At 45.8% G+C, this 115,343-nt stretch carries 112 protein-coding genes, 4 tRNA genes, 2 riboswitches and 1 other annotated feature (1 of these 119 running past the window's edge); of the genes, 45 read left to right on the top strand and 71 right to left on the bottom strand.

The window, feature by feature from the left end:
- The coding region (locus VRK_RS08240) for a VCBS domain-containing protein (protein WP_197413081.1) at window positions 1-981 on the bottom strand (981 nt) is incomplete at its 3' end.
- Between the two features lie 440 nt (window positions 982-1,421).
- Here VRK_RS08240 and VRK_RS08245 point away from each other — a divergent pair.
- From VRK_RS08245 to VRK_RS08255, 3 genes are all read left to right on the top strand, one after another.
- Window positions 1,422-2,738 carry a TolC family outer membrane protein gene (locus VRK_RS08245; RefSeq protein ID WP_059120915.1) on the top strand — a complete coding sequence of 439 codons (1,317 nt, stop codon included), beginning with the start codon at window positions 1,422-1,424 and terminating at the stop codon, window positions 2,736-2,738.
- A 1-nt stretch (window position 2,739) separates the two neighbouring features.
- Window positions 2,740-3,372, top strand: coding sequence for an OmpA family protein (locus tag VRK_RS08250; RefSeq protein ID WP_059120916.1), 633 nt, complete (start codon window positions 2,740-2,742; stop codon window positions 3,370-3,372).
- Window positions 3,373-3,583: 211 nt separating this feature from the next.
- Complete coding sequence (locus VRK_RS08255) at window positions 3,584-4,159, top strand: nucleoside triphosphate pyrophosphohydrolase family protein (RefSeq protein ID WP_059120917.1); 576 nt, start codon at window positions 3,584-3,586, stop codon at window positions 4,157-4,159.
- 244 nt (window positions 4,160-4,403) lie between these two features.
- On the opposite strand, the gene btuD is transcribed toward VRK_RS08255, so the two are convergent.
- The 26 genes from btuD to VRK_RS08380 all read right to left on the bottom strand — a co-directional run bounded on the left by btuD (window position 4,404) and on the right by VRK_RS08380 (window position 24,370).
- Window positions 4,404-5,159 (bottom strand): vitamin B12 ABC transporter ATP-binding protein BtuD, encoded by a 756-nt coding sequence (gene btuD, locus VRK_RS08260; RefSeq protein WP_059120918.1) that lies wholly within the window; start codon window positions 5,157-5,159, stop codon window positions 4,404-4,406.
- Window positions 5,146-6,141 carry a vitamin B12 ABC transporter permease BtuC gene (gene btuC, locus VRK_RS08265; RefSeq protein ID WP_059120919.1) on the bottom strand — a complete coding sequence of 332 codons (996 nt, stop codon included), beginning with the start codon at window positions 6,139-6,141 and terminating at the stop codon, window positions 5,146-5,148. The genes btuD and btuC overlap by 14 nt, the downstream gene beginning before the upstream one ends.
- A 179-nt stretch (window positions 6,142-6,320) precedes the next feature.
- Complete coding sequence (locus tag VRK_RS08270; protein WP_059120920.1) at window positions 6,321-7,349, bottom strand: succinylglutamate desuccinylase; 1,029 nt, start codon at window positions 7,347-7,349, stop codon at window positions 6,321-6,323.
- Between the two features lie 209 nt (window positions 7,350-7,558).
- Window positions 7,559-8,347, bottom strand: coding sequence for an adenosylcobinamide-GDP ribazoletransferase (locus VRK_RS08275; protein WP_059120921.1), 789 nt, complete (start codon window positions 8,345-8,347; stop codon window positions 7,559-7,561).
- Complete coding sequence (cobT, locus tag VRK_RS08280; RefSeq protein WP_059120922.1) at window positions 8,341-9,375, bottom strand: nicotinate-nucleotide--dimethylbenzimidazole phosphoribosyltransferase; 1,035 nt, start codon at window positions 9,373-9,375, stop codon at window positions 8,341-8,343. Before cobT ends, VRK_RS08275 begins: the two co-directional genes overlap by 7 nt.
- A 175-nt stretch (window positions 9,376-9,550) precedes the next feature.
- Window positions 9,551-10,567, bottom strand: a complete 1,017-nt coding sequence (locus VRK_RS08285) for a phage tail protein (RefSeq protein WP_059120923.1) — start codon at window positions 10,565-10,567, stop codon at window positions 9,551-9,553.
- Window positions 10,558-10,767 (bottom strand): tail protein X, encoded by a 210-nt coding sequence (locus tag VRK_RS08290; protein ID WP_038181572.1) that lies wholly within the window; start codon window positions 10,765-10,767, stop codon window positions 10,558-10,560. The genes VRK_RS08285 and VRK_RS08290 overlap by 10 nt, the downstream gene beginning before the upstream one ends.
- On the bottom strand, window positions 10,764-11,144 hold the full coding sequence (locus VRK_RS08295) for a phage tail protein (RefSeq protein WP_059120924.1): 381 nt from the start codon (window positions 11,142-11,144) through the stop codon (window positions 10,764-10,766). Before VRK_RS08295 ends, VRK_RS08290 begins: the two co-directional genes overlap by 4 nt.
- On the bottom strand, window positions 11,141-13,588 hold the full coding sequence (locus VRK_RS08300; RefSeq protein ID WP_059120925.1) for a phage tail tape measure protein: 2,448 nt from the start codon (window positions 13,586-13,588) through the stop codon (window positions 11,141-11,143). The genes VRK_RS08295 and VRK_RS08300 overlap by 4 nt, the downstream gene beginning before the upstream one ends.
- A gap of 122 nt (window positions 13,589-13,710) precedes the next feature.
- On the bottom strand, window positions 13,711-14,271 hold the full coding sequence (locus VRK_RS08305) for a phage tail assembly protein (RefSeq protein WP_059120926.1): 561 nt from the start codon (window positions 14,269-14,271) through the stop codon (window positions 13,711-13,713).
- 123 nt (window positions 14,272-14,394) lie between these two features.
- Window positions 14,395-14,901: a phage major tail tube protein gene (locus tag VRK_RS08310; RefSeq protein WP_059120927.1), complete on the bottom strand. Its 507-nt coding sequence runs from the start codon at window positions 14,899-14,901 to the stop codon at window positions 14,395-14,397.
- Window positions 14,901-16,070, bottom strand: a complete 1,170-nt coding sequence (locus VRK_RS08315) for a phage tail sheath protein (protein WP_059120928.1) — start codon at window positions 16,068-16,070, stop codon at window positions 14,901-14,903. Before VRK_RS08315 ends, VRK_RS08310 begins: the two co-directional genes overlap by 1 nt.
- On the bottom strand, window positions 16,063-16,266 hold the full coding sequence (locus VRK_RS08320) for a hypothetical protein (protein WP_059120929.1): 204 nt from the start codon (window positions 16,264-16,266) through the stop codon (window positions 16,063-16,065). Before VRK_RS08320 ends, VRK_RS08315 begins: the two co-directional genes overlap by 8 nt.
- A gap of 83 nt (window positions 16,267-16,349) precedes the next feature.
- Window positions 16,350-16,892, bottom strand: a complete 543-nt coding sequence (locus VRK_RS08325; protein WP_059120930.1) for a hypothetical protein — start codon at window positions 16,890-16,892, stop codon at window positions 16,350-16,352.
- A 2-nt stretch (window positions 16,893-16,894) separates the two neighbouring features.
- Entirely contained in the window at window positions 16,895-17,425 is a 531-nt protein-coding gene (locus VRK_RS08330; protein ID WP_059120931.1) for a hypothetical protein, read from the bottom strand.
- Window positions 17,418-17,690 carry a hypothetical protein gene (locus VRK_RS21270; protein ID WP_197413082.1) on the bottom strand — a complete coding sequence of 91 codons (273 nt, stop codon included), beginning with the start codon at window positions 17,688-17,690 and terminating at the stop codon, window positions 17,418-17,420. The genes VRK_RS08330 and VRK_RS21270 overlap by 8 nt, the downstream gene beginning before the upstream one ends.
- A gap of 69 nt (window positions 17,691-17,759) precedes the next feature.
- Window positions 17,760-18,035, bottom strand: a complete 276-nt coding sequence (locus VRK_RS08335; protein ID WP_059120932.1) for a hypothetical protein — start codon at window positions 18,033-18,035, stop codon at window positions 17,760-17,762.
- A gap of 14 nt (window positions 18,036-18,049) precedes the next feature.
- A complete protein-coding gene (locus VRK_RS08340; protein ID WP_059120933.1) occupies window positions 18,050-19,282 on the bottom strand; it encodes an SUMF1/EgtB/PvdO family nonheme iron enzyme in 1,233 nt (410 codons plus the stop codon).
- Entirely contained in the window at window positions 19,275-19,829 is a 555-nt protein-coding gene (locus VRK_RS08345; RefSeq protein ID WP_059120934.1) for a phage tail protein, read from the bottom strand. The genes VRK_RS08340 and VRK_RS08345 overlap by 8 nt, the downstream gene beginning before the upstream one ends.
- Complete coding sequence (locus tag VRK_RS08350; protein WP_059120935.1) at window positions 19,826-20,590, bottom strand: phage tail protein I; 765 nt, start codon at window positions 20,588-20,590, stop codon at window positions 19,826-19,828. Before VRK_RS08350 ends, VRK_RS08345 begins: the two co-directional genes overlap by 4 nt.
- A complete protein-coding gene (locus tag VRK_RS08355) occupies window positions 20,550-21,551 on the bottom strand; it encodes a baseplate J/gp47 family protein (RefSeq protein WP_059120936.1) in 1,002 nt (333 codons plus the stop codon). The genes VRK_RS08350 and VRK_RS08355 overlap by 41 nt, the downstream gene beginning before the upstream one ends.
- Complete coding sequence (locus tag VRK_RS08360) at window positions 21,523-21,882, bottom strand: hypothetical protein (RefSeq protein WP_059120937.1); 360 nt, start codon at window positions 21,880-21,882, stop codon at window positions 21,523-21,525. Before VRK_RS08360 ends, VRK_RS08355 begins: the two co-directional genes overlap by 29 nt.
- A complete protein-coding gene (locus VRK_RS08365) occupies window positions 21,882-22,079 on the bottom strand; it encodes a hypothetical protein (protein WP_059120938.1) in 198 nt (65 codons plus the stop codon). Before VRK_RS08365 ends, VRK_RS08360 begins: the two co-directional genes overlap by 1 nt.
- Window position 22,080: 1 nt before the next feature.
- Entirely contained in the window at window positions 22,081-22,698 is a 618-nt protein-coding gene (locus VRK_RS08370) for a phage baseplate assembly protein V (RefSeq protein ID WP_169739391.1), read from the bottom strand.
- Window positions 22,682-23,239, bottom strand: a complete 558-nt coding sequence (locus tag VRK_RS08375; RefSeq protein ID WP_059120939.1) for a hypothetical protein — start codon at window positions 23,237-23,239, stop codon at window positions 22,682-22,684. Before VRK_RS08375 ends, VRK_RS08370 begins: the two co-directional genes overlap by 17 nt.
- Before the next feature lie 534 nt (window positions 23,240-23,773).
- Window positions 23,774-24,370, bottom strand: a complete 597-nt coding sequence (locus VRK_RS08380) for a transposase (RefSeq protein ID WP_059120940.1) — start codon at window positions 24,368-24,370, stop codon at window positions 23,774-23,776.
- A gap of 511 nt (window positions 24,371-24,881) precedes the next feature.
- On the opposite strand from VRK_RS08380, the gene sbcB reads away from it, so the two are divergent.
- The 5 genes from sbcB to purT all read left to right on the top strand — a co-directional run bounded on the left by sbcB (window position 24,882) and on the right by purT (window position 29,821).
- A complete protein-coding gene (gene sbcB, locus VRK_RS08385; RefSeq protein WP_059120941.1) occupies window positions 24,882-26,306 on the top strand; it encodes an exodeoxyribonuclease I in 1,425 nt (474 codons plus the stop codon).
- 95 nt (window positions 26,307-26,401) lie between these two features.
- The gene (locus VRK_RS08390; protein WP_059120942.1) at window positions 26,402-26,767 is read left to right on the top strand and encodes a CidA/LrgA family protein; all 366 of its coding nucleotides are present in this window, start codon (window positions 26,402-26,404) and stop codon (window positions 26,765-26,767) included.
- A gap of 12 nt (window positions 26,768-26,779) precedes the next feature.
- Window positions 26,780-27,469: a CidB/LrgB family autolysis modulator gene (locus VRK_RS08395; RefSeq protein ID WP_059120943.1), complete on the top strand. Its 690-nt coding sequence runs from the start codon at window positions 26,780-26,782 to the stop codon at window positions 27,467-27,469.
- Window positions 27,470-27,616: 147 nt separating this feature from the next.
- Window positions 27,617-28,504 (top strand): cytidine deaminase, encoded by an 888-nt coding sequence (cdd, locus tag VRK_RS08400; protein ID WP_059120944.1) that lies wholly within the window; start codon window positions 27,617-27,619, stop codon window positions 28,502-28,504.
- Window positions 28,505-28,645: 141 nt separating this feature from the next.
- Window positions 28,646-29,821, top strand: a complete 1,176-nt coding sequence (gene purT, locus VRK_RS08405; RefSeq protein WP_059120945.1) for a formate-dependent phosphoribosylglycinamide formyltransferase — start codon at window positions 28,646-28,648, stop codon at window positions 29,819-29,821.
- Between the two features lie 153 nt (window positions 29,822-29,974).
- On the opposite strand, the gene VRK_RS08410 is transcribed toward purT, so the two are convergent.
- From VRK_RS08410 to VRK_RS08470, 13 genes are all read right to left on the bottom strand, one after another.
- Window positions 29,975-30,619: a thiopurine S-methyltransferase gene (locus tag VRK_RS08410; RefSeq protein ID WP_059120946.1), complete on the bottom strand. Its 645-nt coding sequence runs from the start codon at window positions 30,617-30,619 to the stop codon at window positions 29,975-29,977.
- Window positions 30,620-30,756: 137 nt separating this feature from the next.
- Entirely contained in the window at window positions 30,757-31,056 is a 300-nt protein-coding gene (gene ihfA, locus VRK_RS08415; protein WP_038186182.1) for an integration host factor subunit alpha, read from the bottom strand.
- A 407-nt stretch (window positions 31,057-31,463) separates the two neighbouring features.
- Window positions 31,464-33,851, bottom strand: a complete 2,388-nt coding sequence (pheT, locus tag VRK_RS08420) for a phenylalanine--tRNA ligase subunit beta (protein ID WP_059120947.1) — start codon at window positions 33,849-33,851, stop codon at window positions 31,464-31,466.
- Window positions 33,852-33,869: 18 nt separating this feature from the next.
- A complete protein-coding gene (pheS, locus tag VRK_RS08425; RefSeq protein WP_059120948.1) occupies window positions 33,870-34,853 on the bottom strand; it encodes a phenylalanine--tRNA ligase subunit alpha in 984 nt (327 codons plus the stop codon).
- 373 nt (window positions 34,854-35,226) lie between these two features.
- Window positions 35,227-35,302: transfer RNA gene (locus VRK_RS08430), tRNA-Gly, on the bottom strand.
- A 10-nt stretch (window positions 35,303-35,312) separates the two neighbouring features.
- Window positions 35,313-35,399: transfer RNA gene (locus VRK_RS08435), tRNA-Leu, on the bottom strand.
- Window positions 35,400-35,661: 262 nt separating this feature from the next.
- Entirely contained in the window at window positions 35,662-36,780 is a 1,119-nt protein-coding gene (locus VRK_RS08440; protein ID WP_059120949.1) for an ATP-grasp domain-containing protein, read from the bottom strand.
- Window positions 36,768-38,027, bottom strand: coding sequence for a F390 synthetase-related protein (locus tag VRK_RS08445; protein WP_059120950.1), 1,260 nt, complete (start codon window positions 38,025-38,027; stop codon window positions 36,768-36,770). Before VRK_RS08445 ends, VRK_RS08440 begins: the two co-directional genes overlap by 13 nt.
- Window positions 38,024-38,887, bottom strand: coding sequence for an MBL fold metallo-hydrolase (locus VRK_RS08450; RefSeq protein WP_059120951.1), 864 nt, complete (start codon window positions 38,885-38,887; stop codon window positions 38,024-38,026). The genes VRK_RS08445 and VRK_RS08450 overlap by 4 nt, the downstream gene beginning before the upstream one ends.
- The gene (locus tag VRK_RS08455; RefSeq protein WP_059120952.1) at window positions 38,856-39,842 is read right to left on the bottom strand and encodes an NAD-dependent epimerase/dehydratase family protein; all 987 of its coding nucleotides are present in this window, start codon (window positions 39,840-39,842) and stop codon (window positions 38,856-38,858) included. The genes VRK_RS08450 and VRK_RS08455 overlap by 32 nt, the downstream gene beginning before the upstream one ends.
- Window positions 39,839-40,834 carry a ketoacyl-ACP synthase III gene (locus VRK_RS08460; RefSeq protein WP_082671347.1) on the bottom strand — a complete coding sequence of 332 codons (996 nt, stop codon included), beginning with the start codon at window positions 40,832-40,834 and terminating at the stop codon, window positions 39,839-39,841. Before VRK_RS08460 ends, VRK_RS08455 begins: the two co-directional genes overlap by 4 nt.
- 229 nt (window positions 40,835-41,063) lie before the next feature.
- A tRNA-Gly gene (locus VRK_RS08465) sits at window positions 41,064-41,139 on the bottom strand.
- 20 nt (window positions 41,140-41,159) lie between these two features.
- Window positions 41,160-41,233, bottom strand: a tRNA-Cys gene (locus tag VRK_RS08470).
- A gap of 262 nt (window positions 41,234-41,495) precedes the next feature.
- Here VRK_RS08470 and VRK_RS08475 point away from each other — a divergent pair.
- Entirely contained in the window at window positions 41,496-41,738 is a 243-nt protein-coding gene (locus tag VRK_RS08475; RefSeq protein ID WP_059120953.1) for a TIGR02647 family protein, read from the top strand.
- A 9-nt stretch (window positions 41,739-41,747) separates the two neighbouring features.
- Window positions 41,748-42,578: an NAD(P)H-binding protein gene (locus VRK_RS08480; RefSeq protein WP_059120954.1), complete on the top strand. Its 831-nt coding sequence runs from the start codon at window positions 41,748-41,750 to the stop codon at window positions 42,576-42,578.
- A 49-nt stretch (window positions 42,579-42,627) separates the two neighbouring features.
- On the opposite strand, the gene VRK_RS08485 is transcribed toward VRK_RS08480, so the two are convergent.
- Together VRK_RS08485 and aspS are read right to left on the bottom strand one after the other, a co-directional pair.
- Window positions 42,628-43,209, bottom strand: coding sequence for a thymidine kinase (locus tag VRK_RS08485; protein WP_059120955.1), 582 nt, complete (start codon window positions 43,207-43,209; stop codon window positions 42,628-42,630).
- Window positions 43,210-43,339: 130 nt separating this feature from the next.
- Window positions 43,340-45,112: an aspartate--tRNA ligase gene (aspS, locus tag VRK_RS08490; protein WP_059122713.1), complete on the bottom strand. Its 1,773-nt coding sequence runs from the start codon at window positions 45,110-45,112 to the stop codon at window positions 43,340-43,342.
- Window positions 45,113-45,447: 335 nt separating this feature from the next.
- Between aspS and VRK_RS08495 the strand changes: the two genes are divergently transcribed.
- The 9 genes from VRK_RS08495 to VRK_RS08535 all read left to right on the top strand — a co-directional run bounded on the left by VRK_RS08495 (window position 45,448) and on the right by VRK_RS08535 (window position 54,560).
- The gene (locus VRK_RS08495) at window positions 45,448-46,317 is read left to right on the top strand and encodes a DUF72 domain-containing protein (protein WP_059120956.1); all 870 of its coding nucleotides are present in this window, start codon (window positions 45,448-45,450) and stop codon (window positions 46,315-46,317) included.
- A 103-nt stretch (window positions 46,318-46,420) separates the two neighbouring features.
- On the top strand, window positions 46,421-47,149 hold the full coding sequence (cmoA, locus tag VRK_RS08500) for a carboxy-S-adenosyl-L-methionine synthase CmoA (protein ID WP_059120957.1): 729 nt from the start codon (window positions 46,421-46,423) through the stop codon (window positions 47,147-47,149).
- Between the two features lie 106 nt (window positions 47,150-47,255).
- A complete protein-coding gene (gene cmoB, locus VRK_RS08505; RefSeq protein WP_059120958.1) occupies window positions 47,256-48,227 on the top strand; it encodes a tRNA 5-methoxyuridine(34)/uridine 5-oxyacetic acid(34) synthase CmoB in 972 nt (323 codons plus the stop codon).
- Window positions 48,228-48,334: 107 nt separating this feature from the next.
- Window positions 48,335-49,132 (top strand): ATP-dependent zinc protease family protein, encoded by a 798-nt coding sequence (locus VRK_RS08510; RefSeq protein ID WP_059120959.1) that lies wholly within the window; start codon window positions 48,335-48,337, stop codon window positions 49,130-49,132.
- A gap of 20 nt (window positions 49,133-49,152) precedes the next feature.
- Window positions 49,153-50,664: an inactive transglutaminase family protein gene (locus VRK_RS08515; RefSeq protein WP_059120960.1), complete on the top strand. Its 1,512-nt coding sequence runs from the start codon at window positions 49,153-49,155 to the stop codon at window positions 50,662-50,664.
- Complete coding sequence (locus VRK_RS08520) at window positions 50,661-51,641, top strand: alpha-L-glutamate ligase-like protein (protein ID WP_059120961.1); 981 nt, start codon at window positions 50,661-50,663, stop codon at window positions 51,639-51,641. The genes VRK_RS08515 and VRK_RS08520 overlap by 4 nt, the downstream gene beginning before the upstream one ends.
- Before the next feature lie 193 nt (window positions 51,642-51,834).
- On the top strand, window positions 51,835-52,797 hold the full coding sequence (locus VRK_RS08525; protein WP_059122714.1) for a glycosyltransferase family 2 protein: 963 nt from the start codon (window positions 51,835-51,837) through the stop codon (window positions 52,795-52,797).
- Window positions 52,763-53,191, top strand: a complete 429-nt coding sequence (locus tag VRK_RS08530) for a GtrA family protein (RefSeq protein WP_059120962.1) — start codon at window positions 52,763-52,765, stop codon at window positions 53,189-53,191. The genes VRK_RS08525 and VRK_RS08530 overlap by 35 nt, the downstream gene beginning before the upstream one ends.
- Entirely contained in the window at window positions 53,181-54,560 is a 1,380-nt protein-coding gene (locus tag VRK_RS08535; RefSeq protein ID WP_059120963.1) for a hypothetical protein, read from the top strand. Before VRK_RS08530 ends, VRK_RS08535 begins: the two co-directional genes overlap by 11 nt.
- Window positions 54,561-54,716: 156 nt before the next feature.
- On the opposite strand, the gene mukB is transcribed toward VRK_RS08535, so the two are convergent.
- From mukB to cmoM, 4 genes are read right to left on the bottom strand one after another with little or no spacing between them, the layout of a single operon-like run.
- Complete coding sequence (mukB, locus tag VRK_RS08540; protein ID WP_059120964.1) at window positions 54,717-59,171, bottom strand: chromosome partition protein MukB; 4,455 nt, start codon at window positions 59,169-59,171, stop codon at window positions 54,717-54,719.
- Window positions 59,168-59,896: a chromosome partition protein MukE gene (gene mukE, locus VRK_RS08545; RefSeq protein WP_059120965.1), complete on the bottom strand. Its 729-nt coding sequence runs from the start codon at window positions 59,894-59,896 to the stop codon at window positions 59,168-59,170. The genes mukB and mukE overlap by 4 nt, the downstream gene beginning before the upstream one ends.
- Window positions 59,874-61,217, bottom strand: coding sequence for a chromosome partition protein MukF (gene mukF / locus VRK_RS08550; protein WP_157371884.1), 1,344 nt, complete (start codon window positions 61,215-61,217; stop codon window positions 59,874-59,876). Before mukF ends, mukE begins: the two co-directional genes overlap by 23 nt.
- A gap of 14 nt (window positions 61,218-61,231) precedes the next feature.
- Window positions 61,232-62,011, bottom strand: coding sequence for a tRNA uridine 5-oxyacetic acid(34) methyltransferase CmoM (gene cmoM, locus VRK_RS08555; RefSeq protein ID WP_059120966.1), 780 nt, complete (start codon window positions 62,009-62,011; stop codon window positions 61,232-61,234).
- A gap of 87 nt (window positions 62,012-62,098) precedes the next feature.
- Here cmoM and elyC point away from each other — a divergent pair, with 87 nt between their 5' ends.
- From elyC to VRK_RS08570, 3 genes are all read left to right on the top strand, one after another.
- Window positions 62,099-62,929 carry an envelope biogenesis factor ElyC gene (gene elyC / locus VRK_RS08560; protein ID WP_197413083.1) on the top strand — a complete coding sequence of 277 codons (831 nt, stop codon included), beginning with the start codon at window positions 62,099-62,101 and terminating at the stop codon, window positions 62,927-62,929.
- Window positions 62,930-63,233: 304 nt separating this feature from the next.
- Window positions 63,234-64,244 (top strand): HTH-type transcriptional repressor PurR, encoded by a 1,011-nt coding sequence (purR, locus tag VRK_RS08565; protein ID WP_059120967.1) that lies wholly within the window; start codon window positions 63,234-63,236, stop codon window positions 64,242-64,244.
- Between the two features lie 142 nt (window positions 64,245-64,386).
- Window positions 64,387-64,472: riboswitch (cyclic di-GMP riboswitch) on the top strand.
- A 128-nt stretch (window positions 64,473-64,600) separates the two neighbouring features.
- Window positions 64,601-65,191, top strand: a complete 591-nt coding sequence (locus VRK_RS08570; RefSeq protein ID WP_059120968.1) for a TfoX/Sxy family DNA transformation protein — start codon at window positions 64,601-64,603, stop codon at window positions 65,189-65,191.
- 152 nt (window positions 65,192-65,343) lie between these two features.
- Here VRK_RS08570 and glgA read toward each other — a convergent pair whose 3' ends face one another.
- The 3 genes from glgA to topA form a co-directional block, all read right to left on the bottom strand.
- Complete coding sequence (gene glgA, locus VRK_RS08575; RefSeq protein WP_059120969.1) at window positions 65,344-66,801, bottom strand: glycogen synthase GlgA; 1,458 nt, start codon at window positions 66,799-66,801, stop codon at window positions 65,344-65,346.
- Between the two features lies 1 nt (window position 66,802).
- On the bottom strand, window positions 66,803-68,020 hold the full coding sequence (gene glgC / locus VRK_RS08580; RefSeq protein WP_059120970.1) for a glucose-1-phosphate adenylyltransferase: 1,218 nt from the start codon (window positions 68,018-68,020) through the stop codon (window positions 66,803-66,805).
- Window positions 68,021-68,392: 372 nt separating this feature from the next.
- Window positions 68,393-71,023, bottom strand: a complete 2,631-nt coding sequence (topA, locus tag VRK_RS08585) for a type I DNA topoisomerase (RefSeq protein ID WP_059120971.1) — start codon at window positions 71,021-71,023, stop codon at window positions 68,393-68,395.
- A 432-nt stretch (window positions 71,024-71,455) separates the two neighbouring features.
- Here topA and VRK_RS08590 point away from each other — a divergent pair, with 432 nt between their 5' ends.
- Window positions 71,456-71,722, top strand: a complete 267-nt coding sequence (locus VRK_RS08590; RefSeq protein WP_059120972.1) for a YciN family protein — start codon at window positions 71,456-71,458, stop codon at window positions 71,720-71,722.
- Window positions 71,723-71,815: 93 nt separating this feature from the next.
- Here VRK_RS08590 and aroA read toward each other — a convergent pair whose 3' ends face one another.
- Both aroA and VRK_RS08600 read right to left on the bottom strand, forming a co-directional pair.
- Window positions 71,816-73,111, bottom strand: coding sequence for a 3-phosphoshikimate 1-carboxyvinyltransferase (gene aroA / locus VRK_RS08595; RefSeq protein WP_059120973.1), 1,296 nt, complete (start codon window positions 73,109-73,111; stop codon window positions 71,816-71,818).
- A 153-nt stretch (window positions 73,112-73,264) separates the two neighbouring features.
- Entirely contained in the window at window positions 73,265-73,720 is a 456-nt protein-coding gene (locus VRK_RS08600) for an outer membrane lipoprotein (protein WP_059120974.1), read from the bottom strand.
- 28 nt (window positions 73,721-73,748) lie between these two features.
- On the opposite strand from VRK_RS08600, the gene aat reads away from it, so the two are divergent.
- The 3 genes from aat (at window position 73,749) to infA (ending at window position 75,462) form a co-directional block, all read left to right on the top strand.
- On the top strand, window positions 73,749-74,468 hold the full coding sequence (aat, locus tag VRK_RS08605) for a leucyl/phenylalanyl-tRNA--protein transferase (protein WP_059120975.1): 720 nt from the start codon (window positions 73,749-73,751) through the stop codon (window positions 74,466-74,468).
- A gap of 9 nt (window positions 74,469-74,477) precedes the next feature.
- Complete coding sequence (locus VRK_RS08610) at window positions 74,478-75,164, top strand: arginyltransferase (RefSeq protein WP_059120976.1); 687 nt, start codon at window positions 74,478-74,480, stop codon at window positions 75,162-75,164.
- Between the two features lie 79 nt (window positions 75,165-75,243).
- A complete protein-coding gene (gene infA / locus VRK_RS08615; protein WP_001040192.1) occupies window positions 75,244-75,462 on the top strand; it encodes a translation initiation factor IF-1 in 219 nt (72 codons plus the stop codon).
- Between the two features lie 71 nt (window positions 75,463-75,533).
- On the opposite strand, the gene clpA is transcribed toward infA, so the two are convergent.
- On the bottom strand, window positions 75,534-77,801 hold the full coding sequence (gene clpA / locus VRK_RS08620) for an ATP-dependent Clp protease ATP-binding subunit ClpA (RefSeq protein ID WP_059120977.1): 2,268 nt from the start codon (window positions 77,799-77,801) through the stop codon (window positions 75,534-75,536).
- 40 nt (window positions 77,802-77,841) lie between these two features.
- Window positions 77,842-78,162, bottom strand: coding sequence for an ATP-dependent Clp protease adapter ClpS (clpS, locus tag VRK_RS08625; protein ID WP_059120978.1), 321 nt, complete (start codon window positions 78,160-78,162; stop codon window positions 77,842-77,844).
- Window positions 78,163-78,612: 450 nt separating this feature from the next.
- Between clpS and cspD the strand changes: the two genes are divergently transcribed.
- Window positions 78,613-78,834 (top strand): cold shock domain-containing protein CspD, encoded by a 222-nt coding sequence (gene cspD, locus VRK_RS08630; protein WP_059120979.1) that lies wholly within the window; start codon window positions 78,613-78,615, stop codon window positions 78,832-78,834.
- A gap of 121 nt (window positions 78,835-78,955) precedes the next feature.
- Here the strand turns inward: cspD and VRK_RS08635 are convergent, their stop codons facing one another.
- Complete coding sequence (locus VRK_RS08635) at window positions 78,956-81,181, bottom strand: NADP-dependent isocitrate dehydrogenase (protein WP_059120980.1); 2,226 nt, start codon at window positions 81,179-81,181, stop codon at window positions 78,956-78,958.
- A 428-nt stretch (window positions 81,182-81,609) separates the two neighbouring features.
- Between VRK_RS08635 and VRK_RS08640 the strand changes: the two genes are divergently transcribed.
- Window positions 81,610-82,293 carry a pseudouridine synthase gene (locus VRK_RS08640; protein WP_059120981.1) on the top strand — a complete coding sequence of 228 codons (684 nt, stop codon included), beginning with the start codon at window positions 81,610-81,612 and terminating at the stop codon, window positions 82,291-82,293.
- A gap of 30 nt (window positions 82,294-82,323) precedes the next feature.
- Here VRK_RS08640 and hisIE read toward each other — a convergent pair whose 3' ends face one another.
- The 9 genes from hisIE to VRK_RS08685 form a co-directional block, all read right to left on the bottom strand.
- Window positions 82,324-82,956, bottom strand: coding sequence for a bifunctional phosphoribosyl-AMP cyclohydrolase/phosphoribosyl-ATP diphosphatase HisIE (gene hisIE, locus VRK_RS08645; protein ID WP_059120982.1), 633 nt, complete (start codon window positions 82,954-82,956; stop codon window positions 82,324-82,326).
- Window positions 82,953-83,726, bottom strand: coding sequence for an imidazole glycerol phosphate synthase subunit HisF (gene hisF, locus VRK_RS08650; RefSeq protein WP_059120983.1), 774 nt, complete (start codon window positions 83,724-83,726; stop codon window positions 82,953-82,955). Before hisF ends, hisIE begins: the two co-directional genes overlap by 4 nt.
- The gene (hisA, locus tag VRK_RS08655) at window positions 83,708-84,445 is read right to left on the bottom strand and encodes a 1-(5-phosphoribosyl)-5-[(5-phosphoribosylamino)methylideneamino]imidazole-4-carboxamide isomerase (RefSeq protein ID WP_059120984.1); all 738 of its coding nucleotides are present in this window, start codon (window positions 84,443-84,445) and stop codon (window positions 83,708-83,710) included. The genes hisF and hisA overlap by 19 nt, the downstream gene beginning before the upstream one ends.
- Window positions 84,446-84,467: 22 nt before the next feature.
- Window positions 84,468-85,079 (bottom strand): imidazole glycerol phosphate synthase subunit HisH, encoded by a 612-nt coding sequence (gene hisH, locus VRK_RS08660; RefSeq protein WP_059120985.1) that lies wholly within the window; start codon window positions 85,077-85,079, stop codon window positions 84,468-84,470.
- Entirely contained in the window at window positions 85,079-86,152 is a 1,074-nt protein-coding gene (hisB, locus tag VRK_RS08665; protein ID WP_059120986.1) for a bifunctional histidinol-phosphatase/imidazoleglycerol-phosphate dehydratase HisB, read from the bottom strand. The genes hisH and hisB overlap by 1 nt, the downstream gene beginning before the upstream one ends.
- 49 nt (window positions 86,153-86,201) lie before the next feature.
- Complete coding sequence (gene hisC / locus VRK_RS08670) at window positions 86,202-87,242, bottom strand: histidinol-phosphate transaminase (protein WP_059120987.1); 1,041 nt, start codon at window positions 87,240-87,242, stop codon at window positions 86,202-86,204.
- Window positions 87,242-88,540 (bottom strand): histidinol dehydrogenase, encoded by a 1,299-nt coding sequence (gene hisD, locus VRK_RS08675; RefSeq protein ID WP_059120988.1) that lies wholly within the window; start codon window positions 88,538-88,540, stop codon window positions 87,242-87,244. The genes hisC and hisD overlap by 1 nt, the downstream gene beginning before the upstream one ends.
- A 5-nt stretch (window positions 88,541-88,545) precedes the next feature.
- Window positions 88,546-89,445, bottom strand: a complete 900-nt coding sequence (gene hisG / locus VRK_RS08680) for an ATP phosphoribosyltransferase (RefSeq protein ID WP_059120989.1) — start codon at window positions 89,443-89,445, stop codon at window positions 88,546-88,548.
- A gap of 82 nt (window positions 89,446-89,527) precedes the next feature.
- Window positions 89,528-89,654 (bottom strand) — a sequence feature (His leader region).
- Between the two features lie 189 nt (window positions 89,655-89,843).
- On the bottom strand, window positions 89,844-91,424 hold the full coding sequence (locus VRK_RS08685; RefSeq protein ID WP_059120990.1) for a Na+/H+ antiporter NhaC family protein: 1,581 nt from the start codon (window positions 91,422-91,424) through the stop codon (window positions 89,844-89,846).
- 118 nt (window positions 91,425-91,542) lie between these two features.
- Window positions 91,543-91,727: riboswitch (Lysine riboswitch) on the bottom strand.
- 352 nt (window positions 91,728-92,079) lie between these two features.
- Between VRK_RS08685 and VRK_RS08690 the strand changes: the two genes are divergently transcribed.
- Window positions 92,080-92,481, top strand: coding sequence for an H-NS histone family protein (locus tag VRK_RS08690; RefSeq protein WP_059120991.1), 402 nt, complete (start codon window positions 92,080-92,082; stop codon window positions 92,479-92,481).
- A 142-nt stretch (window positions 92,482-92,623) separates the two neighbouring features.
- On the opposite strand, the gene VRK_RS08695 is transcribed toward VRK_RS08690, so the two are convergent.
- Entirely contained in the window at window positions 92,624-93,928 is a 1,305-nt protein-coding gene (locus VRK_RS08695; RefSeq protein WP_059120992.1) for an inosine/guanosine kinase, read from the bottom strand.
- Window positions 93,929-94,527: 599 nt separating this feature from the next.
- Here VRK_RS08695 and mnmA point away from each other — a divergent pair.
- From mnmA to purB, 3 genes are all read left to right on the top strand, one after another.
- The gene (gene mnmA / locus VRK_RS08700) at window positions 94,528-95,658 is read left to right on the top strand and encodes a tRNA 2-thiouridine(34) synthase MnmA (protein ID WP_059120993.1); all 1,131 of its coding nucleotides are present in this window, start codon (window positions 94,528-94,530) and stop codon (window positions 95,656-95,658) included.
- 16 nt (window positions 95,659-95,674) lie between these two features.
- Window positions 95,675-96,292: a high frequency lysogenization protein HflD gene (gene hflD, locus VRK_RS08705; RefSeq protein WP_059120994.1), complete on the top strand. Its 618-nt coding sequence runs from the start codon at window positions 95,675-95,677 to the stop codon at window positions 96,290-96,292.
- Between the two features lie 70 nt (window positions 96,293-96,362).
- Entirely contained in the window at window positions 96,363-97,733 is a 1,371-nt protein-coding gene (purB, locus tag VRK_RS08710; RefSeq protein WP_059120995.1) for an adenylosuccinate lyase, read from the top strand.
- Window positions 97,734-97,829: 96 nt separating this feature from the next.
- Here purB and htpX read toward each other — a convergent pair whose 3' ends face one another.
- On the bottom strand, window positions 97,830-98,693 hold the full coding sequence (htpX, locus tag VRK_RS08715; protein ID WP_059120996.1) for a protease HtpX: 864 nt from the start codon (window positions 98,691-98,693) through the stop codon (window positions 97,830-97,832).
- A gap of 397 nt (window positions 98,694-99,090) precedes the next feature.
- Here htpX and VRK_RS21275 point away from each other — a divergent pair, with 397 nt between their 5' ends.
- From VRK_RS21275 to VRK_RS08750, 8 genes are all read left to right on the top strand, one after another.
- Window positions 99,091-99,264 carry a hypothetical protein gene (locus VRK_RS21275; RefSeq protein ID WP_197413084.1) on the top strand — a complete coding sequence of 58 codons (174 nt, stop codon included), beginning with the start codon at window positions 99,091-99,093 and terminating at the stop codon, window positions 99,262-99,264.
- A 292-nt stretch (window positions 99,265-99,556) separates the two neighbouring features.
- A complete protein-coding gene (locus tag VRK_RS08720) occupies window positions 99,557-100,723 on the top strand; it encodes a glutathionylspermidine synthase family protein (protein ID WP_059120997.1) in 1,167 nt (388 codons plus the stop codon).
- A gap of 220 nt (window positions 100,724-100,943) precedes the next feature.
- Complete coding sequence (locus VRK_RS08725) at window positions 100,944-101,318, top strand: DUF2170 family protein (protein WP_231735808.1); 375 nt, start codon at window positions 100,944-100,946, stop codon at window positions 101,316-101,318.
- Window positions 101,319-101,322: 4 nt separating this feature from the next.
- Complete coding sequence (locus VRK_RS08730) at window positions 101,323-102,018, top strand: PspA/IM30 family protein (protein WP_059122717.1); 696 nt, start codon at window positions 101,323-101,325, stop codon at window positions 102,016-102,018.
- An 83-nt stretch (window positions 102,019-102,101) separates the two neighbouring features.
- On the top strand, window positions 102,102-103,130 hold the full coding sequence (locus VRK_RS08735) for a potassium channel family protein (RefSeq protein WP_059120999.1): 1,029 nt from the start codon (window positions 102,102-102,104) through the stop codon (window positions 103,128-103,130).
- A 61-nt stretch (window positions 103,131-103,191) separates the two neighbouring features.
- Complete coding sequence (locus VRK_RS08740; RefSeq protein WP_059121000.1) at window positions 103,192-103,830, top strand: YjfK family protein; 639 nt, start codon at window positions 103,192-103,194, stop codon at window positions 103,828-103,830.
- A gap of 24 nt (window positions 103,831-103,854) precedes the next feature.
- Window positions 103,855-104,271, top strand: a complete 417-nt coding sequence (locus VRK_RS08745; protein ID WP_059121001.1) for a DUF350 domain-containing protein — start codon at window positions 103,855-103,857, stop codon at window positions 104,269-104,271.
- Between the two features lie 7 nt (window positions 104,272-104,278).
- Window positions 104,279-104,917 carry a DUF1190 family protein gene (locus VRK_RS08750; RefSeq protein ID WP_231735753.1) on the top strand — a complete coding sequence of 213 codons (639 nt, stop codon included), beginning with the start codon at window positions 104,279-104,281 and terminating at the stop codon, window positions 104,915-104,917.
- 114 nt (window positions 104,918-105,031) lie between these two features.
- On the opposite strand, the gene bioD is transcribed toward VRK_RS08750, so the two are convergent.
- The 4 genes from bioD to bioB are packed head-to-tail and all read right to left on the bottom strand — an operon-like array spanning window position 105,032 to window position 108,707.
- Complete coding sequence (gene bioD, locus VRK_RS08755) at window positions 105,032-105,712, bottom strand: dethiobiotin synthase (RefSeq protein ID WP_059121003.1); 681 nt, start codon at window positions 105,710-105,712, stop codon at window positions 105,032-105,034.
- Window positions 105,709-106,509, bottom strand: a complete 801-nt coding sequence (gene bioC / locus VRK_RS08760) for a malonyl-ACP O-methyltransferase BioC (protein WP_059122718.1) — start codon at window positions 106,507-106,509, stop codon at window positions 105,709-105,711. Before bioC ends, bioD begins: the two co-directional genes overlap by 4 nt.
- 1 nt (window position 106,510) lies before the next feature.
- Window positions 106,511-107,671 carry an 8-amino-7-oxononanoate synthase gene (gene bioF / locus VRK_RS08765; RefSeq protein ID WP_059121004.1) on the bottom strand — a complete coding sequence of 387 codons (1,161 nt, stop codon included), beginning with the start codon at window positions 107,669-107,671 and terminating at the stop codon, window positions 106,511-106,513.
- Window positions 107,655-108,707, bottom strand: coding sequence for a biotin synthase BioB (gene bioB, locus VRK_RS08770; protein ID WP_059121005.1), 1,053 nt, complete (start codon window positions 108,705-108,707; stop codon window positions 107,655-107,657). Before bioB ends, bioF begins: the two co-directional genes overlap by 17 nt.
- Window positions 108,708-108,820: 113 nt before the next feature.
- Between bioB and bioA the strand changes: the two genes are divergently transcribed.
- A complete protein-coding gene (gene bioA / locus VRK_RS08775; RefSeq protein WP_059122719.1) occupies window positions 108,821-110,101 on the top strand; it encodes an adenosylmethionine--8-amino-7-oxononanoate transaminase in 1,281 nt (426 codons plus the stop codon).
- Window positions 110,102-110,175: 74 nt separating this feature from the next.
- Here the strand turns inward: bioA and VRK_RS08780 are convergent, their stop codons facing one another.
- Window positions 110,176-110,559, bottom strand: a complete 384-nt coding sequence (locus VRK_RS08780; RefSeq protein WP_059121006.1) for a VanZ family protein — start codon at window positions 110,557-110,559, stop codon at window positions 110,176-110,178.
- Between the two features lie 192 nt (window positions 110,560-110,751).
- Between VRK_RS08780 and VRK_RS08785 the strand changes: the two genes are divergently transcribed.
- Window positions 110,752-110,997 carry a YgjV family protein gene (locus VRK_RS08785; RefSeq protein WP_059121007.1) on the top strand — a complete coding sequence of 82 codons (246 nt, stop codon included), beginning with the start codon at window positions 110,752-110,754 and terminating at the stop codon, window positions 110,995-110,997.
- 74 nt (window positions 110,998-111,071) lie between these two features.
- Complete coding sequence (locus VRK_RS08790) at window positions 111,072-112,130, top strand: acyltransferase family protein (protein ID WP_059121008.1); 1,059 nt, start codon at window positions 111,072-111,074, stop codon at window positions 112,128-112,130.
- Window positions 112,131-112,223: 93 nt separating this feature from the next.
- On the opposite strand, the gene VRK_RS08795 is transcribed toward VRK_RS08790, so the two are convergent.
- Window positions 112,224-113,414, bottom strand: coding sequence for an alpha/beta fold hydrolase (locus VRK_RS08795; RefSeq protein WP_059121009.1), 1,191 nt, complete (start codon window positions 113,412-113,414; stop codon window positions 112,224-112,226).
- A 393-nt stretch (window positions 113,415-113,807) separates the two neighbouring features.
- Between VRK_RS08795 and VRK_RS08800 the strand changes: the two genes are divergently transcribed.
- Both VRK_RS08800 and VRK_RS08805 read left to right on the top strand, forming a co-directional pair.
- Complete coding sequence (locus VRK_RS08800; RefSeq protein ID WP_059121010.1) at window positions 113,808-114,215, top strand: DUF2061 domain-containing protein; 408 nt, start codon at window positions 113,808-113,810, stop codon at window positions 114,213-114,215.
- Window positions 114,216-114,331: 116 nt separating this feature from the next.
- Window positions 114,332-115,343 carry the 5' portion of an ABC-F family ATPase gene (locus VRK_RS08805; protein ID WP_059121011.1) on the top strand. 584 nt of this gene lie beyond the right edge of the window, so 1,012 of the gene's 1,596 nt are visible here — the first part of the coding sequence; it begins with the start codon at window positions 114,332-114,334; the stop codon falls past the right edge of the window.

Below are 115,343 nucleotides of genomic sequence, written 5' to 3' on the forward strand. Positions count from 1 at the left end.
ATAGCTGGACGCGTCAAATCGGTAAGTACCGTCAGGGTTTAAGGTCAGACCGGACACATTGGATTCAGTTGTAAATACCAGCGCCTGACCAGTCGGTAAATCGACATCGGTCGCCGTCACACTGCCGGTAATTGTCGCATCTTCCGTCACCGAACCAGTCGCCGCTTGCGCGATCGGGGCATCATTGGTGCCAACAATGTCAATGACAATATTCTGTGTAGTTCCATCACTGGCTGTCATCGTGATGGTATCTCTGACTCGTTCCCCTTCTCTCAGGTCTTGAACACGACTTTGATCCAGCGTATACGTCCATTGCCCATTGACGAGACTGAGGTTTCCGTAGGTGCTGGTTATTGTCGTATCTGCAAACACAGGATTATCGTTTGGATCCGCATCACTAATACTCAACGAGCCTCTTGCCTGAACCACATCCCCTATATCACCTTCAGTGATATCTCCTGTGAATGTGCCAGATACAATGGGTGCTGAATCAGCAGCATTAGTGGATGTGGACGCTGATGATAACGTATTAAAAACATCAAGCAGCGCTAGACCTTGTGTAGTTGATAGCGATAAGCTGGAGAAACGATAGAGACCTTGCGTGCTAAAGTCAGTTTGTGCGATGAGTTCGTCATTAATCGCTTCAACCGTAGCACTTGTTGACAAGCTTGAGCCAGAATAACTGCCGGCAGCCGGAGCAAACTCTTTACCTAATTGTGTTGGGTCGTTTCCTTGCTCGATTGCTGTAAGCAATTGGTTAACATCATCCGTAATATCAACTTTATCGCCATTCGGTGTAACAACCTTAGCGTTAAGAGCAGTATATTCATCATGATTTAAAAAATTCCCACCTTCTAAAATGACCACCCCAGGCGGGATAATCTCTCCAGGTTTGATCGTAATGACATTTCCATCCTGATCGATAATAATCACTTGGTCTTTTGCTACATCAGGTAGAGAAATCTTTGACTCAAACCTCATAAGTGGCACCTCTAAATCACGTGTAGATCAATGGGATACTACTAAACATAACGCATAACTATCGGTTATCAATCGATACACCTGACAGCCACTATATTGCGCATACTTTTTGATTGTATATCATACAGCAGTTTAACACCACATTCGTGGCACGGATCACGTTATTGAGAGGGGGTTTTTACAATAATAACTCAGCTTTCTCATGACACTACTTTTTTGAAAATTTAAGACAATAGCTTTTAAACATCTTAAAAACTTAAAAAAAGTTATATACTTGTATTTTCATCTATTAATGTCAGTGATTATCATTGATACATTTTTATAAAATTAGACATTACTATTATTATATTCTCATCAATGAGATCGATTTTTGCGTAGGCTGAGCGCTTTCAGACGATATCTTGTATCTCCATTGCAATTAGTCTAATAGGAGGAATTCTTTGAAAACATTCCTACTCAAAGTTGTTGTATTTCTTGCTGTATTCATCAATGGTAATGTTCTCGCACAATCACTTGAGCAAGCGGTCTCTGTTACACTGGCGACAAACCCAGAACTGGAAAGTGCATTCAATCAATATCAAAGCAAGTTACAGAATTCGAGAGCATCTCAGGGAGCTTACCTACCTAAAGTGGATTTAGATGCAGGGATCGGATATGAAGGGATTGATCCTGCAACTGCAAATGCCAAAGAAGATACGGATTTAACAAGAAAAGAAGTCACCATATCTTTGACTCAATTGATTTGGGATGGTTCTTCAACCATAAATGATATGGGTAGAACCTCTGCTGAAGCGGAAGCAAGTCGTTATCAATTATTAGCTGATGCGGCAGATAAAGCGCTGGAAGTGACAAAATTATATCTGGATGCAGAGAAAGCAAGTGATGTATTAAAACTATCCGAAACGAATTTACAAATACATAAGAAAATATACCGGGATATTAAACGCAGAACAGAGTCAGGACTTGGCTCCACAGCGGATGTAACCCAAGTTGAAGCTCGTGTCGCAAAAGCTGAAGCAAATTTACTGGCCGCCCAAAACAACCTCTTTGAAACTCATTCAAAATTCAAAGAAACGGTTGGAGAAGAGCCGGTTGATCTCACTTTTCCCCAAGCTAATCAGGAACAAATTCCTCACAGTTTTCAGGATGCAAAAGCTCAAGCATTTCAATCACACCCCATTCTGAAAGTGACGCAACAAAATATTGCTGCGGCCCGTTACCAATATAAGCAAAATCAATCACCGTATTATCCGAGTATCTCTTTGCAAGCCAACCATAGTGTCCGAAATGATGCCGCGGGCTATCTCGGGAGTAGTACAGAAACAACTGCGATGATACGGATGCATTATAATCTCTATAATGGTGGGGCTGACAGAGCAAATGAGAAAAGTGCGGCCTATGCGCTGAATAAAGCAAAAGATTTACGGGAAAAGTCATACCGAGAAGTGTTAGGCGGACTTGAGTTGTCTTGGCAAGCACTTGATTTTTCAAGTCAAAGACGAACTTTTCTGGCCGATCTCGTTGATTCTGTTTCAAAGACGGTGATTGCATACGAGAAACAATACCAAATCGGTCAAAGAACATTGCTTGATTTGTTGAATAGTGAAAATGAACTCTTTGAGGCCCGTAAAGACTATCTTGAGGCAGAATACACTGAAGTATATGCACAATACCGCGTCATGAATGCCGTGGGAAACTTACTTGATAGTCTGAAAATCACGGTCCCACAGGCATGGGCGGCCCACTCAGGTGATTAAGATGAAATTCAATTATTTGCTATTTTTAGTCTCATTGCCGGTTTGGTCTGCGAATATTGCCGACCAAAGTCAGGATGAATATGATTACATAGATCCCCCGACCGTTGTACAAGCTTTTGATCTTGCAGATTCAGATCATGACGGTGTTATTAATGCGCGGGATTTATGTCCAAAAACACCCCAAAATGCCGAAATAGATAATGATGGCTGTGAAACTTATTACCGAAGTAAAACCCAACGGCAGCTACGGATTTTGTTTGAAAACGATTCCAGCAATATTAATCCCATCTTTAATGCACAGATTAAGCAAATGGCACGTTTTTTAGCAAACTATCCTGAAACTTCAATCGAACTTAGGGGCTATGCCAGTCTCAGTGGAGAAACTCAATACAACCAAGAATTATCCAAACAACGTGCAGACAGTGTGAAAGCTCGGCTGATAGAGGAAGGCGTCTCTGTAGACAGAATCAGAATTGTGGGATTTGGTGAATCCAATCCTGAAGCAACCGGTGAAGATCAGATCAGTGATGCCAAAAATCGACGGGTCTCCGCAACTGTTGTTGGTTATAAAGGCGATATTGAGAAAAAATGGACTATTTTTTCCACACTCCCACCCAATCGGCACACCTACTAGCTTACTTGCATCAAACAGAAAAGAGATAATGTATCACTACAACAGACTCCTGTTATGGGTTAATAACATGCGATTGATAAAGATGAGGTGTACCACTTTTCGGTCTGGGATGTTACTCTTCGCTGATTATATGTCTTGGGCTGAGACCGTCGTAACGGATGGCTTAGCCTGATTTTTTGCATCAAATACAAATAGCTTTGAGACGACACCCATGTATTTATCTAAGTTAACGCCAGCAGTGTTCACGCATTTATATAACGATATTGTTGAATTCCGTCGTACTTTCGATCTCCCCGTGAACCAACCCAGTAGTCTCGACGAAGACGCAGATACGCTCCATACTTCACTGGCAATTGAAGAACTCACTGAGCTCGCTGAAGCACAGGATAAAGTTGAACAGGCTGATGCGATTGTTGATACCGTTTACGTTCTGATGGGGCGTCTGGTGCACCTTGGACATGATACACCAACGCATAATCCGGGCATCAGCTACCTGATTGATCTATTACTGAATGTCGCGGCTCATCGCAACATCGATTTCATTCCTTGCTGGGATGAGGTTCACAGTTCAAATATGAGTAAGGTCTGTCGTAACCAAACCGAATATGATGAGACGGAATCATTTTATGCAAAACAAGGCATCAAATTATCTCCTGTCATCAAAGGTGATTATATCATTGCCAAATGCGCGGAAGATTTTATCAGTGCGGAAAAAACGATTCGTCAGGGAAAAGTCCTTAAATCAGTCTATTATCGTCCAGCGGATCTGACAAAGCTGACTCAATAGAATAAAAAAAAGGCCACTTTGTGGAGCAAGGTGGCCGAGGAGACTATAAAAAGCCTAACAAGAACGAGAATGTATCGATCATACTAATGCGATTTATATGCCAACTTTTTATTTTATGATAACTCATTGATTTGTAATAAAACGACTTAGACCATCCTCAAATATCACTCATTTCACCCGACTCTCTGCTCTAGCATTGTGCTTGATGCACCAAAACTATTCATACACAACTCATACACAACGGCTAATCGAAAAGTAGATATGATTTACCTTGGATTTCGACTGACTGGACTTTCGTTTGAAAAACCTCTGCAATATGTTCAGGTGTCAGAACAGCTTTTGTCTCCCCCCACTGTTGCAGAATCCCCTGATTGAGTAATAGGGTTTTGTCGGCATATCGTAGTGTCCTGTTCAAATCATGGTTCGCCATAATAACCGTCAATCCCATCCTGTTGATGTCATGTAATAATTCATACAGCATATACTCCTGCCCGACATCCAGTGCAGCAGCGGGCTCATCTAAAATCATCAAGCGAGCATGAGGATTCAGTGTCGGCCATACTTGTAAACAACTACCAGCCAACCTGACCCGTTGCCACTCCCCTCCGGAAATCTGGTGAATAGAACGGTGTAACTTATCCTGCAAATTTAATCGCCTGACCAATAGTTCAATAACTTCAGATGATTGCTCGGCAGTAACAGATAAAAATGACGGAATAGAAAGCGCCAGATATTGGCAGACATCGATCGCAAACGCCGGGAGTTCCTGTTGCGATAAATAGGAGCGGAGCTGAGCTAATTCCGGCAGAGTAAGACGTGCCAGATCAGTTCCCCCCAGTTGGATACGACCCTGATGAGAAATCATGCCAGCCAAAGCAGCTAATAAGGTGCTTTTTCCACTACCATTCGGGCCGACAACATGGATCAGTTCACCTTGAGCACAATCAAACCCCAGAGGAAGCAGGCGCGTACCGACACAGAGATCTTTAACGTGAATCATGACTTTTCAATAACATCCATATAAATACTGGCGCACCGACCGTTGTCGTCACGACCCCCAAAGGCAATTCAGCGGCATCAAGTGCCGTCCGAGAAATTAAATCAGCAAAGACCAGTAACAATGCCCCTGCGATGGCTGAAAGCGGTAAGAGATAACGATTCTCAGTCCCGAAAGCCAAACGTAACAAGTGCGGTACAACCAGTCCGACAAAGCCGATAATGCCACCTAAAGCCACCGATGCCCCGACCAGCACCGCTACAGCAACGACCAACTTCCAGCGCACACGATGAACATCAATCCCCAACTGCTTAGCGTGCATCTCCCCCATCATCAATCGATCCAGTACACGTCCTTGTCCAATCAGCCATATCAAGACCGGTAATATCAACAATGAAAGCAAATGGTAAGACCAATCAATACCGCCAATACTCCCCATTAACCAGTACATTAACTGTCTTAAACTCAAATCCGTACTAAAATAAAACGCCCAAGTCACCACTGACCGAGTCAGAATTCCCAACGCAACACCGACCAACAATAGTCGAATCGTCGTCAATTTCATACTTCGGGCTATCCCAACCAAAATGGCCGTAAAAACCATGGCACCGACAATCGCACCGAACATAAAAACCAATGGTGTGGCCGCAAACGGGAAGAAAAACAGAATGATCACCATCGCCACACTGGCACCACCCGAGACACCGATAATTCCCGGCTCAGCCAGAACATTACCCAGTAACACTTGCAATGTTGCTCCGGATACCGCCAAACATGCACCAATAACCATCGCAGCAATCAACCGGGGTAAACGCAGATCTAAAATCAATTGCTGCTCAAAACCAGTCATCTCACGCCACGGTGCAATGAAAACTTCGCCGGCAAAAACGTAAACGGCACTAGAAACCAGTAGCAGCGCACTCATCGTGATCATTGCACGATACCAACGCTTCCTTTTTTCAAAAAGAAGTTGAGTAAAATTCATGAATATAAAATCAGAGAAATCAGATGGGCTCACCTTAACGTTTCACCCGCGAAATAGAAAGAGGTCATGCCCATGATTGCTCCGATCCGGCAGACCTCTGCTTTAAAATATATTCGAGGATGAAGACACCCTCGTACCACAAATAACTATTTATTATAAACCAATTCGTTATAAATCAATTAGTCATAAACCAGTTGATTCTGCTCATACCTTACGGTCACCGGACAGACCATTAATAGCGCAGGCTCGCCGATTGGAACATGTTTGTCGGGAAACAGAATCGCTTCTCCTTCGTTTTTTGCCATCAATGGTTTATCACCATCATGCCCGAACACTTCTCCGTGCATGAAAGCAGTAAAGTTTTCAACATCATCTGCAAAAATAAAATCAAAATCTTCATTGAGACGAACAATGGTCCGACTCACCCGGTAATATTTTATTTTTCTCGGCAGGTGCTCATTCACTTCTCGGGCACACAAATCCCGGAGCGTAATATCAAATGCATTAAAGCCCTCTAATGGACTTTGCCCTAACCGGGATGATTGACCCAGTTCAATCGCCAAAGAACGAGCCGAATAACAATCTGCGGTATACCAACTGAAAGAGCTAGAGGGAGCATTGGCCAAAACCAGTGCGTCAAGGTGGGCTAATTCGGCAAAATGAATCAATTCTTTCGGCCGGACAGGATGACGCACTTTTGGGCTGATTGCGAACGAATGATAGAGGGAAGGGTTTAATGTACTATGTAAGTCAAAATGCCAGCGTTTATCACTGAGTGTGTCTTTCCAGAATGACTTGAGGAGGATTTTCAAATTATCCGCGATCACCAATTCTTGTGAGGACTCCCTCGGTTTATCATCAAATAAACGTTCCAGATTCTCATCAAAAAACTGCGTATGATGTTTAAGTGCTTCTAAATGGGCAATAATGAACAGGCAATGCTCTCGAACTGACTGGAATCCGCTGTCGATATCAGAAACGATCCGATTGACTAATTCAACCGGCCCGGCATCTTTACCGTGAATCGCACACGAAACGACGATATGCTGTGTCCGTTCATCCATTTGTGGTGGAATAACTTCCAGAACTCCCGGGCCATGCAGTTTTAACAACACCCCATCATCCGTTGTATATTCACTCGATAAAAGAGTACCATCACTATATAAACTATCAATCAGAAATGATTGACGAAAAAGTGAATTGCTCATGTGTTACTCCTTCAACCGATAAAACAGCAATGTTAAGGCCAGACTGACCTCAGTGCCCAGTGATTCGACAAAGCGCAATTTTATCATTAAGTTGCAGAAAAGCATTGCGTGATTCTTCACAATGTGACGCCAATGCTTTTTACAGCACATCAGACACTCCCTATCCGTTATGGACGCCAGCCGAACCTTATGATTTCAAGCTTAATAATTTAAAGCAATGTCCCCTGAGGAATCATTGTCGCTGCCAGTATCAGATAGATCGTCAATTCCGTAATCTGCTGAACGCCCCCCAGACAATCACCGGTAAAGCCACCGATACGGCGAAGTAACCACCGCTTTAAAGCAAACCGGAGTAAGCAACAAACACATCCAATCATCAACAGCGTAGATAAATCCAACCCAATACAGGGAATTATACCGAAAAACAGTAAGATTCCTAACTCCCGGGTCGTCTGACGACTGGCTAGCGGCTTACTTTTACTGGTCTGGGCATCCGACACGTAAGGCATATCATAGATAAGAGAAGCAGCAACTGCACGACTTAGTCCGTAGCCCACCAACAGAATCTGCAACATTGAAATATGCATTGCCAGAGAAGAGAGCACACTATATTTCACGATTAACGCCATGATTAGCGCTGAAGCGCCATAAGTCCCAATTCGACTATCTTTCATAATTGCCAGACGTCGTTCCGTTGTCATCCCGCCGCCAATCCCATCAGCCATATCGGTCAAACCATCTTCGTGAAATGCACCCGTCAATAACAAACTACACACCATCATCAGGAGAATACTCAAGTGTTCAGGCAGTACCAGCGCACAGAGACTATAAACACCATAGCAAATCAATCCGAGCAGCACACCAACCAATGAGAAATAGCGACCGGACTGATTCATCCGTTCAGTCGAATAAGGCACGGATGCGGGGACAGGAATCCGAGTAAAAAAGCTCAGTGACAACAGAAACAGTTCAACCTGATACGTGACCCGACTTAACATGTCACCTCGACCCCGGCTTCCGCAAAACTGGCCATGGTATTATAAAATTCAGCCGCAGCACGAACGAGCGGCACAGCAAGCACAGCGCCAGTCCCCTCACCCAAGCGCAAATCAAGATCCAGCAGCGGATTGGCATCTAATATTTTCAACGCGCGCTGATGTCCTGATTCTTGTGATTGATGGGCAAAAATCATTAGTTCCCGACATTCGGGTTGCAGCTGCGTCGCGACCAGAGCCGCAACGGTGACAATAAAGCCATCGACGAGAATGGGTACCTGTTGCTCAGCGGCCGCTAAAAAAGCGCCAACCATCTGGACAATCTCAAACCCGCCGACTTCCGCAAGGACTGCTTTTGGCCCTTGCCCTTTTGCCCGGTGAACACCGGCTGTCACCAAGGCGACTTTCTTCTGATACTGTTGCGGTGAAATGCCAGTTCCCAGACCGACACAAGATTCAACGTCACCAGCCGATAATGCCGCCAAAATTGCCGCAGCACTACTGGTATTGCCGATCCCCATTTCACCGAACATGATCAAGTTCGAGCCATTGTGAATTGTCTCTAAAGCCACTTTCCGCCCTAACTCAATCCCTTGTTCCACCTGCGCCATCGTCATAGCGGGTTCTTTTGCCAAGTTTCCCGTCCGCTCGCCAAGGCGTTGTACAATCAATTGCGGCGAATCAGATTCAACCGGAATTAAAATTCCCGCGTCGATCACTTTCAGTTCAACCTGATTGGCTCGGCAAAAACAGTTCACCCCTGCACCACCGGCAAGAAAATTGAGAACCATCTGCTGTGTCACAGCACTGGGTGCGATGCTCACCCCTTCATCAGCAATGCCGTGATCACCGGCAAACACCAGCACGGTCGGCTGATTAATCTGGATTTGCGCAACCGGCTGAGTCAGTCCCTGACTCTGAATCAATGCGAGTTGATGTGCCACTGCCTCTAATTTACCTAAAGCCCCAAGCGGTTTAGTTTTCTGATCAATTCGGTTTTGAATCACATCACTCAGATTTGTATCCAACATTTCTTATCCTCTTATACAACTCAACAGCAGCAAATTTTCATCATACCTCAATGAGTCCAAGTCTAACCGGAATCTAAGGTTTCGGCTATGTTACTGTTTTAATGAACAGAAGATGTGACAGACGCACAGGAATATGAACACTCGAGCTAACGGATGGGAATAAGAAAATGGTCATTTAGTCTTTTCTTGCTGGTCGCGTCGCAGTCACAGAGCAACGGTAACCACCGGAACTATCCCCGCGAGCCGTCACTTGATCAATCGACCACCGCCCCACCATTTCCGGAGGAAACGATTTATTGAGTTCAAGAATCCCTTCTGCGACCAAATACGGGTCACCGGGCAAATCCATTCTGATACTGTCTTTTTCACGCTTGATTTTCTGCAGTTCTTGATTACATGCCTGATGCGCCGTGGATGAAGCTTCATAAACCTGTTGCAACATCAAAAAAGGGGCTTCTCCGGAAGTGACTTCGTATTCCAGTCCGGTAGAACTCTCAAGCCATTTCGCTTTGACACCCAAAAAATTCCTTCGGCTCGCTAATTCGAGCTGGCAATTGATAAACCGTCTGAAATCTGAGGGATCATTATTACCGGAGACATCAACCGTCACTGACGGGACATTTTGCCCCGTGATAGTTTTAATCTGTCCTTTTTCAGCCAGTACATACAATCCATCGACAGGTTTAGCAATTCCGTCATGACACTTTGCTAGGCGAACTAAGAAAGCGCTATCCGTTTCGTTCATCTGATCGATATGTTTAAACCACACCGTTTCAAATTTAGAAGCCACTCGCGGACTAAAACCATGAGATGTCACCAGTTGACGGAAGATCTCAGCCAGCGATATTTCAGTAAACGTCCGCGTATGGCGCTCTTTAAATCCGGTTTTGTCTTGAACCTGAAACGGAGCCGCGGTCGCCACAATCGTGACTGTCGGAGGGAACAATTTGGGTGAAATACGGGTAATCACATACATCCCCTTATGGACGAGCCGGTCATCATACCCTTCAGAAAATACCAATTCGGCCCCTTCTTTCGGGAGCCCGGTCTGTCCTGCCGTATCAATATGTAATGTAATCTGATCCGACTGAGCCGCAGAAACATCAATCCGTTCCCATGAGGTCAGCCGTGAATTGATAATTTGCTCCCCGGGCCCACTGATTCGGACCCGCGGCATGATTCCTAATCCCATATGTTCATCACCCTCGTCGGCACTGGTTCAGGGAGTATCGGCAACTTGATTTCGACACCTGCCGGTAGCACTGGCCCGTAAAGCGCCAGACCGGGATTGACCATATAAAGCGCCTCTTCCGCTTCATCATCATCCCGCCCCAGTGACAGCCATAATAATTGCGGCACTAAGTCTCCGTCACGACTAACCACTGTTCTCATTCTGCATATTCCTCTAATTCAATGGAGAAACCCACCACAAAGGCAGTCCCGTCATCGATAATCCGATCTTGTTTTTCTTGCAGTTGTTTGATGACCCATCGCCCCATGGTCTGCCCGTATCCGTCTGACAGAACTAAAGGTTTTCGCTGCGCCTGTAACTGTCTCAGCGCCTTCATATTGTTCATGCCTTCGCCACGAAACCAGGTGCCATTGATGCTGATTTTCTCCAAACTCTGTCCCATATTCTGACTGATCGGTTTCTGACCATAACGAGGGACAGAAACCCATCCCCCATCGCTGGTGCGCTGCAAACTTTCATACGGTGTCTGTTCACTCAATGAGAACACAAAGCCACCTAATGACATCATTTGTCTCATGTATTGCTCCTGTCTAAAAGACTGGCATCTGCCCGGGTTGCAACATCATTATTCCCCATCAGGATCGGGCTCAGCTCTGCTTTCATCCGCTCTAATAGCTGCTGACTAACCCCTTGGTCATAGGTCGGATTACCGGACGGCGTGATATGAATAACGGGGGCAAAATTAATTTGTTGTTGGGTGGATTTTTCGAGCTGTTTACTCTGCTCGGCAACCGTTGCAGGGGCTGCTTTATCGGTTTTATCTTCACCAAACCAAGAGACGACCTGATCACTCAACATCCCCCCCAACATGCCGCCAAGAGATAAAAAGGATGCGCCTTTCATCGCGATTCCACCGAGGGATTTCAGCGAAATACCGCGCTGTTTTTTGAGCGGCTCTTGCTTCGAAGAATGCGGTTTCGAAGAATTTCGCAGGGACGGATCCTGTTTGTCGTTGCTCTCATCACTCGCACCAAACAGTGAACCGACCGTATCGCCAAGCCAACGCCCTACTTCACTGCCGCCTAACCCGCCCACGACAGAACCAATGAGGCCACCGACAGCCGTACCAAGAATGGGGACCACTGAGCCAATTGCAGCCCCGGCCATCGCACCGGAAGCCGCACCGCCCATTCCCCCGAGCAGATCACCGGCCTTCCCTGCTATCTTTTTAGGATTGCCCTTGGCGATCGCAGAAACCAGCTCGACCCCGTTGAGAGCCATATCCAGAGGGCGGAATAACTTCCTCCCAAGGCCTTTAAATACAGCACCGGCTTTAGGCATCAAACTTGAAATACCCGACTTTAGTTTCACACCACTAAACATCTTCCCGGCAGTCCGGGCGCTGAATAATGTCTTACCAATGCCATTGCCTTTAGCTACAGCACCGGCTTTGGGCATCAAACTTGAGATGCCCGACTTTAGTTTTGCCCCCTTAAATACATTGCCGAGAACACGGGGAAAGCGAGTGAGCAACTGACCGAATCGCGCAGATTTACGACGGAAGCTGCCGGCAAAACGACGCCGGAACCGTGAACGCTTCCGAGGCTTTTTTTTACGCTTGCGGCGTGATTCACGATCATCACCATATCCGGAATCACTGCCCTGTTGCGACCCAAGCGCATTCAACTCCCGATTCAGTCGGGCTAGCTGACGCGTAGCGCGCCGGGCGGCTTGCCGGGTTCTGTCCAATCCACCGGCAAACAAATTACGTTCGGGATTGAGACGATCTTTACTTCCGCCCTTCATCCCGCGGAAAAAATTAACAACCGTCGATCCGACGTTGAGTAACGGAATCGCAGCTGCGGTCACAGCCAGTAAACCCGTGGCAAGTTTAGGATTCGTTTGGGCGAATGCACTCATACTATCGACCACAGTGAGCAACGGTGGCAGCATTGTCTCCACAACTGGTAATAACCCTTGACCCAGTGTGATGCTTATCTGTTCGAAACGCGCACTGAGTTGCGCCAACTTATAAGCAGAGGTATTGGATACCGTCTTGTAGTCACTACCGATACTATGCGAATAGTTGCTCTTCTCAGCCGTGAGCTTCGATGCGGCAATAAAACCTTTATTATTCTGATCTAAATTATCGACGAGCTTTAAAATCGCGGCTGTGGATTTATCACCAAACAGGTCAGAAACAACCCCTTGGCGTTTTTCTGCCGCAACATTTTTTAAACGCTGGAAAACATCAGTCAATGTTCCCTGAGCATCCGTTTGCATTCGGTGAGCTAAATCAGCGGGATCAATATCCAGCGTCTTCATCGCGGCTTGCTGTTGCACTTTGTCAGTTTTTCCAGCGGTGAGTGTCCCAAGAATACTGTGGATAGCTTCACCGGCCTGTTTTTCACTGGCACCACCAGCCAGCAGGCTGGCGGATAATGCCGCTGTTTGCTGAACAGTCAATCCGGCATTGAGGCCGGCATCTCCCTGTTCAGACACAACCGCAGCGACCGATTTCGCCTTAACCCCCATACTATGACTCAAGGCATTTGTTGCATTCGCCAACCCGACAGCTTGCTGCTGAGAGAGCTGCATCGAAGTGCGCCAACGGGCCAGTGTCTCAGTTGCTTCTCTTGCCGATACATTCCATACAACCGCGACTTTTGAGACGGATTCAGCAAATGACAACAGTTGTTCTTTTCCAATGCCGGATTGGGCTCCATCACTGACAATCTGATTAATATTTGCCTGTTTTACTCCCAGCTGATCAGCCAAATGCTGCATTTTACCCTGATATTGACGGGCTTCTTGGTCACTGGCAAAGTGCACTGATTTTTTAACATCAGCAAATGAACGTTCATAGGTAACTGCTTGTTTGAGCGGTTTCAAGATCGGTGTGACAGCACTCACCACCTCCGCCTTCACATCCCCGGCCGACGGTAATTTATCGACGAGGTTTTCCATTGTTTTCTGACGGGGAATCACCGTCACTTGAGTCGTTATTGTCGAATCAGCCATGACTTATCTCTTCTCTATCCCCAGTTTTGCCGCAGCTAAGTAGTAACGGCGCAAAGCATCATCAATACGCCACTCCATGATCTCCTTTGGGGATACGTGGTAGGCCAGCGGGATCACGTCTGTCAGGACTTCAACATCTCTTGGCGAAAGAAGTCCGCCGGTTGTTGCAAAAAATCGATCAGTCGCTCCTGAAGCTGATTCCAGTCCGGCAGACTCAAACGGGTGAGCTCTTGATGGGTAAACCCACAGCAGCTGGCACTGATAAAGAGAGTTCTTTCCCACTCGTCCTGATGAGTCTCCATCAGTTCTGTGGTTGCAACCGTCGGCGGGCGAAGTTTATAGCCGGTTTTTTCCTGACCATCATCGCCCTGAATCGGGATCAGTAATGTCGGTTCGTTGAGGTCAAACTGACCGTTCAGTAATGTGGATGCATTGGATTGCATCAGTTCCAGAACTTGTTCTCGAATCGAGTTGAAATCCGGAGTGACCAGCTTCTTCAATTCAGAGGATGTCAGTCCGGTGCTCAGACAGATACATTCCCAAAGCAATTGATTATCATCATGTTGATGGTGGCGGGTCAGTTCTCGCTGTTGCCCGACGGTGATCGTGTGAATGTTTACCTGATTCAGTGGTTGACCTTTATCATCTTCAATCGGCCAGACTAGGTTATGAGTGTGCAACATAGGGGTGACTCCTTCCTCATCAACGTTACGTATACAAAGGTGCGCCATAAAAAAGGTGCGCATAAAAAAAGGCCCCGCAAGGGGCCTGATTTGTAGCAATACCGGAAAAATAAATAACCAAACTTATGCCATACCGACATTACGGCGATGGGCTTCCATCAGATCACCGTTACCCAGATTGAGAATTTGGGCATGACGATCAATGTCATAGATGACTTTGCCATCTTCGGTTTTCTTGTATGCTCTGACCGACATTTCCATATCGTGATCCGGCAATTCCCCCATTTTACTGGCCGATTCAGTCACCGAAATAATTTCACCGGTTAAGCTATACGCAATGGCAAAATTGTTTCCGTCTTCATCCTGGTGGGACTCTTTAATATCCACCTGACACAAGCTTCCGGCCGCTAATCCATAAGCAGATAAAAGCGCCTGATCAGCGCCTTTGACCTTCCACTTACTATTCATTTTCTCAAGTCCGACCATGATCTCGCCCGGAATGAAAGAACCACCGCGGGTTTCCTGCATGACCTTTTTGATCTCTGGTGGGGTAAATTCGTCTAGCTCTTTGATTAACGGATGAGAGTTAATCATGGCATAACGCGTAATTCGTGAACGTTGACCTGCCATTAAAGGACCTCCTCAAGAAATGATTCAACAATACCGGTGTCCTCAATCAAGTGGTACACCATATGTTCATTAGGCGCGTAGCCGTAGTATTTGATCGCAATATGCCACTCGCCATTACGGTAGTTTTCAACGTTATTGAGTGTCGGATGAAGGTAGACTTCAGCGCCCATCACGGTTTCATCGGCTTGCAGTGATTTCAGCCAAACATTCAGTTTGGTGATTTCCTGTTCCATAAAGGACTTGCTCAGATTTCTGGCCATTGCGCTCTGAGCTGTCTTCGCCAACTTACGGACAATGGCATATTCCAGACCAACCTGAGAGACGAAACGCCCCATCACACAACGGTTACCAATCAGAGAGAAGCCGCCTAATGAGGTCCGCGCAAAATAGGAAACGCCGTGACGATTTAACAAATCACCATTGGTGGATTTATCCATAATGTTATAGTCAATCGTCCGGGCTGTGCCGCTGATCAATGCGCCCATGCCGCCCTTCGCCGGGCTTTCCCATGCTTTCACACGAGCAAAGCAAGACAGCGCCACCGCTGCACCGGAAAATGACACATTGCCCTTTGCAGCCTGACTGTAAACAGACACCTGCGGATCCACCAGATAGAAAGATTCGTACCCCGTGCCTTCACCACCAAGACTCTGTGAATAGGCGACCGCATCGTTATCATTGGTATTCGGCCCGTCACCGACAGGGATGGCAAATAAGCGTTTCCCCATTGCGGCCAAAGCATCGGCTACCGGTTTGGTGTTAAATCCCGGCGCGCTGATATGGGTTGGCGTTTCCATACAATCAGCCAAGGCTTGAATACCCGTCCGTTGACCGGTGGTTGCGTCAACCTGACCAATCACATTGTTGACTGTATCTGACTGCTCCGCACCTTCCTCAACAATCACCACATAAATCGGAACGGAAACTAAACGGAATGTTTCATAACAAGTCCGCCACAAAGTTCCTTTTTCTGCGCCGGTCGTATCAAGCTTTGCGGCATCAGCCATATTCGCAATACGAATCGGTGTATTTTTGGTCAGTGATGAATCAGCATCTGGTGCAGTCCCGACGACGCCCAAAACGATGCTTCCCAGCGGCCCCATCGGGGGTGGTGCGGGATGATTGATAACACTGATACCGTTATGCACAAATGATGCAATTTCAGGCATTCGCCTTCTCCTTCTGTTGAGTAGGCAGTGAGGTCATCAGTTTGACCTTACCGCCCAGTTTTAAAAATTCAGCTTCACAAGGAAGCAAATCGACGATGTCGCCTTTTTGATACCAGTGCCGCTGATTCGGGCATTGGTATGGTGCAAGCACCTCATAGGATAAGCACTCTGCCAGCTTTGACTTTTGGGTTACCATATAGGTCTCCAGAAACTAAAAACCCAGCACTAGGCTGGGTTTTGGGTATAAAAAAAACGCTTTTATAGCGCCTTATTGTGCTGCTATTTATTGGCTATTAGCGCATCCGTGACCAATGTCGAACGCTGTTCAATTTCGTTCATAACCACATCAATACCTTTTTCTAAGTAGGGCAATTTAACCTCTCCATTATTGACCTTCATCACCAACGAATTGAACAAATCGTTGATCGGCTTTGCCGCTTCTTTTACATCTTCAAGTGATGTTGCTGAATGAATATCTTGCGCCATTTTTGCCACTTCAAAAAGCAACAACAACGCTACATCTGACGTCGTACCCAACAGGCTCAACGAATCACCTGCTGTTTGTGCGATGTCACTACGAATCGCGTCTTTTTTTCTTCTCTCAGACTCAATCGCGGCATTTGCTAATTTTACTTTCTGGTACTGCTCAATAAGTTCAGTACTTTGAACCAATTCACCGTTGACAACTCTATAGGTTGCAATATTAGCCAGTTCATTCTCACTTAATTCAAGGTTAATTGATTGATAGGCATTAAATACATCTGAAACTGGCTCAGATTGTACGCTAACGATTAAACCATTTGACTTATAATAAACAATCATAATTATACCAATGATGTTAATGTGTGTTCTTCATCGACGGAATCTACAGTCGATACTCCCAAGAATTCCATTGCCGAACGAAAATGTCCGTTCAGTATCCAGCGTCGATTTATTTCACCATCATTACGCAATGCCAAATATTGCACACCATCCAGCGTTACTGTACATACAGTAAAATTGAGTGTCCCATATGTTTTTAGCGTCGTACCACCTATTGTGTTATTAAAATAATCTTGAACAACTGATAACATACAGTATGTCGGTGCTGTAAAATTATCTAAACCGAACAACCCGTGAAATTGAATAGAGGTTTGTATACCACGCCGTCCTAGTAGTAAGAAAGTTGATGGGTCCTTAATTAGCTTTGTCGCTTGTGCAAGCAAATATTTATCAACTTCAGCCTTCTTTGCATCTAACTCACTATGAATTTCGCCAATTATTCCTGCAACATCCTGTGATAAAGCATTACTTGCTGCTGTTTGTTCTTGCGATACTTGTTTAAGTAACTGCAATTCTTCAATGATATTAGCCATGATTAGCCTCCAATGTTCTCAATCTCTTACTCATATTCATATATCTATGACCTTGTTTAATTTGAATTACCTGACTATGTAAAAACGCAACTGCATCCATCATCATTTCTGTATCAATCAAAATATTGCGGTTTTCTGTGCCCACCACGATCATCACGCTATCGCTAGGTAGAGTGCTTAAATCTAACGTAAATGTTTGAATACAATGGCCATTTCTCGCTTTATAGTTCAGCATTGTATTCGGCGCAGAAATCACACCAAACAAGGTGCCTAAAAACCCAGCACTAGGCTGGAATTTGGGGATAAAAAAAACCGCCTTAATTTAAGCGGTTAATTACGATTCTGATGGCAGCGGGTAACGGGCTTTAATCTCAGCGACTTTATCACGCCAAACTTGCTCAGAATCAGGCGTCTTGTCGTACTGCCACTCCATAAACAGAGAGTCTGACTCAAGTCGGTAAGCTTCTTTTCGTTTGACAACGTTTTGAGCCTCCTCAAAATTCTTTTGCTGCAAAACAGACTCGATCTGCTCCTGAGTCATACCCAACGAATTCATATAGCTGTAGGTCGTATCTGTTTGAGTTCGACCCTGAAAAATATAACTAAACATCTGTTTTACTCCTGTTAAACAAAGAAAGCGGGACGAAAACCGATGTTACTGTACGAGTATGACCGACCATAGTTCAGAGCGAGCGCGCCCAGTCCGGAGAACGATCCATCGTACCAGCTGGCCCCGCGAAACGGGAGCCGCTCGCCATAGTTGAGACACCAGAGCCCGCCGCCAACTGTAGCCGTGGTTGCGGATTCAATCAGCAATCGACGCAACAACTCGTTAGGCGTATAACCGGCCGACTTTGTGATCGCAGCAAAATGCGAGTTATGCATATACGGATACTTGTAACTATCGTCGTCAGCTGGCCCGTTACGCTTGGTCACTGAGTCACTGAGTACTGGCGAACCGATGTAACCTGTTCCGCTTTGATTTTCAGAGGTTGAATCAAAATAGGCTGGGTGGCGATGCCAGTTAGCCTCGGCGACTGCCGGATTGTTATCCAGCGTTGTCAGGATCTGCCCGTCATCCAGCTTCATCTGGTCAATCCACTCCCACACATTGCCAACCAGGTCGCATACACCGAACTCGCTATGATCGTGATTCCACGTGACTGGGCCTTTGCCTGTGTCGGTTCGTCCGGTGCCACTAGTGTCTCCGGGCAATCCGTCGTCGACACGGCGAGCGGTTTCCCACTTCGCCTCATAGCTGCGTCCATGGTACGTATTGCCGCGAGGTACAGTGCCGTTAGCCAGAGACCAGAGCGCAATCGCGGCCCATTCATGAATCGACATAAGATGCCAGTTATCGCCCTTCTGCGTGCAGAGCTGTTTTGCAGTGTCGTAATCAACCATGTTTCGCGGTGGAGTACCACCAATAACGGCGGAGCCGCCTGCTGCTGCCGATGCCAGATATTTGCCGATCAAGATTTCGCTGCGAGGCGCTCCGTTGGTTATAAATGCAGGATGAACGCCGGTGCCAAGATTAAGATCTGCTAATCCCAGATCTTCAATGTTGAAGCGCGGAATAACGCACATGATGTTTGGGTTGCCCTGAGCATCATAAATGACGGTGTTTCGACCGCCTGAGTTATGCTCGATAGCCTTTCGATACCCATCTGTTGCGATGATAGTCAGATTGCTGGTCTTTTGGTCATATGTACTTTCAACCTTGGTGATTGAGTCATTGATGTTTTTATCAATCGCAGCCATTTTGCCAGACACTGCCTGCACGACAGCTTGAGAAGCTGCCGTTTGTTCTTGCGATGCTTGTTTAAGTAACTGCAATTCTTCAATGATATTAGCCATGGTTAGCCTCCAATGTCCTCAATCTCTCACTCATATTCATATATGTATGACCTTGTTTAATTTGAATTACCTGACTACGTAAAAACACAACTGCATCCATCATCATTTCTGTATCAATCAAAATGTTGAGGTTTTCTGTGCCCACCACGACCGTCACGCTATCGCTAGGCAGGGTGCTTAAATCTAACGTAAACGGTTGAATACAATGGCCATTTCTCGCTTTATAGTTCAGCGTTGTATTTGCCGCAGAAATCACACCAAACAAGGTGCCATCTTCTAGCCAAAAGCCGAGTTCACGAATGGGATATTCATCAGGTCCAGAGAACTTAGCCACCGCCTGTATCTGGCTGCCACCTATATCTTTGAATTCACTAAATTCAACCCGCTGCAATTCATTCTGCAACGTCGTTTGATCCGGATTTGGGGTATAGGCCCGATCACCGGCTGATACCCATTTTAATGATAACTGGATCCCCTTGGCTTTGGCGCTGATACATTCCTCCAGGCCTTTGCGGGTGATCACTAACTTAATTGTGTCTTCACTCATAACGTAGCTCTCGCATTCATGGTTAAAACGGTGATGTTGTAATGCGCTGCATAACCCGTCACCTTGATTTGACTATATCCAGCAATGACTGGAGTAACAGCACTTGCCTCAACAGCATTGATACTCATCCCGGGCACGGTCGCACCACAGACAGAAAGAGCAACGTGAGCCTCTGGCATTGGCCATAATTTTGCATCACCCGAGGTCTCCTGCGTATTGATCACCGGAGCGATTGCACCGGTGATACCCATGCTTGTTTCAACCCCAAACATCAAAGAAAGCTCAATTTGATCCCGTTCTGATTTGGTGTTTTCAATATAAGCGAGTAGCTTTTTGACATTGGTAACGTTGACTGGCTTGTTACCATTTTCCCAAGCCACGATCTCTAAGCTGTATGGCTGACCTTGTGGCTCTTGCTGATACCATGGCTTGATTTGACTTTGAAAATCAAATGACTCCAGTGCTAACTTGAGCCCGGCACGGGTGCCGCTCATTTTCCGAACCTGCCATGCATGTCCGGCAAGGTTGCGCTTAACCAGTTCTGTATCAGCCGTCTCCCATACCGTGAGTTGAAACTCAGCAGCGAGATAAGGAACGATTTCCATCGCCGTTTTCTGGGCATCCAGCAAATGAGGGTATGGATTGTCAATGGCATAAATTTGCTGGCTAAATGACAACTCCATTGAACGTTCGAGCGGACTGCGGTTGTCCGGGAGGACACTATATGTTTTCAGTGTCAACGGTAATTTTGACTGACTCAAGATAAGGCGCCTCACTGTAAGCACAACGCAATGGCTGCTCAGGTTGAATAACGTCTCCGCGGTGTGCTCCGGTTGACTCCAGTAGCACACTGTAGAGCATGGATGACTCGATGCTGGCACCGAGTCGATGTTGTTTCAGGGCATAAACTTTCACTGCTTTTTCTGCCGCCGTCCGCACAACATCAGCATCGGGACCGGGACGGATATAAAGCTTCGCTTCACACTGCCATGGGCGAATATCAGGCGCTTTTACGGTGATCAAATCGGTTTCCTGAGCGATGTCATCCCGCTCCAGATAAGCTTGAGTCGCCTCGATCAACGACGGAGTTGGCAGACCATTGCCTTCATGTGTCAGAATAAAGCAATCAACAACACCGGGAGATACTTGCCGGGCTTGTGCATCTTTCGTCAAGCCAGCCATGTCATGCGCCTGATACTCATAGGTCACGACGACTCGATTTTTCTCATGACTGTTGATCTGAACTTCAGGCCGTCCCCCTAAAGTCATGGCATGAAAACGGTATCCTGATCGTGTGCCGGTACTCGCTAAGGCATAAGCGGCCAAATAGTATCGGGAGAGTAGTGAATCATTACTCTCCATAACTGGTGGAATCGGAGGAAATGCACCGGGATCTCCGGGATCAATAATCTGACGAGTCACACCTAACTGGCTCACAATTAAGTCGATCATGTCGTTATCCGTCGCATACATGCCAAACATCTGTTGTGCCTGGCCATTCAATTGCCGGATATGGTTTTGCAAAATCACAGTAAATGCTTCGACAAATTTAGTCAGTAATTCAGCTTCATTGCCGAGTGTTTCATTCACCGCAGTTGCATCATCTGGAGAGTGCTGTGCAAAGTATGCCAAAATATCGCGCTTTACTTGTTGGAGCAGAACTTCAAACGGTGGGGTCTGGATGATTTCTGGTTTAGGTAGTGGATTCTGATGTGGAAACATTCAGGGGTACCTCAAACTTAACTGTCCGCCCTTTCCAATTGCCTGAAAAATAAAGGCTTAGGCCAGTCGCGTGACGTGTTGCAATACAACTGTCCGGGATAAAATCAGACAGTCCGTTTTCTGGGTTATAAAATGCCTCAAGCGCAGCGGACTGAGTACGAACTAACATATGGTCAGTCATATTCGCCGCTAAATGTTCCCGTACCCGGCTACCGAAAGCCGCGCGCTTCACGCGGCCTCCTAACGGGGTGGTCATGACTTGAGTCACCCGACTGACTAACTGTTCATAGCCTTCAATTTGTCTGCCGGTCATCCGATCAATACCAATCATTAGCTCACCTTATAGACGCCGGCCGACGAACCGCCTGTGACGTTTACTTCCGCTTGCCCTTGGATATGTTCAACAACGGCTTGAGCAATCGCTTTCACCATCACTTGGGCATAAGCATGTTTGACGGCGGTTCGAAAGCCCGCATCTTCTAATTTCTGGATGATTACCCCTTCTAAAATATCTGCATTGATAGCCATATTATTTCCCCGCAGTGACTGTACTGGAACCATCGGCATGTGGATTGCCGGTAAAATGACAAATGTGTGCTGTCGTGACACAAGATGACCCACCGTTCAAAGCAATACTTTTGGCATCCACGGTTGCCACATCACCAGCGACAATCTGCGCACTTTTTTCGACATTGATGTGAACATCGCCTTTAATATCGACGGTCAAGACATGATTTTTTGCATGATAGCTGGTACGACTGCCATCCGGATAAACCCGCAGGATTTCGTTGGGATCCCCACTCGGAGACGGGAAGTTATCACTGAATAATCCTGTCAGAGCGACCGTTTGGCTGCCGTTATCACCGGCACCATAATTAAGCACCAAAGCTTGCTCACCAACCGACGGACAACGATAGTCTCTGGTTTCACCGGCAGAAGAAGCAAACCAGCGAATAAATGGAGTCGTCAAGTCACCGTGCTTCACTTTGATCAACCAGCCGTTTTCATGAATGGCCTCAACCCGCCCTAATCGAATCAGGCTCCGGTTGCGACGTCGTAACTCTTCCAGTTCACTGGAAAGCATTTCAATTCGCTCTAAATAGGGAGTCAGCATTTCTCGGACGAGTAATTCAATTGCCTGACGCATACTTGACCTCCAACGGCTGATATTCATCCGCGTCATCCAAATGTTCCGGATTCACAGCCCAGGCAATCCCACCTCGTGCTTCATCTGGTTGAATGAGAGGCTCGCCAAGGTACAGGTTTTGCCGCCAGCTGACCGCCCGGCCAATCACCTGCGCCAGTTGATACTGAAGTCCGCTTGGTTCTGTACGTAAAAATTCAGGCATGTCTATTTGGCGGATATCAACACCCCAACAGTTTCTATCGATAAAGCGTTCAATCATAGCAATGCTATCCAAGATCCGGAGAAAAGCTCGCTCAGCTGAACGCGGTAAGAGACAATGAATCCGAATATGGAAGCCATGACAATATTGTCCTCGCTCACTTCGGCTCCCTGCTCTTCCATAGCGAAATTCAATCAGGAGTGTCAGAGATTCGATTGTCATCGTGCGATATTCATCATAATTTTTCACGACGATATCGTTTCCCAATAATTGTATGAGAGAAGCTTCAATCCGTTCATAAAGCTGACTAGGTGATTCAAGCTGTAATATTTCTGAGTTCAAAATATATCTCCTATGTGATAATGGGTATCACATATTTCGTTGTGTTTTATATCGCATAGCCGAACAAGAGCACAGGATGAATGAGTGTTTAATTATTTGTACCGAACGATTCAAATAAAATAAAAATCATCAATAACAAAAAGGAAATAAAAAAGCTCCACCAGTCAGGCAGAGCTTTGCAGTGTGGATATCATGCGCCATTCAAAAATATATTTCAATATCTGTGTTTATCCCTTTGCGAACTATTTATTGAATACCAAAACCAATCACAGTTCAAATAAAAAAGCCCCACCAGTCAGGCAGAGCTTTGCAGTGTGGATATCATGCGCCATTCAAAAATATATTTCAATATCTGCGTTCATCACTTTGCGAACTATTTATTGCATAGATAAGCTAAACTATGAATTATAAAAAATTAAAAATCAGGATAAATTTAAACATCGACATCATATAAAAATGATATTGTCTTATATTATAAATAATTGGCGATTAAAATGGATATATCAGGGAATACTATTTCTTATAATACTAACTTTAATTCATCAAAGCATAAGTTTCTTCTTCTCGCTCTATTCGCTCCATGAGCGTCAACATTGCTGCATTACGTTTTGCTGCAAGCCATTGACTGAGTTCTTCCAAGATCGCATTGTATCGTTTAAATATCGGATACGAACAAATAAAACCACGAGAACACATCGCAACATAACGGGATTCTGGACGCCACAATACTCGTCCCTCTTCACAATGAGTACATTTTCTCATTTGCCGGTGTGACGTTTTGTAAAGACCGGAGCCTCCGCAAGATGAACAGATCGTTCCCTGAGGATGGGTTGCCTCTTCAATTGCCGCATCAACCATTGCAGCAAATGCAGATTCACTACGCTGGCCGCGCCAGTTTTGGGTCAGCGTGGCAATCTCCGACTGGATCTCTTTTTCCAAGGCCTGACGAGAATAACGGCAATCTTGAGTTTCGACAAATAGAACAAGAAAGCCAATTGGTGATGACTTCCAGCTCACCCCAACCATCGCAAGCTGTTCTTCAACACTGAATTTACTTCGCCCGCCCTGATGTATCGCTTGATAATTCATCCCTTTCAGATTGAATTTTGCCAATAGTGTTTCCGGTCTCATGTTGTTTCCTTATCTCAAAACCAAATGGTTGCATATTTGAAATATTTTCGATCTCATATGATTCAATTTCATCAGGAACAACAGAGTCCAACGTGTCGTCATTCCGATGCCACTTCATTGCAATAAGAACCAATATTTACAAAAATTAAATACAACTATTGATTTGTTTTCAAGAGGGCAATGCGAACAACTCATTTGATAACAAAAGGTTTTATATGCACAATCACAGCACTACGGTAAACAAATTATCATGACACGCTGAGACATTCTGTTTTCTCTTCAGTGCCAAAATGATAGTATTCGCTCTATCGGCAAGGCAATTAACGTTAGTCTATATTGATGAATTGACTTGCTTAACGATGACTGATGACCGGATACTTATTGAAATTGAATCACTGCCAACGAGATGCTCTTCTCTGCCAGTTGTGAAGTCCATTCTGCCGTTGTTCCAATGGCCTGTCGTATTCATTCAATTGGTTGATTTAGCTGATTTAATCAACACATAAAGCATATGAAAAACAACGAACAACCGACATTCTTCTTCTTCGATTATGAAACATGGGGTACACACCCCGCTAAAGATCGCCCCTGTCAGTTTGCCGGGGTCAGAACAGATATGGACTTCAATATCATCGGTGAACCTCTGGTCATTTTTTGCCGACTGCCAGTGGATTATCTGCCTGCACCGGAAGCGGCACTCATCACTGGTATTACGCCACAGCAAGCGAATAGCAAAGGTCTGTCAGAACCCGAGTTTATTCAGCGGATTCATCAGGAACTGTCTCATCCCAATACTACCTGTCTGGGTTATAACAATATCCGCTTTGACGATGAAGTGACCCGTTATACCTGTTATCGCAATTTTATTGATCCTTATGCATGGAGCTGGCAAAACGGCAATTCGCGTTGGGATCTGCTCGACGTCGCGCGAGCCTGTCATGCATTACGCCCGGAAGGGGTTGTATGGCCTGAAAATGAAGACGGCAATACCAGCTTTAAGCTCGAGCATCTTTCCGTTGCCAATGGTATCGAACATACCAATGCCCACGATGCGATGGCCGATGTCTATGCAACCATTGAATTGGCAAAAGTCATCAAAAATGCCCAGCCGAAATTATTCGATTACTTCTACTCCATGCGCCACAAACGCAAACTGAATGCACTGATCGATATTGTCAGTATGACGCCACTGATGCATGTTTCCGGTATGCTCGGCAGCCACTGCCAATATACCAGTTGGGTTGTGCCGCTTGCCTGGCATCCGCATAACAAAAATGCAGTCATCATGGTTGATTTGGCGAAAAATCCCCAGCCGTTGTTTGATCTCAATGCTGACGAGATCCGAGCGCGTCTTTATACAAAACATGAAGATTTACAAGAAGATGAGTTACCGATTCCGGTGAAGCTGGTTCATCTCAATAAATGCCCGATCCTCGCTCCGGCGAAGACCTTGACGGCAGAAAATGCCCATATAATCGGCATCGACAGAGACAAATGTTTGCAGCATTTGTCGCGTATGAAGCAATCTCAGGATATCAGAGAGAAACTGGTCGAAGTATTTAATGAAGAGAGAGAGTATCCAACGGATACTGATGTCGATACGATGCTGTACCATGACTTTTTTAATCCGGCAGATAAAGCTGCAATGGAGATTATCCGGCAAACACCGCCTGACGCATTACAAGATTTATCGATCTCTTTTCAGGATCCACGCATCAAGCCGCTGTTGTTTCGCTACCGAGCCAGAAACTGGCCTGAAACCCTTACCCCGCATGAACAACAACAATGGCAATCGCACTGTCAGGATTATTTCTCCCAGCATCTGAATGATTATATTCTCCGTCTGGAAAATCTGGCGCACGAACATGAGCAGGATCCACATAAAATGCAGATCCTGAAATCAATCTACCATTATGTGCTGAACCTGACATCATAGCGACACTGCTGAATCTCTGCTGATGCAAGTCTCCCACTTATGGCGATGACTTGCATCAGCCAAAAATCAATCATCACTCGATTTCGGAACTCAACATGATTATCTCACTACTTAAATTGGTGGTTTCTTTGGGAGCAATTATGGCCTCCCTATGGCTTGGCACACTCATTCAGGTTTGGCTGCATCTTTCGATTCCGGGGAGCGTACTAGGGATGCTGATTCTATTTATCGCACTTACCAGCGGTCTGTTACCCGTCTCATGGGTAAAACCCGGAGCATCTCTGTTCATCCGCTATATGGTTTTTCTCTTTGTACCGATTAGTGTTGGCTTGATGACTCATTTCGACACCCTGATTGAGAATGCGCTGCCAATATTTGCCAGCGCCATCGGTGGAACAGTTATTGTATTGATCTGCATGGGTTTACTACTGGATCGTATGCTAAAAAAAGAACATCACTGAGGAATATCACGCATGTGGCTTTTGATTACCATTGTTATTTTCTTTGCCGTTCGCTGGTTATGTCAAAAATGTCGAACTCCTTTAGCCAACCCACTACTCATTTGTGTCATCATTATTATCGGCATTCTGCTCTATTTTAATGTGCCTTATGAAACCTACGCAGCAGACAATCAGTGGGTGAATTTTTTACTCCAACCGGCGGTTGTTGCTCTTGCTTACCCACTCTATGAACAGTTACCGCAAATTCGTGCCAAATGGCGCATTATCCTGTTTGCCTGTGTCTTCGGGAGTATCATGTCCATGCTGACTACAGCATTGATTGCGGTTTTATTTCATGCAGACACACCGCTCATTGCGGCATTACTTGCCAAATCGGTCACCACACCAATCGCAATGGAAGTCACCAGTAATCTTGGTGGAGAGCCATCAATAGCCGCGATTCTGGTATTGATTGTCGGACTATTCGGTGCAATTTTCGCTTATCCGATTTACCGTTTACTTCATATTACGCACCCCATTGCAAAAGGGTTAACTATGGGAAGTATATCTCATGCACTAGGAACGGCCAGCTGTGTTGAGAATGATCCCCGAGATGCGGCATTTAGCTCACTTGCGCTCGTACTCTGTGGCATTATCACTTCTGTACTGGCGCCACTGGTTTTCGCATTGGTGCTATGGTTGAGTCCACTGCTGACGATTTAGTGAGTTATTGTTGTTTTTAATTTTGACATTCATCACATATTAAATGAAATAGAAATTACACTCTTCATAAGAATAAGATTTTAGTCACAACAAATTCACCAAACTGCGCTAGTATAAAATGCCTGATGTGATGAAAGAGATGAACACATGACCCAAGACCGACTCACTGTTCTCAGCCGATTACCTGAAACACTGGCCAAACCGCTCGAAGAGATTGTCATCAATCCGAAATTTTCGGCCACATTCACCTCACAACAAGTTGAGCATTTAATTCATGTCAGCGGGCTTGATGCCATAACCCTTGCTCAGCACTTGCTCCCACTGGCTGCTATTTATGCTTATACGCCCGTTTCAGACTTTCAAGTCGGTGCAATCGTCCGAGGTGAATCCGGTGCGCTGTATTTGGGCGCTAATATTGAATTTTCCGGTGTATCACTCGGGCAAACGATCCATGCGGAACAGGCTGCCATTGCCCATGCTTGGATGAGTGGTGAAAGCAAACTCAGTGATATCATTATTGATACACCGCCATGTGGCCACTGTCGTCAGTTTATGAATGAACTCTCCGATGTCGAAGGGCTGCGAATTACCCTTCCCAGTCAGGCAACTAAAAAGCTACACGATTACCTGCCAGAAGCTTTTGGGCCGGCGACCATGGGAATGCAGATGCGATTCATGCACCCACAAACACATCAAATCCATGCCGATGATACAGATCCATTGCAACAACAAGCGGTCAAAGCACTGAACAAAAGTTATGCACCCTATAGTCATGCGCTCAGCGGTGTTGCTATTGAACTTGTAGATCAGCAAATTTATCTGGGTTCCTATGCCGAAAATGCAGCCTTCAATCCGAGTCTTCCACCACTGCAAGTTGCAGTGATCCAGCTCAGAATGAATGGCTATTCATTTAGCGACATCAAGCGCGTGGTGCTTGCTGAAACAAAAAATGCAGCAGTGACTCATCTGGATACAACCCGTTCGGTACTACAAAAAATCGCACCACATATCCAGCTGGAACAGCTTGAGATATAGTAAAAAATTCCATAATCATTTGATTATTAATCATAAAAATAAATTTTATTGTATAGAAAGCCCAAAAAGCAAACGTTTGCTTTTTGGGCTTTTTTCAGTATGATTGCCGCAGTTTTCAAAATGAGAAGAGGTAATCAGATAATGTTAGGGACAGCGACAAGAGAAAGTGCAACGCGGGTTCTGTTACTCGGCTCCGGAGAGTTAGGAAAAGAAGTCGCAATCGAATGCCAGCGATTAGGTCTGGAAGTGATTGCTTGTGATCGATACGCCAACGCACCGGCCATGCAAGTTGCGCATCGTTGTCATGTCTTCAATATGTTGGATGGTGATGCGCTACGTCGAGTGATAGAACTCGAACAGCCAGATTATGTGGTCCCTGAAGTCGAAGCGATTGCCACGGCGACACTTGTCGAACTAGAAAATGAAGGCGTTCACATCGTACCGACAGCCAAAGCAACTCAACTGACAATGAACCGTGAAGGAATTCGTCGTCTGGCCGCTGAAACATTATCTCTCGAAACCTCTCCTTACCGCTTTGCCGATAACTATCATGACTTTAAAAATGCAGTGACTGAGATCGGGCTTCCCTGTGTCGTCAAACCTGTCATGAGCTCTTCAGGCAAAGGACAAAGCGTTCTCAAATCAGAACAAGATATTGATAAAGCCTGGCACTATGCTCAGGAAGGTGGCCGCTCCGGTGCCGGGAGAGTGATTGTCGAGGGCTTTATTGACTTTGACTACGAAATCACCCAGCTTACCGTCAGTGCGATAGATGGTATCCATTTCTGTGAACCAATCGGTCATCGACAAGAAGATGGCGACTATCGTGAGTCTTGGCAGCCCCAAACGATGTCTGATACTGCCCGGGAAAATGCACAAGCCGTTGCGGGGAAAATTGTCACGGCTCTCGGTGGGCATGGTATTTTTGGCGTCGAGTTATTCATCAAAGGTGATCAGGTCATTTTTAACGAAGTCTCCCCTCGCCCTCACGATACGGGACTAGTCACTTTAATCTCGCAGAACTTATCCGAATTCGCCTTACATGTCCGTGCGTTTACCGGTTTGCCGATTCAGCAGATTGTATCGTATCAACCTGCGGCATCGGTCGCTTTGCTCGGCCAAGGCACATCAGATGATGTCCGTTTTGATGGACTGGCGAATGCCCTGATGGTTCCCAATACGCAGGTTCGTCTGTTCGCAAAACCGGATATTGATGGAAGAAGAAGACTCGGGGTAACGCTCGCGACAGGAGAAGATACACAACAGGCGAAAAAAGCGGCACTGGCGTGTGCAAGTCATATCGTCCTGCATTATTAATGTGATCTCATTCCCCGACAAAAATATGTTCTGAATCGCGATAGTTACACCAACCACGTAAGACTATCCCAATAAAATAACGACAGAACAAAAACAGGCCGGAACGTGAACCACGTACCGGCCTGAGATCTCTTCTATGGCATAACGAAACGACTAAGCTTCAATCAGCCACACTTCATCAGCAAATCGACTCAATTTCTGTTTTGCAATTTTCGGATGTTCCGCATCCGCATCTTTACGGCAGAGCAATGTCGTTTTCATGCCCTGAAACAATTGCTGGATCTGGTGACTATCAACACTAAACGGTGGTCCGGCAAGTTCAGTCTGCTCATAGTCAACCGTAATTAAAAGCATCCGCCCGCCAGTTTTTAACAGCGTGCGCAACCGCTGTACATATGCATCTCTCTGGGATGGCATTATAGAAACCAACGCAGCCCGATCATAAATCAGTTCAACACCATCAAGTGGTGCGGTAAAAACATCACCCTGATAAATTTGGAGTTCATCAAACTCATAACAGTGATGAAATGAATCGATCTGTGTAACTAACGGTGTATAAAAATGTTCAGAGAAAAACGATCTCACAGCAATCTCACTGAGTTCAACACCCATGACTTTGTCATGTTCTGATGCTAACCAAACGAGATCTTCGCTTTTACCACACAAAGGGACGAAAACTTGCTCCTCTTTCTGTGGTGACAATGCAGGCCAGTATTCCACCAGCAATGGGTTCACATCTGTCAAATGAAAACCGATACGATTGGAAGCCCACTTCCTATGCCAAAATTCTTTATCCATGAAAGCTTCTCTAATATAAAAACAACAGCCACTGACCAGTGCTGTAGCAGAACTGTTTATCAGTGGCAAAAAACTAGAGATCGAAAAATAGATTCACTTTTATGAAAGCGGCATCATTACCACACTTTCAGCGTATTCTACCTCTCATTCGGATCGATATTTTCGACACGAGCTTTCAATTTTTGTCCTGGACGGAACGTGACAACACGTCTCGCGGTAATCGGAATATCCTCTCCGGTTTTCGGATTCCGCCCCGGACGCTCGTTCTTGTCTCTCAGGTCAAAATTACCAAAACCAGACAACTTGACCTGTTCGCCATTTTCCAGAGCTTTACGGATTTCCTCAAAAAATGCTTCAACCGTTTCCTTGGCATCCCGTTTACTAAACTCAAGCTTTTCAAACAGGTTTTCAGCCAAATCGGCCTTTGTGAGCGCCATAAAACTTCCCTCAAAGCTATATTGAACCTTACTGTCGATGTGACAGCACCAAAGCATTTTTACTCAGCCAATCAACAACATATCGGCTTTATTGTAAATAGTGTATGCCAACCTTCTGATTTACGCCAACTTTTTTATTAAATCGCTCGCAAAAGAAACACGCTATTCGTGACTATTGTGGGAGTATGTCACATTTAAATCAGCATAAATTGATGATTCAATCGAGAAAAAATGGCGTATTGCATGGGGAACATACAGTATAACCGATTGATTATTATCATAATAATGTCAAATTCATATCAAAAGTTCAAATATGTGAACTCATCGTATCTGAAAATTTATCTTTTCCATAAAAAACAGGCTGGTGCCATACATTCACCAGCCTGTTTATACAGCAATAACAAAGGTTAATCGCGCAGAACCGCACCATATTGTTCAGAAGCCGCGGCAACAATTTCGCTCACTACCGCAGAAATTTCAGCTTCTTCGAGTGTCCGTTCTGCAGATTGCAACGTCAACGCAATCGCCAAACTCTTCTTGCCATCTTCAACCCCTTTGCCGACATAAACATCAAAGAGTTTTGCTTCTTTCAGCAGTTGCCTGCCGGCATTTGCACAAGCTGCAACCACTTCACCAGACGTCACCGTTTGGTCAACCACTAAAGCGATGTCACGACGGTTCGCCGGGAATTTTGAAACAGATGCAATTTCTGGAATCAATCGTTGGTTCAACCCACTCCATTCAATCTCAAACACAATAGTTCTGCCATTTAAGCCAAACTTACGTTCAACTTCAGGATGCACAGCGCCAATCACACCGATCTGCCGTCCTTCATAGTAGATTGCAGCGGCCTGCCCCGGGTGCAGTGCCGGATGTTGAGTTGCAGCGAATGAATAAGCGCTTGAATTTGCGGTCAGCTCCAGAATCGCTTCCACATCACCTTTGGCATCGAAGAAATCAACGGTTCGACTCTCCATATTCCAGTGTTCTTCTGTCTGAGTACCTGCAATCACGCCGGCAAGCATCGTTTCCTGACGAATCCCCTGTTCAGCCTGTTGATCCGGAATAAAGCGTAACCCCTGCTCAAATAAACGTACACGAGGTTGCTGACGCTTCTGATTATGAGCCACTGTATTTAACAGCCCTTGAATTAAGCCTAATCGCATCGCCGACATATCCACTGAAATCGGATTGGGTAGTACCAGTGGCTCGACATCAGGGACAATCAGTTTTTGTTGTTCCGGTTCAACGAAACTATAGGTAATCGCTTCATAATAACCACGATCAACTAACAGATCCCGAACGCGCTTCAGTGGCAAATCAGCTTCTTTGTGCCGGTTCATCGTCAACGCAGCTTGTGGTGCTTGAAGCGGAATATTGTCATAACCGTACAGACGACCAATTTCTTCAATCAGATCCTGTTCAATCGCAATATCGAAACGCCATGTCGGTGCGACAGCATGCCAACCGCCTTCAATCGTGGTTACATCCATCCCCAAACGAGTCAGAATTTCAACCACATCTTCATCAGAGATAACATGCCCTAATAGACGATCAAGCTTTTCACGGCGAAGTGTCACTTGATTTGGTTGTGGCAGATGTGATTCAGATTCAACGACCACAATTGGTGCGGCTTCACCACCACAGATACTGAGTAGTAACGCAGTTGCTCGCTCCATCGCATTGGTTTGTAAAGCATAATCAACACCGCGTTCATAACGCATCGAAGAATCCGTATGCAAGCCATAACTTCTCGCACGCCCACGAATACTATCCGGTGTAAAAAAGGCGCATTCCAGTAAAATATCTTGAGTCTGTTCATTAACGCCAGACTCTTCACCACCGAATACACCAGCGATCGCAAGGGCTTTCTGATGATCAGCAATCACCAATGTATCATTGTTCAGGGAAACTTCAGCACCGTCTAACAGCGTCAGTTTTTCATTCTGCTCTGCCATCCGTACAACTATACCACCTTCAATCTTAGTCAAATCAAAAGCGTGCATCGGCTGGCCTTGCTCTAACATGACATAATTGGTCACATCAACAATCGGGTCAATCGAACGCAATCCGCTGCGACGCAGCTTTTCCTGCATCCATAATGGTGTTTTGGCATTAAGATCGACATTTTTCACAATGCGGCCCAAATAGCGAGGACATGCATTCGGCGCTTTCACATCAATTGCAATCTGCGCATCGATTGAAGGCGCGACAACTTGAAGATCAGGAGAAGAAACGTCCATTCGGTTCAAAGCGCCGACTTCACGAGCCAAACCTCTTAAACTAAAACAATCGGCACGATTGGACGTTAAATCCACATCGATAGTGACATCATCTAATTGAAGGAACGTACGAAAATCCATACCGATCGGTGCGTCGGCAGCAAGTTCCATAATGCCGTCTGATTCAACATCGATACCGAGTTCTGAAAATGAGCACAACATACCGTGAGAAGGTTGACCACGCAGTTTCGCTTTTTTGATCTTAAAATCACCCGGTAAAACAGCACCGACCGTTGCGACAGCGACTTTCAAACCTTGACGACAGTTTGGCGCACCACAAACAATATCGAGCAGAGCCTCTTCACCGACGTCAACTTTCGTCACACGGAGTTTATCTGCATCAGGGTGTTGACCACATTCGACCACATGGCCAACTTTGACACCGGTGAATGTCCCGGCAACAGCAGTCACATCATCAACTTCAAGACCTGCCATTGTAATTTGATGCGCCAGTTCGTCTGTCGTAACAGAAGGATTCACCCACTCGCGCAGCCATGATTCGCTGAATTTCATTCTAATTTCACCCCTGAATTACTTGAACTGTTTGAGGAAACGCAGATCATTTTCGAAAAATGCCCGCAGATCATTGACTCCGTAACGCAGCATCGTCAGACGCTCGATTCCGATCCCGAAAGCAAATCCGGAATATTTTTCAGGGTCAATACCAACACTACGCAAGACATTCGGGTGGACCATGCCACACCCTAATATTTCAAGCCATTTTCCGTTTTTCCGTTTCACATCAACTTCTGCCGACGGCTCAGTAAACGGGAAGTAAGAGGGACGAAAACGAACTTCCAACTCTTCTTCAAAAAAGTTACACAAAAAGTCATGCAAGATGCCTTTCAAATGCGCAAAGTTTACATTCTCATCAATCAGCATTCCTTCCACCTGATGGAACATCGGTGTATGTGTCTGATCATAATCGTTCCGATAAACACGGCCGGGTGCAATAAAGCGTAGCGGGGGTTGGCTGGCTTCCATCGTTCTGATCTGTACACCAGACGTATGAGTTCGGAGCATTAATTTAGGATTAAAGAAAAAAGTATCGTGATCGGTTCTGGCCGGATGATCTTCTGCAATATTCAGTGCATCAAAGTTGTGGAAGTCATCTTCAATTTCCGGGCCGGACTCAACGGTAAATCCAAGTTCACCAAAGAAGCTTTCAATGCGTTCGATAGTCCGAGTGATCGGATGAATACCGCCATTTTCAATCCGATGTCCCGGCAGGGTTACATCGATGGTTTCGGCAGTCAGTTTTTGTTCTAATTCTGCACGCTGCAGCGCTTCTTTTCTGGCAAAAATAGCTTGCTGAACCGTATTCTTGGCAGCATTAATTTCCTGACCGGCCGTTCGACGCTCTTCTGGTGGTAATTTACCCAGATTTTGCAACTGAGCAGTCAGCTCACCCTTTTTACCCAGATACTGAACACGAACTTCATCCAATGCATTCAGCGTGTCAGCAGCCTGAATTGCCGCACTTGCACTGGCAATAATCTCTTGTAGATGTTGCATCGTTTCCTCATCTGCCTTGCTTGGCAGTTCCCACAAAGGTTCTTTCGGTTTCCCGAACAATTCTTAGGTCTAATAAAAATAGCTATACATAGTACCCAAAGCCGCTTGCAAAGCCAAATTGTAATCGTTTTTCATGTGGTTATTGAACAATAATTCAACAGGATTTGATGACACAAATTTACGGTCATGATTCTATTGAAGCATCACACAGGAAGAATCGGATGGGATTAGCACTTGGCCGGATAGAATATAATGACAAGAATCAGGATTGAATCACAAAAATACGATAGAAGATAATCACTTGTACCAAGATGGAATTGAGATAATAAGCCGAAAGGGAAGAAAACAATATGTAAGGAATGAGAATACAAACTGGAGCGACATACGAGGTTCGAACTCGTGACCTCAACCTTGGCAAGGTTGCGCTCTACCAACTGAGCTAATGTCGCATTTCTTTGATGGTGCCCCGGGCCGGACTTGAACCGGCACAGCGCGAACGCCGAGGGATTTTAAATCCCTTGTGTCTACCAATTCCACCACCAGGGCGGAGCATATCAAAGCATTACCTCACTTGAATGATTCCTGAAAGGCAATCACCGCTGAGGAACGAAACGTACTTTACTGGATTCAAAATTTTCGTCAACAAGAAAATACAACATGATGAACTGTATGGCTAAAAATCGGTCTATTGCCGCATTTTTGGTGACTTTCTTAAACAGATTTATGCTTTATCCCACAGTGAACAGGCACTCTCCCGAATACAGAATAAAATACGCAAAACCACCACCACAGGTCTCATACTGACATGTCAGGCATGATAAATCTGTCCATTCCATTCGATATCATAAGTTGATGCCTGACTGAGGGAAATCCGCTGTTTTCTTGCTTGTCGGTAGAGTTCTGAAAAACTCAATAACGGCGCTAAGGGGGGCAGATCTTGTTGGTAACGCTGCATAATATTTTTACCGGAAAAATACCCCTGCCACCGTCGATAACTGAATAACGATGAAACGCCACCTGCCAGAAATATCATGGCCCCGAGATGATACAGCGATGCCAGTTCTGGTTGAGCGAAGACAAAATGAGGCTCAGCCGACTGACAGAATGGCGCAACCAAATGCAATCCACTCGTGGCCCGCGGGTTACACTCAATCACATATAACCCCTGCTGATCACGAATAAAGTCAAACGAAACCTGACCGTGGTAATTAAACCTTTGGCCAAATGCACCCATGAATTCTGTAATCGCGGGGTCGTCTATCGGCTGAAACGCACTGGCCGCAGACTGATTGACACAAAGTCTCGGGTAATAGGCCTGATGAACCCGCATCTGTCCGTGTTCAAATAAGGCATAGTTGCAGATCGGCTGCCCTTCAATTTTCTGTTGCTGAACCCAAGGCATATCAGCCGTGATATTTATCGTTGCTAAAGCTTGCGGTGTGACATCACTGATCACTTGCACGCCAAAACGGGAATAAACCGGCTTCAACACCGTCTCCTGCCCACAGACCACATCACAACGATCCATGATCAACCGGGTCGACGGCAGAGAAACTTGGGGCAAGCCGGATAGAGCCTCAAACACCGTATATTTGTTGTGTAGCGTGAATAGTAACGCAGCATCCGGCATCAGCCAGTCAACCTCGGGCCTTTGCTTGGCAATGTCAGCAAGAAAAAACACTTCTTCGCAGGTCGGCACGACCATATCAATGTCAAACCGATCAATAATATCGAGGATTTGCGTCTGATAATCTGCAAAGGAAAAGCGCGGAGAGCTGGTTTGAACATAACCTTCAATCTGTTTCAGAAATGATCCCAGCGGCTGTTTCAACGCATCGGTCATGATCACCCGATGCCCCTGTCGACAGAAAATATTTGCCCACTCAAGTGCCACCGGCGCACGGGCTCCGGTAATCAAGACTTGCATTCATTCACCACTCGTCGCTGTTTATTCATCGGGTGCCAGTCGGGTGGCGGTGCATATTCACACGTAACAGATACCCGCCCCAATCGCTGAAATAACCCAAATAACGCCTCCCGAATTACACCATGAAACTGAGGAGCCACTTCAATTTTTAAGTGACTGGCTCCGGTTTGAGTAATGCGATAATCCACGCGTTCTTCTATCGCAAGTGTTACCGCGCGATAGATCAGATCCGGCAATACTACGGTTTGTGCCCCGCCCTGCTCTAACACCAGACAATCACCACAGCGCCCGGCAATGGCGCCAAGCGGTTCAAATGGCGCTTCGTCTTGTTTCGCTGCAATCACATCATCCAGCTGATAACGGATGATCGGCTGGGTTCGACGGCGGAAATCGGTAATGATTGGACTGTAATGGGTCTTTTCCGGATTTAACCAATGTTTCTCAATATGCACGATATCCTGATTCCAGCGCATCTGCCCTTGCATATCCGTACAGGCGAGAAATCCTTCCGTACACTGATAGACTTCGTGCAGTTCACCGGCGAAGGTCTGTTCTATCAGAGCCCGATCTACCGGTGTTAGTACTTCTGCCCCGGATATGATGCGTGCAGGAGACATCTTCCGTTCACCGAATGTACCGCTGTACATGGCACAAAACTGTAGCGCCTGCGCACTACCAATCAATAAGGTCGGCTGAAAGCGATCCAACGCCCGAATCCAAACGTCATAAGGTTGATTTAAATCGGCGTAAAAGAATTGAATCGGCCCTCTGGCAACAGTTTTATATAACGGGCTGTTCGCCCGGAGCGCCAAAGCAATACGATGTTTTTGCCATAAATTAGGTAAAAGCTTGCCCAGAATATTACCGGCCCAAAGCTGTTTCTCGCGATGATCGGCCAGAAAAAGCCCTCGCTGTCCGGAGGTTCCCGAGGATAATCCGACGGTCACACCATTAACCACCGATTGTTCAAACCGTCGGGATTGCTCAGCTTCGAGCGCTACTGACATCAGTCGATCTGCATTTAACCCCCGGGTATTGATCGTATCCAGATTAGCCATCATCAGCGATTTATTCATGATCGGAAATGCTTCAAGCGGCTGATGACGTAACGACTGATAAAAAGGTGAATGTTCACAGACCCACTTTAGATGCTGTTCTAATTGTTTACCTTGCCAAGACAGCACCTGAGCACGAGAAGCAAATCGGTGGTAACGCGCAAATGCAAACTGGCGTAACGAAGTCATCATTGTATCCAACCTTGTTCGCAGAGTGAGCGAATACTGGTCAGACAGTGAGAAGGCACAAACTGAATCTCCGCCTTGCCGAGTCGATAGCATAACCTCAGTTGCGCCAATGTCTGGCGATAAGCTTTGGTGTCCTCACAGATAATATTTGCCAGCCAGTGCTGATCCAGATTGTCACTGAGGCTCTCGATCAACCAACAGGCATCCGCTAACAAAAATATCCATTGCGCCTGCAATCTGACTAACATTCCTATCTGCCCGGCAGCATGTCCGAGCAGGCTAACCAAATAAAGCGAGCCATCATCAAACAGGTCTTTACAATACAGTTCAACACCGTGCAACTGCGGTAACAGAGCGTCGATCGGGAGATCAAATTGATCATGAAAATGCAACTGTTGGTGAATATCATCCGGAATCAGTTGACGTAAATAACCCCTTCTGACCCCACTGAAACGACCGCTATACTTGATGGCATCAAAACCCATTTTTGAACAATGAATCTTTGCCTGACCAAATTCACTCACCGCAGCAATATGATCGGCATGGAAATGAGATAACACCAGATGACCGACCTGTGATGTCTCAATCCCGACACGGCCCAACTGCGCGGTAATATCTTCCCCATGCTGCAAATGACACGGGGTTGTCCATGCATAAAACCTTTCCGGAAAGGTGCGTGTGGCATTAAAGAAATGTTGGTGATAGCCGGTATCAAATAGCACATAGCCCTGCTTAGGATGTTTGATCAAAGCGACAGCCGCAGGGAAAGCTCTTGGTTTGAGACCGCTGCCGGGTTTGACGACAAATCCCGGATGAACACAATAGCCACCTTCAAAGATTTTGAGTTGCAAACCATCTGACATATTGCTCGATTCCTTGTTTGATTGTGACATGTGGCTGATAACCTAATATTTCTCTGGCTTTGGTGATATCCAACGTCTGATGGTGATGGAGAAGTCCGGCGCTGTAGCAAGTCAAACGCGGTTCAGGATGGGCCGGAAGCCGCTGCCGAATCCATTCATTCAGTGTCAAGAGTGGGCGCAAAACAGGATAAGGAAGCCGTCGGATGGTCACCGGATGATTTAGTGCCGTCAATAACTGTTGTAACAGTGTTTCAACCGGCATTGGTTCACCGTTCGTGATATTGAAAATCTCCCCGTGTGACAAATCCTCAATTTGAGTACAGGCCAGCATGGCTGCCTGGGCAACGTTATCGACACAGGTTAGATCGACCACCGGATTACGTGCCGATGGGAGCAACAGTTGTCCGCGGAATACGCTACTCATGACACGCGGGACAATCGCTCGGTCATTGGGACCAAAAATCCCCCGCGGACGTAAAATAATGCTTTTGATCGGACTATTCGCGACAACACGTTCCGCGAGATATTTGGTTTTTGCATAGTCATTACACCATTGACGCGCCAGCGCATCATTTTCGGTAATGGCCCATCGGTCAGCGTAGTCAAAATAAACACTGGTAGTGGAGATATGCACCAAATGTGGCACATTCTGAATGCGGGCCGCTTCAACCAGATTCTGGGTAGCCGCCACATTCGCTTGAAAAAACTGCGCGTAAGTTCCCCAAGGGCTGGATAGTGCCGCACAGTGAATAATAGCATCCACACCCTTACAAGCATCGATCAATGCTGTCCGGTCATTTAAATCCAGTACATACGCAACGGCGGTATAGTCACGTTCAAGCTGACGTGCAATATCCGCATTTCTGGCGATAAAACGGAGTTGATGTTGCTGATGAAATAACCGTATCAGCGCGCTACCCAACATGCCGCTGCCGCCGGTAATGAGAATTTTCATAGACAAATCAAACCCATGCCAAGTGATAGCCCGGCAGCAGAACCAATCAGTAACACACGCTTGCCCTTCGTATCCGGTTCATTTCTCAGCAGGTGGAGATTAATCGGAATGGAAGCGGCGACCTGATTGCCCAACGTTGAAAAACGGTTGATGACCTGCGAGGCTGAAAATCCGGTGATTTTGGGCATTTTTTCTAATGCCCGGAAGCTCGCCTGATGGGGCAGCAAATAGTCAATATCGTTTTGAGTCACTTGGGCCTGAGCCAGCCCATGCTTCAAAAACTCCGGTAATACCTGAGCCACCTTGCGAAATAAATTTTTACCATCCATAAAAAAGCGACAAACATTGAGATTTTCATCGTGAGATATTCGGTGAGGATTGAGAAAACTGCCACCCCCCGGAATCTGACAATACTGATATCCTGAATGATGGGTTTCAAAGCGGCGAGCGATGAGTCCGGGACTCTGCTCATTTGCTGCAAGTAAAAATGCTGCCGCACCGTCAGCAAACAATGTGGCCGTTTCTTTCTGCGGTGGAAAAGAGCGGTTTAGCGTCACACCTGTTGCCACCTCACTGGTAACGATCAGAATACGCTGATAACGCTTGGCTAAAAAAAGGCTGTGAGATAAATCCAGTGCCGTTAAAAATGACAAACAGGTGCTGTTTAAATCAAAACTTTCGACACCGAATGGTGCATCAAGAGCAGCCAGCAATGCGGAAGCATCATAAGGTAATGACTGATGATGCGTTCCGCTGGCATAAATCACCAAGTCGATATCAGAGAGGTTTAATTCTGTCTGGCTTAAGCAATCTTCGACCGCCCTACGCCCCATTTCGATCGCGCTTTCCGTCTCTCCGGCAACATGCCGATACTCAACACCAAATCTTTTTTTGGACGTCCCGACAGGCAGCGCCAGAAAAGCGTCCATTTGCTCCGAAGACCAACGATTTTTAGGTAAATAGATACCACTGGAAACAATATCGAATGCCATAAATTTTCATTACACCAAAATAAAAAACAGTGTTCAAAATACTATGAAGAGGCGTTTACGTCTAGCCCATTTCATTGTTTATCATCACAACATAGGCTCAAGTTCACATTCTGATTGACGCAATGTGATTGAACGAGAATGAGAAAATCGCAACGTGAATAAAGAATATAAAGACAAACTGACGACCATAATATGTCTTATCAGAAAGTGATATTGAGGAAATAAAATCTGGAGCGACACACGGGGTTCGAACCCGTGACCTCAACCTTGGCAAGGTTGCGCTCTACCAACTGAGCTAGTGTCGCATTGAAATCTCAGAAGAGAATGGAGGCGCGTCCCGGAGTCGAACCGAGGTCCACGGATTTGCAATCCGCTGCATAGCCACTCTGCCAACGCGCCGACCTGAACATATCGAAAAGATAAAATCACCATCTCTGATACGGGTTCGCATTCTACGGATTCACCCAATTCAGTCAACAAAATTTTTGGCTTTTTGAATTATTTGCCTATTTTACACTCAAACGATGCAAATCTCGCCAATTGGCCGAATAAAATCTGTCAGATTCTCCTCCTGACATAACAATTTCAACATTCAACTGTTGCGATATACAGCGGTTATTTCTATGGTAATGTCATCCATTTGTGAATAGGTGAAATCACTATGAAATTTACTGCGCAGCAACTCAATGAGCTCAATTTACTGCTTCAGTTTGATCTGAATAGTCGTGATACTGGTATCAAAGTCCACAAAACTGCTGAAAAGAAAGTACAGGATGCTGTTGAAGCTCTCTATCGGAAAAATCTATGTACCCATCCGGACGGTGGTTATTTAACCGATGAAGGCATTGAAATCGCTCAGGATGCCGACCGCATTCTTCGAGTTCTGGCTCAGGAATCGGAATAAATACCCAACATGACGAAACATATCACAATCATTGGTGCCGGCTGGCTTGGTTTACCACTGACACATCATTTGTCTGATTTTTGCCGTGTTTTCGCCAGTAAAACCACACCAGCTGGCGCTGATGCCCTGAAACTTGAGGGCATACGCAGTTTCTGCTTCCATTTCGAACAGTCCGAAAATCCTTTATCTGAAACGCTTGCAGCCCAGAATGCAGAAGTTGTGATTGGCTGCTTTCCTCCCGGATTCAGGCAGAATAAACAGGATGAATATGCGCATTATTGGGGCTATCTGGCTGAACAATGCAAAATCGCGCAGGTGAAAAAGTTAGTGATGATCAGTACGACGGGTGTTTATCCCAACCATCCCGGTATCATGACTGAACAAGATGCGAGCCTGACACTCGCGCGGGAAAATGCTGATTTCAGTGAATCAGCCCGGGTTTTACTCACGGCCGAACAGCATGTGATCGATAGCGGGTTAGATTATGCCATCCTGCGCTTTAGCGGATTAATCGGCCCTAAACGCCATCCTGCGCGCTTTGTCCCTAAACTCAAACAAGTCAGCTCGCTGGCACCGGCCAATATGCTGCATCTTGATGATGCCATTGGCAGTATCCGTTATATTCTTGAGCAAGGGCTCTCGGGGATTTTTAATGTCACAACCCCGGAAACCGTCAGCAAAGCGGAGTTTTATCAAGCGGCACTAGACACCGTATCATCAGAAGCGAATCTGCCACCGATTGTCGCGCAAGAAGATAAACAAGTCAGCAGCGATAAACTTTGCCGTTGCGGTTATCAATTCCATTATCAACACACGCTGGATGCACTTCGTTACCTATAATCATCTGTTATTTATAATAATTCGTTATTTGTAAACAAAAAGGGGCCAATCACAGACGCCCCAACGCCTCTTTATAGTGTTTCCGACATACCGATACATAACGGTCATTGCCACCGATATCAACCTGAGCCCCTTCGGCAATCGGTTGTCCTTGTGCATCAACACGTACCACCATGTTGGCTTTTTTACCACAATGGCAAATGGTTTTCAGCTCAACCAGCTTATCTGCCCAAGCTAACAGATACTGACTTCCCGGGAAAAGCTCACCTTTAAAATCAGATCGCAATCCATAGCACAGCACCGGGATACCAAGTCGATCCACCACATCCGTCAACTGATACACCTGTTCTTTTGACAGAAACTGACATTCGTCGATCAAAATACAGTCCACTTTCATCTGCTGATGTAATTGGTCGATTTCTTCAAATAGATTGGAAGTCTCACGAAAAAGATAAGCCTCTTCTTCTAACCCGATTCGGGAGCTGACTTTACCGACCCCGAATCGATCATCAATCGCTGCGGTATAAATCACGGGATTCATGCCCCGCTCCCGATAGTTAAAAGAAGATTGAAGGAGTGTGGTCGATTTCCCTGCATTCATTGCAGAGTAATAAAAATACATCTGGGCCAAAGTATTTACCTGTGTTCATAATCGGGCAATCTCAATATGAGCCAAATTGCCTGTACAACTTATTTCTTTTCTCAATACCGAATACGAAAAAGGTGGCAATCAGCCACCTTTGTTACATCATTTCGCTTAATTAAACATTTTCAATTTTGGCACGCACAGCAATCGCCAGCTCTTCAAGTGCCGCGGGGTTTGCCTCGCTTGGCGCTTCAGTCATCGGGCAAGCTGCCGCGGTTGTCTTCGGAAATGCAATCACGTCGCGGATATTTTCTGTGCCGCAAAGCAACATCACCAGACGGTCAAAACCGAAAGCTAAACCGGCATGAGGCGGTGTACCGAATTTCAGAGCATCCAGCAGGAAGCCGAATTTCCGGCGTTGTTCATCTTCTTCGATACCTAAAATATCAAACACAGCAGTCTGCATCGCAGAATCATGGATACGAACCGAACCACCACCGACTTCATAGCCATTCAAGACTATGTCATAAGCATTTGAATTCACATTTACCGGATTGGCTCTCAGCTCATCTGCTGTGACACCTAATGGTGAAGTGAACGGATGGTGCATCGCATGAAGCTGACCTTCGTCATCTTCTTCAAACATTGGGAAATCAACCACCCAAAGTGGCGCCCAGGCAGACTCATCAGTCAGTGACAAGTCAGTCCCCAGTTTTAACCGCAGCGCACCCAACGCTTCTGACACAACGTTGGCTTTATCGGCACCGAAGAGAATGATATCGCCGCTTTGCGCCTGCGTACGTTCCAGAATCGCTTCAATCACCGACTCAGACAAGAATTTAGCCACCGGTGACTGAATCCCTTCCAGACCAGCGTCACGATCGTTGACTTTCAACCATGCTAATCCTTTCGCACCGTAGATCGATACAAACTCACCGTATCCGTCAATCTGTTTACGCGTCAGGCTTGCACCACCCGGGACGCGAATCACGGCAACCCGGCCTTTGGCATCATTGGCAGGGCCAGCAAAGACTTTAAACTCAACATCTTTGACTAAATCAGCAACATCGACCAGTTCCAGCGGGTTACGCAGGTCAGGCTTATCACTGCCGAAACGACGCATGGCTTCACTATATTTCATCACCGGAAATGCGCCCAAATCGACATCAAGTAGCTCCTGCCACATTTCGCGAACCATTTTTTCGGTCACAGCACGGACTTCGTCAGCCGTCATAAATGACGTTTCAATATCGATCTGCGTAAATTCGGGCTGACGATCGGCCCGTAAGTCTTCATCACGGAAACACTTCACAATCTGATAATAGCGGTCAAAACCGGACATCATCAGCAATTGCTTAAACAACTGAGGTGACTGCGGCAATGCATAGAACTTGCCTTTATGAACCCGACTCGGTACAAGATAATCCCGCGCCCCTTCCGGTGTTGCTTTGGTCAAAACCGGTGTTTCAATATCGAGGAACCCTTGCCCATCGAGGAAACGGCGCACAAAGCTTGACGCACGCGCACGTAATTTGATGCGGTCACTCATTTCCGGACGACGTAAGTCCAGATAGCGATATTTCAAACGCTGCTCTTCAGAGTTTTTCTGATTAAAGTCCAATGGCAACACGTCAGAGCGGTTGATAATTTCCAGCTCAGTGGCGAGAATTTCAACTTCTCCGGTCGCCATATCGCGATTAATCTGAGAATCCGGACGCGCTCTGACTTCACCGGTCAAACGAATACAAAACTCACTACGCAGTTGGTTCGCAACCTCAAAGACATCTGCCATATCAGGGTCAACAACAACCTGAACTAGTCCTTCACGATCTCGCATATCAATAAAGATCAGGCCGCCCAGATCCCGACGACGATTCACCCAACCACAAAGTTCTACATTCTGCCCGACAAGGGACTTGTTTAGGTGACCACAATAATGGCTACGCATAATGAGTTTCCCAATTTCCAATAACTGATTCAAATCTTCACTGCCCGCTTGAATTTCCAAACCAGCGGACAACAACAAAATATCCTAAATAACCGTGCGACTGTTCAACCACGTGATTCCGACATACAATGCCGATTCAATATTTGATGATCACGTTACATTGGTTCACGCTGTATTCGATGACTCGGTAACTCTGAAGATCATCGTTGCGCTCATGACTCAGTCGCAGTGCTCACCGTGCATGACGGTGTAAAGAAATAGGCGCTGATTATAGCGCTAAAAGACCGGCTTCTTCAAAACGATATCGCGCATTTGACACAATTTAAATCGAAAAAATGACAAACACACTTCCTATTCGACTCGGACTGACACTCTGGTCACACCCACAATGGCAGCAAACCCTGTATGGGCGAGGCACTTCCGTTGCCGAGAGACTCGAAAAGTACGCGCAAGTTTTTCACACTGTCGAAGGGAATACAACATTCTATGCATCCCCTTCCCCCACGACGGTTGCCAATTGGAAAGCAGCGACCGGCCCGGACTTTAGGTTTACCTTTAAATTACCCAAACAAATCACCCATGAGTTGATGCTGAATGGTTGTGAAGATTTACTGAACCATTTCATGCAATTAATGGCGCCCCTTCACGAGCGGGTTGGTCTGTGGACGATTCAGCTCCCTGCGGCTTTCAGTCCGGCACATCTTCCTGCGTTGAAACGTTTCTGTCGTTACTTTCCGGCTGATTATCCCTTGGCCGTCGAAGTCCGTCATCCGGCCTTTTTTCATAAAGGCCCTGAAGAAAAACAATTCAATCAATGGCTGGTCGAAACTCAGGCGGATCGCATTATTATGGATAGTCGCCCGGTATTTGCCGCGCAGCCGGACAGCGATGCGATCATCGATGCGCAAAAGAAAAAACCCCGGGTTCCCGTTCATGCCATTGCAACAGGGAATCGACCGATGATTCGTTTTATCGGCCACCCGGAGATTGCGGAAAATGGTGCCTTTTTCGCACCTTGGATACAGAAACTCCCGACGTGGGTCGCTCAAGGGAAACAACCCTATCTGATGATTCATACTCCGGATAACCAGCAGGCTCCCGAATTGGCGCAACATCTTTATCAGCAGCTACAACAGCAGATCGAACTACCTGATCTTGCTCCTTTTCCGGGAGCGGCTGCCACCAACCAGATCAGCATGTTCTAATCGGCTCCTGATGACAACCACACGGTTATTGCATAAAATACGCCCCTTTTCTTGGTTCCGTCCCTTGATTGGCGGTTTGTCATAGAGATATCACGAGGCTTACATGAGTCATAAAGACACCATCTATTCAGCACCGATTCAACAGATCGGAGACTTTACATTCGATGAGCGGGTTGTTGAGGTCTTTCCTGATATGATTCAGCGTTCCGTTCCCGGTTACAATAATATTATTTCGACCATCGGGATGCTGGCAGAACGCTTTGCCAAGCCAAATACCAATATTTATGATCTCGGCTGTTCTCTGGGGGCGGCAACCCTTTCGATGCGTCGCCATATTCATCACGAAGGTTGTCACATTATCGCGGTCGATAATTCATCCGCGATGGTTGAACGTTGTCGAATGCATATTGAAGCCTATCGCTCCGATACACCGGTCAAGGTGATTGAAGCAGATATCCGGGATATTGAGATCACCAATGCCTCCATTGTAGTGCTGAATTTTACCCTCCAGTTTCTGTCTCCGGATGATCGCAGCCAGTTGTTGGAAAATATCTACCGGGGATTACGTCCGGGCGGTATTCTGATTCTGTCTGAAAAATACCGCTTTGCGGACACAACAACCAATGATCTACTCATCGACTTACATCACGAATTCAAACGGGCCAACGGCTACAGTGAGCTGGAAATCAGTCAGAAACGCAGCGCCATTGAAAACGTCCTCCAACCGGATACGATTGAAACGCACAAAAATCGTTTCGCCCGAATTGGTTTCCGTAGTTTTGACGTTTGGTTCCAGTGTTTCAACTTCGGTTCAATGTTTGCTATCAAATAATGTTGGCAGGGCAAATTAATGATTTGCCCGACTTCAGGCGAAACAGCGCCTTGCTCTGCTGAGGATACTCCCAGTTTTATTTTTCGTTCGCAGGATACTCGATTCAATGTTTAACTTTGCTAATTTTTATCAGCTCATCGCGCAAGATCAACGCCTCCAGCCATGGCTGAATGTTTTACCTCAGCAACTGACGGATTGGCAAAACGATTCGCACGGAGATTTTGAGCGCTGGCTGCGGTCATTGAATAAACTCCCGACATTCACTCCGGATCAGGTTGAACTGCACACTGAAGTTGCCATCCGGAATCAAATCCCCTTAGCCGCGGGAGAACAGAAAAAGCTGGAAAACCTGCTGAAAACATTTCATCCGTGGCGAAAAGGGCCTTATCACATTCATGGCATTCATATTGATACTGAATGGCGTTCAGATTGGAAATGGGACCGTGTTTTACCGCATATTTCTCCGCTGAAAAACCGAAATGTACTCGATGTCGGCTGTGGTAATGGCTACCATATGTGGCGGATGCTGGGAGAAGGTGCTCGTCTTTGTATCGGCGTTGACCCATCTCACTTGTTTTTGATTCAGTTCGAAGCAATACGCCGGTTAATGGGAAATGACCAGAGGGCTCATTTATTGCCATTAGGTATCGAAGCACTTCCCAAACTAGAAGCATTTGATACGGTATTTAGTATGGGTGTTCTGTACCATCGTCGTTCACCATTAGACCATTTGTTACAGCTAAAAGATCAACTTGTTGCGGGCGGAGAACTGATTCTGGAAACGTTGGTTATTGAAGGCGATGAAAGTGCGGTGTTGGTTCCGAAGGATCGCTACGCGCAAATGCGAAATGTGTACTTCTTTCCTTCGGCACTCGCATTAAAAGTGTGGCTGGAGAAATGTGGATTTATTGATGTTGTCATTGCCGATGAGAACGAAACATCGACAGAAGAGCAACGAACAACCACATGGATGACACATAACTCATTGCCCGACTATCTAGACCCGGCGGATCCGAAGCAAACAGTTGAAGGCTATCCGGCACCGAGAAGAGCGATTCTGGTTGCCCGTAAACCATAATTGACATACATCTAACGCGCAGTATAAAAAATCAGAGTACGCTAGACCGTGGAAATCACCACTGAATGCTTTATATCAATCATAACAACTAAAGAATTAGGTTACTCATGTTTAAACGACTTGCACTTGTGGCCGCGATATCCACACTAGCGGGATGTGTCACAACAGAGGAAAGAAATTTACATCAAGAGACAATCGCAGCTATTCATGGGACAGAAAGCAACATTAATCAGCGCCTGACCAATCTAGAATTGCAGTCGAGTAATCAAGTCGATTACATCGATAGTCTGGAAAATGAAGTTTCTTCCTTAAAACAGCAAATACATAAACTCAATCAGAATCACTATCAGCATTCATCACTGCAGGAGATTAATCCGACCCAATCACTGCAACATCTCGTTTCATCTGATCCGGCGCCGGCGAATAAGGTCATCCTCGGGCAGGTTGAACGAATCAGTATCGAATCGATCAAACAAAAATTCGATGCCCGGGTGGATACAGGGGCTGCAACGTCGTCTCTGGACGCTACAGATATTGAAGAATTTGAAAGAAATGGGAAAGATTGGGTTCGATTCCATTTATCGGGCCGGAATGAACAGGATGCGGACAAAGCAGCGGACAAAAAAAATGCCAGCGATAAAGCCGCTAAAAAAGAAGCCAAAGACAACTGGATCGAAGCACCCGTATTACGCTATGTCAAAATTCGACAAGCCTCAACGTCGGAAACCGAACGACGAGCTGTTGTTGAATTGTGGATAAGTGTCGGGAATATTCGTGAACGGACAGAATTTACTCTTGCCGATCGTTCCCAAATGTCACACCCAATCTTATTGGGGCGTGAATTTCTCCGCGATATCGCGCTAGTGGATGTAAGTAAAAAATTCGTTCAATCCACGGCCAAATAATTATCTGGTGAGTATTGATCATGACCTCCCGAATTCCATTTTATATCTCTATCGTACTGCTGATTGCGATCGGCATTTATTTAAGCGTTTTTCGCCATCAGGTTTATGGTGTTCCCTGGACCCCCGGTGAGACGAGACAAGTCTGGGAAATTGAAGCACGAATTCAGTTTAATGCGCTGGGTAAAGAGGCCAAAGTTTCCCTTGCCGCGCCATACACCCAAGACGGATTCACGCTGATTAGTGAATCCGCCTCCTCACCGGGGTATGGGGTTTCTTATCTTGAATCGCCCCCGGGGAACAGACGTGCCGAATGGTCCATTCGCCGAGCCAGTGGCCCACAAACTATCTATTATAAAACACAATTCCTTGTCGACCCTGAGGCCAAATCACGTCCTGAGCCACCGCATGGTCCGGTTGATCGCCCGACATTCGATAGCCCGGAAGAAGCCGCCGCTGTCTCCCTGATTACGCAGGCAAGTGAACGTTCAGCCGATGATGTTACGTTTGCCAGAGAGCTCATCAAAGCGCTGAATGACGAGGAAAGTCAGAACGCACAACTCCTGCTGAACCAGATGACCAAATATGAAGCGACTCAGAAGATGCTTTCATACTCAGGCATTCCCAATAAGCTTGTCGGGGTACTGGAACTGGAAGATGGTCGTCGTCGTCAAAGTATCGAGCCAATGAATGAAGTCTGGGACGGAGAACGTTGGATTGTCTTTAATCCGGACACCGGTAAACAGGCGAACCATCCGAATTTGTTGGTGTGGGACGAATCCAATGTTTCCTTGCTTGACGTTGTCGGCGGTAAAAATAGTCAGGTACAGTTCAGCATGATTTCCCACGAGGTTTCGCCACAGGAAGCCACCAACAGTAAAGTCAATGCGGACGGATTGCTCAATCTATCGATTCATAGCCTACCGTTGGAAGAACAAGCGATGTTTAAAACCATCATGTTAATTCCTATCGGTGCCCTGATCGTGGTGTTTCTCCGCGTCATTATCGGACTCAAGACATCCGGGACGTTCATGCCGGTTCTTATCGCGGTGGCGTTTGTCCAGACGCAACTGCTCACGGGTATCATCGGTTTTCTATTGATTGTTGGTACAGGGCTATTTATCCGAAGTTACCTGTCCAAACTGAATCTGTTACTTGTGGCCCGAATATCAGCAGTGATCATCGCTGTTATTCTGATGATTTCGCTCTTTACAGTCCTCTCTTTCCGACTTGGGATTACTGAAGGGCTCACCATTACTTTCTTCCCCATGATTATTCTCTCATGGACCATTGAGCGGATGTCGATTCTCTGGGAAGAAGACGGTGCGAAAGAGGTCTTTCTGCAAGGCGGAGGCTCGCTGTTTACAGCAATTCTTGTTTATCTGGGAATGACGAATCCATATGTTCAGCATCTCACGTTTAATTTTATCGGATTACAGTTGATTGTGTTGGCACTCATTCTATTGCTGGGAACTTATACCGGTTATCGTGTCAGCGAATTAAAGCGCTTCAAGCCTCTGGTAGATGAACTATGATTTTCGAAAAATATACCTCCCCTTTTCGCTTAAGGCATAAGGGGATTCTGGGGATGAATAAACGCAACCATAGCTATATTGGTCGTTACAATGATCGCTCTAAATATCCCTTAGTTGATGACAAGCTTCAAACGAAAATCCTCGCCGAAAAAGCCGGATGTACCGTCCCCCAGCTCATCGGTGTGATTCGAAACCAGTATGAAGTCAAACAAATTCATCAACTGGTTCAGCAATGGCCAAGTTTTGTCATTAAGCCCGCTCGCGGCAGTGGCGGAAAAGGAATTTTGGTGGTGACTTCCCATCAAAACGGTGTGTATGTCAAACCATCCGGTGCCACACTCAGTGCTGAAGATGTGGAAAGACATGTCAGTAATGCGCTTGCCGGACTCTTTTCTCTGGGTGGTAAAAATGATGTAGCAGTCATCGAAAACCTGATTCAGTTTGATGACTGTTTCGACGGCTTCAGCTACGAAGGCGTACCGGATGTTCGGGTCATTGTTTTCAAAGGCTATCCAGTGATGTGCATGATGCGCCTTTCCACCAGTGCATCGGACGGAAAAGCAAACTTACACCAGGGAGCTGTTGGCGTTGGAATTGATATTGCAACCGGTCAGGCGGTACGAGCGGTGCAGTTCGGACAACCTGTGACACATCATCCGGATACCGGTCGAGCGTTAATTGAGCTGGAAGTACCTCACTGGCAACGCCTGCTTGAACTTGCCGCACAAGCATGGGAAATGACTGGCTTAGGCTATATCGGAACCGACATGGTGCTGGATAAAAATAAAGGCCCGATGGTACTGGAACTCAATGCTCGCCCCGGTCTTGCCATTCAGATCGCCAATGGTGCGGGTTTGTTACCCAGACTCAGACATATTGAACATATGGGTTCACCTGAATTACCGTTAACGCCCCGGGAACGTGTTGAATATGCCATGTATCATTTTGCTGCGGCATCACAACATTTAACACAATAAAATAAACCCGGCACCCACCCCCAATTCTATCTGCATAACAATATCAAACGAGATAGCATCCGGGGGTGTACAACGGCTATCTCCAACCAAGGTTGCTGATCTTTTCACCTCGCATTGTCATGATTCTTACATTCGATTGCTAGTCTGAATTTATGTCGTTATCCATGATGGAGCTATGTGGCAGACTATGAATATGAAAAAGAAAATATCCGTGATCGTTCCCTGTTTCAATGAAAGTGAAGTCATTGATTTCACGGTCAAGGAGCTAATTTCCGTCACGAATGCAATTCCCGGCTACCGTTTTGAGTTAATTTTTGTCAACGATGGCAGCTCGGATGACACTGAACAACAGTTACTGGCTCACAGCCGCCGATATCATCAGGTCATCGTACTCTCTCTTTCACGTAATTTCGGACACCAACAAGCTGTGACCGCCGGACTGGATGCCAGTACCGGTGATGCCGTGGTATTGATTGATGCCGATTTACAGGATCCACCGAAACTCATCGAACAAATGATCGCAAAATGGGAAGATGGTTATGATGTAGTCTACGGTACACGGGATCATCGAGAAGGCGAATCAGCTTTTAAACTTGCTTCAGCCAAACTGTTCTACCGGATGCTCAACCGTTTATCTGAAGTCCCGATCCCATTAGATACCGGTGATTTCCGGCTGATGGACAGACAAGTGGTCGATCAACTAATTGCCATGCCGGAGAAAGCTCGCTTTATCCGCGGCATGGTGAGCTGGATAGGCTTCAACCAAACGTCGATTCTTTATGAACGTTCACCTCGCTTTGCCGGAGAATCTAAATATCCGCTGAGTAAAATGCTTAAATTCGCATTAGATGGCATCCTGTCGTTTTCCGTAAAACCACTGAAATTATCCATCATGATGGGATTCCTGTGTTCCGGTGTTGCCTTTGCGATGCTTATGTACTCGATTTATATTCGTTTGATGACCGACCACTGGGTTTCCGGCTGGACTTCGCTATTCGTTGCGATTTTGTTTGTTGGTGGCGTACAGTTAATCTCAATTGGCATACTCGGTGAATATATCGCCCGGATCTACAATGAATCGAAAGGTCGTCCGCTTTATATTCTGAAAAAAGGAAGAGCGCTTGAATCTACCAAGAAACATTCCGTGGCTAGATAACCGAATTCGTCCCGAACTCAAACAAACCCTCCGTTTTGCGCTGGTGGGTATGATCAATACCGGGACGAGCTATATTCTATTCGTCATTCTGTATCAGCTTCTCGGTTATTATCTCGTGGCATCCATCCTGTCTTATATGATCGGGATGCTGATCAGTTTTGTCCTCAATCGAGGCTTTGTCTTCAAAAGCACCGCCCGGCGCGGTCAGTTGCTGCCGTTTTGTCTGGTCAATCTATCGTCACTCGCCTGTAGTACCGGCGTGTTGTATCTGTTGGTCGAACATCTCGCGATGTTCGTTTATTTTGCGCAAATTGTTGCGATTGGTGTCTCGATGACCATCAACTACCTAGGTTATCGCACCGTGTTTTCTTCTCGGAGGACAAATGATCAATAATCATGTTTCATCCCCCTCGATCCCATCCAATCCGTTCGATACCGTCTCCCTGCTCAAATGGAGCATTCTGGCGTTTACTCTGATATGGACACTATTCAATTTACACGAATCCATGTTGGAAAATGTGGCACATGATGCTTTACCTTATATGGACGATTATGTGTCTAAATTTGTCTCTGAAGGGCGCTGGGTTAATTTTGCTTTATTCGACCTATTGCGGCTGACTCCTGCGGTTGTCGCCGGCACCCTATGCAATGTATTTATCTTTATTTTTGGTTATCAGGTGGCGATAGGCGTAAGAAAAGATCGCTGGCTGGCTGGCTGCTTCGCGCTACTGGTGATCAATGTTCCTTATTTTACCATGTTGTTCAAATGGCCGATGACGTTGATTCCCGGCACACTGATGCTGGCACTGTTCAGTTGCATGAAAGATCGCTATTCACGCCCGGTGATCTTACTCACCTCCGGTATCCTATTGTTTGCAACCTACCCGGCATTCTATTTCCTGATGCCTTTGCTCTTTATCCGCCAGTTGAATGAAGAGAACTTCCGAAGTTTGCTGCAATTTCTTGGTTTCTGGATTGCCGGCTATGTGCTCGGCTATGCCGTCGCGAATTTGAGTGTTTATGCTTATACCCTGCTCCAGAACGGAACGGGTCAGTTTATTGAATTTGTCTCATGGCGGAAATCAACCCCATCGACGGATATCAGTGGGATTCTCGCCAATATTGCAAAAAGTGCGGGGAATTTTGAACGCAATGCCCGCTATCTGGCGGAGTTAAGTCCTCTGTTCTATATCCCGGCGGCTATCACACTGGTCTGGGCATTAAAGCATCATCTGAAATATACCCTTGTGGCTTTGCTGGTGGTGTTTTCCATCTATGCCAGCGTTATCCCTCTGGGTGTGAAAGTGCCGCTGCGCTCCGGGGTTACACTACCACTAGGTATGGCGATGCTGGTATTGTTAGCTCCCCGGTTCTGGTGGCGAACCCTGCTGTTGGTGACCCTGTTTATCCCGTTTGCGTGGCAGATGCATCAATATAATTATGGCTACAACGAGAAACGCATTCTCTTTGCGGAAATGATAACCGAACATGATCCCCACGATTATCTGCAACAACCGCAGCAGTTCAAACAAATTATTATCAGTGTTGATGAAACCAAAACCAGTGCATATTTCTACCGACTCACCGGCTCCGATGTATTTAAGAATCTCTCTAACCTAAGACTGCACTATATCAAGCCTTATCTGTATCAATATGGCTGGCATAATAGCGACATCGTTGTCAAAGATGTTCCGAGGGCACAGGTTCGGGGAGAAGCAACGATTGAAAAACAAGGCGATAAGCTATTGGTCTCTATCGATTAACCCAATACATCGTCATCTCAAACCAAGTGTTCATCAGAGTGGTATACATTCTCTCATCAGTCTGTGACATGATTGGTCGCCGACATAAAAAAGAGCCACCGGATTTCAGGTGGCTCTTTTTTATTTTACCGCTGATGTCCTAATCCGACTGAAGCATTAAGACGCTTCTGCCGTCAGGTCCTCGGATTCAGGTGCATGATTGTGACCGAACCCCCGCAGACCCACCACATGAACGTGTTCATGATTTTTGTGGATCTTCCGCACTAATTTATAGGTGGTACCTTTTTCCGGGCTGATATTTTCCGGTGCTGCAATCAATAATTGCATGTCTAATCGATCACACAACTCAAATAGTGTTGCAATCGACTTGGCATCGAGACGTGCTGCTTCATCGAGGAACAAAAGACGACACGGCACGATATCTTTGCTACGCAGACGACGGGATTCTTCCTCCCAGCTCTGCACGACCATCAACAGAATCGACTGGCCGGTCCCGATCGCTTCACCTGTTGAGAGTGCACCAGATTCGGCCTGTAACCAACCATCGGCCCCGCGATTCACTTCCACATTCAGCTCAAGATAATTCCGGTAGTCAAGCAGCTCTTCGCCCAACACTTGAGGTGAACGCTGCCCCATATCAATATGCGGATTGACCCGCTGGAATAATTTCGCCATTGATTCAGAGAAGGTATAGCGCGGGCTGTTGAACAAGTCTTGATGCTGTGCCTGTTGTTCTGACAAGCCGGTCAGTAACATTTCATGGCTTTCGCGCACTTTGACATTCAAACGCACCCCATTCACCTGACCAAAATGAATATTGGACAAGCCTTGGTTGAGCATCCGAATTCGGTTCTGCTCCCGCTGAATGGTCTTGAGAATAATGCTCGCGACCGACTCAGAACTGATTGCCAAACGAGATTCTCGCTGGGTCAGCTCTTCCGTCAAGCGGGCAAGCTCAACTTCCATTTCTTCAATCGCTTCAACCGGATCATCGGTACGAATGATATCCTGACGAATCCGTTCACGTAGATGCTGATACACTTCAATATAAAACAGGACTTTACGCTCCGGTCTGGCATTATCCTCAGACTGACGTAAAGCGTCTCTCAGCGTATCATTATCGGCAACAGCCAGACGCAACGAACCTAACGCCTTATCCGACATGGAACGCAGTTCTCCTGCCGACAGATAAGCCAGCTCACGTTTATGCAGACGTCGCTCAACATCATGAGCACGAGCAAGTCTCAGTACCGAACACCATCCTGCTTTGGCATTGACGATAAACGTTCTGAGATCACGATACTCTTTCTCAACCTTCTTCAGTTGCCGGCTCAACGCGGTCATCTCCATTTCAGTCGATGTCCGGGTTCTCTCCAGCTCACTCTGCCGTTGCCGGGAAACATTCAAACGCTCGTACAGCTCATTTTTACGGTGTTCTGCGCGTTCCAAAGCACTCGTATCGGTATGCACGCCCAACTCTTGTAACTCTTGCTCAAACTCCTGCACGGTTTCGAGTTTTGACTGATGTGCACTCTTGAGCGATGCCAGAACTTGGTGATACTGACTGGCCTGCCCCTGACGCGACTTCAAGACTTCTCTGGCTTCACCGCGCTGTGATTCCGCAAGTTGTAATTTCTCTTTCAACTGCTCACTCAATACATCACTCTGGTTGACTAACGTCACCGCATCGGAATAACGCAAATGATGACGGCGCTCGATCAAATCCGAAATGGCAAAAATCTGGGTTTTCACTTGCTGCAACTGTTGGTCAGCGTCGTGATACTCACTTTCCAGCGCGTCAAACTGTTCCGGATCGTTTTCGAGAGCATGGATACAGCGACTCAATTGTTCGATTGCCGGACCATGTTGCGTCAAAAACCGTTTGGCCTCGTCCAGCTCCGCAAGGCTGTCTTCAATCTCACTGGCTTGATCCTGCAATGTATCATCGGCCAACAGATGAACAAAAGGCGCAACCTTCTCAAGCAGAGATAACGCGTTTTTACTCTGTTGTTGCCGTGTTTGTAGCTGCTGTTCCTGATGGCTCAGTTCAGTCAGTGAGCGACCAAACTGATTCAACTGCTCACGACACGTCTGAAGTGCCTGTTCCGGATCCGCTTCAAACGCTGTCGTCATATGAGACGCCACAAACGTCTGATATGCCTGATACAGACGTTGCAGCTTTTGCGCATCAAATGAAGCTTTGGCATACAACTCAACAATATCGTCTCGCTGCGCCCGCAGTTGCTCCAGTCGCTGCTCTCTTGCCGCCCGGCCGAATAAAGGAATCTCCGGGAAACGAGAGTAGCGGATCTGACGATCATTCAGACGGACACACACCGCACCTTCAAGTTCATCGGCATCAAACGAACTGTCATCAAACGCATCAACATCGCCTTCAATGATATAGACATCTTCCGGACAATCATCCAACTCCGCCAAGCGCGCCTGAATTTCTGACAAATCAGAGACAACAATCGCATGTCTGGCCGGCCCGTACATCGCACTGAAATAAGGGGCGTCTTCCAACGTAATATCATCATAAATTTCAGATAACAGCATGCCGCCTAATGTATCAGCCAGCGATTTTAACCGTGCATCATTGGCTCCGCCGGGAGAAGCCAGACGTTCAATGTCTTGCTCAAGGTTGTGACGCTGTAATGCTAATTTTTCTTTCTCTGATGTCTGCTGTTTTTCCCGTTCCAACGTATGCTGCATATGAGAAAACACAGCTTGTGAGTTTTCCAGCGCTTCACCGCTCTGTTCACGCAGATCATCCAACGCATTACGCGCAACAATCCACTGTGGAGCAATCTTCTCTAACCGCTGAATCTGCGCCCGAACATCTTCTTGATTCCGGCGCAAATCACTACGTGATTCTCGAAGAGAAATTAGTTCTTCTTCGACAACATCCAGGACTTCTTGATGTTTCTCACGCGCTTCATTGATCGTCGATTCATCATCAAGCGTTTCCTGATGTTCCTGATGGTAGGCATCGGCCAGTGCCGCGATATTATTCTGGCGCTCCAGCTGACGGGAAACTTCACTCTGACGGGTGTACCACTGTTTTTCCTGCGCAATCAGTTGTTTGCATTGTCGTGATTTCTCAATCAGGGTTACACCGTGTTCATAGGCGGTATGGCGCGCCACATCGCCGAGCACAGATTGGACTAACTGAAATGCCTGTTCAAACTGAGTGGCGACAGCGGCTGACATATCCAGACGATGTTTCAGTTGCAAAACTCGCTCGGTCATCTCGTGCTGTGATTGATTCAAGGTCTGAATTTTCTGCGATGCATTTTCAGCCGTGAGACTGTCATCATCCAGCGCAGCTTTCGCTTTTTCGAGAGCCTGAACGGCTTGCTGGTATTGAAGAGCTCGGGTTTGCTGCACATCCAGTGCCTGCTGATAATCGGCCAGTTGCGACTTCAGACTATCGACTTCATCTTCTAGAATCGTGGCATGCTGCTCAGCTTCATACGTCTGTTCCTGAGCCTCTTCAACCACCATTAGTTGTTCTTCCAGCCGCTCATTCAGCTCTTCCAGATCTTCCCGATAGCGCTCGATTTTTTCTTTCTGACGTAATGCGTTATGCACCAGTTGTAGGTAATCAGATGCACTCTGGTGATCTTGCTCCAGTGCGGATTCCTGCTCCGTCAGTTCATCGAGTTCATCTTTAACGCGAGTCAGCAGCTCGCTTTGCGTCACTAAGGTTTGCTGAGCCCCAAACAGTGTCTGGCGGAATGACAGTGCCTGTTCGACTTTGCTGCGCCGCTCATTGGCATGACGCATGTAATCAGACGCAACATAGTTGGTCGATTCGGTAATCAGATGTTTGAACAGATCCCGATCCGCTTGCGTGGTTTTGATCGCTTCAAGCGTCATCCGGTTTTCACGCAGCGCCGCTTCCATATCCTGAAACGCTTTTTTCACCCCGCCATTCTGCGGCAACAGATAATCCCGCAGCGAACGCGTTATCGCACTGGAAATACCGCCGTACAAAGAGGCTTCAATCAAACGATAAAATTTGGAGCGGTCACTACTCGAACGCATTTTTTTCGGTACAACCCCAAATTCAAACATCTGGGTATGGTAATCCACCACTGAGCTAAATGTTTTGAACTGCGTCCCTTCCAAGCCTGCAACAGCATCTTTGACCTCATTGACGGTCCGAACCCGTGCCTGTTGATCTGAAAGAGTTTCAATCAAAATATCGGTGGGGCGAACATGGCTAGGCAGACCCTGAACCAGAAACGGCTTAATATCGACTTTTTTATCCCGACCGGCAACCTGTTGTAGCCGGACAGCGAACAACACTCTCTGCTTACGGGAGTTGACAACGTCTAACGCTGCATAACAAGTACCGGGTTGAAGTTTGCCGTGTAACCCCTTATCTCTCGACGACTGGGAACTGCCCGCTTCGGTGGTATTACGAAAATGCAGCAGACTTTGATCAGGGATCAGCGCGGTAATAAAGGCCGCCATCGTGGTTGATTTCCCCGCGCCATTCCCACCGGAAAGTGTGGTGACCAAATTATCAATATCAAACGTACGGGCAAAAAAACCGTTCCAGTTGATCATGGTCAGCGATTGATATTTACCTCTTTCAATCATGCTTCACCTTCAAATCCTGTTAATGCTTCTGATGAGGTTTCTGCTGTCTCCTCATCGGTATCTTCCACCACTTCATGACTATCCCGGCTAGGGACAACCGCTTCACCGTCACGAATCAATCTCAACTGCGCTTCTTGCATGTCATCACCGACACGGACATCTGCACCGAAGCGGAACACTGCTTCGGTAATCCGAAACTTTTCACTCTCTCCCAGAACGACCAGCATTCCCATTCGGCGCAGTCTTCGTAACGACGTCCTGACTTTTTCAAACAGCTTTTCCCGATCCAGATCCGACCCGCCGGCCCGGAAAGTCACCAAGCGCATCAACTTTTTCTCATCGACCAGCGTGAGTAACTCTTCATACAATTCCTGATGGGTAAAAATCCCTTCATGGGCCAGTCTTTCAGGACTGAGATACAAAAAGCAAAGCACTTTGCCAACCAACATATCGAGTTCGGATAACACGCTCCGATGGAGCAATGATGTGGAACGCGGCCTTAAATAAAAGAAACCTTCGGGAGCGCGTATCAGCTCGGTATTATAACGTTGGTAAAACTGGGCCAGTTCAGGCTCAAAATCGGACAAAAATGTGTGATTATCCATATCTTCACCGGAAACATGCCTGCCGGCACGTAATAAACTATCCAATGCCGGAAAGAGCGGATTGGAAAGTGCTTTGACCAGTTTCTCTGGCATATATTCATTCATATCTGTCGATGACATTTGCTTGTACCTTTGCACCAAATTCATTGATTGCCTGCCAATCTGGCTGAATCGCCTGATAATCAGACGCGGAATATCCCAGCCGAACTGCCTGATCGACCACAATTCTGGCTAAATCAAAATGATGCGTTTTTGGATGTTCTGTGAGGTAATTTTTTAAAATGATGCCGAGATCGATCGGTGTACCTTGATCTTTATGCACGGTGAGCATTTCACCGATCTGCTCTGCCAACACATCGTTGACCTGTTGAAATTCTTCATATTCAACATCTTCGGGGACTTGCCCTGTGACTTCATCGTCCCGGAGAACCAAGGCTTCATCCCGCATGTCCATAAAGCGCTCCGCATCGGCAAAGGTCAGGAACCAAGGTGCCGCGAAGTAGTCGTTCATCGATTGACGCAAACGCTGACTAAACGCACGGTTTTGGTCCATATCAATCGCGGTTCGGATAAATTTATGGACATGTCGATCATAACCGATCCATAAGTCAATGGTCTGTTGGCCCCAACTGATGATTCGGTCTAGTTTTATTTGTAACTGAAATAATATTTCTTCAATAAAATCCAGCTCGGATTCACCATAAACACATTCCTGAATATCGAGAATCTGCGTCTGCATTTCATCACCGGCAGCCTGAAGCGTGTCTTGTAACTCTTTCAACGTTGATGATGTCTCTGACAAGAGTGATTCACAGTTCTGAATCGCATCACGCCAGTCTTTGTTCAACAACTGGGCAATCTGTTCTTTAATTTCTTGTTGCTGCTCATCCATTACCCGCTGGTTGAGATCGATTTGATCAAAAATCTCACCCACGGAATATTTCAAGACCCCATAAACATTCTTTTGCCAGTGAGATACTGCGCCACCTTTTTCAGCAGCTTCTTTGGCCTTGGCCATTTCATCAGCAACAATCGACAATTGAATCGATAGTTTCAGTTTAGAAAATTCACGATGACGCAGATAATAATCAGTAATGCCAATCGCCAATGGTGATAACCGATAGATACTTGCTCCATCGGTCACTTCACTGGTAAAACGCCGGATAAGCCGTTGGTGAACCAAATCATTGATCGCGTTATTGGCCCGAAAAGCGGACGCTTCCCCGGTCTCATCAAATAACCGAGTGACGATTGCAAATGCATCATGTAATTCCCCTTCACCGAGTTCGTCATCAAATCGATCCCGACTCAATACGGCAATCGCAATCAAAAATGCGAGTCGCTCAGTATCCAGGTTGAGAGACAAGTCATGCTGCCTGACCCATCCAACCAATTCATCGATTGGTTGTACTTCGGCTTGTTGCGCCAATTCGTCTATCATTGTTTCCATCATTTTTACTTTTTTCTGGCCCATACATGAATATAACGGCCCAGAGATAAATAAGGCTCTTGCCGACATAATTGTCTTTCAAGCGCCAGTAGATCTTCTTCACTGTATTCACCCATATTCTGGCGATTACCAATGTAATCACTGAACGAACGAATACCGCTTTTACCCTCAATACTGAATCCACAAGCTTCTATCCATTGATAGACCGCCTCTGGATTCAGGCCTTTTTGCGGCTGTAACTTAAATCGTTTGCGATATGGCATACCATCCAACACATGGGGAATATTTCCGCATATGACATTTTTCAGCACCAATCCGTGATGATTGTAAAACATGACGGACGCAACGCCACCGGTCCGGACCTGAGCCAGTAATTTTTCCAGCGCATCCTTCGGGTCAGCCAACCACTCCATCACGGCATGAAACATCAAGAAGTCAACCGGATCGGTGATATATTGTTGCATATCTTGCACTGCCGCATGGACAAAGCGATACTGCGCAAGCAGACCATTTTTTTCAATATCGGTCTGCGCCAACTGCAACATTTCAGAAGAAAGATCACATAATGTCACCTGATGTCCTTGCATCGCGAGCCGTTGCGATAGCTGTGCCAGCCCGCCACCGGCATCCAGCACCGAAAGTGGGAACTGTTCCGGAGAAAATGATGTTAAAATAGTTTGAATATCTTCCCACACAATGGTCTGACGAATCATACCTTTGTCAGAGCCGTATATATTTTTTGCAAATTTGTGGGCAATATCGTCGAAATTGCGATCTTCAGTCACAGTAGCTTGAGTTATGATAACGAATCGTGCTGCTATTCTGTCATAGGAATGGCAGGAATAAAGAGGATTATTCGTTTTTAATCTCAATTGCTGTTTTTTCGGACTATTTCTTATATGTTTGAGCTTAAAAAAATCATATCTGCATTAATGATGCCCCTTCCCGCCCTGCTCATCATCGGTTTTATCGGCCTGATGATGATTATGTTTTCAACAAAGAGGAAAATCGGTTGCCTGATTGTTCTGTTCTCTTACACATTGCTGTTTCTGGCATCATTTCAACCTGTTTCTGATCGCCTTCTCGCGCCACTGGAACGCAAGTATTCAGCCTTTTTACCCGTTGAAGGTAGCATCGACTACATCATGGTTCTCGGCAGTGGTCATGTCGTCGATGATCAGCTCCCACCGACATCTCAGCTCAGTCGCTCAGCACTGATGCGACTCACAGAAGGTATCCGAATTATGCGGATGTACCCGGGGGCTCGCCTGATTCTTTCCGGATATGCCGGCGGTACCCGATTCAGTCATGCCCGAATGTTGGCAAGAGTTGCTTTATCACTCGGTGTGGCAAAATCAGACATCGTGTTATTGGAAAGTGCTAAAGATACTTGGGAAGAAGCCCAGTTAGCCGCAAGTTTTGTCGGACCGAGAAAATTAGTACTCGTCACATCTGCCAGTCATATGGATCGCGCGTTACATGAATTCCAGTCTGCCGGACTCAATCCGATCCCGGCACCGACCAACTACCTGTCTTATAAAAATATAGCGCAACCGTGGATAAAATATGCCCCTAAAGCGATTTATCTTGAACAGACGGAGAAATATTGGCATGAAACATTGGGAAAGTTTTGGCACTATTTGAAAAACTGGGTCGCCAATCAGGAAGCGACCGTCTCTGAACCAATGAAACAAGAGCTGTAGCATGATGTTATCTCCCCATACTAGTTCGATTCACGGTCAGATCATGCAGATAAGTAGGAGGAGTTCCTCATTTTGATTGCTATTACGGAATCGGCAGTCTAAAATTCGCGACTAAAGCATATTCTGTACCAGACAAAAACCGCTAAATTTAGCGGTTTTTGTCCTTATTGCCGGATAACCTCACAATGTAATTTCAGTACGGGTTATCCGATTATATAAGTAGATAAAATCTTCATAACTCAACTTTCAATTGTAATTTGCTCCGGATTGCTGGGTCTTCAGCATAAGCGACAGGACAATACCTATGGCTACGATAAAAGACGTTGCCCGCTTAGCGGGAGTTTCAACAACAACTGTTTCACATGTAATTAATAAAACTCGGTTTGTGGCAGAAACGACTCAGGAAAAAGTCATGGCAGCCGTGAAGACACTGAACTATGCACCAAGTGCTGTTGCCCGGAGTCTGAAATGCAACTCAACGCGTACAATCGGGATGTTAGTGACCCAGTCTACCAACCCCTTCTTCTCTGAAGTCATCGATGGTGTTGAAAGCTATTGTTACCGACAAGGCTATACACTCATCTTGTGTAATACCGGTGGCCTCTATGAGAAGCAACGCGACTATATCCGGATGCTGGCTGAAAAACGGGTCGATGGGATATTAGTCATATGTTCTGACCTGACTGCCGAGCTTTTAGAAATGCTCGAAGCCTATAGTGATATTCCCAAAGTCATTATGGACTGGGGGCCAGAAAGCTCTCAAGCCGACAAAATCATCGATAATTCAGAAGAAGGCGGCTACCTTGCAACCAAGTATCTGCTCGATAAAGGTCACCGTGATATTGCTTGTCTGAGTGGACATTTAGCAAAAGCCGCTTGTCAGGAACGGATTCAAGGGTTTCGCAGAGCAATGGCTGAAGCGGGACTAACTCCCAATGAAGACTGGATTCTGGAAGGCAACTTCGAATGTGATACTGCGGTTCTGGCTGCTGACAAAATCATTGCGATGGATGAACAGCCCACTGCCGTTTTTTGCTTCAACGACACGATGGCTTTAGGATTGATGAGTCGTTTACAACAGAGAGGCATCAAGATTCCTGAAGATATATCGGTGATCGGTTACGACAATATTGAGATCTCTGAATATTTTTCTCCACCGCTGACAACCATTCACCAACCTAAACGCCGGGTCGGAAAAAATGCTTTTGAAATCTTATTGGAACGAATCAAAAGTAAAGAGCATGAGCGTCGTACGTTTGAAATGCATCCTGAAATTGTAGAACGCAATACCGTTAAAGATTTAAACAAAAATTAACACCTGATTGACATTTCGTTGGAGGGAGGTCATTCCTCCAACCACTTTCTTTCTATTGATAACCTTTATTAATTGGACTAGAATCACATATTGTGGAGTAGTTATTAGGATACTTACTTCATAATTCCGTACTGGAAAAGTGTCACGCACAGGGCAAACCATCTGAAAAGATGGGACGCAAAGCCTCCGGCCTAAACCATGAAAATGATAGGTAGCGGGGTTACCGATGGCAAAAATGCATTTCATGTTCGTCAATCATTTGACGTTTTGTTAACATACTTCCTGCATTCTTTTGCTAAATTCTCGGACCTGACTTTGGTGGCGTATTCATTTAAAAATACACCGAGACGTAAAGCATGGACAAACCAATTCTTAGAGATTCAATGCGGCTTTTTGAACAACTGGGCCGTGTCAAATCACGCTCAATGTTCGGCGGGTTTGGTATTTTCGTAAACGACATTATGTTTGCACTTGTCGTTCAAGACAAACTACATATACGAGCAGACAGTCATTCACTGGAAACGTTTAAAGCAAAAGGTTTTGAACCTTATGTGTATACTAAACGTGGTTTTCCTGTTGTGACTAAGTATTTTGCGCTTCCCGCAGACTATTGGGATGATATCAATACGATTCTCAATATCGCGAAACAAGCCTATTTGAATGCAAAGGATGAAAAAACGACGCATGTAGAAACAAAACCGCAACGATTGAAAGATCTGCCGAATCTTCGCCTAGCAACCGAACGGATGCTACGCAAAGCAGGTATTCATTCCGTTGAAGAACTTCATCAGAAAGGTTCTCTCAGTGCATATAAAGCGATTTTGAGCTCTCATCCTTCAACACAACCACCGCTAGAGCTCCTATGGGCATTAGAAGGTGCGATTGAAGGAAAGCACTGGTCAGTGATTTCTCAAGCAAGACGCGATGAGCTGGCTCGGCAAATTTAATTTGTTGAACAAGCTTTCCTCTATCGTATACATGCCCCAAAGTATACAACTCCCATCTGGTCATCGAGCCTGAACAACAAAGCACCGTCAACGGTGCTTTGTTATTTTTCATCATTTGTTGTTTCTCAAGAGCATGAGATTCAATGCATAAATTAGTAGCCCATCAGCGCGGCTTCATACATCCGAACATACTGCTGAGCAGAATCTTCCCAACGAAAATCTTGCTGCATAGCACGCAACTGTATATCTAACTTTTTCTCTGGATGCTGCAAATAGAACAGTAATGCACGCTGCATACAGATGAGTAATGCTTCCGGAGTCGGTTCCATAAAACTGAACCCCGTCGCTTTATCGGGGAAATGGTCATAGTTAAAAACGGTGTCTTTCAACCCACCCACCTCTCGAACAATCGGCAGCGTGCCATAAGCCATACTATAAATCTGATTCAATCCACACGCTTCAAACTCAGAGGGCATCAAAAAGAAATCTGCTGCGGCTTCGACCAAATGAGCAAAACGGTTACTGTAAGCCTCAACAAACGCAAATTTTTGTGATGACGTCGCAGAAATCTGATGTAGACGATTCGCGATCTCCGGCTCCCCTGTCCCGACAATCACCAGTTGCACGTCATTTCGCAAAAACTGTTCCAGAATCGGCAACAGATAGTGAAACCCTTTTTGATAAGTCAAACGACAGACCATCCCAAACACGGGTACATCCCTAGTTGGCAATAACAACTCTTCCTGTAGCTGATGTTTGCAGGTCGCTTTCCCTTCTATTAACGAATCGGGCTCATTGGTGTAATTGCGTGGAATATAACTGTCAATTCGAGGATTCCACTCTGAGTAGTCACAACCATTAATAATACCGAACAAATCCCTCTCGCGACGGACAAAATCATCGACTAATCCGTGGGCACCAAGTGGTGTCAATAACTCTGCAGCATAGTGAGGACTCACGGCATTAATCTTATCTGCATACGCAATGCCGACTCTGAGCACACTCACATAACCATGACCATACTGTAGGGACGCCATACCACTTAAATGTAGTTCAGGGATAATCTCCAATTCATCATAAGAAAAGACCCCTTTAAACAGAGCATTATGAATCGTCAATATACTCTTCATCCGCTGAAAATAAGGATCATTGGCATAGCGTGTTTTTAATAGAAAAGGGACAAATCCGGTATGCCAATCGTTGGCATGAATAATATCAGGCTGAATGCCCAACTTCGGTAAAACATCCAGTACCGCAGCAGAAAAGAATCCAAAGCGTTCCCCATTATCGGCATAGGCCCGATTATGTTCGGAATACAGCTCCGGCCGATCAAAATATTTATCACAATCAATCAGGTAAATTTCAACACCGTCCCGATCAAACTTGCGAACTTGATACGCTGTATGGGGCCAATGAGACAGTTCAGTCTCCAAAATCACAGCTGTGTCAGCTTTGTCCGGCACGAGACGATAACCCGGCAACACAATTCTTACACGATGCCCCATGCCACTCAAAACCGTAGGAAGCGCTTTGGCGACATCAGCCAAACCACCACTTTTTACAATCCCTGCAACTTCTGAAACGGTAAACCATACATCGATTTGTTCCATGTTAGAATCCAACTTTCATTCCTTTTGCAATCACCACAATTCCCCCTTCAGAGACATAGAATCGCTTCCTATCCAATTCTAAGTCTTCACCAATCACGGTGCCGGGTGCAATTTCAACATGCTTATCAATAATAGTCCGTTTTATGGTACAACCGGCACCAATTTTTCCATCACCTAAAATAACAGATTCACTGATATGAGACCCAGCTGCAATATTACTCCGATAACCAAGAATTGATTTAAAAATCGTTGCCCCTTGAATATAACTACCGCCCGATACCAGACTATCAGTAATCTTAACACGGCGATCATCGGCATCCACAAACGTTGCAGGTGGTAACGGTGGATAATAGGTATGCAGCGGCCAACTTCGGTTGTACAGTGAAAACAAGGGATCATTATTCAGCAAATCCATGTTGGCGGCCCAATAAGAGTCAATCGTTCCAACATCCCGCCAATAGGTGGTTTTTTTTTCACCTTTAATTTTATTGGTCGAGAAGTCGTAAACGTAAACATGTCCTTCAGGAAAAAGTTTCGGAATAATATCTTTCCCGAAATCATGGCTGGAATGTACATTGGCTGCATCTTTTTTCAGTTCATCGCAAAGAACATCCGCATCAAAAATATAGTTTCCCATCGAAATTAACGCCCACTCCGGTTCTCCGGGAATCGGCTTAGGTTTGTCCGGTTTCTCTTCAAAACCGATCATCTTTCCATCACAGTCCACTTCAATCACACCAAACTGGGATGCATCCTTGATTGGCATACGTAACGCAGAGACAGTTAGATGAGCTTCTGTCTGTTTATGGAAATCCAGCATCTGGCGAACATCCATTTTATAGATATGATCCGAGCCGAATATACAAACATAATCAGGTGAGGCAAGTTCGATGAAACGAACATTTTGATAAATGGCATCAGCGGTTCCTTCATACCAACGTCTCCCATCTCTCATCTGAGCAGGAATAACATCAATGAATCGATCCGTAATACCAGACACATTCCAACCTTTTTTCAGGTGGACATAAAGTGATTGAGACTTAAATTGGGTCAATACGTAAATACGCATCAAATCCGCATTGACAAAGTTGTTCAGAGCAAAATCAATCAACCGATAGCTTCCTCCAAACGGAACTGCGGGTTTACTTCTGCCTTCGGTTAAAGGTCTCAGCCGAGATCCTTCACCACCAGCTAAGATCATACTCAATACACCAGCCATTATTGAAACTCCATATTACCTTTTTATAATCTGCTGCGACCTAGTGCCATAGGCCGGTACTTACTTTTTCATGTCACAAAAAATTAATGCAACACGTTGTTTATAACTTATCGGGATTATCACAGAATACAAAATTGAAACGCCAAACTAGTGAAGCACCTATCGGTTAGCGTCTCTAACTCCCAAGCTAGTTCACAAAAAGCAAAAAAAGTAAGAATATTATGAGCATCATGCTACAGCGCAGACCAAGGGATTATATGAAATCATCACTAAGCCTCCCTACCGATCTCGATACTGCCGGAACATTCAAAATAAATAGCAATATAAATAAGTGATGATATAAAAAAGGCAGCAATTTGCTGCCTTAGTTCATTATGATTTTACTTTTTTTCTCTTATCTGTGACTTGCCACTGACCATCGACATACAGAACGGTCCAACCGGTGGGTTTGCCGTCAATTTCCGTACGCACATAATGCTCTTTCGATTTACGGCTAAATCGAATGACAGCGGGTACACCATCAGGGTCATGGGTTGGCGCTGAAGCCAGATACTTAAACTTATCGGGAATGCGCTCTTCAAAACGCGCAAATTCTTCAACTAACGGTGCACGGGTTTCTCTCGATTTCGGGAAGTTACTGGCAGCCATAAACAGTCCGGAGGCACCATCACGCAAGACAAAATAAGCATCCGATTTTTCACACGGTAACTCAGGGAAATGAACCGGTTCTTCCTTCGGTGGGGCTATCTCACCATTTTTCAGGATTTTCCGGGTATTTTTACACGACTCATTGGTGCATCCCATATATTTGCCGAAACGACCGTTTTTCAGCACCATATCGGCACCACATTTGTCACATTCAACAACCGGCCCATCGTATCCTTTAACCTTAAACTCACCATGTTCGACGATATAACCGTCACAATTCGGGTTGTTACCACAGACATGTAATTTCCGCTTATCATCGATCAGATAAGCATCCATGGCGGTTTCACAAATCGGACACCGTTTTTTCGCCCGCAAGGCCGCCGTTTCAACATCCTCTTCAAGGACATTAATGACGCCGTCCTCATCCCCCAAATTAATTGTCGTCTTACAACGCTCTTTTGGTGGCAAAGCATACCCGGAACAGCCAAGGAATACTCCGGTCGAAGCCGTACGAATTCCCATTGGTCGAGAACATGTCGGGCACTCAATATTGGTCAGAACAATATGATTCGGCTTCATGCCGCCGTCTTCTTCCTGTTGTTCAGCCTGCTCAAGGGAGACGGAAAAATCACTGAAAAAGTTATCAAGAACACCTTTCCATTTCGCATTTCCTTCAGCAATCTGGTCCAGCTTCTCTTCCATTCGGGCGGTAAAATCATAGTTCATCAGATCATTGAAACTATCATCTAAACGATCCGTAACAATCTCACCCATTTTTTCCGCGTAAAAGCGTCGTTGCTCAATTTTTGCGTAGCCACGATCCTGAATCGTGGAGATAATCGACGCATAAGTTGATGGTCGGCCAATCCCACGCTTCTCAAGCTCTTTTACGAGTGCGGCTTCGGTATATCTTGCCGGTGGCTTGGTAAAGTGTTGCTTCGGATCCAATGCGTCTAAAGAGAGCGTTTCACCGATTTGCACACCCGGCAGAATTTGATCTTCATTCTTACCCAAAGGTCTCTGAACGCGAGTCCAACCATCAAACTTCAGAATACGCCCTTTGGCTTTTAGGGTATATTCGGCAGCTTTCACACTAACTGTGGTTGAATCATAGCGAGCTGGCGTCATCTGACATGCAACAAACTGATTCCAGATTAATGTGTATAGTTTATGGGCATCGGTATCCATACCTTCCAGCGCATCAGCCAGAACATTGACATCCGAAGGACGAATCGCCTCATGGGCCTCTTGTGCCCCCGCTTTACTGCCATACACGTTAGGGCTATCGGGTAAATATGCTTCCCCGAAATTTGTTTGCACATAATCTCGAACGGCATCGACCGCTTCGGTACTCAAATTAGTCGAATCAGTCCGCATATAGGTGATATAACCAGCTTCGTACAAACGTTGCGCGAGCATCATGGTTTTCTTCACACCATATCCCAAGCGCGTACTTGCGGCTTGTTGCAGTGTCGAGGTAATAAATGGCGCAGAAGGTTTGCTCGATGTAGGGCGGTCTTCCCGCTTACACACCTCATATTGTGCTGATTCAAGCACACTCACTGCAGCTTTGGCATCCTGCTCATTCAGTGGCTTAAATGCCACACCATCTTTTTGCGCAACCAACAGACGCAGGCCTTTCCCATCCGGTGTCTGGGTATCGGCATGAATATCCCAAAACTCTTCCGGCACGAATGCCTTAATTTCCCGCTCTTTTTCAACCAGTAGCTTGACCGCAACGGACTGAACCCGACCAGCGGACAGACCGCGAGCAACTTTCTTCCACAACAGTGGAGAAACCATGAACCCCACGACACGATCCATAAAACGACGTGCTTGCTGGGCATTCACGCCATCCATATTCAGTTCTCCGGGCTCATGGAAAGCCTGTTGGATCGCGTTTTTGGTGATTTCATTAAAGACAACGCGCTTATAGCGATCCTCTTCACCACCGATAATCTCGCGCAAATGCCATGCGATCGCTTCCCCCTCTCGGTCCAAATCCGTTGCGAGGTAAACGCAGTCGGCATCTTTTGCCAACTTCTGAAGTTCAGAAACGACTTTTTCCTTGCCCGGAAGCACCTGATAATTGGCTTCCCAACCATGGTAAGGATCAACCCCCATTTTTTTTATCAGTGCATTGCGTTCTTTCTCTTTTTTTAAACGTTCTTTCTCTTCTGCACTTAAATGTTTCGTTGAAACAGGTGTTGATTTTTTGGTTGAACTTGCTTGACCAGAGGTAGGAAGATCTCGGACATGACCGACACTAGACTTCACAATATAGTCTCGGCCAAGATATTTATTAATCGTTTTAGCTTTGGCTGGAGACTCCACTATAACCAGTGATTTACCCATAATTGACTCAAATGTCCTTAATCCAAATGCGAACGTGGTCGCAATTACACTCAAAATTAGACTTCTTTTTACTATCGAGCGAGACAACAAGAAGATCAACCTGTTTTTGCAAATTGATACTTAATTGCTCGACAATTGTCCGAATCGAATTTTAGCTTAGTCTAAAACTCAGATACACACTCAGGTAATCTCTCTCAGGATACCGTCTTGTATGATGGAACACATCTCAAACGGCTATCTCAAACTGCCTGCGTATACTAAATGGACTCTCGACATCTCTCGAAAAAAATCCACCGTTCTATGGGATAAGTCACAGAATAAACCATGATGACCGCAATAATTCTGGCTTCTGAAAGAGCATTTCCTCACAAAAACTGCATATCAGAGCCATTTCGGTATAAAATGAGCCGACTTGGATGAAAGGAGGTACGAATGAACAATAAAAAAGCCATTTCCGTTTCAGATCTGCTGATGATTGCCAATCAATTGATTCAGGAACATGAACATTACATTGAAGGAATGCGTGCAGAGTCCGTTGAAGAAAAAGACGGTGTGCTGGTATTTAAAGGTAACTATTTTCTTGATGAGCAAGGCTTACCAACTGCAAAAACAACTGCCGTATTTAATATGTTCAAATATTTGGCTCATCAACTATCTAAAGAATTTACGCTTCCGAGTGAGGCCCGCGAAACACGATAGAAGCTTTCATGTCGTTGATTGATGCCACTTACGTAAGGCAAGTGGCATATTCTGATATAGTTAGATGAGATTACCGCACTCTATCATTCGCGATTACGCGTCATGCGAATGACTTAAGCCTTTCAAACGGTCAAAATAATCAGGAAAAGTCTTCGATGTACAACCCGGATCATTAATCGTCACCGGTGTCTCACTCAAAGCAACCAGTGAAAAACACATCGCCATACGATGGTCATCATAGGTATCAATTGCCGCATGTTGCAAAACCGCCGGTGGGGTAATAATGATATAATCTTCCCCTTCTTCAACCTGAGCGCCGACTTTGCGAAGTTCCGTTGCCATTGCAGTCAGACGATCGGTTTCTTTCACCCGCCAGTTATACACATTACGGATGGCAGTCGTTCCTTCGGCAAACAGTGCAGTGGTTGCGATCGTCATGGCTGCATCAGGAATATGGTTGAAGTCCATATCGATAGCCTTCAACGTACCGCGATGAGCACAGATGTAGTCATCTCCCCACTCAATTTTAGCGCCCATTTTTTCTAGCGCATCCGCAAAATGAATATCACCCTGAATACTATTTTTTCCGATCCCTGTGACTTTCACCGCGCCACCTTGAATCGCAGCAGCGGCAAGAAAATAAGAGGCCGACGAGGCATCGCCTTCAACGAGGAAATCACCGGGCGACACATAAGATTGTCCACCCTGAACGATAAACTCTCGATAATCGTTATTGGTCACTGAGACACCGAATGTAGCCATCATGTGCAGCGTAATATCGATATACGGTTTAGAGACTAATTCGCCGACAATCTCAATGTGTGTTTCACACTCGGCAAGCGGTGCTGACATCAGAAATGCCGTCAAAAACTGGCTGGAAATAGAGCCGTCAATGTGGACAGTTCCACCTTTTAAACCTGTGCCGCAAATCCGGAGGGGCGGAAAGTGCTCATTCTCCAGATACTGAATATCTGCACCGGCCTGACGCAACGCATCCACCAAATGGCCGATCGGCCGTTCTTTCATGCGTGGCTCACCGGTCAGCGTATAAGTACCGCTGCCCAGACACAACGCCGCAGCTAAAGGACGCATCGCTGTACCGGCATTGCCGAGAAACAGCTCCAGCACATCATTGTCAGATAGGAAGGCATGTCCCAGTCCATCCACTTCACAAACCGTTTTATCCTCGGAAAGACGATAGGATACACCCAGTGATTTCAATGCATTCAACATATGGCGAATATCATCACTATCGAGCAGATTGGTGAGACGTGTTGTTCCTTTGGCTAAGGCGGCTAAAAGTAACGCTCGGTTGGATACACTTTTTGAACCGGGTAAATTGACTTCACCCTGAATACTTTTGATCGGTTGTAATGTAAGGCTTTCCATTTAAAGATTGTTTTCCTTGCACCGCTCGTATTCTTTGATGAGCAGTGAAAATTTTTCGTACAGTGAGACTATCGAAATTCCTGAGTGAAAACTAGTATCAAAAACGCCAATTCGGCAGAAAAAAACCACCCCACCAGAATCGATCTTCCGAAATTAATAGACTTTATCGACACGAACGCCATCATTGAAGTAAAGAATACGAACCTGATCATCCCGGGTAAAAATCATGTTAGGGTCAACCTCCTGAATCACGTCGATATACCGATCCCCTTCAACTTTGATCAATAACTCAACCGCCTTATCCTCTCTTTGATAAGCGCGAGTCGCATGCTGTCGGGCAATCCCTCCGCCAGCAATCGAACCAACAATCGTCGCCAATGACTTACCGTGCCCACCGCCAAACTGGCGACCAATGATGCCGCCAGCCACGGCACCGATGAAAGTTTCCCAGCCATTTTCGCGCGCATGGACCACCTCTGTCTGAGAAAAATAACGGACCGATTCGATCTGACCCAAAACCACCTGATTCACTGGACGCGCAACATTTCTTTCATAAGCAGCATTTGCAATCAGAGGAAAAACCAATAAGATCAGTATTAACAAGCGCATAAATAGATCTCCGATGAACTGAATTAATATGACAATCTATCTCCCAGAGCTGGCCATGGATGAATATTCATTCCCACCGCTCAATCAAGCACTGGACGAACCAAACGGGTTACTTGCCTTCGGTGGGGATCTCCATCCGGATCGGCTTCTTGCCGCATACCGTTCTGGCATATTTCCCTGGTATAGTCCCGGAGAACCGATTCTGTGGTGGAGTCCTTCACCAAGAGCGATTATCTCACCTAAGACATTTAAACCCGCCAAAAGTCTCCGTAAATTTCAGAGAAAAGCGAGCTATGCCATCAGTATGAATCAATGTACTGATAGAATTATAGAATTATGTGCTGAAACCCGCTCCCCTTCAGAGACGTGGCTAACGCCTGAAATGAAATTGGCTTACCAACGTCTGTCTCGCTTAGGCTACTGTCACTCCATTGAGGTCTGGCAGGACTCAGAAATTATTGGTGGTTTATATGGGATTCAAGTCGGGCAGCTCTTTTGCGGTGAATCGATGTTCAGTTTAAAAACCAATGCCTCTAAAATCGGGCTATGGGCCTTCTGTCAGCATTTTTCCCGGTATGGCGGGCAACTTATCGATTGTCAGGTCATGAATCCTCATTTGGCATTTTTGGGCGCTGAGGCGCTTGAACGTGACCAATTTATAAAAACATTATCCAAACTTAAATATAAAGAGATAGATCCCAACTGTTATTCGACACAGTGGATATCATTGAACTTATCAGCAGACTAATCGAATTTTATGCAAAATATACGAATTGGATTAAGCCATAACCATCCATGCAGCTATTTACCGGATCGGCAAGAGCGTGTCGCCATTGCCATGGATGGCGATCTACATACACCTGCACAATATGAAATGTTACTCGCCAACGGATTCAGAAGAAGTGGTGATACGATCTATAAACCTCATTGTGATAGCTGTCAGCTTTGTCAGGCGATTCGAGTGTCGATCACCGCATTTCATCTCAGCAGAAGTCAAAAGCGTCTCTTAAATAAGTCAAATCAGTTTCGCTGGGAAGTCAAAGAAAGTCTCGATCCAGACTGGTACTCACTATACAAACGCTACATCAATCAACGTCACCGCAATGGCACTATGTATCCTCCCAATCGGGGAGACTTTGCCCAGTTTTCTTCCTGTAGTTGGCTCAAAACCGTCTATCTGCACATTTATAAGTCAGAACGACTCGTTGCGATTGCCGTCACCGATCTCTTACCTCAAAGTGCAAGTGCTTTCTATACGTTTTATGACCCCGATGAAAAGCTTTCGCTGGGAACTTTCGCTGTCCTATTACAGGCTCAATATTGCCACCAACAACAAAAAGCTTGGCTATATCTGGGCTATCAGATCGATGAATGTCCGGCAATGAATTATAAAACACGCTTTCAACCGCATCAAAGGCTAGTAAATCAACGTTGGCAAGGGTAGAATACGCGCAACTTTACTATTTTCAGAGATGACGGCAAAATACATGCCGGATTTTTCGCCACATTTTGAAGAGGATTAAATGGCTAAAGAAGACGTAATTGAGATGCAAGGAACAGTCCTTGATACATTACCTAACACAATGTTCCGTGTTGAACTGGAAAACGGTCACGTCGTTACTGCACATATTTCAGGAAAAATGCGTAAGAACTACATTCGTATTCTTACCGGAGACAAAGTCACGGTTGAAATGACACCTTACGACTTATCTAAAGGCCGTATCGTCTTCCGCGCCCGTTAATCCCTCAAGTAGTCTGCCAACGAAAACGGAGCAAAAATGCTCCGTTTTTTATGACTCCGATTCACGGATCATTAATGAACCGCGGCTTCTTTTGCCCCGATGTACTCGAACACAGGCTCATCATCTTTCAGCGAAACTTTCACTGTACCGCCATCCACTAAAGCACCGAACAGTAATTCGTTTGCCAGTGGTTTTTTCAGTTTTTCCTGAATGACTCGAGCCATCGGACGTGCACCCATATCTTTATCGTAACCTTTCTGTGCCAGCCAATGTCTTACTTCTTCAGAAACCTCCAGTGACACCCCGCGAGCATCCAGCTGGGCTTGCAATTCAACCACGAATTTATCGACAACCTGATGAATAACACGCTCATCCAGAGCATTAAACCAGATAATATTATCTAAACGGTTTCTAAACTCCGGACTGAAGACCTTCTTAATCTCAGACATGGCATCATGACTATGGTCCTGCTGAATCAAACCAATTGATTTCTTCACGGTTTCAGCAACACCGGCATTGGTCGTCATGACCATAATGACATTGCGGAAGTCCGCTTTACGTCCATTGTTATCCGTCAGAGTACCATTATCCATCACTTGCAATAACAGATTGAAAATATCCGGATGTGCTTTCTCAATCTCATCAAGCAATACAACCGCATGGGGATGTTTAATCACTGCATCCGTTAATAATCCCCCTTGATCGTATCCAACATAACCCGGAGGTGCACCGATCAGGCGACTGACTGAGTGACGTTCACCATATTCAGACATATCAAACCGCAGTAGCTCAATTCCCATCAACTTCGAAAGCTGAATGGTCACTTCAGTTTTACCTACCCCAGTCGGGCCTGCAAACAGGAATGAACCGACAGGTTTGTTTTCGGCACCCAGCCCGGCTCGCGACAATTTGATCGCTTCGCTCAGTGCTTCAATCGCGGTATCCTGTCCGAATACCAACATCTTCATTTTCTGATCGAGACTTTGTAAAACATCCTTATCAGAAGAAGACAGTGACTTCTCAGGAATTCGGGCCATCTTCGCAACCATCGTTTCAATGTCCGAAACACCGACAGTTTTCTTCCGCCGACTCGCCGGCATCAAACGTGCTCTTGCACCCGCTTCATCAATCACATCAATCGCTTTATCAGGTAAATGACGTTCATTGATATATTTCGCCGACAACTCAACCGCAGCCCGAAGCGCTTTATTGGTGTAACGCACTTCATGGTGAGCTTCATATTTCGCTTTCAGTCCCATCAAAATCTTCGTGGTGTCATCCAAAGATGGCTCCGCTATGTCAATTTTTTGGAAACGACGAGAAAGAGCACGCTCTTTTTCAAAAATATTACTGTATTCCTGATAAGTGGTAGAACCAATGCAGCGTAACTTACCGCTACTCAGAAGTGGCTTAATCAAATTCGCGGCATCAACCTGTCCGCCCGACGCAGCACCGGCACCAATGATGGTATGAATCTCATCAATGAACAGAATCGCGTCTTTTTCTTTTTCCAACTGTTTCAGGATATTTTTGAAGCGTTTTTCAAAATCACCGCGGTATTTTGTGCCTGCCAGCAGAGAACCGATATCCAATGAATAGATCACACTATCTTTGATAATTTCCGGTACCTGCCCTTCAACAATTCGCCAGGCAAGTCCTTCAGCAATTGCAGTTTTACCAACACCGGCTTCACCAACCAGTAGCGGATTATTTTTACGACGACGGCATAGAACTTGTACGGTTCGTTCCAGTTCGTAGTCCCGGCCAATCAATGGATCAATATGACCATTTTTTGCTAACTGATTCAGGTTGCTTGCAAAATTTTCAAGACGTTCTTCAGAAGGTGTATCCTCTGCACTGTCCGAGCCGAAAGAATCGGGTGCAGATTCATCACTGGATCCTGATGTTTTGGTAATACCATGAGAAATGTAATTGACGATATCCAGACGACTAATATCGTGTTTCTTCAACAGATAAGCTGCTTGAGATTCTTGTTCACTAAAAATTGCAACCAGAACATTTGCACCGGTTACTTCATTTCGTCCGGAAGACTGAACATGAAATACCGCGCGTTGCAATACCCGCTGAAAACTCAGTGTTGGCTGAGTTTCCCGCGTTTCGTCACTTTCCGGAATCAGGGGTGTTGTTTTGTCGATAAACACATCCAACTCTGAACGCAAAGCATCCAGATCCGCTCGACAAGCGATTAATGCTTCTTTCGCTGCTCCATTCTCTAACAATGCAAGCAACAGATGCTCGACAGTCATATACTCATGTCTTTTATCCCGGGCTCGGGCAAAAGCATTGTTCAAACTAGACTCTAGTTCTTTGTTAAGCATTGGGACCCCCTTAAGGAACAACCTTGTTGTTCGGCAAGTACTAAGCTCGCTCCATGATACAAAGCAATGGGTGTTCATGTTTCTTCGAATACAGTGACACTTGTGTCACTTTCATCTCAGCAACCTCAGCAGTGTACGTTCCACAAATCGCCTTCCCTTCGTAATGCACCTTCAGCATGACTTGAGTCGCTTGATCGATATCCATCGCGAAAAAACGCTCCAGTATCTCAATCACGAAATCCATCGGTGTATAGTCGTCATTCATCAGAATCACGTTATACATAGATGGGGGCTTCACTGCTGTTTTTTCTTTCTCCAGTAATTCTGAGTCTGGAGCCACCCATTCAAAATTTTTACTCATAACGGTTGTGAATCAGAGAGTTTTCCATTTAGATTAATTATTTAGGCTTCTAGCAATAGAACTATGTTTGTTAGCCAACTGATATGAAGTTCCGAGCGCCGAAGCGAAAACATCTCATACTTAGAGACTAATGCACCAATTGTATCGCTGCAAATAAAAGATTGCTAATTCGAATCACGATATCGATGCCAACTACTTTTTCACGACAGATGTCTGCTTATTGTAGTTATAGAAATGTAAACAATAACGCAATTTGTTGCAAAGATGTCGATGTTTACACACTTTTTCTATTGACTGTCACCATTGATTGTTTAAATTGGTCAATTAGTGACTGGTTAATTTGGCAGCAGCGCTGAATTAAAGCTCACAGCAGTGAAAACAAAATTGTAAAAAACAGTAACGTTTTCTTGTCGACAACATCAGTAACAAAATGCATGAGGGATGTAAAGCATGGCTACCGGTAAAGTAAAATGGTTCAATAACGCCAAGGGATTTGGTTTTATCTGCTCTGAAGGAGGAGAAGGTGATATTTTTGCTCACTACTCTACGATCCAGATGGATGGATATCGTACCTTAAAAGCAGGTCAACATGTGTCATATGAGATTGAACAGGGACCAAAAGGCTTCCACGCTAGCTCCGTTGTACCAATCGAGGCTCAACAAGCCAAATAAACATAGTTGTAATCATTGTCGCTGCCAAACATGTCTTATACATGGTTGTAATAAACCCGCCAACGGCGGGTTTCGTTATTTATGCGTGTCGGTCAATTGAACATATTGACCGACAACCCGTTTAGTGACCAATAATTGCGTTTAATGTTTGGCTCGGACGCATCACCTGCACAGCCTTGCTAAAATCAAGCAGGTAGTATCCGCCTAAATCTCCGGCAACCCCCTGAACCTGACTTAACTCAGCAATAATTTTTTCTTCTTCAGCCGACAACTGTTGTGCAATTGGCGCAAATTCAGCAGCAAGATCAGCATCATCGGTCTGTGCAGCCAACGCTTCAGCCCAATATTTCGCCAGATAATAGTGACTGCCTCGGTTATCCAGCTCACCGACTTTACGTGAAGGTGACTTGTTTTCATCAAGGAATACACCGGTTGCTTTATCCAACGCATCGGCAAGGACCTGAGCTTTCTTGTTGTTCGTCGTCACGCTAAGATGCTCTAACGATGCCGCTAATGCCAAAAATTCGCCCAGCGAGTCCCAACGTAAGTGATTCTCTTTCTGCACTTGCTGAACATGTTTCGGTGCTGAACCACCCGCACCTGTTTCAAACAAGCCACCACCATTCATCAGTGGAACGATAGACAGCATTTTTGCCGAAGTGCCTAATTCTAAAATCGGGAATAGATCCGTCAGATAATCACGCAGCACATTACCTGTCACTGAAATCGTATCTTGACCGTCTTTTAATCGTGCGAGGGTATATTGGGTTGCTTCTACTGGTGACATGATTTTAATATCAAGTCCAGTGGTATCATGTTCCGGTAAATATTGCTCAACTTTCTTAATCAACTCAGCGTCATGAGCACGCTCTGGATCCAGCCAGAAAATTGCTGGCGTCTGGGACAAACGTGCACGAGTAACGGCCAGTTTAACCCAATCTTGGATCGGTGCATCTTTAGCCTGGCACATCCGGAAGATATCACCGGCTTCAACCGTTTGTTCCAACAATGTATGACCGGTACGGTCAACCACTCGGACAACACCGTCATCATCGATGACAAATGTCTTATCATGTGAACCGTACTCTTCCGCTTTCTGAGCCATCAGACCAACGTTTGGTACACTGCCCATCGTGGAAGGGTCAAACGCACCGTGTTCTTTACAGAAATCAATCACGGTCTGATAAACACCGGCATAACAACGATCCGGAATTACAGCTTTGGTATCTTTTTGCTGACCATCCGGTCCCCACATTTGTCCGGAGGCGCGGATCATCGCAGGCATCGACGCATCAACAATCACATCACTCGGCACATGTAAGTTGGTGATTCCCCGGTCGGAATCAACCATCGCCAATTCAGGGCGACTCTGGTAAACAGCCTGAATACTGGCTTCAATCTCAGCTTTCTGCTCGGCCGGCAATGATTGGATTTTCGCGTAAACATCACCCAGACCGTTGTTGACATCAACGCCTAACTGCTCGAACAGCTCACCATATTTAACAAAAACGTCTTTATAGAAAACCTTGACCGCTTCACCAAAAATCACCGGGTCAGAGACTTTCATCATGGTGGCTTTCATATGCAGAGAGAACAGAACATTTTGCGCTTTGGCAGATTCGATTTCCTGCTCAAAAAATACATTCAGGGCTTTTTTACTCATGATCGAGGTGTCGATAATCTCTTTATCGAGCAGCGCAAACGGCTTTTTCAGAACCTTGGTCTGACCATCTTTTGCAACAAACTCAATCGTGACTTCAGTGTCACCCTGAATCGTCAGAGAATTTTCAGTACCAAAGAAATCCTGCGTTTCCATCGATGCAACATGTGATTTTGAACTGGTTGACCATGCACCCATTGAGTGTGGGTTTTTCTTCGCATAGTTCTTCACAGACAAAGGTGCCCGACGATCAGAATTACCTTCGCGCAACACAGGGTTAACCGCACTGCCTTTGATCTTGTCGTATGTCGCTTTCACCGCAGCTTCTGCATCATTGCTTGGTTCTGCAGGATAATCCGGCAGGTTATATCCTTTTTCCTGTAATTCTTTGATAGCAGCTCTCAGCTGAGGAATCGACGCTGAAATGTTGGGTAACTTGATAATGTTGGCTTCTGGCGTTTGAGCCAAATCACCCAGCTCACTTAAAGCATCGCCAATACGCTGTGCTTCTGTCAGGCATTCAGGGAAATTAGCAATAATACGCCCAGCCAGTGAAATATCCCGAGTTTCAACGTTGATCCCTGACGATGTAGTAAAAGATTTGATAATGGGCAATAAAGAATAAGTTGCAAGAGCGGGTGCTTCGTCCGTAATCGTATAAATAATAGTAGGTTTGTCTGTAGGCATGAACTTTCCCTATCTGTTCTTAACAACCCCATGTGATTGTGGCAGTTAGTTATGTGAATATCTGAGATGTCCTGAGTGATTGTTCAGGCCACTCTTCATGAATCACTCATACCGTATCGAAAACCCTTCGCAAATATCCGATACGGATTCATGAGTGAATGATTGCCATACCCAAACGACTTCGGGTCATCGTGTGGTGGTTTTCTGTTCACTCTGTACGACTCGCTGAGCATCATCGTACCAGAAGCAATCCGGGTATATTACGGCCTATCGAATGACAGGCTGATTGAGTATAATTAAACGAAACTGAAGAAATAGTCTATTATCCACACTTCATTATCGTATCAGAGCGCGCAAATAATAGCTTAAACTCAACATTGTGAAAACTCAGAAATACAGTTCATTTACAAATTTGCAAGGAAGTTAACATGTCTTTCCCGTCACGCAATCCCTCATCGTTGCGTCGCTCAACGCATCAGCGGTCAAAAAACGCAAAACTTTCTCAGCGTTCGCCCCATCATTCCAAGCATTCAGGACATAAGAAATCACGGCCCTTGTCTACGCCTGAAGTTCGGAAAGTCATTTTGTTCAATAAGCCTTATGACACACTGAGCCAGTTTACCGACAGTGAGGGGCGCCAGACACTGGCTGATTTTATTCCAATCAAAGATATCTATGCCGCAGGTCGATTGGATCGAGATAGTGAAGGTTTGATGGTGTTAACCAATGATGGTCAGTTGCAGGCCAAGTTGACACAACCGCAGTCCAAATCTCCCAAAACTTATTGGGTACAGGTTGAGGGGTCGCCTGAAGAATCAGATCTTGAGCAACTCAGACGTGGCGTAACACTGAAAGATGGTCCGACGCTTCCCGCAATCGTCGAAATCATGCCTGAACCGCAGATATGGCCACGCACACCACCGGTTCGGTTTCGGGCAGCGATTCCGACCACCTGGTTATCGATCACAATCATTGAAGGACGCAACCGTCAGGTTCGACGAATGACTGCACATATCGGCTACCCGACACTGCGCCTGATTCGTTATTCAATCGGTGATATGACATTAGGATCGTTGCAACCCGGAGAATGGCAAGAAATCAGCGCTTTTTAAGGCGCTAATTTCGTTGATAACGCAATTCGGCTATCGATGACGCTCTTTGAGTTTATTGATGACATCGTTCATCGATAACCCCTGATCTTGCAACAACACCAACAGATGATAGATGAGATCGGCAGACTCGCAGACTAGTTCCGCCTTATCGCCCGACGTCGCTGCAAGCGCGACTTCAACGCCTTCTTCGCCCACTTTTTGCGAAATACGCTTGGTGCCACGGGCGTACAGACTGGCAGTGTAGGAAGATTCGGGATCGGCTTGTTTACGCTCGCCCAAAAGCTGCTCCAGCTGGTGAAGCCACACCATTTGTGACTCTTCTTGTTGCTCTGAGTCCCAACAACTGGTTGTCCCGGTGTGACAGGTCGGCCCGACCGGATCGACTTTGACCAGTAAGGTGTCATTGTCACAGTCCAGCGCAATATTTTGCAGCTGTAGCACATTGCCGGAGGTTTCTCCTTTGGTCCATAAACGCTGCTTCGTCCGCGAGAAAAACGTGACCTGTTCAGTCAACAAGGTTTTTTCCAGTGCTGAGGCATTCATATATCCCATCATCAACACTTGACCCGATTGAAAATCCTGTATGATCGCAGGAATCAACCCCTCAACTTTATCCCAATCAATCCGCTCGGAAAGGGATGCCAGTGTTTCACTACTACTCATAATCTCACCTCGATCCCTTCTGACTTCAAATACTGTTTAAGTTCAGCAATATCAATGATCTGTTTATGGAATACCGACGCCGCTAATGCACCGTCAACATTGGCCTGTAAAAATGCCTGAGCAAAATGCACCATTTCACCCGCACCACCGGAAGCTATCAAGGGCACATTGCAAACTTCACGGACCATATTCAGTTGCTGAATATCATATCCCTGACGCACCCCATCCTGATTCATCATATTCAGTACAATCTCACCGGCACCGCGTCGCTGAACTTCCTGTACCCAATCTTTGGTTTGCCATTGCGTTGCTTTGGTGCGGTGCTCATCTCCGGTAAACTGATACACCTGATATTGACCGGTTTGCTGATCAAAGTAGGAATCGATCCCGACCACAATACACTGCACACCAAATCGATCTGCAAGGGTGGTAATCAACTGTGGATCGGCTAAAGCAGGTGAATTGATCGACACCTTATCCGCACCAAACTCTAGAATACGGGCCGCATCTTCAGCGCTTCGAATGCCTCCGGCAACGCAAAACGGAATATCGATCACTTCGGATACCCGCTGAACCCAACTTTTATCCACGACGCGACCATCACTGGATGCCGTAATATCATAAAAGACCAACTCATCGGCCCCTTCTTCAGCATAACGCTGTGCCAGAGGAACAATATCACCGATAATCTCATGGTTACGAAACTGTACGCCTTTCACCACCAGACCATCTCTGACATCAAGACAAGGGATTATTCGCTTTGCCAACATGAAAATGCCTCCTCTGCGGTAAATTTTCCATCTAATAGTGCCCGACCAACAATCACACCGGCCACGCCAGAACCTTTCAATGCCTGAATATCGTCCAGAGAACCGATGCCTCCTGACGACTGAAATGCGATTTGCGGATATTGACGACAAAGGTCAATATACAGATCGACATTCGAACCACTCAATGTGCCATCGCGTGAAATATCGGTACACAATACATGTTTCAAACCGACCGTCAGATAGTCATCAATTAAGGCTTCAATCGTGATCCCGGAGTCTTCCTGCCACCCCGAGATTGCCACCCGACGTTGCCCGTTAGCGTCAATATTAATATCCAGTGCCAGTACAATTTTTTCCGGGCCGTACTGTTGCATCCATGTCTTGACTAATTCAGGCTGCTTGACAGCTGTCGAACCCACCACAACCCGTTGCGCACCAGCCTGAAGCAGATCCACCACATCTTGCTCGGTGCGAACGCCACCTCCGATCTGAATCTTGGCCGGGGTACCCGCCAGTAAACGGGCAATCAAGTCTAACTGACGAGCCGCCGTATCTTTTGCACCGGTCAGATCGACCAGATGCAACCAGTCGGCACCGGCCTGATGATAACGGTTGAACTGCTCAACCGGATCCACTTTATATTCGGTCACTTGCCCGTAATCTCCCTGAAACAGGCGGACAACCTGACCGTCAATTAAATCTAATGCAGGTATAATCACAACAATATCCTTTGTCTGCTGCTCAGAGTTCTAAGAAGTTCTGAATCAATTTCGCCCCGGCTTTACTGGAACGTTCCGGATGGAACTGCACCCCGTAATAGTTCCCACTTTGAATGGCGGCACTGAATGGCTGACCATAATCACACTCGGCGATCGTGTAGTCCCCTATCGGCATCGCATAGCTGTGCACAAAATAGAAATAATGGCCGCGTTCAATGCCTTTAAATAGTGGGTTACCCGTTGCAGTGACGGTATTCCATCCCATATGTGGCAGCGGTAACGAACCACTCTCCATCCGTTTCACTATCCCTTCACAGAGGCCAAGACATTCGATGTCATCATTGCCACCCATGACTTTTTCTTCGGAGAACTTGCCAAGTAATTGCATTCCCAGACAGATGCCTAACAAAGGTTTCTCGACCTGTTTGACTAAGCCGATCAAGTCTCGCTCTCTGAGGTTTTTCATCGCTTCTTTCGCGGAACCGACCCCGGGCAAAAACAGTTTATCCGCAGCTAATACCACTTCCGGTTGCTTTGAAATCGTGACCGAATAACCGAGTCGTTCGACTGCAAACCGAACGGACGACACATTGGCACAACCCGTATCAATAATGACAACTTTTTCCTTCGTCATTACAAAACTCCTTTACTGCTGGGTAATTCATTGCCTTCTACTTTGATCGCTTGACGCAGTGTCCGACCGAACACTTTAAACAGGCTCTCAATAATATGGTGATCATTGTCACCCGCAGAAGAGAGATGCAGTGTACAAGCCAGAGTATCGGTCAGCGAGCGGAAGAAGTGGTAAGTCATTTCCGTTGAAAAATCACCGACTTGCTCGCGAGAAAATTGAGCATCGAATTTGAAATAGGGCCGACCGGACAGATCCAAAGCACATTGTGCCAGACACTCATCCATTGGCAGCGAAAAACCAAAACGACCAATACCGCGTTTATCCCCTAAAGCTTCTTTGAGCGCCTGCCCTAAAGCTAACGCGGTATCTTCTACCGTATGATGGTCGTCAATATGCAGATCGCCTTGCACTTGAGCCGAGAGACTGAATCCACCATGCGTGGCAATCTGATCGAGCATATGATCGAAGAACCCGAGCCCGGTTGCGATGTGATTGTTACCCGCCTCATCGAGATTCACGGTAATAGCGATATCCGTCTCTTTGGTCCGACGAACCACTTCTGCCGTTCTCGGTGCCGCAGTCAGCTGTTTAACAATCGTCTTCCATCCCATTGTCTGTGGATTGTATTGAATACCGCGAATTGCCATATTTTCAGCGAGTTGCAAATCGGTGGCTCGGTCACCAATCACTGCGGAACGCTGAAAATCCACCCGTCCTTCCTGTAAATACGGTTTGACCAAACCAAGTTTAGGCTTACGACAGGTACAGTTATCCGCTTCAAAATGCGGACAAATCAGCACATCATCAAATTTCACCCCCTGTGAGGTAAAAATATCCATCATCATTTGGTGCGGGGCATCGAAATCAGCTTGGGGATAGCTCTCTGTTCCGAGACCATCTTGGTTGGTCACCATCACTAAACGATATCCGGCATTCTGGAGTGACAAGAGACTGGGAATGACATCCGGTTCTAGCTTCAGTTTATCAAGGCGATCCACCTGAAAATCAATCGGTGGCTCAACGATTAACGTGCCATCCCGGTCAATAAATAAAATCTTTTGTTGTTTGCTCACAGAGTCATCCTTCTGTTATCGGTCACACTATCCATTATTGATACGTTCATTACTGATAAAAGCGACGAATAAACGCTAAGGTTTTCTCGCACTCTTCCCGGCTACCGGCACTAATCCGGACACAGTTTTCAATTGGTGAATTGCGTAAAATCATCCCGTTATCCCATGTGGCTTGAAATAAAGCATCGCCATCAGGAAACTCAACCAACAGATAATTCCCCCACCCATCGAAGACCTTCACACCGGGAATAGCAGAGAGTCCTGCCTGGAGGTAAGCGCGGTTGGTATTAATTTCCAAGGCCTGATATTTCATCCGAGCCAAACCACTTTCTGAAAGCGCTTGCTGAGCAATTTCAGAGACTGGATACGGTACAGGATAAGGCGCAATGACTTTGAGTAACACTTGGATTAATTCAGCATTAGCCAATGTATATCCGCAACGTAAACCCGCCAGCGCGAATGCCTTCGACAACGTGCGCAAAATAGCCAAATGCTCATACTGAGCCAACAAATCGACCGTCGATGCTTGTGGGCAAAAATCAATATAAGCTTCATCTATCACCACAATGGCGCGGTCTTTGGTCAGCTCCAGTAGTGCCACAATATCTTCCCGGTTGACTAAATTCCCGGTCGGGTTATTCGGACTACACACAAACACGACTTTGACCCGATCTAAATTGGCTTCGATGGCTGGCAGATCCAGTTGCCAATCGGAAGTTAGCGGCACCACTTTTCTTGCCACACCAATCGTCTCAGCACTGATGGCATACATGCCGTAAGTTGGCGGACAGTAGAGAATCGCATCTTCATTCGGCTCACAAAAAGCCCGAATCATCAGCTCAATCCCTTCATCTGCGCCACGCGTTGTCAAAACTTGATTTGGCTGAACACCGGCATAAGATGCATAAGCGGAAATCATCCCTTCCGGCTGGCAGGAAGGATAACGGTTCAACCCGGACAAATTCAGTTGGTACGCATTATCAAACGGGGATTCGTTTGCATTGAGCCACACATCACCACTTCCGCCGATTCGTCGGGCAGAAAGATAAGGGGTTAATTTTTGAACCTGTTGTCTGGCAAGTTTTTCCATTACGATTCCGCCTGATTTAATTTTTCAATTCGAATAGTCACCGCACGTTTGTGTGCATCCAATCCTTCGGCTTCAGCCATTGTCACCACTGTCGGAGCCAACTGACGCAAGCCATCGGCTGAAAGCTCCTGAACCGTCATGCGCTTACTAAAGTCAGCCAACCCAAGGCTGGAATAGGTTCTGGTGTAGCCATAGGTCGGTAAAACGTGATTGGTTCCGGATGCATAATCGCCGGCAGATTCCGGTGACCAGCGGCCTAAAAAGATTGAGCCGGCATTGTCGAGTAATGGCAGTAATTCTCGCGGATTTTTCGTCTGCACGATCAAATGTTCCGGGCCATAGATATTAGAAATCGAAACTGCCTGTGTCATCGATTCGGAAATAATCACCAGACTCGATGCCAGTGCTTTTTCGGCCGTCGCCGCACGGGAAAGCACGCTGAGTTGAGACTTCACCGCATCAGTAACCTGATCAGCAATAATCGGTGATGGTGTCACAAGAACAACTTGAGAATCGGGGCCATGCTCGGCCTGACTAAGTAAGTCGGCGGCAATAAACTCTGGGTCAGCGGTCTCATCGGCAATGACCATGACTTCAGAGGGACCGGCGGGCATATCGATCGCTGCACCACGAAAATCGTTACTTACCTGACGTTTGGCTTCCGTCACATAAGCATTGCCCGGGCCAAAAATCTTATCGACTTTGGCAACAGACTCTGTGCCATAGGCCATCGCAGCAATCGCCTGCCCGCCCCCGACATTATAAACTTCATCAATCTGACACAACTTGGCAACATACAGAATTTCATCGGCAATCGGCGGCGGAGAGCACAGGACGACTTTCCGGCAACCCGCGATTCGGGCCGGCACTCCTAACATTAAAACCGTTGAAGGCAGAGGGGCACTCCCACCGGGAATATATAAACCGACGGTATTAATCGAACGTGTTATCTGTTCACAAACCACCCCGGGCATCGTTTCAACTTGAATCGGCTGGGGAATTTGTGCTTTATGAAATTTGGTAATATTCGTGTAAGCCTGATCAAGTGCCTGTTTCATCTCTTCGGAAAGACGCGCTGAAGCAGCTTGAATTTCCTCTGCTGAGACTCGAATATTCTCAGGGATCACATGATCGAATTTTTCAGTCAGCTCTCGGAGCGCCTGATCACCATTCTGGCGAACTTGTTCAATCACCGCAGCGACAGCAGCCGTGACACTTGCACCTTCAATGATCGCTGGACGCTCCAGAATCGAAGCTTGCTGGTCTTTGTTTAAAGATTGCCATACAACCGTTCTCATTATGATCACTCCATCATTTTTTCAATCGGCAGAACCAGAATCGAGCTGGCCCCCAAGGCTTTCAAATGTTCCATTGTTTCCCAGAACAGGTTCTCTGAACTCACCAGATGCACCGCAACTTTTGATTTGTCGGCTGACAGTGGTAATACCGTCGGATCTTCCGCTCCTGGCAGTAATTGCTTAATCTCTGCCAGTTTATCCACAGGGGCATGGAGCATAATATATTTCGACTCTTTCGCCTGCTGAACACCGTGCATCCGGGTCAGTAGCTTATCGATCAAAGCAACCTTATCCGCGGCAAAATCACCACGGCGCTGAATCAGCGTCGCTTTCGACTCAAAAATCACTTCGACTTCTTTCAGGCCATTGGCTTCCAGTGTTGCCCCGGTTGATACTAAATCAGCAATTGCATCAGCCAGCCCTGCTCTGGGGGCAACTTCAACCGAGCCTGTCAACATACAAGTGGTAAAAGGAATATCCTGACGATCCATATAAGCTTTTAGCAGATGAGGATACGTTGTCGCAATTCTCATCCCATTCAAATCTTGCGGGCCGTTGTAACTCTTATCTTTATCAATCGCAATCGACAAACGACATCCGCCGAACTCCAGACGTCTTAAAGAAACGAACTCATTCGGTTCATTCAGCGCCAGACGATCCAAACGGGCTTCTTCGAGTACGTTTTCACCGACAAACCCCAAATCCACGACCCCATCCATAATTAATCCCGGGATGTCGTCATCACGGACTAACAGTAGATCAATCGGCATATTCAGTGAGTGAACGACCAAACGTTCCCCCATTACATTAAACTTCACACCACACTGCTTCAGGAGTGCCATACATTCCTTGCTCAGGCGACCTTTCTTTTGGACTGCAATTCTCAGGCGTTGTTGTGCATGCATAAATAATTCCTTGTCAATCATTGTTGTTCTTTTCAGTATCCATTCAGCTTTTGAATATCAGCTGTTTCTTAATGTAAAGCATATAAAAAAACCCTCGGAATTACTCCCGAGGGTTGATTGAATTTTTTCATTTCACCACCGGGAGAATCTTATCTCCCGGGTATGCGCTCATCTCCCGAAAGATAACTTAGGGATGATGATGGTGGTGAATGTTCATAACGAAACTGTTTTTCATAAAGCTTCTCATAATAAAACTGCGCATACTTGGAAAAATCTTTAACTTGCCTATCAAGTTTTCTTCACACTATACAAGCTTGAGAGGTTTTGCAACCCCTCTTTTGACTTTTTATGCAAATAATCTTCATAAGACAAATAGCACCCGATAAGATCGAGTCACATCAGGCATGATCAGAGAGCTTATCTTGAGATTGCTGTCGAATACGGAAGCCAAAACAGATAATAGCAAACACAGCAAATGTAACTAGCAGCGACAAGCTAACGGAATCACTTAACCCTAAAACGATATAACCAATCAGCGAGATAAACGCCACTAACAGCGCATAAGGAAGCTGTGTCGAAACATGATCAATATGGTTACACCGCGCCCCGGTAGACGACAAGATTGTTGTGTCAGAAATCGGAGAACAGTGATCACCAAAGACGGAACCTGCAAGTACCGCCGCTAACATTGGCATCATCAGCGCCAGTTCGGTTGCGCCGGCAATATCCCCGGCAATCGGTAACATGATGCCAAACGTTCCCCACGATGTACCGGTCGCGAATGCCATAAGCCCCGACAACACAAACAGAATAGCCGGCAACCAGTGTACCGGAATGTTACCTTGAGCCATCGACGAGAGATAAAGCCCGGTCTGCATGTCTTTAATCACCGCACCAATCGTCCAGGCGAAAAACAGCACTAAGATAGCCCCGAACATTGACTTCATACCGATTAGCAGCGTTTTCAAGATGGTAACCAGTGACATTCGTTGTCTCAATACCGAAAACAGTGCCATCAATAGTCCGACTAAACCGCCGTCAATCAAAGACATTCCCACATTCGTATTTTCAAACGCCCCTAAAATACTAAATATTTCACCTGCAGCAGTCAGCGACTGCCAGCCGGTAAAGAGCATTGCGGCAACGGTAGCAATCACCAATACCACAATCGGCACAATTAAGTCACGAACTCGCCCTGATTCACTTTCTTGAATATCGAGCTCATCTTTGAGTTCTGCTACCTGATCATTGCGACCGATCCCGAATGCAACCCGATGCTCATGAGATTTCATCGGACCGATATCCAATTGAAAAATGATCATTGCAAACACCATCAATAAAGCAAAAATGGCGTAGAAATTCATCGGAATCAACTCAACATATGCACTCAACGGTGTATATTCTGTCATACCGTGGGAAACTAAAATTCCACCGATAATGGTCATAATATACGCACCCCAGCTGGAAGCGGGCATGATAATACACATAGGTGCTGCGGTTGAATCAAGAATATACGCAAGTTTTGCGCGTGAAACACCGAAGCGGTCGGTCACCGGACGAGAAATCGAACCAACCGCCAGACTATTAAAATAGTCATCGACAAAAATGAAAACGCCCAAAAAAGCAGAAAGCAATTGTGCACCTTTATTGCCCTTCACTTTTTTATCTGCCCACAGTGCAAATGCTCGCGTACCACCGGAAAGCGTCAAAATTGCAGTCATCATCCCTAGCAGGAGGAGAAAGCCGATAATACTCATGTTCCAACTGTTAATTGTGCCATCTTCAATCACCAGCGTATAAACTTTGTCTTGAATATAATTAAACGAAGAAAATAGAGAATAATCGTTCAACAGGCAGGCCCCTAACAAGATGCCAACGCCTAAAGAAAGCAGCACTCGTCTGGTTAGAATCGCCATACCCAAAGCAACAATCGGTGGAAAAAGAGATATTAAGGAGGAGGAAAAATCAACTAATGTCATGATCTTCAATAACCAATGATTTAATATGGTAAGAGACCTACTGCATTGTAATTACATGAATAACCTGTCTGCGTCATTCAAAGATGAACTAAGTGAAAAGCAATCTAGTTTCACCCAATCCTACAGTAGCGCTCCATAGTTATACAAATAAATAGACTATGGCAGTGTTGCCCCTATTCGAGAACAACCCCAGCAAACGGCCTTTGATAAACACGTTCACTTCGGCAAAAAAGCCTTTCAATCAAAGTCATTGGCATCACCCTACCCTGATTTACTTATCTTGATTGCACCTCTACACGGACTAGAACAATTCACTACCACTTCGACAGAGTAACGGCAGTATATGTTGATGACCGAATTAGAACGCGCCCATTGTACAAATACCGGAACCATTTGCAATAGGTTTATCCGTCCTTTAAATCAAAAAGGCTCAACCAAGCAATAGGCTTCGTATTAATCTCAATGAATAACTCAAGTTAACAAATCAAGCTCATATATGATATTCATCGTAATTAATGATAATTTGACACAAGCATTTACAATAATTTACGATTCTGCCAGTTTTTTTATATATTATTAGTTCGCTAATGTTGTCATAATAAATATCTGCGTTTATTATTACGTTGTGTTTAAATTAAGTTGTGGGAATAACAAAATGTCGGAACTAACTAAAACTCTACTGAATATTCGTAGCTTACGCGCCTATGCGCGTAATTTAACACTCGTTCAGTTAGAAGAAGCTTTAGAAAAACTGACCTCTGTCGTTGAAGAACGCAGAGAATCAGAAGAACAAGAAAGAGCAGAAAGAGAAAAACAAGAAGCAAAACTAGCTCAAATTGCTGAACAAATTGCACAAGATGGTATCGATGTAGACGCATTAATTTCTGCACTTTCCACCGAAGGTAAGACAAAAGGTAAACGTGCACCACGCCCAGCGAAATATAAATATATCGATGAAAACGGTGCAGAAAAAACTTGGACAGGTCAAGGTCGTACACCATCTGTAATTCAAAAAGCCCTTGATGAAGGCAAATCTCTGGATGATTTTGAGCTCTAATACCAGAAACATAAAAAATAAAAGGCTCCTTATGGAGCCTTTTTATTGTTTCTCATTCAGGATAATTATATGAACCTTTGTGCGAAACCGATTATTCTTAGCAAAACATTTTACCCGCTTTTTCCGCGTTAAATTCTTTTTGTTATCGTTCCCAATATGCTTCTTCCAGACTATCTTCTTTCTCCGGCAAGCCTTTTGATAATCTTGGTGAATGTTGACTTAAAACTTCATAGCTTGCTCTATTAGAATACCTACAGACTTGGGAGAACGATGAATAAGTAATAGAATCATATTGATGCTTAATTGAATTCGGAACATTCATTTTATGATATCTATTTGCGGCCATGTCATGTAATAAAGCAGATAATGCCGCATCACCGGCACCATTAGTATTTTTAATCACTTCAGGTCCCCCCATATAAGGCGCGATATGTGAGTACACTCTGATCGGATGAGTACAACACTGCTTCATCATTGGCCGGCTAAATTCGTAGCGATTAAACTCAGGAATACTGCCCGGTAATAAAGGCAAGCTGGTTTGACGTTTGGCGTCATCATCTGTATATCCAGCCATAAATAAACCGAGCGGTCCTGCAGTACACAACACCAGATCGACCCATTCAAGGGCTTTATTTGCAGCCATCAACGGATCGGTTTCTCCGGTTAAAGCATGTCCTTCATCTTCATTCATCGCAACTACCGTAACGTGCTGCTTTAAGAAGTCTTGCCAAAAGGCTGGATCCTGTTCAATCACATGTTTTGTCCCCAGAGTTAATACTGCCGGAACATGATATTTTTTCGCATATTCTATCGCCTTCATTGTTGCTTGAGGCATCGGATCACCCGGTTGGCAGCGAATTAAATATGCCGTTAAAACCAAAGCAGAAGCCGACTGAAAAATATGCTCCGGAATACTTTCTGCCCGGAGTTGATTCATTTGACCTTCGCTAATAGCAAAAGTTCGTTCGCCACTTGAAGTGACCAATGTAAAGCAACGTCCGATCGCGCCATCAATTCCCTGTAAATGATTCAAATCCACTCGGCTGGACGTATTACACAAATAACGATAACCATAACTACCGATCCCAATATTCTTACACATGACGCCTAATAAGGTAGAACGGTCATCAGCCAATACAGAATAATTATGCAAAGTATTACCGATTGTGCCACCAGCATATTCATTAGTAATCAGATGCTTTTCAACCAACTCAGAATAAAGTAACTCAGCGGTTTCATCCTGAATAACTAAAGAGTGTCCAAGACTTAACTCATATCGTTGAATTAAATCTTCATCGACCATCGCTTCAATATCAACAAGTATTTGGTCAATACCAATAACATGTGTATGAGGAGACATTTTTCGTCGAGAGCTTCGTAAAATGAGCAAATCTCGCTCATCGACAGGAAAATAATGTTTTGACTTACGCTGACCGGGAAACTTCATATTTAAATTATCGTGAATTAAAAGACTGCGTAAGTTTAGCCGCCAATATAGCCCTCGGCAATGGCTCGAACAACAGTAATCGATTTCACATTAAAAATTAAATATCCTTGATAGCAACATATGAAATATAGCGCATGAATATAGATGCAATAAAAATTAATTTTATAAAACTATTATCTCCGTTCCAAATTTTTCAGTATTTTTAGCCAAAGACAAACTTGACAAATAAATCATCAATGCATATCAAACATCATACGAGTTCTAATCAACTATTTTTATAACCATCACATATATTTTGTGACTGATTCGACGACTGTTTTTATATCTTTTTTTGTAACTAAAAATATCGACTCACACCATAATGCCAAAAAATTTTACAAAAAAAACATTTCGCATATCAATATGTCAATCGTCTTCATTTTTATAAAATATTGATAACTTCCTATCATCATTCGATTCAATTCATCCAATGCAATGGATTGATTCTGAGTGAAATACACTCAATTAATCCCTCAAGATGACCACTCCAGATGAAGCTGTAACCGCCACATTCTTTCTGATAGAATCAGCAGCCTCAACAGAACAAGTGGTATTGAGAGATGTTAGAAAACCGAGAAGCAAACGCACAGAAAAAAGTGATCGTCGGCATGTCTGGCGGGGTTGATTCATCCGTTTCAGCTTACCTTCTTCAACAACAGGGCTATCAAGTTGAAGGCCTGTTCATGAAAAATTGGGAAGAAGATGATAACGAAGAATACTGTACCGCGGCTGAAGATCTGGCCGATGCTCAGGCTGTTTGCGATAAGTTGGGTATTTATCTTCATACGATCAATTTTGCTGCTGAATACTGGGATAATGTATTCGAATATTTTCTTGCCGAATATAAAGCGGGAAGAACACCAAATCCCGATATTCTGTGTAACAAAGAAATCAAGTTCAAAGCCTTTTTAGAATTTGCTGAAGAGATTCTGGATGCTGACTACATTGCCATGGGACATTATGTCCGTCGGACATTCCCGTCAGGTCATGACAAACCGCAAATGTTAAGAGGCTTAGACAACAATAAAGACCAGAGTTACTTCCTCTACACCTTGAGCCATGAACAGATTGCCAAAAGCCTGTTTCCGGTCGGTGAACTGGAAAAACCACAAGTCCGTCAGATCGCCGAAGAACAAGGTTTAATTACCGCGAAGAAGAAAGATTCCACGGGGATCTGCTTTATCGGGGAAAGAAAATTTACCGATTTCTTGTCGCGTTATCTTCCTGCCCAACCGGGTAAAATAGAAACCCCTGAAGGTAAGGTCATCGGTGAGCATCAAGGGTTGATGTACCATACACTGGGGCAACGCAAAGGTCTCCATATCGGTGGGCTCAAAGAGAGTAGTGAACAGCCTTGGTATGTGGCCGAAAAAGATTTACAACGCAATGTGCTGATTGCAGTCCAAGGTTCCGATCATCCGCGGTTAAAATCTGAAGGATTGGTTGCCTCACAACTACACTGGGTGGATCGTCTCGTACCGGAAAGTCCGTTGCAATGCACAGTGAAAACTCGCTATCGTCAAACGGATATCCCATGTACCATCATCCCTGCCAATAATGGTAAACTAAAAGTCATTTTTGATGAGCCTCAAATCGCTGTGACACCAGGACAGTCCGCTGTATTCTATCTCGGTGATGTCTGTCTCGGTGGCGGGGTCATCGAAACACGAATTCCATACACTGTATTATAAGATTCAGGAGTTTTACGTGGCGAACACAAACTATGACCGCACAATCGCTTTTGCAGGAATTTGTCAGGCAGCATTTCTGGTACAACAGATTGCGAAGAACGGTCAATGTGACTCTGACGCCTTTGAAACTTCAATTAAAGCGATTCTGAACATGAATCCGACCAGTACCATTGATGTGTTCGGACGCGAAGAAAATCTTAAAGTCGGGCTCGAATGCCTGACAAACGGGCTGGACAGCACTCCGTCTGGTAGTGAACTGACACGCTATATTATTAGCCTGATGGCCTTGGAACGTAAACTGAACAGTCGTCGGGATGCGATGTCGCAACTCGGCGATCGCCTTGAAATGCTCGAACGCCAATCAGCTCACTTCGAAATTCTAGATGAACAGATGATGAGTAATATTGCGAGTGTCTATCTGGATGTCATCAGTCCGATCGGGCCACGAATTCAAGTCACTGGCACACCATCTGTGTTACAACAAACCGCGAATCAACATAAAGTCCGAGCGTTGCTCCTTGCCGGGATCAGAAGCGCAGTTTTATGGCGTCAAGTCGGTGGTAAACGCCGTCATCTTATTTTTGGCCGGAAGAAAATGGTCGAACAGGCTAGAATTCTTTTAGCCCGAATTTAAAATATCTCGCGTTCAGGCGAACTAAATTCACTCTCAAATCTAACTCAATATCAATATTCAGGAGAAAAACATGGAACTGTCAGCACTGACTGCTGTTTCACCGGTAGATGGCCGTTACGGAAGTAAAACGATTGCGTTACGCAGTATCTTTAGTGAATATGGCCTCCTAAAGTATCGAACCATCGTTGAAATCCGTTGGTTACAGAAGCTATCCAACACCCCCGGCATTCAAGAAGTCCCTGCCTTCAGTCAAGAAGCAAATCATATTCTGAATGAGATCGCAGCCAACTTCAGTGAAGCGGATGCAGAAAGAATCAAAGAGATTGAGCGCACAACTAACCATGATGTCAAAGCGGTTGAGTATTTTCTGAAAGAGAAAGTATCGGCACATCCTGAATTGAATGCTGTAAGTGAGTTTATCCATTTCGCGTGTACTTCCGAGGATATCAACAACACATCTCATGCGCTGATGCTGAAAGAAGCCAGAGAAACCGTAATTCTCCCTGAAATTCGCAAAATTATTGATGCGATTCGAGTGCTTGCAGAAAAATACCGCGATATTCCCCTCCTTTCCCGGACACATGGTCAACCGGCATCACCAAGCACAATGGGCAAAGAGATGGCGAACGTCGCCTATCGTATGGAACGTCAGTACCGACAAATTGCAAATATTGAAATCTTGGCAAAAATTAATGGTGCCGTGGGTAACTACAACGCACATTTATCGGCTTACCCTGAATTGGACTGGCATCAGTTCAGTGAATCGTTCATCACTGAGTCTCTTGGCGTTACATGGAACCCATATACAACGCAGATCGAGCCGCACGATTATATCGCAGAACTATTTGATGCGATTGCCCGTTTCAACACCATCTTGATTGATTTTGATCGTGATGTCTGGGGTTATATTGCTCTGGGTCATTTCAAACAAAAAACCATCGCGGGTGAAATTGGTTCTTCGACGATGCCACACAAAGTGAACCCAATTGATTTTGAAAATTCAGAAGGTAACCTTGGATTAGCCAATGCTGTATTCACGCATTTGGCACAAAAACTACCGATTTCACGCTGGCAGCGTGACCTAACCGACTCGACTGTCCTACGTAACCTCGGGGTGGGTGTCGGCTATGCGGTGATTGCGTATGGTTCAACATTGAAAGGTATCAGCAAACTTGAACTCAACCGTGAAGCATTGCTGGCCGAGTTAGATCAAAACTGGGAAGTTCTCGCTGAACCTGTCCAGACTGTTATGCGTCGCTACGGTATTGAAAAACCTTATGAAAAACTGAAAGAACTGACTCGCGGCAAACGCGTTGACGGACAAGCAATGCGCCAGTTTATTGAGGGGCTCGACATTCCTGAAGCAGAAAAAGCACGTCTGAAGCAGATGACGCCAGCAAGTTATATCGGTCAGGCTATCGAACTCACGGACAAGCTCTAAGTTATTGACTTCTTTCTGAATTTGAAAAAAGGCTTCCGTTTGGAAGCCTTTTTACGTTTGAATTGAAGGTCGAAGAAAATCTCACCTTCATATTATTTATAGCTGACGTAATGCAGCGATTCTTTTTTCCAGTGGAGGGTGGCTCATCAAGAGTTCGGTCAGAGAACGCTTGCCATTGATACCAAATGCCATCATGGAACCTTCCAGCTGAGATTCATGGCTCATTCTCAAACGTTCTAAAGCCGCAATCATTTTCTGTTTACCGACCAGTTGTGCTGCGCCTGCATCCGCATAAAACTCTCGACGGCGGCTATACCACATCGTAATGACACTGGCCAAAATACCAAATACGAGTTCCAAAACTATGGATACCAAAAAGTAAACCATCGGATTACCACTCTCTCCTTCATCGGAATCACGAGAAGAGACAATCCCGGCAATAAAGCGCGCCATAAAGATAACGAATGTATTCACGACCCCTTGAAGCAGCGTCATAGTCACCATATCACCGTTAGCAATATGGCTCATCTCGTGTGCCAGCACCGCTTCCGCTTCATCCCGGGTCATGTTGTGTAACAGCCCCGTTGAAACCGCAACTAACGAATCGTTCCGCTTTGCTCCGGTTGCAAATGCATTCATATCGGGTGAATCATAAATTGCAACGGTCGGCATACCGACCCCCACCTGTTTCGCCTGACGTTTCACGGTCTCAAATAACCAATGCTCGGTTTCATTGCGTGGATTCTCAATAACCATGCCACCGACAGAGCGTAACGCAATGCCTTTGGACATCAATAATGAAATCAATGACCCGCCGAAACCAAACACAGCGGCCAGAACCAGCAAACCGGACAAGCTCCCCGGTCTGATCCCTGTCACGGCATAAACCACATTTAAGACGATACTGAGCACCAGTATGACTGCAAGGTTGGTTGCCAAAAATAACAAAATGCGTTTCATGACTCACTCTCCCATGAGAAACATACACAAGTTGATCGTTCGTTGAATTCACGCCGTCACGATCTATTATTTAACTCTTATACAGAGCCAGCAGCCACTTTTATTCTTCGTCAATAAAGCATACTGACCCATATATCCATAAAGTATGGTCGTCTATTTCAAAAACAAGGTGAAGCGGTAAATTGCAACATTTGATGACAACGTCACCGCAATCGGACTCGTTTTGAGCACACCGAACAGCAACGTCTCTGGCGATCTTCGCACGTCTGAACGGTCACCATTCAGCGATAAAAACAGTCCTATAAATTAGACTTTAGTCTTATTGTCAATTCGCGGAAAGGCATCTACTTTTATCGTGTACGATGTCGTTCCATACATGATAAAAAAGGAAACCGTCATGTCAGAAGCTAACAACTATCAAATGGCTATTGATTTATTACGTTGTCATTTGGGTCTGTCCGAAGAAGAAGCGAAACAACAGCTCGGTATAGACCAACCGGTATATGAACAGAAAAAACAAAATCAATCACATGCTAAGTCTGCTCAATATACTTATCCGGCAACCCACTAGTTCGTGTTTTTCTCTACAAAGGCCGTCATCACTCAAGATGACGGCTTCGGTTTTTGTGGTTCTTCCATCGACTCGTTGATCACATTTTCTGTGGAACATTTTCCGACCAATCAAGTCTCATCTAAAAAGACAATTTCGATATCTACTGATATTTTTCATTCCTATCCAATAAATCACTTGAACCATAATCAGTAAAGCTCATATAATTATTTGAATTTTAGATATTTTCTCTATCCGGGTGCTCATTATTCGGACAGTTTTGCCAACCACAACGGATCATAGCGACAGAACAATGCTTCGATTAAATGCCGAGGAACGGCCACACTGGCGGGATTTAGCTAAAAAATTCGGCTTTGGTTTTCATACCGCTTATGGTGAACCCTACTGGGATGAAACGGCTTATTACCAGTTCACACTCAAACAAATCGAAGATGACTTAGAAAAACCGACCGAAGCAATCCATCAGATGTGTCTGGAAGTTGTCGATACGGTCGTTGGTAATGAATACTGGCTCCGGAAATTCCAAATCCCGGAATCGATGTGGCAAGGCTTGTATGATTCATGGCAGAAACGCGAACCCTCACTGTATTCTCGCGTTGACTTCGCTTACAACGGTACCCAACCTGCCAAGCTGTATGAAAATAATGCCGATACCCCGACCAGTCTTTATGAAACGGCATTCTGGCAATGGTTATGGCTGGAAGATATGGTCAATCACGGCAAAATACGCCGCGATGCGGATCAATGTAATTTACTGCAAGAACTGTTGATCAGCCGCTTTCAACAATTGGCAACCTATCAGCCCGGTCAAACACTTCATCTATGTTGTTGTAAAGACTCCGTCGAGGATCGCGGCACCGTTCAATATTTGGAAGATTGTGCGAAAGAGGCGGGTCTATCAACCGCCTTTGTTTATGTCGAAGATATCGGGCTGAACACTCAAGGCCAATTTACCGATTTAACCGATAAACCGATCCATTGGATATTTAAACTTTATCCCTGGGAATTCATGTTTCGCGAAGAATATGCAGCCAATATTCACACGGCTTCGGTCAACTGGTTAGAACCCATGTGGAAGTCAATTATCAGTAACAAAGCGCTGCTACCTTTGCTATGGAAAATGTTTCCGAATCATCCGAACCTCTTACCGGCCTATTTTGCCGATGACAAAGATCTGGGCACGTTAAAAGATTATGTCATTAAACCCATTTTTGCCCGCGAAGGTGCAAATATTACGATTGTTCAAAACGGACGTCAGACACTCAGAACTGAAGGCCCGTATGGTGATGAGGGAGTCATCTATCAGGCATACCATCCGTTACCGAAGTTCGGACAGCAATATACCTTGGTCGGCAGTTGGCTGGTCAATCAGGAAGCCGCGGGGATTTCTATCCGGGAAGATGTTTCGCGAGTCACACAAGATATGTCGCGTTATGTACCCCATATCATTATTGACTGACACATATAACCGCCAAACTGCGGATATCATGAACCTTTTGACCAATAAAAAATAATGTAGGGGTTGTTGTTTACCTTTGATAGTGACAAGGTAGCATTCAACCATAGATAACAAGATGAAATGCATCAACACTCCAGTCTTCAGGCTGTCAATCACAGCCTGACTTTTAGTTGATTGTTCTTTCAGATACAAGGAGAAACCTATGTGGCAAATTCATGAAATGATGCCCATTCTTCAACACAACGACGATTGGCAAGTTCAAACTCAGGGAGATGCTCTGATTGTAACCAATGCTGACGGAATTCAAGCTTATATTGCAGTTGCAGGTGAACAGATCCTTGCTGAAGTGGTGTTATTTCCAGCCACACATGTCAAAGATCAGGCACAACTCAATGCACTGATTCTAAAAACGCACAAGATGTTTCCCCTTTCAACCATTGCGATTAACGAGATCAATCAGGCAGATTATTACGTGGCTTTCGGTGCATTGTCATCGCAATCCAAAGCAGAAAGCATCCTCATTGAGGTTGAAACCCTGTTTCGTAATGTTGAAGCATTTATCGAGTTGTATCAGGAAGAGTTAATCACGGAGTAATATGATGAGTGTCTGGAAAAAATTATTCACCGCGATTAAAGGCGGTGCCAACGAAACCGCAGAAGCGCTTGTCGATCAACAAGCACTGCGTATTTTGGATCAAGAAATTCGTGAAGCGAAAGCAGAGTTGAAACGTTCAGATGAAGCGCTGGTCAGTATTGTTGCGAAACGTAAGCTGTCCGAACAAAAAATAGCTTCGTTGGAACAAGGGATCGCGGAGTACGAAGCACATGCCCGTAACGCAATGGAAAAAGGGTCTCAAGAGCTGGCTCTTGAATGTGCTCAAAAGGTTGCCGATCTCAGAAACGAATCTTCCGTAGAAAATAACTATCTCGGAGAGTTTAAAAAATCTGAGCAAGTCATGCGTACCAATATCACGCAGGCAAAAAGTAAGCTCCGCCAGTTGGAACAGCAGATTGATGTAGTCAAAGCCAATGAAGCGGTGCAAAAAGCACAGAGTGCGGTTTCAGCGACGAATGTCGGTGCCAATGCCAAAATGCATACTGCTGTTGAGTCACTGGAGCGAATTAAGAAACGTCAGGCAGAACGCAGTGCTCAATTAGAAGCTGCAGCAGAAATGGCCGAAGAAAGTAGTGGCCAAAGTCTGGATCGCAAACTGGCAGAAGCCGGCATTACTCCCGGCGGAACAAGTTCAGCCAGTGATGAACTTGAGCGTATCCTCAAAGGTGGTCAGTCATAAGGTCACGCTTTTAACAGGTTGGCAGTTGTGTTGAACAACTGCCACATGCAAAGTGATCCTCATTGCAACAGAACTAAACGATTATGCCTATCTTTATTCAATTAAGACGTTGGATATATACACAAATAAACCAGATGAGCGAGAAGAATATTATTCTCGCATTTGGTGGTTATCTGCTGATTAGCTGGCTAGGACTGAATGCTATAGGCGAGACAGCAATTACCCAATCATTTACCGATTTCGTCTACTACCTCGTAGTGACTTCTTCAACGGTCGGTTATGGTGATTTTTCACCAGCGACCGATGCGGGTAAATGGTTTGTCGCATTGTTTATCATTCCGGTCGGACTGGGGATTTTTGCCCTGACGCTCGGCCGTATCGCCACGCTGTTCATCCTGTACTGGAAACGTAGTTTACTTGGCAAACGGAAAATTAAAGTGAATGACCATATTTTAGTATTGGGCTGGAACGAACAACGCACCCTTCACCTGCTCAATATGCTACAACACGAACAAGATACACCACGTCCGATTGTGCTGTGTGTCCGCCCGGAAATCGAAAATCCTCGTCCCGGAGAAATAGAATTCGTCCGCGTGACCAGCTTCACCGATCAGGCCGGTATGAACCGAGCTGGTGTTCAAAATGCAAGCTGTATCATCATTGATAATCCTGAAGATGATATTACCCTCTCTGCCGCTTTATTCTGTTCAGGCCAAAATCCGAATGCTCATATTCTGGCTTATTTTAATGATGAAGGGCTCAGCATTCTCCTGAAACACCACTGTCCGAATGTCGAATGCATTCCTTCCGTTTCTGTCGAAATGCTCGCGAAAGCAGCAGTTGACCCGGGGTCAAGTACACTTCACCATGAATTGCTCAGTTCAGAGAAGGGAATGACCCAATATTCAGTCATCTATCCGACCGGACAGGGCCAAACATCGCTTGAAGCATTATTCCTGCAATTCAAGCAGCAATATGAGGCTATTCTGATTGCGGTAGATCGTGGACAAGGGATTGAACTCAACCCACCACTGAATACGTCGATAACCGGTGGTGACAAACTATTTTATATCGCTGAAAAACGCATTCATCAATTTCGGTGGTCTGTGTAACGTCGCTTAAATAAGCGATCGTTATTCAGCTCGTCGTCATGACTTTAACCAAGGTGATACCATGTTTAGCTGGCTGAAGAACAAAGTAACCGATTCACAAACATCTGAGCCGACAGCGCCTGAAGTGCTCGGTTTCCGTCTGGGAGGTGCCTTTGAGTTTGATGCGCTCAAACTTAAATTAATCGAACCGGAACTGATTATCGAAGGTGTCTCATCCACACAACTGATTCAGGCTGTGGGAGAGATCCAACTGGACGCACAAACCCGCTTACTGCGTTTTTACACCGATGACGACGGTTATGTACAGGTCTTACAAGAAGGGACGCAAGACGCGGATGTCCGTGAAGTCAAAATGTTTTATTACTATGACACGTCACCGATCGACACCGAGAATCAATGGCAAACGCTTCTTGAAAGTGGCATCGTCAAAACAGACTGGTCATTGGAAGATCATCAATTTCAAAAAGCCTGGGACAATATCGTGCCCGTCGCAATGACAGAAAAAACCTGGCACAAAGACGGTTCGATCACAGAGACCGATCAGTTCGTCATGGTTTACGAACGAGAAACTGAGTCTGGTTATTTTGAAGGCCTGATGGTGGCTGGAGAAGAAGTGATCAATCAGTACAACGCTGAACACTGTCTGGTATTAAGTACCTATTTTGAACTCACCCCGACCGATTTTAAAATCATTGGATAATCATTGCTGTATTAGGAAATATTTATGGAACTTATACGTCATTCACTCCTTGGACTAGGTAATTTTTCACTTTACTTTGTGATATCGCTGGTCTTTCTGATTCTGTTTAAGCTGATCTATGTGCGAATCACCCCTTATGATGAGTGGAAACTGGTCAAAGATGATAAAAATACCGCTGCCGGAATTGCCTTATCCGGTTCGATGATCGGCTTTTCTCTGGCGCTCGCCGGTGCTGCCAGCAACTCGGTAAACCTCGTTGACTTTTGTGTCTGGAGTTTGGTCGCACTGATTGCCCAAGTTGTCGCTTTTCTGGTGGTTCGCTTTGGCTTTATGCCAAAACTCGCAGAACGGATCGAAGCCGGAGAAATCCCCGCGGCCATTCTGATGGCGGCGATGTCTGTCTCTGTCGGTCTGTTAAATGCGGCCTGTATGACCTACTAGGAGCCGGATGATGAAGAGAAGTAAACAAGTCGTTCTGGCACACATGAAGAAAGATTGGCGTTGTGCCGCTTATGCCCCGATTACCGTTGCAATTGCCGGCCTTGCACTGTCCGGCTGTGGTGACAGCGGTAAGGATGCCGTCATTTATAAAGGTGTTGATGATTGTATCAACGACAACCCAAGCTATACCACGGAATGTAAGGCAGCCTACCAGAATGCTGTGACAGAATCAGCACGGACAGCTCCACGCTACAATTCACTCAATGACTGTATTGCCGATTTCGGTGTCGATATGTGTCGCTCGGATCCGAATAATCACAGTTGGTTTATGCCCGCCATGGCTGGGTTCATGTTTGCCAGAATGTTAGACGGTCCCCGGTCTTATTATTCACAACCGATGTTCTATTCTAATTACCCTAACAGTCCTTATTACCATCAGTGGCGCAGTGCAAGCGGGAATCGTTACGGTAGTTCAAGTTATAGAACGAATCCGGTTAAAATTCATCGCGATCAAATGAAACCCAAACCAACCGTGACCCGGACAATCTCCCGCGGTGGTTTTGGCTCGACATCATCGGCGAAATCAAGCTGGGGTAGTTCATCAAGCCGCAGCTTCGGTTCTTCCAGCCGCAGCTGGGGAGGCTAACAAAGCGGTGGTTCAACGTGAGGAGAGAGTACAATCTCCTCCGTAATCCACACTCAATAAAAATGCCGAGAAAATCTCGGCATTTTTATTGTCATTGAGTCGTGATGAATCGATTTAAACCAGTAGTGGCTCTACATCAATAAATCGTCCCAATTCCTGGCGTTTCGCACTGGGTACATAAGGAATTTCGCCCAGCTTCGGTGCATTCATTTTCTGTTCCAGCATTTCAATAATATCGGCATAATGTTCAGTCCCCGGATTGATACGATTTGCGACCCATCCGATGATCTCCAAACCATCCGCCCGAATGCTTTCAGCGGTCAGCATAGCATGATTCAGACATCCCAGTTGGATACCGACGACCAATACCACCGGCACCTGTTCCTGTTTCACCCAGTCAGACAGAAACTCGGTATCCGACACCGGCACACGCCAGCCGCCTGCGCCTTCAATCAAAACAATATCTGTATTGGCTTTATGCTGCGCTAACTTGTCACTTAATACCGAAAAGTCGATCGCAACACCCGCATGTTTCGCTGCAATATGTGGTGACGTCGGCAATTCCAGTGCATAAGGATTAATATTGTCATAATCACTCTGACAGGTAGAAACCTTAATGAGATGTAAAGCATCGGAATTGCGAAAACCGGATTCAGTTTTCTCACATCCTGACGCCACGGGTTTATAACCTATCGTTTTCAAATCCTTGGCAGCAAGTGCCTGTAAGATCGCTTTTGATGCGACCGTTTTACCGACATCCGTATCTGTACCTGCAATAAATAGTGCGTCGATCATTGCTGAATAACCCCAAAACAAACCTGATAAGTAGCAGGAAGTAGCCCTTCTTGGTTGGCAAATGTTTGATATGCCGCCTCAACCTGAACAAGCACCCGGTGACTGATTAGCCGATTCGTCCGCTCGTCAATATGTGTTGCACCAATGCCTTTTAGATCTTTCATTAGATGCATTGCTGAGTCGTACCAAAGCCCGAACGAACATAAGTCTATCTGATACGGTGTGCAGCCAGCTTGCGCTAACGCAATTTTTACCGCATTCCCAGAGATAAAGCGGTTCACATGTTGGGCTGAATCAACTTTCGCCCAGGCCTGTTCCAGTTCGATCAGAGAGCCTGCAACTAAAATAGAGAAGCAGCCCTTTCCTGCGGGTTTGAGAACCCGTTTGATTTCCCGGAATGAGACCGACAACGACTCACACCATTGCAATGCTAAACTAGAGAACACAAAATCAACACTGTGATCGGCCAAGGGTAAAGCCTCAGCATCACAGTGACAGTATTCAAATCCGGACGTACCGCAACGCTGTCTGGCCTGCTCCAGCATACTCTGCGACAAATCGGCACAAATCACCTCAGCGCCACGCTGACGCATTTGTTCCGAAAAGAACCCCGTTCCACAGCCAAGATCCAAAACAACACAGCCGTGTAAATCCGGCGGTAGCTCATTGAGGAGTTGCTGTCCGACTTCACGCTGAAAAGCCGCATGGCGATCATAGCTTTGCGCTGCTTTACCAAATGCTGCAGCAATACGCGCTTTTCTCTGGGAAACGGACGATGATAAGGGTTGCTGGATCATCTCAATATTCACCGATAACCTCCATAACTTGCTGCAATGTCATTGCCAGTTGACGAACCTGAGCCTCACTATGCCCGGCTGTCAGGGTAACTCTTAATCTTGCTGTGCCTTCCGGCACCGTTGGCGGACGAATCGCACTCACCCAAATTCCCCGTTCCCGCAAAGCTGTCGCAAACCGTAAAGTACGTTCGCTACTGCCAATAATCAGCGGCTGAATCGGAGTTTGTGACAGCGACGCAGCCGCAACCCAAGGGAGATGAGTATGATATATCTCCTGAAGTTGCCGGAGTTTGTCACGCCGCCACTGCTCCCGCTGAATCATTTCAATTGCCCGGCTCAGCGCATAAGCTTGTGCTGGTGGGATTGCTGTCGAATAGACATGATGTCTGGCAAACTGGGTGAGATAATCACCGGTGTCCCGATCACACAACACCGCTGCGCCTGAGAGGCCGAATGCTTTACCGAATGTCACCACCAACAGATCAGGGTGGATTCCTGCGGCAGCACAACTGCCCATACCATTTTCTCCCAGCACCCCGATACCATGGGCATCATCAACCATTAATATCGCCCGATGCTGCACGCAAGCACTCAATTCAGTTAATGGTGCACAATCGCCATCCATACTGAACACCCCCTCGGTGACCACGACATTGGTTTGATCGGTGGAAAGCAATGTCGATAGATGGTCCACATCATTGTGGCGAAAGCGCTTCATCGTGGCTGTCGAAAGTGTTCCGGCTTCCATCAGAGACGCGTGGTTCAACCGATCCTGAAGCAGTAAGTCACCCCGTTGTAATAAGGTAAACAAAACCGCTTGATTGGCGCTAAACCCTGAATTAAACAGAATCGCCCGTTCATATCCCAGCCATTCGCACAACATCGCTTCGAGCGTTTGGTGCGTCTGGTGAAATCCCGTCACTAACGGTGAGGCACCACTGCCACACCCGTAACGACTGAGACCTTCCTGCCATGCAGCAATCAAGGCCGGGTCGGTGGCAAGTCCAAGGTAATCATTACTGGAAAAATTAAGATATTCATGTCCCTGATGAACAAACTGTGCCCCATTCTGGCGTGTAAGAGGTACCAGCTCCCGCGTCAATCCTCGCGAAGCGCGCTCAGCTAATGCGCTCTTCAGCCGTTGTTTAAATGCCGGCTTCATAGAACAGATCATCTTTCCCGGGACGCGCCGCGACACGTTCGACGACTCGATCAAGTAACTCGTTTTCCTGAATTTCGTCCGGTTTCTGTACCACTTGCTGACGATTAATCCCCAGTTTACGGAACAGTTGCATGTCGCTGTCTTCCGCCGGATTCGGTGTCGTCAGTAATTTACAGCCATAGAAAATAGAATTCGCGCCCGCCATAAAACAGAGTGTCTGCATTTGCTCGTTCATTTGCTCCCGTCCGGCAGATAAGCGAACCGCAGACTGAGGCATCATAATACGTGCGACAGCAATCAGCCGAATAAAATCAAATGGATCCACATCCTCAGCGGATTCCAGCGGCGTCCCTTTAACTTTCACCAACATATTGATCGGCACGCTCTCCGGTTGGGTCGGCAGGTTTGCCAGTTCAACCAGCAGTCCGGCGCGGTCATCAGTGCTTTCGCCCATCCCGATAATGCCACCGGAGCAGATCTTCATCCCCGCATCCCGGACATGTGCCAGAGTATCAAGACGATCCTGATAAGTTCGGGTAGTAATGATATTGCCGTAAAATTCAGGGGAAGTATCAAGATTGTGGTTATAGTAATCCAATCCGGCATGAGCCAGTTCCTGAGCTTGCTCAGCAGTGAGCATCCCCAGAGTCATACAGGTTTCCAGCCCCATATCTTTCACTCCGGAAATCATCTCTTTTAACAGCGGCATATCACGCGCTTTCGGGTTCTTCCATGCCGCTCCCATACAAAAACGAGTCGAACCGGACGCCTTTGCTTTCTGGGCGGCATCCAACACTCGCTCAACCTCCATCAGACGTTCTTTATCAACATCGGTGCGATAATGAGCACTTTGCGGACAATATTTACAATCCTCAGGACATGCACCGGTTTTAATCGATAGCAATGTGCTGACCTGAACATAGTTATGCGGTTGGTACTGACGATGTACTTGCTGGGCTTCAAACAATAAATCCATGAAAGGTTTATTGAGCAAAGATTGCACTTCTGCAACCGTCCAATCATGACGAACTTCCACGTGTATTCCTTCTTCTTATCAGAGAGACTTTTGTTGGCTAGTCTAAACAGAAGCGCTACACTGTCAACAAAATAAAAACCAACAGGTTTACAATTGATTTAATTATGAACACAATAAATTTAGATTTCGACCGAAATCACATCTGGCATCCCTATACATCAACTATCTCACCTCTCAATTGCTATCCGGTCAGTCATGCTGCAGGGAATCGAATTCATCTGGAAAGTGGCGAAACGCTGATCGATGGGATGTCTTCTTGGTGGGCCGCCATTCACGGTTACAACCATCCCCGGCTGAACACCGCCGTCACCGAACAGTTGTCACGCATGTCGCATGTGATGTTTGGCGGTCTGACTCATCAGCCAGCCGTGAGTTTGTGTCAAAAATTACTACAAATGGTTCCCCCTTCACTCCAGCATGTCTTTCTTGCAGATTCAGGATCGGTTGCTGTTGAAGTGGCTTTGAAAATGGCGCTGCAATACTGGCATAGTCGCGGAGAATCCCGGCCGCGCTTTTTAACCCTTCGTCACGGCTATCACGGTGATACTTTTGCCGCCATGTCAGTCACAGATCCGGACAATTCGATGCATCGTCTCTATCGGGGGTTTCTGCCGGAGCATCTGTTTGCAACCTCGCCACAGACCGGCTTTGATGAGCCGTGGAATCCACAGGATATCGACGATTTTCAGTCTCAGCTCGAACAACATCACCAAACCATTGCAGCTGTCATCCTCGAGCCGATTGTTCAGGGCGCAGGCGGCATGCGGATTTACCATCCTCGCTACTTACAGGAAGTCAGAAAGCTGTGTGATCAGTTCAATGTCTTGCTGATTGTCGATGAGATCGCCACCGGATTTGGCCGAACGGGGAAACTGTTCGCGTGTGAACACGCGCAGATCGAGCCGGATATCCTCTGTATCGGTAAGGCATTAACCGGTGGTTATATGACGTTGTCAGCCACTTTGACCACTCAGCACATTGCCCAAACCGTCTGTTCCGGAGAAGCGCAATGTTTTATGCACGGCCCGACATTTATGGGCAATCCGTTAGCCTGCGCAGTTGCCGAAGCGAGCTTGAGTCTGATTGAAACGGGCGATTGGCAAACTCAGGTGCAGCAAATCGAGCATTTTTTTGCCACTCATCTGCCACCGCTGCAACAGTACAGGATGGTGAAAGATGTCCGTTGGCTCGGTGCCATCGGCGTTATAGAAACCCATCAGGCAGTCAGAATGGAAGCTATTCAAGCTCATTTTGTCAGTCAGGGGGTGTGGATTCGTCCCTTTGGCCGATTAATTTACCTGATGCCGCCTTACCTCTCGACCGCTGATGATTTGGCTCAGTTGGTGCAAGCCATTGAACAGGCCTTGCAACAACCGGCACTATTTTTTCAGTGATTCATTTTTCAGAACTCCGAACGGATGAATGATCATTTAGTGGGCTGGGCGATACGCCTCGCCCATGTCTACGACTATCGATCTTGTGCTGATAATCTTCGTGAATCAAAGCAATTCAACACCATTGCCAACAGCCAGCCGCAAAACAACCCACCAGCATTAGCTGCCAAATCCAGCCACTCTCCGTAACGATTGACGTAAGGTTGAACCAGCTCAATCCCGCCACTGTAGACCAATAAAGCGACACCGATCCATCCCCAACACCGGGGTTGCCGCAATGCCACCGGAAACATTAAAACGGCATAACCGATCAAATGGTGGGTTTTGTCTGTCCCCGGGACACTCGGTAAGGTGGCAAGCGGCCACAATGACAAAACCGTGATAGCGACAAGGATCAACCCAGTGATGATTAACCAGTATTTTTTCACTATTTGTAATGATCTGAGAATGAGGGACATGAATACGCTCTAAACTGACGTGAATGCAATATGGCGCTTATTCTCCGCGGATGCCAGAGCCAAGGCAAATATTTATTTAGGGTGGTCAAACGATTGCGTTATCGTTCACCTTCCCAAATCTTTTGATAAGGGATTGAACCGATATTTTCTGCTGCTATAGTGCCCGCCAATGAACCAGACAAGGGTCACAGAATGAATGCAAATACAGTAGAAATCATTGGTTACGCCGCATCACTGATGGTGGCGCTGTCATTTACAATGAAAGATATCGTCAAACTACGAATCGTCAACTGCATCGGCTGCCTGCTATTCGTCACTTACGGTCTGATTATTGATTCATGGCCCGTGACACTTGCCAACCTGTTTATTACCGTTGCCAACATTTATTACCTGCACAAAGCGCGCGGAGAGGCCCATCAGCTATCGGGCAACGTTTAACTGTCAGAGTATTACACCAAGTTATCCTTATTTTATCAGCACGCAACTTATCAACGTACAACCATGGATAGTGGTTGGCCATAGGTGTCTTATTTCAGAGAAATGACACAATTGAAACGCTATCCATTGCTCAGAATGGTACATTAGTCCCCATCACAATCAGTTTACCCGGACTTATGTACAACAGAAATTTAACGTTAGATATTTTCAAAATCGTCTTGGCTTTCATGGTCATCGGTATCCACAGCAATTTTCTCAGTGAACTGACCACTGAAGGGTACTACCTCATTACCGCCGGTATTTTCAGAATTGCGGTTCCGATTTTTTTCATTATCAATGGTTATTACTTCATCTCCATAGCCTCTACAGACAAGTTGCTCCAGTGGAGCAAAAGAGTCGTCATCCTCTATCTGTTCTGGACCATCTTCTATGCTTATTTTTGGCTCAAGCCACTCACGCTAAATTTCGTCGGGATGATGAGCGTGGTCGAAACACTCATCGTTGGCTATCACCATTTATGGTATTTAATTGGCATGCTTGGCGCAGGGCTAATGACCTATGTATTCAGAGATCGGACACGAACAGGCATACAGCTTGCGTTACTCTGTTTTGTGCTGGGTGTGATGGTACAGTACATCGGCAATTACCATCTGATGCCTTCGACATTTGCCGATGAGATCTTCAACATTGGCTTCACCCATCGCAATTTTTTATTGTTAGGCTTCCCGTTCTTTTATCTCGGGTTCTTCATCCGCAAACATCAACTGTTTGCTCAAACATCGACCAGCACACTGTACATTGCAGCTCTCATCGGTATCGGGCTGTTACTGGGGGAAAGCTGGTACAACCTTCATCAGCCGGCTCGTACCGGGGTGTTTGATAACTATCTTTCGCTGATATGGGTCTGCCCGGCATTATTCCTGCTGGTCATGCGTTCTCAGCGCACCACCGACAACAAGCATCTGACCCATTTTTCGACGGCCATTTATTTGATCCATCCATTCGGTCTAAGTGTTCTGACGAAAATTCATCCGTGGGAAAATACGCCTATGGCAATTGGATGTGTGCTACTGTCCATGGCTTTCTCTTTGGTGCTGATACAGATGTATAAACGGGTGGGTTATATTCTTTAGTATAAATCACGCTTTAGCATAAATTACGCGGGCATTCTCATTGCGAAATGTAAGCCCGCGCTTTTCATGGCACGGTGACGAATACGTTTTTACCTAATTCATCTCAAACTGTCGATCCAGCCAGTTGAACGCGGCTTCCTGCATATCTTCGGTAAAAATATGTCCCTTATCAGGCCAGATTCGCGTATTGAGCTTATCCTCTGCACCATTGGCTCGCCACACCCGATGCAGCTTATCGAATGCTTGTTGGACAGAATCGACGGGAAACAATGGATCCAACCCACCGGCAAACACCAACATCGGCTTCGGTGCTGCAATGGCAGCAACATCGGGATAATCCAGATAACGAGCCATATATGGGTGTAACATCGTAAATGCAGACTGCCCTTTGAGCTGATTATTACCGGGCACCATCAACCCTTTCATCGTCCCCATCCATGAATCAACGATACTCGCGGTGATGTCTTCCGATAACGCTGCCACTTGCCAAGAGCGGAATGCCCCCATGGAGAAACCGACGGATGCGACTCGTGACTTATCGACTTGCGGCCGGCTCGCCAGAAACTTCGCGGCCCGCAAATCATCCAGCGCAATAATCCCCGCAAACGAACTGCCTAAATTAAATAAGTTCGAGGCCAGCGCCTGTTGTGAGTCGGTTCTAAATCCTTCAACGGAGCGATCCCCCCACCCCAGCGCATCGATAGATAAAACCACGTAACCACGTTTTGCCAATTCATCACCGGGAAAACGATCGGTAAAATAGCGATGCGCCCATTCGCGTGATGACGATAAACGGGCATCATCTCCCCAAGTCTCAACAAACTTCTCTTTACCGATATCAAACCGCGCACCGTGATCATGTAAAAATAGAGCGGCAGGGAAAGGACCATCTCCCTTTGGGGTTAACATCAATGCCAGCACCCGACTCTCATAACTGATATTGAACACAACTTTCTGGGCGATATAGCTGCCTCGATCGATCTGGTCAATCACCATCGGATTAAACGGCGTGTCATCTTGGTAAGGTAAAATAATTTCCTGCGCCTTGGCCTTCGCGATGCTGTGCCATATCTCCGGATTATATTCGTCATGCCAAGCAAGTTGGTACGGCATCCGCACCGCTTTCAATTTCTCATAAAACAGCGGAAAGCTATTATCCGGTGAATCGATTTCTTGCGTAACGTAATCCGGCCCTGTCGGGGCATGATGACTGTGAGCAAATACGGCTGAGCTGGTCAGGGTGATCATGCTCGTCAACAGTATGGTTTTCATCAACTGATTCATTTGACTATCCTTAATAAACAGAAAAGAAAGAGCGCAGCACCGCATACACTCAACTTAATTATAAAATTGAAACAATGTTTTATTTTACATAGAAATAAGTAACCGGGTGAGTTAGCAGGATCACAATCAGACAGATTATTGGGGCTCATGACATCTTGATATACACGCTTATGATGCATCTCACGAAGCAGGACGGACGCACTCAGTCAAACTATCAATACTAACACTCACAAGCGATATTCGTCGCTCAGTAGTACGCAGCGTTTACACTTCCCCATTATCGGCTCATATGCGGTTTTGCCTATCCTATAGATAGATACAATCGAATATACCAAATGATAATAATTATCAATAATATTGATATCAAAGCAGATGATTTAGGTTGGACACCCGATGAAAAAGACCATTAGTTTTGCAGCCATTCACTTCAGTATTGCGTTTACCGTTGCCTATATCTTGACTGGCGATGTAATTCTGGGAAGTTTAATTGCCATGTTAGAGCCCATGATCAATACCGTGGCATTCTATTTTCATGAAAAAGTATGGTCTCAATATGCACCGCTACAGCGTTATGCTTCCGCACCACATATTAAAACCGCCAGTTTCGCGGTGATCCATTTCAGTGTCGCCTTTAATGTAGCCTATCTACTGACCGGTAGCTGGCTGATCGGTGGCGTCATGGCTCTGATTGAACCTAGCATCAATACCTGCGCCTATTACTTCCACGAGAAAGTGTGGCAAGGAAAAGCACAACATCAACCATGGCAGTGTGCTCACCACAGAGCGGTAACACCATCGTAGTCGTGTGCCACATGAGGGGTGATGTCTATCACAAAATCTGTTAATATGACGCTTATCTATTAAGTTGGCCGCAAGGCCAGCTTTTTTCATATTCACCACTCAATCTGGAATTTCCTGTGCTATCAACTGCAAACATCACCATGCAATTTGGCGATAAGCCATTATTTGAAAACATCTCCATTAAATTTGGTCACGGTAACCGTTATGGTCTTATCGGCGCGAACGGTTGCGGTAAATCCACCTTTATGAAAATTCTGAGTGGTGAACTAGAACCTTCCGTCGGGAGTGTTGCAACTGATCCCAATGAACGGATGACCAAGCTGGGACAAGACCAGTTTGCATTCGAAGCGTTCTCCGTCATCGACACCGTGATTATGGGCCATAAAGAGTTGTGGGAAGTCAAAGAAGAACGCGACCGCATTTATGCATTGCCTGAAATGTCAGATGAAGACGGCATGCGAGTTGGTGATCTGGAAACAGAATTTGCCGAAATGGACGGCTACTCAGCCGAAGCCCGTGCCGGAGAATTATTGCTCGGACTGGGAATCCCTGAAGCACAACACTTTGGGCTAATGAGTGAAATCGCCCCGGGCCTGAAACTGCGGGTGTTGCTGGCTCAGGTTTTATTTGCCGAACCGGAAATCATGCTGCTCGACGAACCAACCAACAACCTGGACATGCATACGATCTCTTGGTTAGAGCAGACGCTGTTGGCTCGCAACTGTACCATGATTATCATCTCGCATGACCGCCATTTTCTGAATACCGTCTGTACCCATATGGCCGATCTGGACTATGGTGAGCTTCGCTTGTTCCACGGTAACTACGATGAATATATGATTGCCGCAGAACAGAGCAGAGAACGTCTCCATGCTGACAATGCCAAGAAAAAAGCACAGATAGCGGAATTGCAAACCTTTGTCAGCCGCTTCTCAGCAAACGCATCAAAAGCCAAACAAGCCACATCACGCCAGAAACAGCTTGAAAAAATTCAGCTTGAAGAGGTCAAACCTTCCAGCCGTCAGTCACCGTTTATTCGATTCGAGCAGGAGAAACCGCTGTTCCGTAATGCGCTCGAAGTCAACGCCCTCAAACAAGGGTATGGTGACAACATTCTGTTTAGCGATG

This window comes from Vibrio sp. MEBiC08052 (genome assembly GCF_001506075.1).
Classification (GTDB): Bacteria; Pseudomonadota; Gammaproteobacteria; order Enterobacterales; family Vibrionaceae; genus Vibrio.

Bases quoted from the DNA above. Each gene is read 5' to 3' on its own strand.
- VRK_RS08250 (WP_059120916.1), top strand. From the start codon at position 2,740: ATGAAATTCAATTATTTGCTATTTTTAGTCTCATTGCCGGTTTGGTCT.
- VRK_RS08255 (WP_059120917.1), top strand. From the start codon at position 3,584: ATGTATTTATCTAAGTTAACGCCAGCAGTGTTCACGCATTTATATAAC.
- btuD (WP_059120918.1), bottom strand. From the start codon at position 5,159: ATGATTCACGTTAAAGATCTCTGTGTCGGTACGCGCCTGCTTCCTCTG.
- btuC (WP_059120919.1), bottom strand. From the start codon at position 6,141: ATGAATTTTACTCAACTTCTTTTTGAAAAAAGGAAGCGTTGGTATCGT.
- VRK_RS08270 (WP_059120920.1), bottom strand. From the start codon at position 7,349: ATGAGCAATTCACTTTTTCGTCAATCATTTCTGATTGATAGTTTATAT.
- VRK_RS08275 (WP_059120921.1), bottom strand. From the start codon at position 8,347: ATGTTAAGTCGGGTCACGTATCAGGTTGAACTGTTTCTGTTGTCACTG.
- cobT (WP_059120922.1), bottom strand. From the start codon at position 9,375: ATGTTGGATACAAATCTGAGTGATGTGATTCAAAACCGAATTGATCAG.
- VRK_RS08285 (WP_059120923.1), bottom strand. From the start codon at position 10,567: ATGGGATTAGGAATCATGCCGCGGGTCCGAATCAGTGGGCCCGGGGAG.
- VRK_RS08290 (WP_038181572.1), bottom strand. From the start codon at position 10,767: ATGAGAACAGTGGTTAGTCGTGACGGAGACTTAGTGCCGCAATTATTA.
- VRK_RS08295 (WP_059120924.1), bottom strand. From the start codon at position 11,144: ATGAGACAAATGATGTCATTAGGTGGCTTTGTGTTCTCATTGAGTGAA.
- VRK_RS08300 (WP_059120925.1), bottom strand. From the start codon at position 13,588: ATGGCTGATTCGACAATAACGACTCAAGTGACGGTGATTCCCCGTCAG.
- VRK_RS08305 (WP_059120926.1), bottom strand. From the start codon at position 14,271: ATGTTGCACACTCATAACCTAGTCTGGCCGATTGAAGATGATAAAGGT.
- VRK_RS08310 (WP_059120927.1), bottom strand. From the start codon at position 14,901: ATGGCAGGTCAACGTTCACGAATTACGCGTTATGCCATGATTAACTCT.
- VRK_RS08315 (WP_059120928.1), bottom strand. From the start codon at position 16,070: ATGCCTGAAATTGCATCATTTGTGCATAACGGTATCAGTGTTATCAAT.
- VRK_RS08320 (WP_059120929.1), bottom strand. From the start codon at position 16,266: ATGGTAACCCAAAAGTCAAAGCTGGCAGAGTGCTTATCCTATGAGGTG.
- VRK_RS08325 (WP_059120930.1), bottom strand. From the start codon at position 16,892: ATGATTGTTTATTATAAGTCAAATGGTTTAATCGTTAGCGTACAATCT.
- VRK_RS08330 (WP_059120931.1), bottom strand. From the start codon at position 17,425: ATGGCTAATATCATTGAAGAATTGCAGTTACTTAAACAAGTATCGCAA.
- VRK_RS08335 (WP_059120932.1), bottom strand. From the start codon at position 18,035: ATGTTTAGTTATATTTTTCAGGGTCGAACTCAAACAGATACGACCTAC.
- VRK_RS08340 (WP_059120933.1), bottom strand. From the start codon at position 19,282: ATGGCTAATATCATTGAAGAATTGCAGTTACTTAAACAAGCATCGCAA.
- VRK_RS08345 (WP_059120934.1), bottom strand. From the start codon at position 19,829: ATGAGTGAAGACACAATTAAGTTAGTGATCACCCGCAAAGGCCTGGAG.
- VRK_RS08355 (WP_059120936.1), bottom strand. From the start codon at position 21,551: ATGTTTCCACATCAGAATCCACTACCTAAACCAGAAATCATCCAGACC.
- VRK_RS08360 (WP_059120937.1), bottom strand. From the start codon at position 21,882: ATGATTGGTATTGATCGGATGACCGGCAGACAAATTGAAGGCTATGAA.
- VRK_RS08365 (WP_059120938.1), bottom strand. From the start codon at position 22,079: ATGGCTATCAATGCAGATATTTTAGAAGGGGTAATCATCCAGAAATTA.
- VRK_RS08370 (WP_169739391.1), bottom strand. From the start codon at position 22,698: ATGCGTCAGGCAATTGAATTACTCGTCCGAGAAATGCTGACTCCCTAT.
- VRK_RS08380 (WP_059120940.1), bottom strand. From the start codon at position 24,370: ATGAGACCGGAAACACTATTGGCAAAATTCAATCTGAAAGGGATGAAT.
- sbcB (WP_059120941.1), top strand. From the start codon at position 24,882: ATGAAAAACAACGAACAACCGACATTCTTCTTCTTCGATTATGAAACA.
- VRK_RS08390 (WP_059120942.1), top strand. From the start codon at position 26,402: ATGATTATCTCACTACTTAAATTGGTGGTTTCTTTGGGAGCAATTATG.
- VRK_RS08395 (WP_059120943.1), top strand. From the start codon at position 26,780: ATGTGGCTTTTGATTACCATTGTTATTTTCTTTGCCGTTCGCTGGTTA.
- cdd (WP_059120944.1), top strand. From the start codon at position 27,617: ATGACCCAAGACCGACTCACTGTTCTCAGCCGATTACCTGAAACACTG.
- purT (WP_059120945.1), top strand. From the start codon at position 28,646: ATGTTAGGGACAGCGACAAGAGAAAGTGCAACGCGGGTTCTGTTACTC.
- VRK_RS08410 (WP_059120946.1), bottom strand. From the start codon at position 30,619: ATGGATAAAGAATTTTGGCATAGGAAGTGGGCTTCCAATCGTATCGGT.
- ihfA (WP_038186182.1), bottom strand. From the start codon at position 31,056: ATGGCGCTCACAAAGGCCGATTTGGCTGAAAACCTGTTTGAAAAGCTT.
- pheT (WP_059120947.1), bottom strand. From the start codon at position 33,851: ATGAAATTCAGCGAATCATGGCTGCGCGAGTGGGTGAATCCTTCTGTT.
- pheS (WP_059120948.1), bottom strand. From the start codon at position 34,853: ATGCAACATCTACAAGAGATTATTGCCAGTGCAAGTGCGGCAATTCAG.
- VRK_RS08440 (WP_059120949.1), bottom strand. From the start codon at position 36,780: ATGCAAGTCTTGATTACCGGAGCCCGTGCGCCGGTGGCACTTGAGTGG.
- VRK_RS08445 (WP_059120950.1), bottom strand. From the start codon at position 38,027: ATGATGACTTCGTTACGCCAGTTTGCATTTGCGCGTTACCACCGATTT.
- VRK_RS08450 (WP_059120951.1), bottom strand. From the start codon at position 38,887: ATGTCAGATGGTTTGCAACTCAAAATCTTTGAAGGTGGCTATTGTGTT.
- VRK_RS08455 (WP_059120952.1), bottom strand. From the start codon at position 39,842: ATGAAAATTCTCATTACCGGCGGCAGCGGCATGTTGGGTAGCGCGCTG.
- VRK_RS08460 (WP_082671347.1), bottom strand. From the start codon at position 40,834: ATGGCATTCGATATTGTTTCCAGTGGTATCTATTTACCTAAAAATCGT.
- VRK_RS08475 (WP_059120953.1), top strand. From the start codon at position 41,496: ATGAAATTTACTGCGCAGCAACTCAATGAGCTCAATTTACTGCTTCAG.
- VRK_RS08480 (WP_059120954.1), top strand. From the start codon at position 41,748: ATGACGAAACATATCACAATCATTGGTGCCGGCTGGCTTGGTTTACCA.
- aspS (WP_059122713.1), bottom strand. From the start codon at position 45,112: ATGCGTAGCCATTATTGTGGTCACCTAAACAAGTCCCTTGTCGGGCAG.
- VRK_RS08495 (WP_059120956.1), top strand. From the start codon at position 45,448: ATGACAAACACACTTCCTATTCGACTCGGACTGACACTCTGGTCACAC.
- cmoA (WP_059120957.1), top strand. From the start codon at position 46,421: ATGAGTCATAAAGACACCATCTATTCAGCACCGATTCAACAGATCGGA.
- cmoB (WP_059120958.1), top strand. From the start codon at position 47,256: ATGTTTAACTTTGCTAATTTTTATCAGCTCATCGCGCAAGATCAACGC.
- VRK_RS08510 (WP_059120959.1), top strand. From the start codon at position 48,335: ATGTTTAAACGACTTGCACTTGTGGCCGCGATATCCACACTAGCGGGA.
- VRK_RS08515 (WP_059120960.1), top strand. From the start codon at position 49,153: ATGACCTCCCGAATTCCATTTTATATCTCTATCGTACTGCTGATTGCG.
- VRK_RS08520 (WP_059120961.1), top strand. From the start codon at position 50,661: ATGATTTTCGAAAAATATACCTCCCCTTTTCGCTTAAGGCATAAGGGG.
- VRK_RS08525 (WP_059122714.1), top strand. From the start codon at position 51,835: ATGAAAAAGAAAATATCCGTGATCGTTCCCTGTTTCAATGAAAGTGAA.
- VRK_RS08535 (WP_059120963.1), top strand. From the start codon at position 53,181: ATGATCAATAATCATGTTTCATCCCCCTCGATCCCATCCAATCCGTTC.
- mukB (WP_059120964.1), bottom strand. From the start codon at position 59,171: ATGATTGAAAGAGGTAAATATCAATCGCTGACCATGATCAACTGGAAC.
- mukE (WP_059120965.1), bottom strand. From the start codon at position 59,896: ATGTCATCGACAGATATGAATGAATATATGCCAGAGAAACTGGTCAAA.
- mukF (WP_157371884.1), bottom strand. From the start codon at position 61,217: ATGATAGACGAATTGGCGCAACAAGCCGAAGTACAACCAATCGATGAA.
- purR (WP_059120967.1), top strand. From the start codon at position 63,234: ATGGCTACGATAAAAGACGTTGCCCGCTTAGCGGGAGTTTCAACAACA.
- VRK_RS08570 (WP_059120968.1), top strand. From the start codon at position 64,601: ATGGACAAACCAATTCTTAGAGATTCAATGCGGCTTTTTGAACAACTG.
- glgA (WP_059120969.1), bottom strand. From the start codon at position 66,801: ATGGAACAAATCGATGTATGGTTTACCGTTTCAGAAGTTGCAGGGATT.
- glgC (WP_059120970.1), bottom strand. From the start codon at position 68,020: ATGGCTGGTGTATTGAGTATGATCTTAGCTGGTGGTGAAGGATCTCGG.
- topA (WP_059120971.1), bottom strand. From the start codon at position 71,023: ATGGGTAAATCACTGGTTATAGTGGAGTCTCCAGCCAAAGCTAAAACG.
- VRK_RS08590 (WP_059120972.1), top strand. From the start codon at position 71,456: ATGAACAATAAAAAAGCCATTTCCGTTTCAGATCTGCTGATGATTGCC.
- aroA (WP_059120973.1), bottom strand. From the start codon at position 73,111: ATGGAAAGCCTTACATTACAACCGATCAAAAGTATTCAGGGTGAAGTC.
- VRK_RS08600 (WP_059120974.1), bottom strand. From the start codon at position 73,720: ATGCGCTTGTTAATACTGATCTTATTGGTTTTTCCTCTGATTGCAAAT.
- aat (WP_059120975.1), top strand. From the start codon at position 73,749: ATGACAATCTATCTCCCAGAGCTGGCCATGGATGAATATTCATTCCCA.
- VRK_RS08610 (WP_059120976.1), top strand. From the start codon at position 74,478: ATGCAAAATATACGAATTGGATTAAGCCATAACCATCCATGCAGCTAT.
- infA (WP_001040192.1), top strand. From the start codon at position 75,244: ATGGCTAAAGAAGACGTAATTGAGATGCAAGGAACAGTCCTTGATACA.
- clpA (WP_059120977.1), bottom strand. From the start codon at position 77,801: ATGCTTAACAAAGAACTAGAGTCTAGTTTGAACAATGCTTTTGCCCGA.
- clpS (WP_059120978.1), bottom strand. From the start codon at position 78,162: ATGAGTAAAAATTTTGAATGGGTGGCTCCAGACTCAGAATTACTGGAG.
- cspD (WP_059120979.1), top strand. From the start codon at position 78,613: ATGGCTACCGGTAAAGTAAAATGGTTCAATAACGCCAAGGGATTTGGT.
- VRK_RS08635 (WP_059120980.1), bottom strand. From the start codon at position 81,181: ATGCCTACAGACAAACCTACTATTATTTATACGATTACGGACGAAGCA.
- VRK_RS08640 (WP_059120981.1), top strand. From the start codon at position 81,610: ATGTCTTTCCCGTCACGCAATCCCTCATCGTTGCGTCGCTCAACGCAT.
- hisIE (WP_059120982.1), bottom strand. From the start codon at position 82,956: ATGAGTAGTAGTGAAACACTGGCATCCCTTTCCGAGCGGATTGATTGG.
- hisF (WP_059120983.1), bottom strand. From the start codon at position 83,726: ATGTTGGCAAAGCGAATAATCCCTTGTCTTGATGTCAGAGATGGTCTG.
- hisH (WP_059120985.1), bottom strand. From the start codon at position 85,079: ATGACGAAGGAAAAAGTTGTCATTATTGATACGGGTTGTGCCAATGTG.
- hisC (WP_059120987.1), bottom strand. From the start codon at position 87,242: ATGGAAAAACTTGCCAGACAACAGGTTCAAAAATTAACCCCTTATCTT.
- hisD (WP_059120988.1), bottom strand. From the start codon at position 88,540: ATGAGAACGGTTGTATGGCAATCTTTAAACAAAGACCAGCAAGCTTCG.
- hisG (WP_059120989.1), bottom strand. From the start codon at position 89,445: ATGCATGCACAACAACGCCTGAGAATTGCAGTCCAAAAGAAAGGTCGC.
- VRK_RS08685 (WP_059120990.1), bottom strand. From the start codon at position 91,424: ATGACATTAGTTGATTTTTCCTCCTCCTTAATATCTCTTTTTCCACCG.
- VRK_RS08690 (WP_059120991.1), top strand. From the start codon at position 92,080: ATGTCGGAACTAACTAAAACTCTACTGAATATTCGTAGCTTACGCGCC.
- VRK_RS08695 (WP_059120992.1), bottom strand. From the start codon at position 93,928: ATGAAGTTTCCCGGTCAGCGTAAGTCAAAACATTATTTTCCTGTCGAT.
- mnmA (WP_059120993.1), top strand. From the start codon at position 94,528: ATGTTAGAAAACCGAGAAGCAAACGCACAGAAAAAAGTGATCGTCGGC.
- purB (WP_059120995.1), top strand. From the start codon at position 96,363: ATGGAACTGTCAGCACTGACTGCTGTTTCACCGGTAGATGGCCGTTAC.
- htpX (WP_059120996.1), bottom strand. From the start codon at position 98,693: ATGAAACGCATTTTGTTATTTTTGGCAACCAACCTTGCAGTCATACTG.
- VRK_RS21275 (WP_197413084.1), top strand. From the start codon at position 99,091: ATGTCAGAAGCTAACAACTATCAAATGGCTATTGATTTATTACGTTGT.
- VRK_RS08720 (WP_059120997.1), top strand. From the start codon at position 99,557: ATGCTTCGATTAAATGCCGAGGAACGGCCACACTGGCGGGATTTAGCT.
- VRK_RS08725 (WP_231735808.1), top strand. From the start codon at position 100,944: ATGATGCCCATTCTTCAACACAACGACGATTGGCAAGTTCAAACTCAG.
- VRK_RS08730 (WP_059122717.1), top strand. From the start codon at position 101,323: ATGAGTGTCTGGAAAAAATTATTCACCGCGATTAAAGGCGGTGCCAAC.
- VRK_RS08735 (WP_059120999.1), top strand. From the start codon at position 102,102: ATGCCTATCTTTATTCAATTAAGACGTTGGATATATACACAAATAAAC.
- VRK_RS08740 (WP_059121000.1), top strand. From the start codon at position 103,192: ATGTTTAGCTGGCTGAAGAACAAAGTAACCGATTCACAAACATCTGAG.
- VRK_RS08745 (WP_059121001.1), top strand. From the start codon at position 103,855: ATGGAACTTATACGTCATTCACTCCTTGGACTAGGTAATTTTTCACTT.
- VRK_RS08750 (WP_231735753.1), top strand. From the start codon at position 104,279: ATGATGAAGAGAAGTAAACAAGTCGTTCTGGCACACATGAAGAAAGAT.
- bioD (WP_059121003.1), bottom strand. From the start codon at position 105,712: ATGATCGACGCACTATTTATTGCAGGTACAGATACGGATGTCGGTAAA.
- bioC (WP_059122718.1), bottom strand. From the start codon at position 106,509: ATGATCCAGCAACCCTTATCATCGTCCGTTTCCCAGAGAAAAGCGCGT.
- bioF (WP_059121004.1), bottom strand. From the start codon at position 107,671: ATGAAGCCGGCATTTAAACAACGGCTGAAGAGCGCATTAGCTGAGCGC.
- VRK_RS08780 (WP_059121006.1), bottom strand. From the start codon at position 110,559: ATGTCCCTCATTCTCAGATCATTACAAATAGTGAAAAAATACTGGTTA.
- VRK_RS08785 (WP_059121007.1), top strand. From the start codon at position 110,752: ATGAATGCAAATACAGTAGAAATCATTGGTTACGCCGCATCACTGATG.
- VRK_RS08795 (WP_059121009.1), bottom strand. From the start codon at position 113,414: ATGAATCAGTTGATGAAAACCATACTGTTGACGAGCATGATCACCCTG.
- VRK_RS08800 (WP_059121010.1), top strand. From the start codon at position 113,808: ATGAAAAAGACCATTAGTTTTGCAGCCATTCACTTCAGTATTGCGTTT.